Below are 112,712 nucleotides of genomic sequence, written 5' to 3'. Positions count from 1 at the left end.
GGGCGGGACGGACGAGAACAGCGAGCCGGGGACGGTCGGGAACCGGATCGGCATCGGAACGAGGCAGGACGGGGATCAGCTCATGGCCACACCCACTGACCACCGCATCGGACGACGGGCTCAAGCCTTCCTGCGGCGCACGGGCCGCGACTACGCGGGCACGGAGGACCGGCCCCTGCGCGGCTACCTCGCGGCCATGGCGGCGTTCGGCGCGTACACGGCGGGCTGGGCCACCGCGGTACGGCTGCGTGGGCGCCCGCTGCCGGACCGGCCGGAACCCTGGGACGTGCTCCTGACCTCGGTGGCCACGTTCCGGCTCAGCCGGCTGATCAGCAAGGCGTCGGTGACCAGCCCGCTGCGCGCCCCCTTCACGACGTACGTCGGTCCGCAGGGCCCCGCCGAACTGCACGAGGAGGCGCAGCCCGAGAGCGGCAAGGAGACCGTGGGCGAGCTGATGACCTGCCCGTTCTGCATGAGCGTCTGGGTCGCGTCGACCCTCACCGCCGGTCAGCTGCTGTGGCCCCGCGCGACGCGCGCGGCGATGGGCGCGCTGGCGGCGCTGGCCGGGGCGGACGCGCTGCAGCTGGCGTACGGCGCGCTGGTCGGCAGGACCACCGACGGCTGACCCGGAACCCGCTCATCTGTGGTGTAACCGCTTCAAACGTGCGCAAGTCACGCTTATGAGTCGTGCTCCTGGGCACTTGGGGGTCACCCTGGAGACAGGGAGAACGTCAGCACGACCCCAAGGAGCGACTGTGGCCATGCGCGTGGGAGTCGAGGAGGAGTTCCACATCCTGGAAGTGGAAAGCGGCCTGCTCGTGCCGCGTGCCGGCGCGGTCCTGCGTCGGCTTCCCCGGCGCACCTTCACGACGGAACTGCACCAGTCCACCGTGGAGTCGAACAGCGGGGTGCACGCCACCCTGGCCGGCCTGTACGCCGACCTCGCCAGAACCAGACGGCGGCTCGACGCGGCCGCGTCCTCGCTGGGACTCGCGGTCGCGGCCGCTGGCACGGCGCCCCTCGCCCCCGGTGTCTCCGGACACCCCACCGCCGACGCGCGCTATCGCCACATGGTCGAGGAGTACCGCCAGGTGGCCGACGAGCAGCTCATCTGCGGCGCCCAGGTCCACGTGGACATACCCGACCGCGACACGGCCGTGGGGGTGATGTGCACGGTCTCGCCCTGGCTGCCGGTGTTGCTGGCGCTGTCCGCCAGCTCACCGTTCTGGCAGGGCACCGACACCGGCTACGCCAGCTGGCGCACACTGCTCTGGCAGCGCTGGCCCACCGCGGGCCCGGTCGGCTGCTTCGCCGACGCGGCCCAGTACGACGCCGCGGTGGACGACATGGTCCGGACCGGGGTCATCAGCGACCCGGGGATGATCTACTACGACCTTCGCCCCTCCGCGCACCTGCCCACGCTGGAACTCCGTATCTGCGACGCCTGCCCGCGGGCGGAGACCGTCGTGCTCGTCGCGGGCCTGTTCCGTGCCCTGGTGACCGAGGCCCTCGAACTGCGCGCGGCCGGTGCGGCGGTGTGCGACGGCCGCCACGAATGGCTGCGCGGCGCCTCCTGGCGAGCTGCCAGGTCCGGCCTGGAGGGCGCGCTGGTCGATCCCGTGACGCACCGGGAGGCGCCCGCCGCCGACGTCGTACGCGGGCTGCTCGCCCGGCTGCGTCCCGCGCTGGAGGCCCACGGCGACCGGGAGACGGTCGGCGATCTGGCCGAGGCGGCCCTGGCGGAGGGCAGCGCCGCCGAGCGCATGCGGCGCAAGGCGCGCGAAGAGGACCTGCTGGCCTGCGCCGATCTGCTGATCGCGGAAACCCGAGGCGAGCGGCGGCCCCGCGGGCAGGCTCCCGTCGCCCGCAGGCAAGTCCCGCGCTTCGTCGCGGGCACGGCGGGCTCCGGTGCCCCGGAGGTCCTGGGCAGCTGACCCGGCTCCGCGCGGCGGGCGTCCGGCCGCCCCACCCGTCCGTCCTTCACTCGACAACAATCCCCGAGGAGAGGTTTCGTCCATGTCCAGCAATTCCGCCCGGGGTGCGACCGGCAGGCGTGACCCGGGGTCCCCGTCCCGGCTCGTGGCCGACGGCTCCTGGGAAGGGGGCGGCGCCTCATGTGCGGTCTGAGTGGTGAGATCCGCTTCGACGGCAGCCGACCCGACCTCGCGGCCGTCGAGCGCATGAGCGACCGGCTCGCCGCCCGCGGACCCGACGGCCAGGGCATCTGGACACAGGGCGCGGTGGCGCTGGGACACCGGAGGCTGAAGATCATCGACCTGTCCGACCTCGGCGCCCAGCCGATGACCGACGCCGACGGCGAGATCACCGGCGTCTTCAACGGCTGCGTCTACAACTACCGGGAGCTGCGCGAGGAGCTCGGCCGCCTCGGGCACCGCTTCAGGTCGACGTCCGACACGGAGGTCGTGCTCCACGCCCACCGGCAGTGGGGAACCGCCTGCGTGGAGCGCTTCCACGGCATGTTCGCCTTCGCGCTCGTCGAGCACCGCACCGGCCGTCTCGTGCTGGGCCGCGACCGGCTGGGGATCAAGCCGCTGTATCTGGCGCCGACCGCGGACCGGCTGCGGTTCGCCTCCTCCCTGCCCGCCCTCCTGGCCGCCGGAGACGTGGACACCTCCGTCGATCCGGTGGCCGTCCACCAGTACCTGAGCTGGCACGCCACGGTCGCCCCGCCGCGCACCGTCCTCAACGGCGTGCGCAAACTGCCGCCGGCCACCGTACGGGTCGTCGAACCGGACGGCAGCCACCGCGACCACCGCTACTGGCAGCCGTCCTACACGCGGCGGCCCGAGTACGCGGACATGGGGCCCGACGAGTGGCGGGACGCGGTGCTGGAGGCGCTGCGCACGGCCGTACGCCGCCGGATGGTCTCCGACGTGCCGGTCGGCGTCCTGCTCTCCGGCGGCCTGGACTCCAGCCTGATCGTCGCGCTGCTCGCCGAGGAGGGCCAGCGCGGCCTGAAGACGTTCAGCGTGGGGTTCGAGGCCGAGGGCGGCGAGCAGGGCGACGAGTTCCGCTACTCGGACCTGGTCGCCCGGGAGTTCGGCACCGACCACCGCCGGATGATGGTGCCCTCGGACCGGGTGTCGACCGCCCTGGACGACGCGGTCGCCGCGATGAGCGAGCCGATGACCAGCCACGACGTGGTCGCCTTCCACCTGCTGTCCCAGCAGGTGTCCAAAGAGGTGAAGGTCGTGCAGAGCGGGCAGGGCGCCGACGAGGTGTTCGCCGGCTACCACTGGTACCCGGAGCTGGCCGCGGTCGCGCGCGAGGAGGAGCCGCAGAGGTACGCCGAGACGTACTTCGACCGCCCCCACGCCGACCTCGCGGGGATCCTCCAGCCGCACATGCTGCCCGAGGACGACGTGTCGGGCCGCTTCGTCAGGGACCACATGGCACGTCCCGGCGCGCAGACCGCCCTGGACGCGGCGCTGCGACTGGACACCCACGTCATGCTCGTCGACGACCCGGTGAAGCGGGTCGACAACATGACCATGGCCTGGGGGCTGGAGGCCCGCGTGCCGTTCCTCGACCATGAACTGGTGGAGCTGGCCGCGGCCTGCCCGCCGGAACTCAAACTCGCCGACGACGGCAAGGGCGTACTGAAGGAAGTCGGCCGCAAGCTCCTGCCGCGGGAGATCGTCGACCGGCCCAAGGGCTACTTCCCGGTCCCCGCCATCCGGCACATGGCCGGCCCCGTCCTGGACCGGGTGCGCGAGGCGCTCGCGGCACCCGAGGCGAAGAAGCGGGGGATCTTCCAGGAGCCGTACGTGGCCGAACTCCTGGCGGCGCCCGACGAGCACCGGACCAAACGCGGCGCCAACGCCCTGTGGCAGGTGGCACTCCTGGAGATATGGCTGCAGACGCACGGAATCACGTGACCGGCGAGCACTCCGCCCGGCCTCCGCACGCGGCGGCGCCCGTCCCGGCGCAAGCCCTCGCCCAGGCCGCGGCCCCCGCCCCGATGGCGTTGCCCGAGGCAGAAGGCCCCCGGGACGCCGTGACCCGGCTGCGCGCGCACGGCTGCTGGTATCCGTCCGCCGATCCCGACGGCAGCCGGGTGGCCTTCATCTGCGACCGGGGCGGCGTCCCCCAGTTGTGGGCCGGACCCGTGGACGGGGAGGGGATCCGGCTGCTGGACGCCTCCCCGGATCCCGTGAAGGAGGTGTCCTGGTCACCCGACGGCCGCTGGATCGCGTACACCACGGCACCGGGCGGCGGCGAGCACTCACGGGTGCTGTGCGTGCGCCCCGACGGCACCGGTCGCCGCCTGCTGGCCGGTGCCGACCCGGACAGCTCCGCCTACCTCGGCTGCTGGGCCCACGACGGCTCGGCCGTCGCCGTCACGCTCGCCGCACCGGCCACCGCCCGAAGCGACGGTCTGTGGCAGTCGGCGGACGCGGCCCCGGCCCACTGGACGGCCCGGGACGGCCCGGCGACCCTCCTCGGCCCCACCGCGTACGCCGTGGGGCCGGGCGGGACACCGGCCACCCGGCCGGGCGGCGGCCTGTCCGCCTACCTGCTCGACCCCGACGGTCTGGCCTCTCCCGTGCTGCTCGCGACCGAACCGGACGCCCCCACGCTGCGGGTGTGCGACCTCAGCCGCGACGGCCGGCTCGCGCTGCTGCGCCGGGGGCCGCGCGGACGGCGGGAGGCGGTCGTCCGGCGCCTCTCCGGCGCGGCGACGACCTTCACCCTGCGGGTCGCCGACGGGGACCCGTGGATCGGCCGTTTCTCCCCCGACGGGCGGACGCTGTGGCTGCGCAGCGACGCCGACCGGGAGTACGCGGCACTGTTCGCCGTCGCTCTCGACGCCGAGGGCGCGCCGTGCGCGAGGACCGTCGTGGCGGAACGCGAGGACAGCGACCTCGAACTGCTGGCGATGGCACACGACGGCCGGACGGCCGTGCTCGCCTGGAACATGCGGGGCGCCGGCGAACTCGAGATCGTGGAGACCTCCCCGTGGCACGGAGCATCGGACACCGCCGGACCCGCGCGGCCGGTACCGCTGCCCCACGAGGTCGTCACGCGGATCACGGCGGCCGGTACGGGCCGGCTGCTGCTGGCGCTGTCCGGTTCCCAACGCCGCCCCGGCGTGTGGTGGGCCCACGAAGGCGTGTCCCTGCTGCGCACCCCGTGGTCCTCCCGGGACGAGGACGCCGTCCCACCGGGCCGCCCGCCCGTACGCCCCGTCCTCACGCGCCTCACCGCCCGGGACGGCCTGCCCCTCAGCGGCTGGTACTACCGCGCCCCGGGACGGGCCCCGAACGAGCCGGCGCCCTGTGTGATCCACCTGCACGGCGGCCCCGAGGACCAGGAACGCCCGGTGTTCGACCCGCTGTACCACGAGCTGCTCGGGCGTGGGCTGGACGTCTTCGCCCCGGACGTCCGCGGCTCCGGCGGACACGGCCGGTCCTTCGTCGACGCCGACCTGGGCACCGGCCGCTTCGCCGCCCTCGACGACGTCGCGGACTGCGCGGCGCACGCGGTCGAGGAGGGCCCGGCGGACCCGACCCGGCTGGCGGTGATGGGGCGCTCGTACGGCGGCTACCTGACCTTCGCCTCCCTCGTGCGGCACCCGGACCTCTTCCGCACCGGCGTCGCCGTCTGCGGCATGTCCGACCTGCTGACCTTCTTCGCCGGCACCGAGCCCTGGATCGCGGAGTCGGCGGCGCACAAGTACGGCCACCCGGAGCGCGACCGCGAGCTGCTGCACGCCCTGTCGCCGATGAGCCGGATCGACGCGCTGCGGGTCCCGGTGCTCGCCGTGCACGGCGAGCACGACACCAACGTGCCGCCGGGGGAGTCGGAACAGTTCGTACGGGCAGCGCGGGAGCGCGGTGTCCCCGCCGAACTCCTCGTCCTGCGTGACGAGGGGCACGACTTCCTGCGCGCGGACAACCGGCGTCTGTTCCGCCGGACCGCCGCGGACTGGATGGAACGGCACCTGCACCCCTCCTGAGCCCCCCTGTCGGCCGCACCGGGCGTTTCAGGAAGGCGTCCGCGGTCAACTCGGTGTCCGGACCGAGCGGACCGTTCGGCTCCGACAGCTGTACGGGGCGGCACGGACTTGGGAGGAACCATGGATCACTCGCGGGTGCCCGTGCTGGAGGCGCTGGAGGAGTTCCGGCGCCGCGGAGACGTGGTCTTCGGTCCGCCCGGCCACAAGCAGGGCCGCGGCGTGGACCCGCGGGTGGCGGAGATCGTCGGGCTCGACGTGTTCCGCTCGGACGTCCTGTCCCTCAACGGGCTGGACGACCGCCGTCAGTCCCAGGGCGTGCTCAGCCAGGCACAGGAGCTGATGGCGGACGCGGTCGGCGCCGAGCACGCGTTCTTCTCCACGTGCGGCAGCTCCCTGTCGATCAAGACGGCGATGCTGGCCGTGGCCGGTCCCGGGGAGAAGCTGCTGCTCTCGCGCAACGCGCACAAGTCCGTGATCTCGGGCGTCGTCGTCAACGGCGTCGAACCGGTCTGGGTGCATCCCGAGTTCGACCGGGACCGGCACCTCGCCCACCCGCCGGAGCCCGACGACGTACGCCGCAGCCTCCAGGAGCACCCGGACGCCAAGGGCATGCTGCTGATCACCCCCACCGACTGGGGGACCTGCGGCGACATCCAGGGCGTGGCGCGGGTGTGCCACGAGTTCGACGTCCCCCTCATCGTCGACGAGGCGTGGGGCGCCCACCTGCCCTTCCACCCCGACCTGCCGCCCTGGGGCATGGACGCCGAGGCGGATCTGGTGGTCACCAGCGTCCACAAGATGGGCGGCGCGATCGAGCAGAGTTCCGTCTTCCACCTCCAGTACGACCGGGTCTCGCCGGAGGCGCTCAAACAGCGGGAGGACCTGCTCGGCACCACCAGTGCCTCGTCCCTGGTGTACATGACCCTGGACGGCTGGCGCCGCCAGATGGTCGAGCAGGGCCACGACCTCCTGGACGCCGCGCTGCGCCGCGCGGAACGGCTCCGGCTGGCGGCCGGGGATCTGCCGGGGCTGCGGCCGATGGGCCAGGAGGTCGTCGAGGAAGGGCTCGCCGCGTCCTTCGACCCCCTGAAGATCGTGATCGACGTACGCGAGCTCGGGATCAGCGGCATGCAGGCCGCCGAGTGGCTGCGGGCCGAGCGGCACGTGGACCTCGGCGGTTCCGACACCTGCCGGATCAGCGCGTCGATCACACACGCCGACGACGACGAGACGGAGAAGACGCTGCTGGACGCCCTGGTCGCCCTCACGGAAGGCGCCGAGTCCATCGAGCGCAGGCCGCCGGTACGCCTGCCCGAGCCCTCGGCCCTGGAACTGGAGCAGGCCATGCTGCCGCGCGAGGCCTTCTTCGCCGAGGTCGAGCACGTCCCCGCCGAACGTGCCGCGGGCCGCGTCGCCGCGGAGATGATCAGCCCCTACCCTCCGGGCGTTCCGGCGATCGCTCCCGGTGAGGTCATCACCGACGCGGTCCTCGACTACCTGCGCAGCGGCGTCGAGCACGGCGTCCTGATCCCGGACGCCGCCGACCCCTCGGTCAAGACTCTGCGGGTGGTGGTGCGGCGCTGAGCAGACCCTTGCCGGTGATCGCGGCCAGGGACAGCGTCCGGTATCCCATGGACTCGAACAGCACGGTGACGCGGTCACCCTCCTCGCTCATCACCGTGCCCTCTCCCCACTCCGTGTGCCTCACGCGCGTGCCCGCCGCATAGGAGGCAGGCGCAGGCGAAGGGGGCTCCTCATCCGTGACCCCCACGCCGTCGACGACGCTGCCCCCGGGCTCGGGGGCAGCGCACAGGTCGCAGGCCCCGCACGGGGCGTCGTACGGCTCCCCGAAGTAGCCGAGCAGAAAGTGGCGTCGGCAGCCCGTGGTCTCGGCGTACCCCAGCATCATGGCCAGCCTCGACTGCTCCAGCCGTCTGCGCGAGTGGGCCTGTTCCGCCGCACGTGCGGCCGCGTCCTCGGCCGTCGTCCCGGCGGCGACGGCGCCCACCCGCCCGTCGTCCTCGGTACGCACGGTCCCCGCCTCCTCCAGGAGGTTGACAGCCGCCGTCACGCGTCTGCGCGAGAGCCCCGTCTCCTTCGCGATGTCCTCCGGCACGACGGGGGCGTCGTGCTCGTGGATGCGCTCCGCGACCGCGCGGAGGGTGTTCCTCGTCCGGCGCGCGCGTGGCGAACATGCGCTGCAGCCCGCTGTCCTGCGACCGGTAGTGCAGGACGGCGACCGCGGGCCCGCCGTCGCGGCCCGCCCGGCCGATCTCCTGGTAGTAGGCGTCCAGCGAGCCGGGTACGGACGCGTGCAGCACGAACCGTACGTCCTCCTTGTCGATGCCCATGCCGAAGGCCGAGGTGGCGACCACGACGTCGATCTCCGGGACGCCGGTACTGCTCTGGTCGGGCATGCCTGCTCCCTTCACGGAGCAACCGCGTTCCCCGTGTGCGGGGACACAAGCCCAGGGACCGACGGTGCCTCAGGCCACGCGGATGCCCACGATGCAGGTGTCGTCGTCCGTGTCGGACCTGCTGTGCGTGAGCAGACGGTCCAACTGCTGGTCCAGCGTGGGCGGGACCGCCCGGGCCACCGTCAGGAACTGCGCCAGGGACTCCTCCACGGACCGGTCCCGGCGTTCGATCAGACCGTCCGTGTACATCAGCAGCGTGTCGTCGACGGCGAGCTGGACCTCGTGCTCCTCGTACCTCGCCTCCGGTACGGCGCCCAGCAGCAGCCCCGTGACCAGCGGCAGCGGTGCCGCCTCCGAGCCGCGCACCAGGACCGGCGGCAGATGTCCGGCCCGCGCCCAGCGCAGGGTGTGGTTCTCGGGGTCGTAGAGGCCGCAGACCGCCGTGGCGGTGACGGCGCCGGTCAGGTGGTGGGCCACCATGTTGAGCCAGGACAGCAGCTGGGCCGGGCCGGCACCGGTCACGGCGAGGCCGCGCAGCGCGTTGCGCAGCACGACCATGCTGGTGGCCGCCTCTATTCCGTGGCCCGCCACGTCGCCCACGCACAGCAGCACCAGCCGGGACGGCAGCACAACGGCGTCGTACCAGTCGCCACCGACCAGATGCTGGGTCTCGGCGGGCCGGTAGCGCACCGCCACGTCGAGTCCCGGAACCTCCAGCGGCGCCTGCGTCGGGGGCATGATGGCGTGCTGCAGCTGGAGGGTCAGCCGGTTGCGTTCGCTGGCCTGCTGCTCGGTGTGGGCGAGCTGGTCGCGGGTGGCGGCGAGGGCGACCTCGGTCCAGTGGTGCGCGGAGATGTCCTGGTAGGCGCCGCGCACCACGTACAGCTGACCGGCGGAGTCCAGGACCGGCTCCGCCACGACGCGGATGTGGCGGGTGACCCCGTCGGGGCGTTGCAGACGGAACGCGGTGGACGCGGGACGGCGCTGGTGCAGCAGGGTGCGCAGGAACCTGCCGAGGGCGACGGCGTCGTCGGGGTGGGCATGGGCGGGCAGCTCCTCCAGCGGCACCGGCATCTCGGTGGCGGGCCTGCCGTAGAGGTGGTAGAGCTGGCCGTTCCAGGTGATCTCGCCCGTCAGCAGGTTCTCCTCGAAACCGCCGATGCGGCCCAGGCGCTGGGCGTGCTGGAGCAGGCTCGCGAGGCGTGCCGTCTCGTCCTCGATGCGCCAGATCAGCAGGACGCTGCCGCCGTGCCGGCTGACGTTGATGTCGGCGACCGCCGCGAGCTGCACGTCGTCGACCAGGGCGGTGAGCCGCATGCGGTGGGCGCGGAAGGGCTCGCCGGTGGCGTAGACGCGCTCGATCCGGTCGAACAGCTCGCTGTGGCCCGCGGCCATCGGGTACGCCTCCAGCAGCAGCGCGCCGTTCACGGCGCCCCGCGGCCGCCCGGCCGGGTCGAGGAAGCGGCTGTTGACGTGGTGGATGCGGAAGTCGACCAGGTGCCCTGCGGAGTCCAGGTGCGGCACGAGTACCAGAGCGGGGTCGTGGAGCCCGTCGGCCAGGTCCATCAGCTCGGAGACGTCCGGCAGGACGGGCGGATCGAGGGCGCCGTCGGGGTGCGGGAGCGCGTACGTCTCCAGGGTGTGCGCGCACAGCTCGCCCAGGGCCTCGATCTGGCGGACGATCGCCGGGGGAGGCGGTTCCAGCGGTGTGGGCCAGGCGATCTCCAATACGCCGTGGATGCGCCCGCCGGTCGCGGCCGGTACGGCGACCCGGCCCCCGTCGGGGTGGTGGTGCTGGCCGATGGACGGCAGGCCGGTCTCGGACAGGCTGCGGATCCATTCCCCCGAGCGCTCGGTGAGCCCGCGGCGGGCCACGGTCGTCACGCCCGGCGGCACATGGCGCCAGCGTCCGGCCTCGGCCGAGGAGAACCCGGCGCTGCCCGCCAGCGTGAGGGACCCGTCGGTCCCCAGGGCCCAGATGGCCACCGCCTCCGCGCCCAGCGGGGTGAGCGCGTGCTCCAGCAGGGAGTCGGCGACGGCCTGGGTGTCGTCGGCGGCCAGCGCACCGCTCTCGGCGGTCCGCAGCCGTACGGCGGAGGAGTCCTGGTCGGGCGGATCGGCGGCGGCGGTCGCGGCGAGGAAGGCGCTGGTCACCTCCGAGAGCCGGTCGCGCGAGGCCTGGTTGATCACGTCGACGGCGAACTCCAGCGGGGTCACCCCCGCCTGCGCGGTGAGCTCCGCGAGCTGCCGCGAGGCCTGCGCCGGACCGCAGCCCAGCCGCTCGACCAGGATGCCCTTGGCCAGTTCGATCAGGGCCCGCCCGTCCGCCTCGGCCTGCGCCGCCCGCACCTCCCGGCGCAGCCGCTCGACGGTCGCCGCCAGCCGGCCGACGGGAGACGATCCCCCGTCACGGTCGTCGCCGTCGAGGACGGACCGGTTGTCGTCGGGGGCACTCTGGGGCTCGGACGGCTGACGGAGATCACTCACGGGGGGCCTGTTCCTCGGCTGGGACGTCACGCGGTCGGCTGGGAGGCGCTGCGTGCGCTCACCCCGGCAGCCACCGTCGGACGCGGGCGATGAGGTCGCCGGTGTCGACGGGCTTGGTGACGTAGTCGTTGGCACCGGACGCCAGGCTCTTCTCCTGGTCGCCCGGCATGGCCTTCGCGGTGACCGCGATGATGGGCAGCTCCGCGTACTGCGGCATCGAACGGATCTCCGCGGTGGCGGCGTAACCGTCCATCTCCGGCATCATCACGTCCATCAGGACCAGGGAGATGTCGGGGTGGGCGAGCAGCATCTCGATGCCCTTGCGGCCGTTGTCCGCGTGCAGGACCTGGAAGCCGTGCAGCTCCAGCACCCCGCTGAGCGCGAACAGGTTGCGCGCGTCGTCGTCGACCACGAGGACCGTCCGGCCCAGGAAGGAGTCGCCCACCACCTGTGCCACCGGACGCTGCGGCTCCTCGGGGCGCACCAGCGACAGCACGTCGCCCGGCTGCTCGGCGGACAGGTGCAGGGTGATGCGCTCGCGCAGGTCGTCCAGGCTGGACAGGAAGTCCAGCGGCCGGTCGCCCGCCAGGGCCCGCAGGCCCTGCTCCTGGCCCAGGTTCACGTGGTGCCCGGTGTGGATCAGGACCGGCACGCTGGCCAGCCCCGCGTCGCCGCCCATGGCTTCCAGGAAGGCTGTGGCCTCGCCGTGCGCCATGCCGAGTTCGAGCACGACACAGTGGCAGGGGTCGGCGGCCAGCGTGCTCGCGGCCTCCTGCGCACCCACCGCCGTGATGATGTCGATCGCTCCGTGCGGATCGTCGGAGTCGTACGCGAGGTCCGCGACGGCCCGCTCGGCGACCAGCGTGAGCAGACCGCGCGGTCGCTCCTCGATGACCAGCAGCCGGCGCCTGCGCTGCTCGGGGGAGGACGGGGGAGCGGCGAGCCGCCGGGGCCCGGCCGCCTCCTCGGCGGCGGAGATCTCGTACGGCTGGTCCGCCGGACGTCCGCCGCCCTCCATCAGTTCCTCGAAGTCGGCCCGCGCGACGGGCAGGTACAGCGTGAACGTGCTGCCCTGGCCGGGAGTGCTGTCGACGGTGACCGCGCCGCCCAGCAGATGGGCGATCTCCCGGGTGATGGACAGGCCGAGCCCGGTGCCGCCGTACTTGCGGCTGGTCGTCCCGTCGGCCTGCTGGAACGCCCCGAAGATCGTCTCCAGCTGCTGCTGCGGAATCCCGATACCGGTGTCCTTGACCCGGAACGCCACGATCGGACCGCCGCGGTGCACACCGGACGGTACCTCCCGGTCGGCGGCGGGTTCGATCCGCAGCTCCACACCGCCCCGCTCGGTGAACTTCACCGCGTTCGACAGCAGGTTGCGCAGGATCTGCCGCAGCCGGGAGTCGTCGGTGAGCAGGTCGGCCGGGGTGCCGGGCGCGGTGGCGACGGTGAACTCCAGGCTCTTCTGCGTCGTCATCGGCCGGAAGGTCGCCTCGACGTACTCCAGGAGCTGACGCAGCGGGACCCGCTCGGGCGCGACGTCCATCTTGCCCGCCTCGACCTTGGACAGGTCGAGGATGTCGTTGATCAGCTGGAGCAGGTCCGAGCCCGCCGAGTGGATGATGCCCGCGTACTCGACCTGCTTCGGGGTGAGGTTGCGGGAGGGGTTCTGGGCCAGCAACTGGGCCAGGATCAGCAGGCTGTTGAGCGGGGTGCGCAGCTCATGGCTCATGTTGGCCAGGAACTCCGACTTGTACTTGGAGGCCAGCGACAACTGCTGCGCGCGGGTCTCCAGCTCCTGCCGGGCCTGCTCGATCTGGAGGTTCTTGGCCTCGATGTCGCGGTTCTGCGAGGCCAGCAGGGACGCCTTCTCCTCCAGCTCCGCGTTGGAGCGCTGGAGTTCGTCCTGCTGGACCTGCAACTCCTCGGAACGGGCCTGGAGTTCGGCGGTCAGCCGCTGGGACTCGTCCAGCAGCTCGTCGGTGCGGACGTTGGCGACGATGGTGTTGAGATTGACGCCGATGGTCGGCATCAGCTGGGCCAGGAAGTCCTGGTGGATCTGGGTGAAGCGGCTGACGGACGCCAGCTCGATCACTCCCAGGACCTGCTCCTCGACCACGATCGGCAGCACCACCAGAGCCGTGGGCACGGCGTGTCCGAGGCCGGAGGAGATGGTGACGTACCCCGCGGGCAGCTCTTCCACGGTGACGCTGCGGCGGTTGCGCGCGGCCTGTCCGACCAGCGAGCGCCCGACCGGGATGCGGGTGGGCCGCTCGTCGTCGTCGGGATAGCCGTACGAGCCCACCAGCCGCAGTTCGTGCCCGCGCTGGGTGTCCTCCGCCAGGTAGAAGGCGCCGTACTGGGCGGCGACCAGCGGCGTGAGCTCGTCCATGATGAGCTCGGCGACCACGGGCAGGTCCCGGTGGCCCTGCATCAGGCTGGAGATCCGGGCCAGGTTGGTCTTGAGCCAGTCCTGCTCCTGGTTGGCCCGGGTGGTCTCGCGCAGGGACTCCACCATGGAGTTGATGTTGTCCTTGAGCTCGGCGACCTCGCCGGAGGCCTCCACGTTGATCGACCGGGTCAGGTCGCCCTCGGCGACGGCGCTGGCCACCTCGGCGATCGCGCGGACCTGCCGGGTGAGGTTCCCGGCCAGCTCGTTGACGTTCTCGGTGAGCCGCTTCCAGGTGCCCTCGACGCCCTCCACCTCGGCCTGTCCGCCGAGGCGTCCCTCGCTGCCGACCTCGCGGGCCACGCGGGTGACCTCGGCGGCGAAGGAGGACAGCTGGTCGACCATCGTGTTGATGGTCGTCTTCAGCTCCAGGATTTCGCCCCGGGCATCGACGTCGATCTTCTTGGACAGGTCGCCGTTGGCCACCGCGGTCGTCACCAGGGCGATGTTGCGCACCTGCCCGGTGAGGTTGTTGGCCATCGAGTTGACGTTGTCCGTCAGGTCCTTCCAGGTGCCGGCCACGTTGGGCACCTGCGCCTGTCCGCCGAGGCGTCCCTCGGTGCCGACCTCGCGGGCCACGCGGGTGACCTCGTTGGCGAAGGCGGACAGCGTGTCGACCATGGTGTTGATGACGTCCGCCAGGGCGGCCACCTCGCCCTTGGCCTCGACGGTGATCTTCTGCGAGAGGTCACCGCGGGCCACGGCGGTCGCCACCTGGGCGATCGAACGGACCTGCCCGGTCAGGTTCGACGCCATCACGTTGACGTTGTCGGTCAGGTCCTTCCAGGTGCCCGACACACCCCGGACGATCGCCTGTCCGCCGAGGTTGCCCTCGGTGCCGACTTCCCGGGCGACGCGGGTGACCTCGTCGGCGAAGGCGGAGAGCTGGTCGACCATCGTGTTGATGGTGTTCTTGAGTTCGAGGATCTCGCCGCGGGCGTCGACGGTGATCTTCTGGGAGAGGTCGCCCTGCGCGACCGCCGTCGCCACCTGGGCGATGTTGCGGACCTGCGCGGTGAGGTTGCCGCCCATGAAGTTCACGGAGTCGGTGAGGTCGCGCCAGGTGCCCTTGACGCCCTTGACGTCGGCCTGTCCGCCGAGGCGTCCCTCGGTGCCGACTTCCCGGGCGACGCGGGTGACCTCGTCGGCGAAGGCGGAGAGCTGGTCGACCATCGTGTTGATGGTGTTCTTGAGTTCGAGGATCTCGCCGCGGGCGTCGACGGTGATCTTCTGGGAGAGGTCGCCCTGGGCCACCGCCGTCGTCACCTGGGCGATGTTGCGGACCTGGGACGTGAGGTTTCCGGCCATGAAGTTGACCGAATCGGTGAGGTCGCGCCAGACGCCGCCCACCCCGGGCACCTGCGCCTGTCCGCCGAGGCGTCCCTCGCTGCCGACTTCCCGGGCGACGCGGGTGACCTCGTCGGCGAAGGCGGACAGCTGGTCGACCATCGTGTTGACGGTCTCCTTGAGCTGAAGGATCTCCCCGCGCGCCGGCACGTCGATCTTCTGGGACAGGTCGCCCTTGGCCACCGCCGTCGCCACCTGGGCGATGTCACGCACCTGGGTGGTCAGATTGCCCGCCATCGCGTTGACCGAGTCGGTCAGGTCCGCCCAGGTGCCGGAGACCCCCGGCACCTCCGCCTGGCCGCCCAGCGTGCCCTCGGTGCCCACCTCGCGGGCCACCCGGGTGACCTCCGACGTGAACACGGACAGCTGGTCGACCATGCCGTTGAAGACCGTGGCGATGTCGCCCAGCAGGCCCTCTCCGTCGGACGGCAGCCGGGTGCCGAAGTCGCCGTCGCGTACAGCGGTCAGCCCGGCCAGCAACTGCCGTAGCTCCTGCTCGCCCGGGGCCTCTTCCCGGGCCTCCGTCGACGTGCTGGTCATGCGCACCCTCGTTCCGCTCCCCAAGAGCCCCCGCACCGGGGACTCGGAACCGTGCCGGGCTCTTGAAGGGCCCGCTCACCAGCGACAATTCCGCACCCCACGGAGCTGCCCGATGAGAAATCCGTCGAAGATTAACCCAGGTCCGGAGCAGCGACAAAAGGTTGGCGGGAGGGTTGTGACATGGCGAAAAAAGACCTCATGAAGGTGGCATGAGGGGCTTGACCCTGGGTACCCGGCTTCATTTTCACGAGTCCGGCCGAGGTGACGCGAGGGCGTCCTCCAGGGTCTCGTGAAAGGGGATGACGGTGTCCAGTCCCACGAGCTGCAGGGTGCGCAGGACAGCGCCCCGCACCACCACGAGCCGCAGCGATCCCCCCGCGGCCCCGGCGGCCTGGAAAGCGGCGATCAGGGCATTGACACCGCTGGAGTCCATGAACGTGACCCGGCTCAGATCGATGACGACCCGCTGACCCACGGCGGCGTCCGCCCGAGCCAGGGCATGCGTCAGGCCGCCCACGCTCTGGTGGTCGATCTCGCCGTCGAGGCCGAGCACGGTGATGCCGTCGGCGTCGGTCCGGACCACGGACAATGTGCCGTGACCCGCTGCTTCCCGGTTCTCTGCCACTTGCGTCCTCTGCGCACTCGATGGGGGCTGTCACGTCCTTGGTGCCACCGCTGCCCCGGAAGTCCTCGGACGATGCATGAGACGGCCCTTCAGTTCGTCGGCAGCACAGGAAAAGCACGGCACAGGCGTAAGGCGCGCATCACGGGGTAGCCGCGCGCTCATGAACGGGGTACTGGAGATGGTCGGCAGGGTGCGGGTCCTGCCTGAGGAGTGTTCGCGGATGCCGGAAGCCGCACCTGCCGAGGTGACCGTGGCCCTGGACGGAGCGGACGGCTGTATCGCCGACGCCCGGGCCCAGACGTCGAAGTTCCTGACGCGGGTGCAGGGGGAGTACGGGTTGCCGGTGTCGGCCCGCACCATGGACCTGGGGCAGCTGGTGGTCAGCGAACTGGTCACCAATGCGCTGAAATACGCGCCCGGGCCGGTGTTGCTGCATCTGCGCATCGCCGACGGCATGCTGGAGATCGAGGTCTGGGACACCGACCCGACCCTTCCGCTGGCTCGCGCCGCCGACGCGGGGCGGGTGGGTCAGCACGGTCTGGAGATCGTGATGGCGGTGGTCCAGGGAATCGAGGTGCGCCGGGAGCCGGTCGGCAAGTGCGTCACGGTCCGGCTCACGTTGTTCGACGAGCAGTAGGACGTCCCGGGCCGGCTCGGCCCGGCCTCGCGTCCCTCTTCTCGGGGTCCTGCCGTCCGCTGTTCCGTGCGCGGACGGCTTGGACAGCGGGACGATCTCTGGTGTCCGCTGCACGTGACGCCCACTTGCTAATATCGGCAATTCATAAGGTCGTCACGGCCGGATACGGTGCCCGGTCCCCGGCGCGGGTTCGGTCGGGCCGCGACCGCACGCGAGGATGGGCCGCATGTTCGTGACGAATGGGTCGATGCGATGCGTCGAGGTACGGGCGGAGCGGCTGTGCGCCCGCGCCGGGGAGGGGACGGCAGCATGAGCACGCCGCTGTACCAACTGAAGGCCGAGTTCTTCAAGACCCTCGGTCACCCCGCCCGGATCCGCGTCCTTGAACTGCTGAGCGAGCGCGAGCACGCGGTCGCCGAGATGCTGCCCGAGGTGGGTATCGAGCCCGCCCACCTCTCCCAGCAGCTCGCCGTCCTGCGCCGCGCGAACCTCGTGGTCGCGCGCAAGGAGGGCTCCGCCGTGTACTACTCGCTGACCAGCCCGCACCTCGCCGAGCTCCTCCGGGTCGCCCGCACCATTCTCTCCGGTGTGCTGGCCGGCCAGGCCGAACTCCTCGCCGACCTGCAGGCGGCGCAGGGTGAGGCGAAGCCGCCGTCGTAGGCGCGCCGCGATCTGTACATCGCCTCCACGGCCCGGACGGGCCCATGTCCGCACCCGGACCCTCGGCGGCTGATTGCCGACCTGTGCGCTGCTGGCCGAGCACATCGTCGCCTACCGCCTCGACGGGCCGCTCTTCTTCGCCGCCGCGCACCGCTTCCTGCTGGAGCTGAGCGAGGTCGCCGACGTCCGGGTGGTCGTTCTTCGCATGTCCCGGGTCACGACCATGGACGCCACCGGCGCCCTGGTCCTCAAGGACGCCGTGGAGAAGCTCAACCGCCGCGACATCGTGGTCATGGCCTCCGGCATTCGGCCCGGTCAGCGACAGGTCCTGGACTCGGTGGGCGCACTCGACCTGCTCCGCCCCGGAGGCAGGGAGTACGCCACCACACCGGAGGCGATCAAGGCCGCGCGCGCCCATCTGGAGACGGCCGGCTTCCTGACCGTCGTCCCGGCGCAGCAGGGCCACGTCACCGTCACCGACGAGGAAACGCTCCGCTGAGTCGTCGCGGGCCGCCCCGCGAACGTCAGCCGGGAGCGAGCGCCTTCTCGGCGGCCGTCCTGATCCGGGTGCCGAAGGCGGGGGCGTCCTTGCGGGCCGCGGCCAGCGCCAGGCCGACCAGCAGTCTGCCCAGACCGTGACCTTCCAGGACGTTGAAGATACGGACGCGAGTCCTGCCGTCGGCCAGGGGCTCCAGGTCGTAGCCACCCTCGCGCACCGTCACGCTGTTCTTGGACACCTCGGCCCACCGGAGCCTCACCGGCGCTTCGAGTTCGGTGATGCGGAACTCCCGGGCGGTCTTCATGCCGGCGTCCTTGACGGTGCTCCGGAAGACCGTGCCCACGGCGGTCGGGGTGTCCGGGACCCTCTCGATCCGGAGGACCCGGGGACTGAACTGAGGATCGTTGCGCCCGTCGGCGAGGTAGGCGAAAACCTCCTGCACCGGCCGGTCGATCTCCACCACCGCTTTGAACTCTCCGGACATGGGCACTCCTCATCGGTCGACCGGCGACCCGGCCGTAAGGCCCTTCTGCCTGGCGGCACCGTGACCCTACGGGAGGACCGGACATGACGCGAGACCAACGGTGACCGCGCGGCAGCGTGGACCGGGAAGGCCGGGCCGGAACCGGTGCATCCGGCCGGGGGATCACGACCGAAGTTCTCTGTACGCAAGTCCTGGAGGTGTCCATGGCCCGTCGCCATCGTCTGATCCGAGTCAGTCCCAGTGCCGTGTGGGACGTCCTCGCCGACGGTCACCGCTACGCCGAGTGGGTGGTGGGGACCGCGCGGTCCGAGCCGGTCCGGGGGCAGTGGCCGCACAAGGACGCCGCGATCCGTTTCCAGGTCCGGCTCGGTCCGCTGCGACTGGAGAACGAGACGGTCGTACGCCTATGCGAGGAAGGCGTCGCTCTGGAGCTGGAAGCCCACGCCGGCGTGCTGGGCACGGCCCGCATCGCCGTCGAACTGCGGCCGTGGGGCGAACACTGCCTGGTCATCGTCGACGAGCACCCCTTGCAGGGAGCCGGCGGCCGGCTGCACAACGTCGGCTTCGACGCGCTGATCCAGCTGCGCCACCGCACCATGCTCGCCCGACTGGCCAGGCTGTGCGAGAGCACGGCCCCCGACGCCCCGCACCTGGCACCCGTCCCTTCGGCGGTACCGGGCGTGGAGGGAGCAGGCCATGCCTGACGCAGTGGTGATCGGCGCGGGACCCAACGGTCTGGTCGCCGCCAACGTGCTGGCGGACGCCGGCTGGAGCGTCGACGTCCTGGAGGAACAGCCGGAGCCGGGCGGCGCGGTGCGCCACGACCACGGGGTCGACCCCGCCTTCGTCAACGATCTCTTCAGCTCCTTCTACCCGCTCGCGGCCGCCTCCCCGGTCCTGGACGCACTGCGCCTGGAGGACCACGGACTGCGGTGGAGCAACGCGCCGAGCGTGCTCGCGCACCCCCTCACCGACGGCAGCTGCGCCCTGCTGGACCGCGATCTCGACACCACCGCCCAGTCCCTCGACGCCTTCGCGCCGGGCGACGGGGACGCTTGGCGGCGGCTGCACGACGTGTGGCTGAGCCTGGGCCCCGACCTCCTGGACGCCCTGTTCACCCCCTTCCCGCCGGTCCGCGCCTCGGCCCGCCTGGCGTGGCGGCTGCGGGCCGCGGGCGGGCTGCGGATGGCCCGGACCCTGGTCCTTCCGGTACGGCGGCTGGGGGAGGAGGAGTTCCGCGGGCAGGGCGGCCGGCTGCTGCTTGCGGGAAACGCCCTGCACGCCGACCTCGCCCCCGAATCGGCCGGCAGCGGCGGCTTCGGCTGGCTGATGGCCATGCTGGGGCAGACGTACGGCTTCCCCGTCCCCGTCGGCGGCTCCGGCGCCCTGACGCAGGCCCTGGCCCGCCGTCTGCGGGCCCGGGGCGGCCAGGTGCGCTGCGGACAGCGCGTCGAGGAGGTAGTCGTCCGCGGCGGCCGGGCCGTCGGCGTCCGTACGGCGGCCGGCGACGCGGTTCCGGCCCGCCGGGCGGTGCTGGCGGACGTGTCGGTACCCGCGCTGTACGGGAGCCTCGTCGCCCCCGAGCACCTGCCCTCGCAGCTTCTTGAGGACCTGCGCCGGTTCCAGTGGGACTTCGCCACGTTCAAGGTCGACTGGGCGCTCGACGGCCCGGTGCCCTGGCAGGCCGAGCAGGCGTCCCGGGCCGGTACGGTCCACCTCGCCGACGGCGTCGACGAGCTCACGCGGTTCGCCGCGCAGCTGGCCATGCGGCAGGTCCCGGACCGCCCCTTCCTGCTGTTCGGGCAGATGACCACCGCCGACGCCACCCGCTCCCCGCAGGGCACGGAATCAGCCTGGGCCTACACCCACGTCCCCCACGAGATCGGGGCCGACGCCGCGGACGAGGGCATCACCGGCGACTGGGACACCAAGGACCAGGAGCTCATGGCCGACCGGGTCGAACAGCAGGTGGAACGGTTCGCGCCCGGATTCCGCGGCCTGATCCGCGGCCGCCGCATCCTGGCGCCCCCGACCCTCCAGGCCCTGGACGCCAACCTGAGCGGCGGCGCCATCAACGGCGGCACCACCGCCCTCCACCAGCAGCTCGTCTTCCGCCCCGTGCCCGGCACCGGCCGCCCGGAGACTCCCGTCCCCGGGCTCTTCCTGGCCTCCTCCGGCGCCCACCCGGGCGGCGGCGTGCACGGAGCGCCGGGCGCCAACGCCGCGCGGGCAGCCCTGCACCGACACCGGCCCCCCGGGCTGGCCCGCGCCCAACGGCTCCTGACCCGCCGCGACCGCACCGGAAGCAGACGCTGACCCACGGCGCCGCCCGCCGGGGCGGCCGTATCTGTCGAGGAGGACCAGTGAACCCACACGAGGAGGCCCTCGGCGGCCCAGACCGCGACCATCGGCGCCCCGCAGGGGTCGACGACAGGACCGTCGAAGCTCTCGGGGCACTCTCCAAGGCACTGGAGACGACCGAGCGGGCCCGGGGCCGGCTGTACGACTTCCACCAGCTGACCGGCACCGCCGACCTGCAACTCGACCGTGCCGTACGGCTGTTGGAGGAGGCGGGTCACCCCGAATGGGCCGCGAAGGTCCGTTCGGAGATCCTCGGGCGCAATGTCATCCCCGGGCACTGGACGTTCCAGATCGTCGAGGCCTACAACGCCACCTACTACCGGCCCTTCCAGCGGCTGGAGACGAGCGCGGTGCAGGAACTCGCGCGTGGCCGTGACCACTTGTACGAGGCGGAGATGAAGGAGGAGCGCCGCACTCCCGGTCACCCCGACCACGCCGCGCGCCCGCCGGTCCGCGAGAGCTGAGCCCGGGCGTTCCCGGAGCGGGGACGCGGCTGACGAAGTGCCCGCTCCACGAAAGGAGGGCCGGTCCGTGCGCAGTAGTCCGCTCGACGGTCGGACGGTGGTCGTCACCGGAGCCGCCCGCGGCCTGGGCGCGGCCATGGCCCGCGAGATCGCCCGGCGCGGGGCCCGGGTGGCGCTGCTGGGCCACGAGAAGGCCCTCCTGGAAGCGGTGGCCGCGTCCCTGCCGGGACGAGCCCTGGCCGTCGAGGTCGACGTCACCGACCCGGACGCGCTGGCCGCCGCGGCCGGTACCGTGCGGGGCCGCCTCGGACCCCCCTCGGCCGTGGTGGCCAACGCGGGCGTGGCCGAAGGCGGCCCGTTCCTCACCTCGTCGCCGGGCGCCTGGAGCCGCGTCGTCGACGTCAATCTCACCGGCAGCGCCCACACGGCCCGGGCGTTCCTGCCGGACCTTCTCGACACGGCGGGGTACTTCCTCCAGATCGCCTCGCTCGCGTCGATCGGCGCGGCCCCGCTGATGAGCGCGTACTGCGCCTCCAAGGCGGGGGCTGAGGCCTTCGCGCACTCCCTGCGGGCAGAGGTGGCGCACCGGGGCGTCGGCGTGGGCATCGGCTACCTGAACTGGACGGACACCGACATGATCCGCGACGCCGACCGGCACGCCGTCCTGCGGGAACTGCGCGTCCGCATGCCCGCGCCCGCCCGCCGCGTGTATCCCGTCGAAACGGTCGCCGCCCGCCTGGTCCGGGGCCTGGAGCGGCGCCGTACGGCCGTGTACGCGCCGGCCTGGCTGCGCCTGACCCAACCGGTGCGCGCGGCCCTGCCGCCCCTGGTGCTGCGCGTGTCGCGTCGGGCGCTGTCCCGCCTGGAGGCCGAACAGTCCCTCGAGTACACGGGACCACTCGGCGCCGGCGGCCTGGCAGACCGCGGCTCACGTCGCGAGCACTGAACCGGCACGAGGCCGCGGCGAGGGCCTGGCTCCCCGTGACCGTTCGCCCGCCCGTTGCGCCGCAACGACGGTCCCGCCCCGGGCCCTTGGCCGACCGGGTGGCCGGTATCCGGTGTCCGGGGCGAAACCGCCGGGTGCCTCACCGCGTGGCGGTGTCAGCGGCGGTCCTGGTCACGAACGCCGTGCGCGGCGGGTGCCGTAGAGAGCGGCGGCACCGAGGGCGATCACCGCGGCCGCGCCGCCGGCTATCAGGCCGACCGGCGCGCTGGAGCCGGTCTCGGCCAGCGGCGGGGTGCTCTCGCTGGGCGAGGGCGCCGGGCCGGTGGGGGGCGTCGACTCCATCGGAGGGACGTCCGGCGTGGTGGGCGGAGTGCTGGAGGTGGGGGGCGGGGTCGTGGACGTGGCCGGGGGAGTGGTCTCGTCCGCAGGCGGCTGGCTGGCGGGCGGGCTGCTCGGGCTGTCCGGCGTGGACGGGGAGGGCGGAGGCGTGGGGGAGTTGGGCTGGTCGGGGGTGCACGACTTGTCGCCGCCGTTCCACGCGGCGATCAGGTGGTACGGCGTGACGACGTTGTCAGGCTGGTACGGCGCGGGTCCGTGACCCTCTCCCGACCCGCCGTCGTAGATGACGTCGTCGCCGTACAGGTCGATCTGCCCGTAGCAGTCCGGGGTCTTGACCGTGAGCTTCTGCCAGGTCTGCTTGGCCTCGTCGGCGCCGGGAAGGTCCTTGGCGCTGAGGTGGACCGTGGCATGGTCGACGAGTGTCTGGAGACCGGAGGTGTACCAGTTGGGGCCCTCGGTGGTGTATTCGGCCAGCGAGACCGGGTACTTGCAGCCCTCGCCGACGGTCTGCCCCGGCGCCAGCCGGACCTCGACGGTGCCGGGGGCGGCGGACCACTGGTGGAAGCCGCCCTGAGAGGTCCAGTCGGCATCGACCGGCTTTCCGGCGGAGTCGACGAGACGGTACTGGACCGTGGCCGTCTGGCAGCCGCCCGCGGGGGTGGCGCTGGCGGTGGCGGCCCCGAACAGGGGAGTGGCCGTGGCGATGAAGGCGGTTGCGGCAATGGCGGCCGACGTTCTGGAGCGTGAGAGGCGCGTCAAGATATGCCCTAGTGGTTCGAGAATGTGGGAGGTGGCGGACGCGAGCAGGCGCGGCAGGCGGAGAGTGGGAAATGCAAGCCGTGGCGGAGCCACTCGTGTCACCTTGCTCACTTCAGTCACAGCGAGCGAGCGCATTCTTGTCCCTCTTCACAACCGCCGTCAATCTTTCACGAGTTCGGCACGCAAAGGCGCCCTGGCTTGCGTGTTCTGCCCTGATATCACGTGAAGGATCGGCCGGGGTCGCCCTCGGTCACGCCGTACGACCGATGGGGCAAAGCCGCCTCCGGAGGAGACGAACAGATGAGAATCGTCGTGACGGGTGCGTCCGGGTTCCTCGGGCGACTGCTGGCCGACGCCTTGCTGCGGGCGGGGGCCTTCGGCGGTGCGCCGATCGGCCGTCTGGTGCTGGTCGACCGCGTGGCGCCGCCCGACGAGCCGCACGGTGCGGGGACGCCGGTCCAGGTGGTGCACGGGGAACTGCTCGAGCACCTGGACGTGGTCTTCGCCGAGCCGGTGGACGTGCTCTTCCATCTCGCCGCCGCGGTGTCGGCCGAGTGCGAGGCCGACTTCGACCTCGGGATGCGCGCCAACGTGGACGTCACGCGCGCAGTGCTGGAGGCGGCTCGGGCACAGTCCGGGGCGGGCGGGCCGGTGCTCCGGATGCTGTTCGCCGGCAGTGTCGCCGTCTACGGCTCCGACCCGGCCGTGCCTCTGCCGGCGGCGGTCAGCGAGACGACGCCGGCGGTCCCGCGGTCGAGTTACGGCACCCAGAAGCTGATGTGCGAGCAGCTGATCGCGGACTGCACCCGACGTGGCTTCGTCGACGGGCGGGTCGCCCGGCTGATGACGGTGGCGGTACGTCCGGGAAAGCCCAACGCGGCCGCCTCCGGCTTCCTGTCCGGCATCGTCCGCGAACCGCTCGCGGGCCTGCCCGCCGTCTGCCCGGTCGATCCCGCTCTGGAAGTGGCCCTCTCCTCACCCCGGCGCACCCTGGCGGGAATCCTCCGTGTCGCCGAGGCCGAACGAGGCACCGGACCGGGCCGTCTGGAGGGCCCGCTGCCGGTCAATCTGCCCGGCCTGACCGTCTCGGTCGCCGACATGCTCGCGACCCTGCGAGAGGTGGCCGGTGACACGGTCGCCGACCGGGTCACCGTCGCTCCCGACCCGGCTGTCGAGGCGATCGTCGGCTCATGGCCGGCCGTCTTCGACCACCGTCGCGCCGCCGCACTGGGACTCGTCCCCGACCCGAGCTTCCGGTCGGTGCTCATGGACTACCTCACCGAGCACCCCGACGCCGTCGCCGCCCCGATCCACTGAACCGCGCCACCCGGTCCTGAGAGTCCCGGGGGTTCGGTCAGCCGGGGAAGCGTCCCGTGGACCGCAGCAGCCAGCGACGTTCGGCGTAGGCGAGGTCGTCGCGCCACAGCCGAGCCGCTCCCGCCGCCATCAGGCGGCGCACCACGGGGGCCGCGGCGCGGGCCGCGGCGAAGCCGGGACGCGCGGAGGAGGCCACGACCGCCTCGACGACGGCGGTGCGCGGCCGGCCCAGCTCGTCCGGACCGAGCGGGGTCGCGTGCGTCTCGACCACGGAGCCCCGGCCCTCGCCCTCGGTGATGCGCATGAGCACCGTCCGCGGTCCGGGCGTGGTGAAGACGGCGCGCACCGGCACGACGAACCGCCCGGCGACCTTGAAGGAGACGTCCACGGTGAACCCGTCCTCGCCCGCCCCCTCCGCGTCGGGCTCCGCGTCGGGAGTGTCGACCACGGTCAGGTCGACGAACGAGTACGGGTGGAACCAGGCCCCGTGCCAGGGGTCCAGCCGGTTCGCCATCACGTCCTCCGGCTCGCAGATCCCCACCCCGGTGCACACGGCGGCGACGGAGCGCGACAACTGTGGCCGGGGCGGGACGACCGGCGCCCGGGTCGGCGGTTCACCGCCCACCTGGTCCAGGCGGAGCCACATCAGCACGCCGTCGTCGTGCACGGGCAGCGGCTCCCAGCCGGCGAACGGCCCGCCGTCCAGGGCCAGTCCGTGCCAGTGGCAGACCAGGATCCCGCAGCGCACCGGACTGTCGGCGAGCGGTGCTCCCAGGTGCGGGCAGCTGCCGGGGCCCGCCACCGGCCGCCCGTCGGCGGTGCGCCACACCACCAGTTCCTGACCGGCCACCGTGGCGGACAGCGGTCGGTCGGCGCGAACGTCCCGGCTCGCACCGACGACGTACCAGTTGCCGGACGGTCGGGCCTGGGCCCGTTTCAGCGCCTCGGCGATCAGAGCGGGCCGGGCCTGCCGCCAGGTCGGTTGCTGCTTGTCCCACCGCACCGGGCGGCGCCGCAGGGACAGCGGGTAGCGGGCACGGCCCGCAGGTCGCCGTGGCTTCATGCGATCCTCCGCAAGGGTGATGACGTGTCAGTGACCGGGCCCGGCGAGGGGGCTGCCCGGTCGTCGGCCGTCCCGTGCCGCAACCGCGCCGCGGCCACCCGGACCAGGCCGTCGAGGGCCACGACGGCACGGCGGTGTCCCGGCACCACGGCTCGGCGCTGCACCGAGCGGTACCCGTCGGCGGCGACCGCGTCCAGGATGGCGCCGTACAGGACGAACGCGGCGCGGATGCACGGGCGCGAGACCGGGTCGAGCATGGCCACCCCCGGGGCGGCCGCACGGTAGAGCGCGCGCGTCAGCCGCTCGAACTCCCGCAGGGCCGCGGTGATCCGGCGGTCGGGGCGTCCGGTGTCCCGGCTCCAGCGCAGCAACCGCCGGTCGACGCCGTGTGCGGCCAGCAGGTCGGCGGGCAGATAGACACGGCCGCGGTCGAGGTCCTCGCCCACGTCCCGCAGGAAGTTGGTCAGCTGGAACGCCACACCCAGGGCCGCCGCGTGCGGAGCGGCCTCCTCGCGCGGGACGACCGTGCCGAGCACCGGCAGCATCTGCAGGCCGATCACCTCCGCCGAACCGTAGGTGTACGTGCGCAGGTCTGCGTAGGTGGCATAGCCCGTGACGTCCAGGTCGGCGCGCATCGCGGTCATGAAGTCGATGAAGTGGCGGTGGTCGATGGCGTAGCGCAGCGCGGTGTCGGCCAGGGCGCGGACGACCGGTACGGCGCTGTCGCCGGTGCGCAGTCCCGCCTCCAACTGGTGCTGGAGCAGGGTCAGTTGTTCGGCCCGCTCGGCGGTGGTGGTCGTACCGTCGAGCGTGTCGACGATGTCGTCGGCCCAGCGGGCGAACCCGTACAGGGCGTGCACGGCCGGGCGGCGGGCCACCGGGAGGAGTCGGGTGGCGAGGAAGTACGTCTTGCCGTGCCGGGCGTTCAGCCGCCTACAGCGGGTGTACGCCTGCCGCAGCGCCGGGTCGGTGACGCCGGCCGCGTCGAGTTCACGGTCGGTCATACCGGCCTCCGTTCCCGGGATGCATGTACAGCTGGGCGGGGCCGGGCACCGCCGGTGATGCGGGCCGCGGCGAGCTTGCCCGACAGCAGGACGGTCGGCACGCCGACGCCAGGGGTGGTGCCGCACCCGGCGAGCACGGCGTTGACCGTGCCGCGCACGAGGTTGCGCGGCCGGAACGGTCCGGTCTGCGCGAAGGTGTGGGCGGCGGAGAAGGGCGAGCCGGCCGCATGTCCCTGGGCCTGCCAGTCGGCCGGAGTGACCAGGCACTCCTCCTCGACGGCGGCGGCGAGGCCGTCCAGGCCGCGCCGCTCCAGTTCCGTGAGCAGGCTGTCGCGGTAGCGCGGGCCCAGTTCGCCCCAGTCGGCCGCGTCGGGGCCGAGGGAGGTGTTCGGGCAGGGGGCGAGGATGTAGTGCAGGTGGCGTCCGGGCGGGGCGAGGCCCGGATCGGTGGCGGTGGGGCGGGTGACGAGGAGGGACGGGTCGCTCATCAGGCTGCCGCTCTCGGTGAGTTCGCGGAACGTCCGCCGCCATGCCGCGCCGAACGAGAGGGTGTGGTGGGCCAGCCCGGGCCAGGTGCGGTCGGTGCCGACGTGCAGGATCACGGCGGACGGCGAGAACCGCAGTCCCAGCGGCCGCCTCGGGGCGCGGCCCAGCAGCCGGTAGGTGACGGGCAGGTCGGGGGTGAGGACGACGGCGTCGCAGGCGATCCGGCCGGTGCCGGTGACCACGGCCGTGATCCGTTCCCCGGAGCGTTCCAGGCGCGTGACCGGCTGCCCGAAGCGCAGGTCGGCCCCCGCGTCCGCGGCGGCGTCGGCCATCGCCCGGGGCAGGGCGTGCATGCCGCCGCGCGGGAACCAGACGCCCGCCACCGTGTCCATGTACGCGATGACGGCGTACGCGGCCAGGGCGCGTTCCGGTGCCACACCCGCGTACAGGGACTGGAAGGAGAAGACGCGCCGCAGCCGCTCGTCGTGCAGGAACCGTCCGATGCGCGCGTCCAGACGCCCGAACCCGCCGAGGGCGGCCAGGCGTGCGAGGTCGGGATGGAGCAGCTGCAGGGGCGAGTCGAAGTCGGCGTCGATGAAGCGCCGCATCTGCACCCGGTAGAGCCGCTCCAGCCAGGCGCGCAGCCGACGGTATCCGGCCGCTTCGCGGGCCCCGGCGAAGCGCTCGATCTCCGCCTCCATCGCCTCGGCGCCGGTGTGGACGTCCAAGGTGCTGCCGTCGGCGAACCGGGCCCGGTAGGCCGGGTGCAGCGGCACCAGCTCGACGCGGGCGTCCAGGCTGTCGCCCACGGCGGCGAACGCCTCGTCCGCCAGGTGGGGCATGGTCAGGACCGTGGGCCCGGTGTCGAGGTGGTAGCCGCCGCGGACCGTCCGCCCGGCACGCCCACCGGGTGACGCCTCGCGTTCCACCACGGTCACCCGGCGTCCGGCGCCCAGCAGATGCAGGGCGGCCGCCAGTCCGGACAGGCCTGCGCCGACGACCACCACATGATCGGTGCGCCCGGGAACGGTACGGCTCATCGGCCGGCCCCCTTGTCGGCGGTCGCTACGGCCCGGGAGACGGGAGCGGCGTCGGAGGCCACGCCGCTCGCGGAGCGCAGCAGTATGCGCAACTGCCTCGTGGGCTCGGGTTCGAGGGCCGCCGTGTCCAGGTGGCGCAGTCCCTGGACCACCAGCCGGTGGATCTTCTCCTCCACGGTGTCGCGCGCGCCGGTGGACACGAACACCTCGCGCACCGCTGCGACTTCGGCGTCGGAGGCGTCCGTACGGCCGAGTGTGTCGCGCAGCAGGTCCTGGGCGCGCCGGTCGCCCGAGGCGTCCGTCCGCGCCTGTGCGACGGCGGCGAGGTACGTGGGTTTGCCGCCGCGGATGTCACCGCCCGCGGGCTTGCCGGTGTCGCGCGGGTCCCCGAAGGCGTCGAGGAGGTCGTCGCGCAGCTGGAAGGCCAGCCCGACGCAGCCGCCCGCCGAGCACAGGGCCCGGGTGGCCGCCGGCCCGGCGTCGGCCAGCGCCGCCCCCAGCGCGAGCGGGCGTTCCACGGAGTACCGGGCGCTCTTGAGGCGGGCGGCGCGGATCGCCCGGGCCGGAGAACGCGCCGAGGTGGCCGCACCCTGCACGTCCAGGTACTGCCCGGCCACCATCTCCGTGCGCAGGGCACTCCACAGGTCCCGGACCCGCCGCGCGGTGGGACGCGGCATCTCGGTGTCCGCCACCACGTCGTCCGCCCAGGCCAGGGCCAGGTCACCGGCGAGGATCGCGGCGGCCTCCCCGAGGTGCCCGGCGCGCCGCGCGTCGCACGCACCCGCGTACTGGGCCGCCACGTCGACGTGCAACGACGGCCGTCCGCGGCGCAGTCGCGCGTCGTCCATCACGTCGTCATGGACCAGGGCACAGGTCTGGATGAGCTCCAGGGCGGCTCCGATCCGCAGCGCGGCGTGTGTCCGCCAGGGCTCGGCGCCGCCGCAGGCCCGCAGCGCCCACCACACGAAGCGGGCGCGGCCGAGGCGGCCGCCGCTCCGCGTGAAGCCGGCGACCCGTGCGGCCAGGTCCTCGGCGAAGAGCGGGTCGACGGTCTCGGCCGCGGCCAGGTGCTGGTCGAGCAGGTCGCCGAGCACGGTGCGCACGGCGTGGGTCACGTCCGCGTCCACGGCGCGCGGATCGTCGCCGTACGCCGAACGGGTGCCCGGCGGGGAGGCGCGTTGATGATCGCCCCGGCCGCGGTCGGTCCCCTCGGCCGTCCGGCGGGCGGGAGCGGGGGAGACCTGCTCGGCGGTCGGGTGCGCGCACGGACTCCGGTCCGCGCGGTGGTCCTTTGCCACGGTGGAGCTCATGCCGGTTCCCCTCGTCGAGGTCCTCGTGATCAGAACTGGTGTCGTCATGACCGGTTCGCCTCGGGTGGCGGAGACGGATGCGGGGCGGCACGGTGAGGAATGGATCCCGCGGGTGCGTGTCCCACCCCTCCTGGGTCAATTCGATGCGAAGTCGATGCAAGTTGCCACCCCTGCGTGGAATCCGCACGGTGGAAGGGCTGCGGTCGCTCTCGGCGACCACCAGGCTCAGCGGAGGAGTGACGATGACGACCGCACCGCGAACCGGCGGAGACATCGACGACAGCGATCTCGTGGCCGGGTTCCTCAAGGGGGACGAGGCCTGCCTCACGGCCGTTCACCATCGGTGGGGTCCGCTCGTGCACGCCCTCGCCAGGCGCTCCCTCGGGGACGCGAGGGAAGCGGAGGACATCACCCAGCTGGTGTTCCTCGCCGCGTGGCGGGGCCGCGCCGGATTCGCCCCGGACCGCGGCACCCTGCCCGGCTGGCTCACGGGCATCGCCCGCCGGAAGATCGCCGACGCGCTCGCCGCCCGCACCCGGCGCAACGAACTCGTCGCCGCCGCGGGCGCCCAGCTGCTCCTGCGGGCCGAGGACGAGACCGTGCTCCCGGAGGCCGCCCTCGACCGTGTCCTGCTCGCCGACGAGATGTCACAGCTTCCGGCACCGCAGCGCCGCGTGCTCAACCTCGCCTTCTACGACGACCTCACCCAGACCCAGATCGCCGAACTCACCGGCTGGCCGCTGGGCACGGTCAAGAGCCACGCGCGCCGGGGCCTGCGCCGCCTCGCCGGCCGCCTCCGCCGGGACGATCTGGTCGAGTGCGCCGCGTGACAACGACGCGGAACCGATGCACATCGTCCTCACGACCGGCGCCACCCGCGGCACCGAGCAGGTGACATCCGCATCCGGACGGGTACTGCGACCGGAATGTCGCCGCAGGGCACGGCGAAGGCGCGGAGGGAGTGACCCGGACATGCACGAGGCGGACGTCGCCATCATCGGAGCGGGGGCCGCGGGGCTGTCCCTGGCCCATCGCCTCTCCCGCCCCGCCCCCGGCGCGCGGCGCCCGTCCGTCGTCCTCGTGGACGCCCCGCCCGGACCGTTGCGTCCGCCCCGGCGCACCTGGTGCTTCTGGGAGAGCGGTTGCGGACCCTACGACGCCGCGGTCACCCGGTCGTGGCAGCGCCTGCGCGTCCACCGGCCCACGGGGGAGCCGATCGAGCACGACATCTCGCCCTTGCGCTACAAGATGATCCATTCGGACCACTTCGAGTCCCTGATCGAGCACGACCTCGACCGGAGCGGTCAGGTCCGGCGCATCGAGGCGACCGTCGAGAGCGTCGAAGGACTCCCGCGGGGGGCGCGGATCGACGCCCGCGCGGCGGACGGGCACCGCGAGTCGGTGCGGGCCCGCTGGGTGTTCGACTCCCGGCCGCTGGGCAGCCTGCCCGCGGCCCGTACGACGCTGCTCCAACACTTCCACGGCTGGTTCGTCCGCACCGGCAGTCCGGTCTTCGACCCGGCCCGCGTGGAGTTCATGGACCTGCGTACCCCCCAGCCCACCAAGGGCCTCTCCTTCGGCTACGTCCTGCCCACCCGCCCGGACCAGGCCCTGGTGGAGTACACGGAGTTCTCGCCGACCGTCCTCTCCCCGGACGCGTACGACAAGGCGCTCCACCACTACACCGCCACCGTGCTCGGCCTGGACGACTTCGAGGTGACCGCCACCGAGACCGGGGTCATCCCGATGACCGACGCAAGGTTCGCCCGGCAGACGGGCGCGTCGGTCTTCCGTATCGGGGCGGCCGGCGGAGCCACTCGGCCCGCCACCGGCTACACCTTCGCCGGCGTGCAGCGCCAGACCGCGGCCGTCGCGGCGGCCCTGCGCCAAGGCCGGCGGCCCGTGCCCCCCTCGCCCCACCCGCCCCGCGCCCGCGCCATGGACGCGGTCCTGCTGCACGCCCTGGACAGTGGCCTGGTGGACGGCGCGGACTTCTTCGCGCGGCTGTTCACGAGGATCCCCATGACCCGGCTCCTGCGCTTCCTGGACGGCGGAACCCGCCCCCACGAAGAACTCGCCATCGGTCTGCGCACCCCCGTCCTGCCCATGCTGCGCGCCGCCGCGGAAGTGCCCCGGCTTCCCCGGCGCCCCTTCCCCGGACCCTGACCCACGGTGCGGCCCGCGATCCCCGACTTCCCTACGACCCGTACCAGGAGGCAGCGTGACCGTGCTGCGTGACACGGACCTGGCCGCCGCATTCGACCATGCGGCGCACAGTTACGACACACTCGTGGCCGCCAACCCCGGCTACCACGCCCATCTGCGCCGCTCGGCGCGCCGGCTCGGCCTGCCCCACCCGGGCACCGGGCTGCGCGTCCTGGACCTCGGCTGCGGGACCGGCGCCTCCACCGCCGCGCTCGCCCGCGTGCTCCCCGGCGCCGAGATCACGGCCGTGGACGCGTCCGCCGGGATGCTGGACCGTGCCATGGCCAAGTCGTGGCAGGGCAGGGTCAGGTTCGTGTGCGCCCCCGCGGAGGCGCTCGCGGAGGCGGGCGTGGACGGGCCCTTCGACGCGGTGTTCGCCGCCTACCTCTTTCGCAACGTCGCCGACCCCGACGCCGTGCTGGACGCCGTCCACGACCTGCTGCCCCCGCACGGCCGGCTCGCCGTGCACGAGTACACCCTCAGCGGGCGCCCGCTCGAACGTGCCGTCTGGAGCGCCGTGTGCCGCGGCCTGGTACTGCCCGTCGCCACGGCCCTCGGCGACGGCGATCTGTACCGCCATCTCTGGCGCAGCGTCGTCGACTTCGACACCGTCGACCGCTTCACGGACCGCGTCCGGACCCGCGGATTCGACCACGTACGCGCCCTGCCCCTGCCCGGCTGGCAGACCGGCATCACCCACACGATCGTGGCGCGCCGCGGCGCCCGGCCCGGCGGGGTTGGACGATGACGGCGACGACGGGGGGTCCCGGCCGCGGTCGGCATGCCGTTCTCCTGCCTGGTCCGTCCGGGGAGAGCTGGGTGGGTGGGCTGGTCGGTATGTCCTGCACGGCCGCGGCTCGCCGGGAGCGGCCGGTGACCGCGAGGACTGGAGGTCCCGGCCGGGGTCGGCATGCCGTTCTCCTGCCCGGGCCGCCAGGGGAGAGCGGCGTCAATGGGCGGACCGGCGTGAGGTGCACGGCTGTGGCTGGCGGGGAGCAGACGGTGACGGCGACGACGGCGGGCCCCGGTGAGGACCGGCACGTCGTCCTACTGCCTGGGCCGGCCGGGGGGAGCGCTGTCTGTTGGCGGGCCGGCATGAGGTGCACGGCTGTGGCTGGCGGGGAGCAGACGGTGACGGCGACGACGGCGGGCCCCGGCGAGGACCGGCACGTCGTCCTACTGCCTGGGCCGCCAGGGGAGAGCGGCGTCAATGGGCGGACCGGCGTGAGGTGCACGGCTGTGGCTGGCGGGGAGCAGACGGTGACGGCGACGACGGCGGGCCCCGGCGAGGACCGGCACGTCGTCCTACTGCCTGGGCCGGCCGGGGGGAGCGCTGTCTGTTGGCGGGCCCGCCTGACGTGCACGGCCGTGGCCCGCCGGGAGCGGACAGTGACGGCGACGGCTGCGGGGCCCGGCCGGGACCGGCACACGGCCGTCCTGCCCGCGCCGCCCAGGGCGAGCGGTGGGCAGGCCGGCATGGCCTGCACGGCCGTGGCCCGCCGGAAGCAGGCAGTGACTGCTGTCATGGTGAGCTCCGGCCAGGACCGGCATGCCGGGCTCCTGCCCACGCCGTCCGGACCGACCTTCGTGGGCCGGCAGACCGGCATCACCCACACGGCCGTGGCCCACCGCGCCACCCGACCCGTCGGGAGCGGACAGTGACTGCGACGACGGCGGCGCCTGCCGGGACCACCGCGCCGTCCTCCTGCCCGCGTCGGCCGTGGCCCGCCGGGAGCGGACAGTGACCGCCGCGGCGGCGGCCCCCGGCCGGGACCGCCACGCCGTGTTCGTGCCTCCGCCGCCCGGAGCGACCCGGGTCGGCGGGCGGGCGCGCAGCACCGCCGTCGTCGGTGGTGGCATCGCCGGGCTCGCCGCCGCCACGGCGCTCGCCGAGCGCGGCGTCGACGTGACGCTCTACGAACGCGAGGCCTACCTCGGCGGCCGCGTGGGCGGCTGGGCCACCGCCCTGTCGGACGGCACCACCGCGACCATGAGCCGCGGATTCCACGCCTTCTTCCGCCAGTACTACAACCTGCGCAGCCTGCTGAGCCGTACCGATTCCCCTCAGGGGCGCCTCACCGGCCTCCCCGACTACCCGCTGCGGCACCGCGACGGACTGCACGACAGTTTCCGCAGAGTGCCGCGCACGCCGCCACTGAGCGCCCTCGGCTTCGTCGCGCTGAGCCCCTCCTTCCGCTGGCGGGACCTGGTGCGCATGCGCCCCGCCGCCGCCCTTCCCCTGCTGGACGTCCGCGTCCCGGACGTCTACGACCGACTGGACGATGTCAGCGCGCACGACTTCCTCGAGTCCCTGCGCTTCCCTCCGGCCGCACGTCACCTGGCCTTCGAGGTCTTCTCCCGCAGCTTCTTCGCCGACCCCCGCGACCTCTCGGCCGCCGAGATGGTCCTGATGTTCCACATCTACTTCCTCGGCAGCTCCGAGGGGCTTCTCTTCGACGTGCCCGACGACCCCTTCCCGACAGCGCTGTGGGACCCCCTCGCGAAACACCTGACCCGCCACGGCGTCGACCTGCGCCTGTCCACCTCCGTCGAGAACGTCTCGCCCACCACGGACGGCGCCTTCACCGTCGCCACGGACCGCGAGGAGAGGCGGTACGACACCGTCGTCCTCGCCCTCGACACCGGCGGCCTGCGCTCCCTGGTCGGCCGCTCGCCCCGGCTCGCCGACGCGGCCTGGCGTGACCGGATCGGCCGGCTGCGCACCGCCCCGCCCTTCCTCGTCTCCAGGCTCTGGCTGGACCGCCCCGTAGACGCCGGCCGGCCCGGGTTCCTGGGTACGGCCGGATACGGCTCGCTGGACAACGTCAGCGTCCTGGAACGCTGGGAGCAGGAGGCCGCACGACGGTCCGCCCGCACCGGCGGTTCCGTGGTCGAACTCCACGGCTACGCGCTGCCGGAGAACGCCGACCCCGACGCGGAGGCCCGGCACCTGATCGCACAGCTGCGGACCGTCTACCCCGAGACCCGCGACGCGCGCGTCCTCGACGCCCGGCACGAATGGCGCCGGGACTGCCCCCTGTTCCCCGTCGGCGGATACCGGGACCGTCCCGGCGTACGCACCCCCCAGCCCGGTCTGGTGCTGGCAGGCGACCTGGTGCGCACGGACCTCCCGGTCGCCCTGATGGAACGCGCCGCAACCAGCGGCTTCCTCGCCGCCAACGCCCTCCTGCAGTCCTGGGCGGTGCGGGGACACCCGCTGTGGACCGTGCCCAACGGAGGCCGCAACCGCCTGCTCCGGGCCCTGGCGGGCGGTCGCGCTCGAGCACGCGCGAGGTCCTGAGACGACCGGCGGAGGGGGTGTCAGGACGGGCGGATGCGACTTGAGAGACTGGCGGGTATGGACATCGCTAGCAGAAACCACGTGACCGTCACCGGCAACCCGCAGGGACCGACGGTGGTGCTCGCGCACGGCTTCGGCTGCGACCAGAACATGTGGCGCCTGACGGTGCCCGCCCTGGTCGACGACTACCGCGTCGTGCTGTTCGACTACGTGGGTTCGGGCCGCTCGGACGCGTCCGCGTTCTCGGAGGAGCGGTACGCCTCTCTGGACGGGTACGCCCGTGACGTGGCCGAGGTGTGCGAGGCGCTCGGACTGCGCGACGCGGTGTTCGTGGGGCACTCGGTCAGCGCGATGATCGGCGTACTGGCGGCCGGGCTGGCTCCGGAGCGGATCGGCGCGCTGGTGATGGTCGCTCCGTCCCCGCGGTACATCGACGACGAGGGGTACCGAGGCGGGTTCAGCGCCGAGGACATCGACGAACTGCTGGCGTCGCTGGAGGCGAACTACCTCGGCTGGTCTGCGGCCATGGCCCCGGTGATCATGGGCAACGCCGATCGGCCCGAGCTGGGCGACGAGCTCAGGAACAGCTTCTGCGCCACCGACCCGGACATGGCGCGTGTCTTCGCCCGGACCACGTTCCTGTCGGATTCCAGGGACGACCTCAAGGGCGTGAGCGTGCCGACGCTGGTGCTGGAATGCACCCAGGACGTGATCGCCCCCCGTGAGGTCGGAGCCTTCGTGCACCAGGCGATTCCCGGCTCGACCCTGGTCACGCTCGACGCCACCGGGCACTGCCCGCACCTGTCCGCGCCCGAGGCCACCAACCAGGCGATCGTCGACTTCCTCGCGGGCCTGTGATGATGTGCCGCGCCGACCAGCAGCCCGACCCGCAGGACGCCGACGCCGATGCCGACCGGACCGCGGACGCGGCGTTCGCCGCACTGCTGGAGGACAGTGCCGAGGACCTCTACGAGAACGCCCCCTGCGGTTATCTCTCCACGCTGATGGACGGCACCATCGCGAAGATCAACGGCACCCTGCTGGACTGGCTCGGTCTGGAGCGGGAGGCGGTGGTCGGCCGGAAGCGGTTCACCGACCTGCTGACCGTCGGCGGGAAGCTGTACCACGAGACCCATTTCGCCCCGCTGCTGCGCATGCAGAGCGAGATCAGCGGCATAGCGCTGGAGATGAAGCAGTCCGGCGGCGGCCGGATACCCGTGCTGGTCTCGTCGGCCGTCAAACACGGCACCACCGGGCAGCCCCTGCTGATCCGCACCACGGTCTTCGACGCCCGGGACCGCCGCGCCTACGAAGAGGAACTCCTGCGCCGCCGTGAAGCGGCCGAGGAAGCACGCAGGCAGGCGGAGGCCGACCGCGCCCGGTTGCAGGAGGCGCTCGCCGTGCTCCAGCAGTCGCTGCTCCCGGACACCCTCCCGCCGGTACCCGGCGTGCAGACGGCCACCCACTACCACACGGCCTCACCCGACCGGCTGGGCGGCGACTTCTACGACGTCTTCGCGCTCGACGGCAGACGCTTCGGCTTCTTCCTCGGCGACGTGTGCGGGAAGGGGCCCCAGGCCGCCGCACTCACCTCGCTGACCCGCTACACCCTGCGCGCCGCCGCCCTGCACGACCCCGACCCCGTCTCCGCCCTGACCACCCTCAACACGGTGCTCCACGAGCGCTACGCCGGCAGCGGCGACCCCCGTTACTGCACCGCGGTCTACGGCACCCTCGAACCCGACCCCGCGACCGGGCGGCTGGCCGTCCACCTCGCCGCGGGCGGCCACCCGCCGGCCATCGTGCTGCGCGCGGACGGCGCCGCCGACTTCCTGCCCACTCCCGGCGGCCTTCTCGTCGGCATCCTGCCCTCAGCGCCCTTCACCGACGCCACAACCGTGCTCGGCCCCGGCGACACGCTTCTTCTCTACACGGACGGCCTCACCGAAGCCCGCACCGGCCAGGACCGCGCGGGTCTCTACGGCGACGAGGCGTTGCTCGCCTTCGTCACCGCTCACGCCGGCAAGCCACCGCATGCCGTCGTCCAGGCCCTCACCGGGCTCCTGGACAGCTTCGGTGACGGTCTCGACGACGACACCGCCCTGCTCGCCATCGGTGTCCCCGCCTCCGACCCACGGACGAGAGACGAACGATGAGCCCGCTGAAGATCACTGCCCGAGATGCCGCGACCGGTCCCGTTCTGGAGCTCTCCGGCGAACTCGACTACGCCAACGTCGCCGAACTGCACAAAGTGCTCGACGGCCTGGCCCTCCGGCCGGGCCGGTGCCTGGTCCTGGACATGAGCGGGCTGGAATTCTGCGACTCCAGCGGCATCACGGCTCTGATCGCCGCGCGCAGCAACGCGCAGGCCGTCCCGGCGGACGTCGCCCTGGCGGCCGTACCGCCGAACATACTGAGAGTCCTGCGCATCGTCGGCCTGGACCAGATCTTCACCGTGCATCCGGACATCGAGAGCGCGACAAGTCCCTGAGCCGGGCTCCGGGTGCCCGGGAGGGAGCCGGGATTCGGCTCCCTCCCGGACGGTCAGGACAGGATCTCGATGTACCCGTCGGTGCCGTGCACGCGGATCCGCTGTCCGTCCCGGATCCGCCGGGTGGCCTGCTCCACGCCCACCACGGCCGGCAGACCGTACTCCCGGGCGATCACCGCACCGTGGGTCATCAGGCCGCCCACCTCCGTCACCAGACCCGCGACGGCGACGAACAGCGGCGACCAGCTGGGGTCCGTGAAGGTCGTGACCAGGATGTCGCCCGCTTCGAGATCGGCGTCCGCCATGTCGAGGATGACGCGGGCCCGTCCCTCGACGGTCCCGGTGGAGACCGGCAGGCCGACCAGGGCGCCGTCCGGTACGTCGTCGCGCCGGTACGCCCCCGTCAGAGCCTCGCCGTCCGAGGTGAGGACCCGGGGCGGGGTGAGCGCCTGGTACGAGCGGAACGCGCCCTTGCGCTGCCGGACGAGCCGGTCGTCGACTTGTTGCGAGCGCACGACGTCCTGGAACTCCTCGAGGGTGAGGTAGAAGACGTCCTCCTTGTCGGCGAGCACGCCCGCCTGCGCGAGGCGCTCGGCCTCCGCCATCAGGGCCTGCTTGTAGACGAAGTAGCGGCTGACGATGTCGTACTTCGGGTACTCCCGGTATCCGATGAAGGTGCGGACCCGGTCGATCATGCCCTTGGCCTCGTCGGCCTTGCGCTCTCCGTCCGGCAGGGCCCGCAGGCGGGACAGCACGTCCTGTTCCTTCTTCCGCGCCTGCTCGAGCCCCTGCTCGAAGCGCCGCCGGGCCGCGCCCGGTTCGAAGTTCCGGACGTTGTCGAGGATCACGGGAACGAGCGTGCCGGGGCGCTCGCTCCACCGCGGCCTGGTGATGTCGATCTCGCCGACGCAGCGCATGCCGTACCGGTCGAGGTAGGCCTCGATGGCGTCGCGTGCCTCGGTGCCGCCCGGGAGCTTCGCCAGCTCGTCGAGGAAGCCGTCGTCCTCGACGCCCTCCAGGAGCCCGATCACCTCCGGATGCGGGCGGATCACGTCGGCTACGTCGAGCAGCGCGAGTCCCATCTCCGAGGTGATGTTGCCGGGGGCGGACAGCGTGAGCGTGTCAGCCGCGTTCTTCTCGCCGAGCCACTCCCCCAGCTTGTCGTTGAGCCACCACGTGGCCTCCATGCCCGCCATGATGGCCTTGAAGTTCAGCGGATCGGTGAGGACTCGTTTGTGCTCCTCGAAGGCCGTCGGCAGGAAGTCGAACAACTCCGGCCCGGTCTTCGTCCGGACGTCGCGCCGCAGGGCGGCGAGGGAAGCCTGGCTGCGCTCGATCAGCCCGGTGACGACCGCCGGGTCGGTCTCGACCGGTTCGGAGGCCGCGCCCGCGCGCGGCCCGGCGGGAGGAGCGTCCGGGAGCGACGGGACGAAGTCCTCGCGGTCGAGGACGGTCTCCAGCGCGTCCCTGACCAACGGATCGCCCCTGCCCATGAGGTCCAGCAGGGCGGCCCGGCTCGCGGGCGAGGCCAGCCGCTGGGTGACGTCGACGAACAGCCTTCCGCCGGCCTCCTGCATCCGCGCCATGGCCGTGTGCTGCCACATGGACAGGCCCAGGGGCCTCATGGGGTCGGTCATCATCTGCTGATGTCCGACGGAGACGTAGACGTGGTTCTCCTGGTCGGCGCTCTCGGGGACGGGGAACAGCGTCGTGATCGGCCGGCTCTGCACGATGTGGAAGCCGTCGTCGACCAGGCACCATTCGATGTCCTGCGGGCGGCCGAAGTGCGCCTCGATCCGTCGCCCGAGCTCCACGAGCCGGACCGCCTGCGCATCCGTCAGCGCCGGCTGCTCCTGCCGCTGAGAGTCGATCGACACCTCCCGCGTGCCGCCGGCCGGCAGTGCGTGAATCTCACGCTGCTTGGCGGAGATCGTCCTGGCGACGACCTCACCGCGGCGCACCTTGAAGACGTCCGGGTTCACCAGCCCTGAGACCAGGGCCTCGCCGAGGCCGAAGCCGGCGTCCACGGTGGCGACCGTCCGGTCGCCAGAGACGGGGTCGGCCGTGAACAGGATGCCGGACGCGTGCGGGAAGACCATCTGCTGCACCACGACGGCCATACGGACCGTACGGTCGTCGATGCCGTGGCGCCGGCGGTAGGTCACGGCTCGTTCCGTGAACAGTGACGCCCAGCACCGGCTGACGTGCTGCAGGATCGCCTCCGTACCGACGACGTTCAGGTAGGTGTCCTGCTGGCCGGCGAACGAGGCCGTCGGCAGGTCCTCGGCCGTCGCGCTGGACCGGACGGCGTAAGCGGTCCGCTCGCCGGACCGGGCGAGCGCACGGGTGATCGCGCCCGCCAGATCGTCCGGGACGGCGATGCCCTCGACGGTCCGGCGGATCTCCGCGCTCAGCGTGCGGATCGCCTCCTGGTCGTCCGGGCTCACGCGCGACAGCCGGTCCAGCTGTGCGTCGAGCGACGGTGACTGCTCCACGACCCGCCGGTAGGCGTCCGTCGTCACGCAGAAGCCCGCCGGTACGCGGATGCCCCCGATCCGGGCCAGGCTCCCCAGGTGCGCCCCCTTGCCGCCGACGACGGCGATCTGACTCTCGTCGATCTCCCGCAGGTCCAGCACGTACTGCTCGGTCACGTTGTTCAACGACAACGTCGTTCCCCCATTTCCGCAGGTTGTGGCCTCGGCCGACGATTCTGCGCCCTGACCGGGGGCTTGCCGCAAGCCCCCCTCCGCGCTATAACTTGAAGAGAGGCAAGGAGAGTTCTCTCCTTGCCTTTTGCTTTTGCCGTCCTCCGGAGCCGCCGGGTGCTTGGTCGCCGCCTCATCGGGTACCGCGTTTGAATGAGGGTGGTATCTGTATGGCGAAGCGATTACTGAAAGCGATGGGTGTGTGACTCGTCTCAGTGGCTCGGGGGACGACCAGTCGAGCGGACCGGGTGACGACCCACTCTCCGTCGCGCTGGAGGTCGCCGACGCCGTGGACGGTCTCGCGAACCTGTGGTCGGTGGCCGCCCAGGGAGCGAGCCTGAGGCTGTCGCCGCACCAACTGAGAGCCCTGCGGATCCTGGAGTCGGAGCCGGGGCTCAACCTCACCACCCTGGCGGAGAACATGGAGATCGGGCCGCCGACCGCCAGCAGGCTGTGCGACCGGCTGGAAGCGGCCGGCCTGCTGGAGCGTCTGCTGCACCCGCACCGGCGGCGTGAGGTGCAGCTCGTTCTCACCGGGCGCGGCCGGCATGTGCTGGACGAGGTGGACGCGCGCAGGTCGCAGGCGCTCGCCGCGGTCCTCGCGGGCATGGCACCCGGCGAGCGGGCGGCGCTGAGCGGGGGGCTCCGGGCCTTTCTGACCGCTCTGAGCGACACCGGCAAGGAGACCGACGACCACGGTCGATGAGCGGACGGTCAGCCCTGGCGGCCGTTCCAGTCGAGGCAGACCACGGCGGCGTCGGACAGCAGTTCCTTGCTGCCGAAGTGCTCGATCAGCCCGGCGACGACCGCGCGTGCCGTCTCGTGCGGCGCCGTCGAACGAGTGGCGCCGAGGACCTGGCGCAGGACCCGCTCGCCGAAGAGATCGCCCGTCGCGGAGCGGGTGCCGTGGACACCGCTGCTGACCGCGATGAGCCGGTCGCCGGGTTCGACCTGGAAGGTCTGCTCCGTGTAGAGGGTCTCCTCGAACATGCCGAGCGGCAGCTGCGCCTCCAGCTCGATCCGCTCGGTACGGCCGCCGCGCTGCCGGAACAGTTGGGGGGAACCCGCGTCGACGGCCTGCACGAGGCCCGTGGCCAGCTCGAAGCGCAGCAGGAGGGTGGAGGCGTACGCCTTGCCCCCGTACTGGGCGTAGACGGCCTGGTCGGCGAGGCACGCCTGGTCGGCGAGGCCTATGTCGGCGCGGCGGGCGTTGCGCAGGGCGCCGGTCGTGAGGCCGGCGAGCAGGGAGGCGTCGATGCCCTGTCCCATTCCGTCGGTGATGGTGAGGAACAGGTGGTCGGCGCCGGTGGACCAGTCGAAGGTGTCGCCGCCGATGGAGTAGGCGGGTTCGAGGTGGGCGCCGATGACGTACTCCTCGCGGGCGCAGCCCCGGCCGGGCAGGAGCTGCCACTGCATCTCGGCGGCGAGGGTCAGCCGACGGGTGCGGCGGGCCTGGAGGTAGAGGTCGGTGTCGCGGCCGGCGGTGGTGACCTCGTGGCCGAGTGTCGTGGCGAAGTCGCCGAGCTGGAGCACGGTGTGCGGGTCGACGGCCCCTGCGGGCAGCTGGACGGACAGGACGCCGAGACGGTCGCCGCGCACGGTGATGGGCAGATGGGCCAGGTTGCCGGCCGGGTCGTGAAGGACCTCGAGCACCGGCTTCTGGGTGAGGAAGGCGCTGCCCGCGGGCCCTTCCTTGGCGGAGACCGGGGGGCCGGTGTGCGGCAGGTGCGTCACCGGCTGCAGGACGTCCAGGCCGTAGTCGGCGAGGAGGAGTGTCACCTCCTGGGCACCCACCCGGTCGGCGAGCAGACGGCGGGCGGTGGCGACCAGCGCGTGCGGCGCGGCCGCGCGGAGTTGGGTCTCCGCGGACGGCTGCGGTTCAGAGGCTTTCACGAAATCCACCCTCTCGCCTTGAGCTCTTCACGCTACCGCGAGCTGGCGAACTGTCAGGCGATTCGGTCATGGTGTGGCACAGCAGCAGGCAGACGTCGTCGTCCCGTTCGGAGTCGTACAGGAGGGGCTTGAGCAGGGCGTCGGCGGCCGCGTCCAGGTTCTGTTCCAGTTCCAGGGTGTTCAACGCCTCCAGGGCGCGGGCCAGACGCCCGATGCCGGGGTCGATGCCCTGCCCCCGGCGTTCGACGAGGCCGTCGGTGTAGAGCACCAGCGATGAGCCGGGGGACAGGTCGGCCCGGTGATCCTTGTACACGTAGGGCAGCGGGATGCCCAGCATCACGCCGGGCTTGGCGCCCAGGACCCGTACGGTGCCGTCGACGCCGCGCACGACGGCGGGCGGGTGGCCGGCCGAGGCCCACAGCACCTCCGGCTCGCCCGGCCGGAAGCGGGCGATCAGCGCGGTGGCGTACAGGTCCGGCTGGAGGTGGCCGAGCATGCGGTGCAGCCGCGTGAGGATCTCGCCGGGCGTGGCGTTCTCGACCGCGTAGGCGCGCAGGGCCGTGCGCAACTGGCCCATCACGACGGCGGCGTGCAGCCCGTGGCCGGTGACATCCCCTATGACGGCCAGCACGCTGCCGTCGGGCTGGAGGAAGGCGTCGTACCAGTCGCCGCCGATGTTCATGCCCCAGGTGGCGGGAAGGTAGCGCGCGGCCAGCAGCAGGCCCGGCGGAGTGGGCAGGTCGGTGAGCTGGGCGCGCTGCAGGGCTTCGGCGGTGTTGCGGGACTGCTGGTAGCGGTGGGCGTGGTCCAGGGCGACGCCGACGCGGCGGGCCAGCTCGACCAGCATCACGGAGGTGTCCTTGTCGAAGCGGGGGCCCGGCGCGGTGAGGGTGAGGACGCCCAGCAGGCGCTGTGCGACGAGGGGGATGGCCAGCAGCGGCCGCTCGGGGGACAGGGCGGAGGGCGGGAGGTCGTCGACGCCGGGAAGGGCGCCGGGGTGGGCGGCGGCGTGCTGGGGGCGGCCCGTGCGGGCGGCGGCCACGGCGGCCGCCGAGTGCTCGCGGACGCGGTGCGCGGGCTCGTCGTCGTGGTCCTCGTACTCCTCCTCGTCGAAGAGCCAGACGTCGAGGCGCTCCGCGTACTCCGGCACCAGCATGTCGGAGAGGCGGCGCAGGATGGCCGTATGGCTGAGGGAGGACGTGATGGCGGCGCTGGCGTCACCGAGAAAGGTCAGCAGGCGCCGGGCCCGTTCCGTCGCGGCGCGTGCGGTCCGCTCGGCTTCGAGGAGCTCGCGCTGGGCGCGGGCCGCGGTCTCCAGGTCGGCGTGCAGTGCCAGAACGCCCTGGTTGGTGTGGTGCAGTTCCTCCCGGTGCAGCCGGACCAGGTCTTCCTGCTCGTCGAGGAGGCTCAGCACCGCCGCGGTGTTCTCGTCCGCGGCCAGCAGGGCCTGCGACAGCGAGGTGGCGGCCCGGCCACTCTTCCGGGCGGGCCGGTGCGGCAGGGGGCAGGTGAGTGAGGACGTTTCGTCCCGCGGGTCCGGCTCGCGATCGCCGGCCGGGCTCAACGACGCCTCGAGACAGGCGGACTGCCCGATGGCGAACCGCCGGACGTGGAGCCGGAGTTCCCAGTCACCGCCGCGGCTGAGGCAGTGGCGCAGTCGTGCCGTCAGCGCCGTCAGGAAGCGGACCCGTTCCAGCGTCGGCGCCTCGCCGTCCGTGGCGATGCGGTCGACGGCGGCACGGGCCCGGGCGGCGTCGGCGACCGACGCGATCTTCCAGACGTCAGGGGGTGCGGTCATGCGGGTCCGTCCGAGGTTCAGGGGCCAGTACGGCCACACTGGCGTCGTCGCGCGGGGGCCGGGCGGCGCTGCCGGCGTCCCTGAGGACGACCGCGGCCACCACGGCGGGGTCGTGGGCGCCGAGCAGGGGGTCCACGGGGGGCACCCAGCGGCTCGGTAGTCCGTCGCTGTGCAGGACGAGGAGACTGTCTGTCGTCCACGTATTCTCGCGCAGGGGCACGGTGGCGGGGAAGTGGGCGCCGACGATGCCCGGATGGGAGATCAGGGGCTGCCACACGCCGCCGATGCGCAGCCTGGCGCCGATGTTGCCTACGCCGGCGAACGACAGCTGTTCGGTGTCCTCGTCGAGCTGGGCGACGCCGACGGCCGCGCCGCGCGTGGCCCGCAGTGCGGTGTGCAGCCGCCGCAGGATCTCGGCCGGCGGCAGCTCGGCGCACCGGCGCAGTTCTCCGACGGCGGCCGTGGACGCGTCGGCTGCCTTGTCCCCGTGGCCGAGCCCGTCCACCAGCATCAGCGTGACGCGTGGACCGGAGCGCACCCAGGTGAAGGCGTCTCCCGAGTGCTCGGCATGGGCGAGGGAGGTGGTGATGCCCCCGGCCCGGGTGCCGGTACCCGGACGCCCCTCCCGTGGGTGCGGTCCGGCCGGCGCTCTCGCCGGGGTGATGCGTGCCACCGCGACGGTGCCCTGACCCGGTCTGCTGTGCAGGTCGAACTCGCCGGCGATGCGCCGGCAGGTGCCCAGGCCCGCACCGAGGGAGGAGGAGGCGGTCGTGTGACCGTCCCGCATCGCCGCGGGGACGTTGTCGATTCCCGGTCCGTGGTCGATCGAGGTGATCTGCACACAGGGCACGTCCTCGGCGAACGTGTCGGAGCGGGCGGCCAGGTTGACGAGGACACGGCCGCCCCCGGCGTGCTTGACGAGGTTGGTGCCCAACTCCGTGGCCACCAGCGCCGCGACGGCTGTGGCATGTGCGTCCAGCCCCGCCCGGGCGCAGGCGGCCTCGGCGGCGACCCGTACGTCCCGTACGCGGGTGCTGTCCTGGACCGGGATGTCCCACACCCTGCTCAAGGCGCACCTGTGCGGGGCGCGGGCAGTCCGGAGACCCAGTCGGTGACGGTGACGGTGGTGCCCTGGCCGGGGCGGGTGTCGAGAGCGAACTCCCTGACGAGCCGCTTGGCTCCGCTCAGCCCCATGCCCAGGCCGTTTCCGGTGGTGTAACCGTCGGTCATGGCGAGTTCGACGTCCCGGATGCCGGGGCCCGCGTCGACGAAGGACAGCCGCAGTCCGTGGTGGGCGCCTTCCGTCAGCACCGTCATCTCCATGTGTCCGCCGCCGCCGTGGACCAGGGCGTTGCGCGCCAGTTCGCTGGCCGCGGTCACCAACTTCGTCTGCTGGACCAGGTTGAAGCCGAGTTCGGCAGCGACCTGGCGCACCTGTTGGCGCACCCAGGCCAGGTCGGCGTCCGAGCCGATGGGCAGGCGCGTGGTCGAGGCGCTGGGGGCATGCATCACGCACCCTCTTCCAGGTGTGCGGTCGGAGCAGCCGAGGGTGCGCGGCCCAGCAAGGACAGGGCCCTCTCGACGTTCAGTGCCGTCCCCAGGCCGGGCAGGGTGAGCCCCATCTCGACGAGGGTGATGGCCACGGCCGGACGCATGCCGGCCAGGACGGTCCGCGCGGCCAGCAGGCGCGAGCTCGCGGCGATCTCGGCCAGGACGCGGCCGAGGAAGGAGTCGACGATCTCCACGCCGGAGATGTCGATCACGACACCGTTCACCAGCGTGGCGCTGGAGGCGATCCGCTGGGAGATGTCCTGCTGGAGCTGTTCGGCCGCGGCGTCGTGCAGCTCGCCCTGCAGGGTGACCAGCAGGACGTCTCCCAGCGCCAGTACCGGCACCGGACCCGGGCCGGAGTGCGTGGCGACGAAGCCGGTCACCGCGGGCTCGCTCCCGCCGCCGGGCGCGGGGAGACGACGATGCCCTGCTGGGTGAGCGCGTACGCCAACGCGTCGGCGAGACCGGCCCGCGTGATGATCGATCCGAGATCGATGCCGAGGTGGACGATGGTCTGCGCGATGGCGGGACGGATGCCGGAGACGATGCACTCCGCGCCCATCAGCCGGGCCGCGGCGACCGTCTTCATCAGATGCTGGGCCACGAGCGAGTCCACCGTCGGCACACCGGTGATGTCGAGGATCGCGTACGCGGCCCGCTGGTCCACGATGGCCTCCAGCAGGCTCTCCATCACGACCTGGCTGCGGGCGCTGTCCAGCGTCCCTATCAGAGGTACGGCGACCACGCCGTCCCACAGCTTGATGACCGGCGTGGCCACCTCCAGCAGCTGTTGACGCTGGCGGGCGATGAGTTCCTCGCCCGCGCTCACCGTCGTCTCCATGATCACCAGGCGGAGCGTGGCCGTCAGGACCGCCAGCGCCTGCGCGTACGCGTTCGCCCGAACGGCGTCGGCGTCCTGGAACTCGGTCCGCAGCAGCGCGGTCACCGGCTCGCGCAGATCCGCGACCTCGCCGGCGATCTGCACGGGCGTGTACCCGGCCCGGGCCCGGGCCGCGGCCATCCGGCCGAGCTGGTCCCGCACGGTGCCGAAGCCCGGGGCGTCGACATCCTCCAGCCGTCCGGAGCGGGCCACGTCGGCGAGGGCGTCCACGACGGACTTGCCCGCCTCGACCGCCTCGTCCCGGGAGACGGTGAAGACGGTGCGGAACAGGGCGGCGTCCGCCCAGCGCTGGGCGATCTGCTCACGGCGCCGCTCCAGGAAGGCGCCCAGCTCCTTCGCTGTGTCGGGGGCCGTGTCGTGCTCCGCCACCTGCATCGTCTCCCTGTCTGTGAGGCCTTCGGCTCGCCGAGCGGTCAGGCCATGTGGCAATTATTGCCGCATGGCAAACGTTAACGTGTGCGGGTACGGCGGACAACATGCCCTCCCCGCCGCCGGGCAGGCGCGCGATCAGGCCGACGGTGTCCTGCCGTGCCAGTCCAGACATACGATCAGTGCGTCGTCGTCCGGCATCGCCTCCCCGCGGTGCCCGGTCAGCTCCCGCAGGATGGCGCGCGGCACCTCCGCGGCGGGCAGCAGGCGCGTGGAGTGGATGGCCCGGGCGAGATCCGCCTCCCCGTACGCTTCGCCCCTGGGCGAGGCCACGGCATGGACTCCGTCACTGACGAAGATGAGCCGGTCGCCGGGCTCGGCCTGGAAGTCCTGCGCGATGTAGTCGGTCTCCTCGAACATCCCCAGCGGAAGCTGGGCGTCGAAGTCGACACGTTCCACGGTGCCGCCGCGCAGCCGCAGCAGCTGGGGAGAGCCGGCGTCCACGACGCTCGCCCGGCCGGTGGCCAGATCGAAGTCGAACATCAGGACGGACAAGTAGCGGTGCCCACGGTAGTGGGCGTAGACGGCCTGGTCGGCCAGGGCCGCCTGGTCGGCGAGGGACAGCCCGGCGCGCCGTGCGTTGCGCAGCGCGTTGATGGCCAGGTTCGTCAGCAGCGACGCCTCTATGCCCTCGCCCATGCCGTTGGTGACGTACAGCATCAGGTGGTCGGCGGTCGCGGACCAGTCGAAGTTGTCGCCGAAGATCGCGTAGGCCGGCTCCAGCTGGGCCCCCAGCTCGTACTCCGGGCGGGAGCAGGCGCGGCCGGGCAGCAGTTGCCACTGCATCTCGGCGGCCAGGGTCAGCCGGTCCTTGCGCCGTGCCTGGAGGTACAGGTCGGTGTCGCGTTCCGCCACGATCAGCTCGTGCCCCAGTACGCCGGCGACGTCGGCCAGTTCGGCCTCCCACCGTCGCGTGGTGTCGCCGTCGGGCAGGGTCACGGTCAGCACGCCGAGCCGGTCGCCGCGCACGCTGACCGGCAGGTGCAGACGGGGTCGCCCGTCGGGCCCCTCCTCCTGGTACGGCTTCTGCGAACCGAAGGCCCGGCCGGCCGGGCTGCTGTGCACCGGCACCGGCTCCAGCGTGTGCGGCAGCACCGACACCGGCTGGAGCACGCGCAGGCTGTAGTCGGCCATGAACAGCTCGACGTCCTCCGCGCCGTACTGCTCGATCAGTACGGCGCGGATGGCGTCGAGCAACTCGTGGGGGGCCGCTGTGCGCAGGGCGCGTTCAGCGGCCAGAAATCTCTTCATGAGGGAAAAACACCTGTCCTTCGCCGGACGACGTACGGGTCTCACTCACTGGGCCGCTCGGTGCGACCGTTCCGGTTCTGTGTGGTCAGCGGGCGCCTAGTACGCTGACAGGCATCCCAGTGCCTGCGAGAGTGTGATCGTGACTGCCTTCCGCCGCCGCTCAGAGCCTGATGAGGTCGCCCGCGTGACCACCACGGCCGTCGAGCTGCTGGAGGTCGTGTGGGGCCGGGCCTCGACCACGCCCACCTCCGCGTCGCAGCTTCGGGTGCTGCACGTCCTTGAGCACCACGACGGCATCAACCTGCGCACCCTCGCCGAGTCCCTGGCCTCGACTCCGCCGTCCACCAGTCGGCTGTGCGACCGGCTGGTGGCGGCCGGGTTCGTCGAGCGGGTCGTGTGCGAGGAGAACAGACGTGAGGTGCGGCTGCACCTCAGTGGCCGGGGCCGCGCGTTCCTCGTCGACCTGCGCGCCCGCAGGGAGAGGGAGCTGCGGACCGTGCTGGCGGACATGCCTGCCGCCAAGCGGGTCGCGCTGCTGGAAGGGCTGGAGGCCTTCTGTGCCACCGCGGCGGCGCAGACGCACGGCGACGCGGCGGGCTCCGGCAGTCGGACGGCCTGACGCGCCGATCGGATTGTCGGCGTCTTCGTCACCTCTCGACACGCGTGACCAGCACACGGAGTGGTCTCCGCCCACCGGAACATTCCAGATCCTTCCCCATACGTCCGACACGGTTACTGTGTTGCTTGCCGGCTTTTGTTGTCAAACGGCAACAGTGCGTCTGACGCCCTTACCTGAACTCGGTTACCCCGTCGCGCCGAGTTGTTCGGGGGGTGTGCCGTATGTCTCTCGATCGGGGGACGCTGCGCATGCGCGGAGTCATCCGGGGAAGAGGGAATGGATTTCCGCCTTGATTCCCGCTGTGATTTTTCCGCTGCTCAACCGAAGCGCAGGATGTCCTGGAGTCTCCCTCTCCGGCCACCGCCGGTTCGCTGTACTCGGTGAACGACTGCCCGTTCCAGGCGAGGAAGTCCGGCCCGGGGACGAGGGGCGGGGTGCTGCCCGGCGGGCCCCACTTCTGCGACCGGGCCACCGAGACCCAGGCCAGCCCGCCCGACGGGGAGGCGGCGAGCGAGCTGACCGAGCCGAAGTCGGCGGGCACGGTCACCCGGCTCCATGTCTGTCCGTCGAAGCGGACCAGCAGCGGGGGGATCGGCCTCCCCGGGGGACCGCCGCCGACGAACCCGGCCGTGCCGCCCGCCCACACCTCGGTCGGGGAGACCGCCAGCACACTGCCCACGGCGGACCGCGGGGAGCCGTCCACGATCGTCTGCTGCCACGCCTGCCCGTTCCAGTGGGAGACGGCCGCACCCGAGTCGGTGGCGCCCGCGGCCCAGACGCCGTCGGCGGCCCTGATGTGCAGGCCGTACACCGATCCGGGCGGCACGGGCACGTTCTGCCAGCGGTTCCCGTCCCGGCGCAGCAGTACCTGGGCGCCGTCCCGCGACCCGATCAGCCAGGTCTCACCGCCTCCGGCGACGACCTGGGTCAGCGCCGCACCGGACGGCGGCCGGCTCTCGGACCACGCGGTGCCGTCGAAGCGGAGCAGCCGGGTGCCGCCCGCCGCGTCGCGGCCCACCGCCCAGACCGCGGTGGGTGAGGTCGCGGCGACGGACAGCAGTTCACCCTGCCAGCCGACCCCGGGCAGGCTCTGGTCGTGCCACTCGGTTCCGTCCCAGCGCAGCACCAGTGGGAAGCCCGGCGCCTCGCGACCGACGGCGTCGGCGCCCACCGCCCACGCCCGGTCCGGGCCGAACGCCACGGCCTCGTTGAGCGCGGCCTGGGGGCGTACCCGGTCCGGACGGCATCCGGCCGATCGTGGCACTTGGGAACAGGGTGCGTCGGGCGGGCCGGCGGGTTGTGAGGTGAGCCGGCGGCACGAGATCGTTTGCCGCGTTGCTGCCGGTGCCGTCCCTGGAGGGCCTCCGTGACCGATCCTGCGCCCGCCCCGCCCCACTACGTCGTGGTGTTCACCGCCGTGCGGACACCCGGGTGACAACGGCTACGGCGAGACGGACGAGCGGTTGTACCGACTCGCCGCCGACCAGCCCGGATTCCTCGGTGTCGATGCCGCTCGTGGCGCGAACGGCCTGAGGGTCACGGTGTCGTACTGGAGGGACGAGGACTCGATCGCCGCCCGGCGGGATCACGCGGAGCACACCCTGGCCCGTGAGCGGGGACGCGAGCACTGGCACGCGTCCTTCTTGCCGCACGTGGCCAAGGTCGAGCGCGCCTACGGGTTCACCCGCCCGGCGGACGTGCAGACCCGACGCCGTCCGTCCTTCACCGCGACCTTCTCACGCGGAGGTGCGGGTCGCCCGGTCCGAAGTCGGCTCCAGGCGGACGACGATGCCCTTCGACGTGGGCTGATTGCTGATGTCGGCGACGCTGTCCAGCGGCACCAGGACGTTGGTCTCGGGATAATAGGCGGCGGCGGAGCCCTGCGCGGCGGGATAGGGGACGACCTCGAAGTTCCGGGCGCGGCGCTCGGTGCCGTCCGCCCAGACGCTCACGAGGTCGACCTGGTCGCCCTGGGCGAGGCCGAGCCCGGGGAGGTCGGCCGGGTTGACGAGCACGACGTGGCGGCTGCCGTGGATGCCGCGGTAGCGGTCGTCGAGCGAGTAGGGGATGGTGTTCCACTGGTCGTGCGAACGCAGGGTCTGCAACAGCAGATGACCCTCGGGCGCCTTCGGGACCACCCGCTCGTTGCGGGTGAACAGCGCCTTGCCGACCGACGTGTTGAAGACGCCCTCGTTGACCGGGTTGGGCAGCTGGAAACCACCGGGTCGCGTCACCCGCGCGTTGAAGTCGTGGAATCCCGGCACGATACGGGAGATGCGGTCACGGATCGTGCCGTAGTCCCCCTCGAACCGGTCCCAGGGGATGTCCGGCTTGCCGCCCAGGGTGCGGCGGGCGAGCCGGCACAGGATCGCGACTTCGCTGAGCAGCAGGTGCGAAGCCGGTTCGAGGCGCCCCTGGGACGTGTGCACCTCGCTCATCGAGTTCTCCACCGTGACGAACTGCTCGCCGTCGGCCTGGACGTCCCGTTCGGTGCGGCCGAGCGTCGGCAGGATCAGCGCCGTGTCACCGCACACGGTGTGCGACCGGTTCAGCTTGGTGGAGATGTGGGCGGTCAGCCGGCAGGAACGCATCGCCTCCTCGGTGACCTCGCTGTCGGGAGCGGCACGCACGAAGTTGCCGGCCAGGGCGAGGAACACCTTGACGCGGCCCTCGCGCATCGCCTTGATCGCGTTCACCGAGTCGAGCCCGTGCGGGCGCGGCGGGTCGAAGCCGAACTCCTCCTGCAGCGCGTCGAGGAACGAGTCCGGCATCTGCTCCCAGATGCCCATGGTGCGGTCGCCCTGGACGTTGCTGTGCCCGCGCACCGGGCAGACGCCGGTGCCGGCCCGCCCCAGGTTGCCGCGCAGCATCATGAAGTTGACGATCTCCCGGATGGTGGGCACACCGTGCTTGTGCTGGGTGATGCCCATCGCCCAGCAGACGACGACGCGTTCACTGCGCAGGACCTCGTCGCGGACCTTCTCGATCTCCTCGCGGGTCAGTCCGGTCGCCGCCCGCACGTCGTCCCAGTCGACGGTGCGCGCGTGCTGGGCGAACTCCTCGAAGCCGGCGGTGTGAGCGTCGATGAAGTCGTGGTCCAGAACGGTGCCGGGCCGGGCGTCCTCGGCTTCCAGCAGCAGACGGTTGAGGGCCTGGAAGAGGGCGAGGTCACCCCCGGGCTTGATGTGCAGGAAGCGGTCGGCGATCTGGGTGCCGCGGCCCACGACCCCGCGTGCTTTCTGCGGGTTCTTGAAGCGCCGCAGCCCCGCCTCGGGCAGCGGGTTGACCGCCACGATGCGGGCGCCGTTGCGCTTGGCCTCCTCCAGGGCGGAGAGCTGGCGCGGATGGTTGGTGCCGGGGTTCTGTCCGACCAGGAAGATCAGTTCGGCATGGTGGAGGTCGTCGAGGGTGACGGTGCCCTTGCCGGTGCCGAGTGTCTCGCTCAGGGCGAAGCCGCTGGACTCGTGGCACATGTTGCTGCAGTCGGGCAGGTTGTTGGTGCCGTAGGCGCGGGCGAAGAGCTGGAGGAGGAAGGCGGCCTCGTTGCTGGCCCGCCCCGAGGTGTAGAAGACGGCCTCGTCGGGGGAGGAGAGCGAGGTCAGTTCCCCGGCGAGCACGTCCAGGGCGTCGTTCCAGCCGATGGGCTCGTAGTGGTCGGAGCCCTGCCGCTTGATCATCGGCTCGGTGAGCCGGCCCTGCTGGTTGAGCCACATGTCGGAGCGCCCGGCGAGGTCGGAGACGCTGTGCCGGCGGAAGAAGTCGGCGGTGATCCGGCGCTTGGTGGCCTCGTCGTTGATGTGCTTGGCGCCGTTCTCGCAGTACTCGTTGCGGTGGCGCTGCCCCGGGGCCGGATCCGCCCAGGCGCAGCCCGGACAGTCGATCCCGCCCACCTGGTTCATGGCCAGCAGGTCCACGCCGGTCCTGCGCGGGGACGTCTGCTCCAGGGAGTACTCCAGCGCGTGCACGACCGCGGGGACTCCGGCCGCCCACTTCTTCGGCGGTGTCACGGAGAGGGTGGTCTCCGGCTCCTCACGGGGCGGGTTCTGCATCGCATCGCCTTTCTCTTGCCGCGGCTCGCTCGCCGCGGTGTCCTGCCGCGTCCGGTACGCGGGTCAGCCGACGGGCCACTGGGCCACCCGGCTCCTCGGCGGTTCCGGGTGGTCGTGCTGTACCCGGCCGTTGCGGATGGTGCCGCGCCAGGCCCCGCCCTCCTGGCCCAACCCCTCGATGAACTGCTTGAAGTTCTGGAGTTCGCGGCGCACCAGCCGGGTGGTCACCTGCGTGACCTTGGACGACCCGGTGAGCCGTTTCGCGACTCCGCGTGGCTCCAGGAGCATCCGGACGGTGATGGCGGTGCCGCCCGAGTCCGTCGGCCTGAACTCCACCTCGCCCTGGTGGGAGGGGCGCTGCTCCAGGGCGCGCCAGGCCAGGTAGGCGTCCGGGTCCTGCTCCACGATCTCCACGGCGAAGCGACGCCGGAGCGGCCCGTAGCCGATGGTCCAGGCGGTCACGGTGGGCCTGACCTGCTCCACGCCGTGCACCACGCCGGAGAACCGGGGGAAGGTCTTGAACTGCGTCCACTGGTTGTACGCCGTCCGCACCGGCACCGCGACCTCGACCGTCTCCTCGACGTGCCACCGCCGCAGCGGCCGACGGCGCGTGACGCCGTCACTGTCGGGCCGCATCCCCGGAGTGTTCGGGACGGCCTGCCGGGAGTCGTGTTCACGCGCCATCGTGGCCTCTCCTCCGGTGCGGGTGCCGGGGCGTCGCGCCCCACGGCCCCCTTCGTGCGTCGGGCTTCTCTCCCGGTTCCCCCATCGCGGTTTTCGACGCGTCCCCGCTCGATCGGCTTCCCGCGCGGTCCCGGCCGCGGGATCCCCGAGTACCCGCACGGGTCGCAGAGCCGTCCTGCGACGGGTCGGCCTTGGTGTCCGGCCTGGCACGGCTGTGCCGCTGGACCGTCCGGGCGTCCCCGGTGGTGTGAGGTTGCAGGGGCCCCGCTGGTGCCGTAAGGGGCGAGGCGCAGGGTCTCGCCGTCGACGCGGAGCGCTGCGCGGGGCGGCCGCTCTCGCCGTGGGCGGTCTCCCGTGTCACCTCGGTCACCAGGCACTCAACGCCGCGGGCGTAAGAGACCCGTCAAAGCGGATGCTGGTCATGGCGATCATCGCGGTGTTCATCGCCGGTCTCATGGTCGGACGTACACCCGAGTACCTGGGCAGGAAGGTCGGCACCCGCGAGATCAAGCTCGCCGCCTGCCACATCCTCGTCACCCCGGCGCTGGCGCTCGTCTTCACCGCTGCGGCGATGGCGCTGCCCACCCCCGCCCACTCGATGGCCAACAGCGGGGCGCACGGGTTCTCCGAGATCCTCTACGCCTACCCTTCGGCCGCCAACAACAACGGCTCGGCCTTCGCCGGACTGAACGCGGACACCCACTGGTTCAACACCACCCTGGGCCTGGCCATGGTCCTCGGCCGCTTCCTGCCCATGGTGTTCGTGCCGGCGCTGGCCGGCCCGCTCGCGGAGCAGCAGCCGGTGCCGGTGACAGCGGGCACCCTGCGCACCGAAAAGCCGATGTTCACCGGGCTGTTGGCGGGCGCGATCCTCATCATCACCGGTCTCACGTACTTCCCGGCCCTCGCGTTGGGCCCGCTGGCCGAGGGGCTGGCGTCATGACCACACGCACAAAGGTCCCGCGTGACGAAAGCGAAGAGATGTCCCCCACCACTGCGACCCGGGCGCCGCACAGCGACGCACCCACCCGGCACCCGTCCCCCGAGAAGCGAGTCGGCGGCGGCCTCCTCGACCCCGGGCAGCTGCTGAAGTCGCTGCCGGACGCCCTCCGCAAGCTCGATCCGCGGGTGCTGGTCAAGTCGCCCGTGATGTTCGTGGTGTGGATCGGTTCCGTCCTGACCACCGTCTTCTCCTTCAAGGACCCCGGCGACCGGTTCGGCTGGACCATCAGCGCCTGGCTGTGGCTGACGGTCGTCTTCGCCAACCTCGCGGAGGCGGTCGCCGAGGGGCGCGGGAAGGCGCAGGCCGACACCCTGCGCAAGGCCAAGAGCGACACGATCGCCCGACGACTCGACGGGTCCGTCGAAGAGCAGGTCCCCGGCACCGAGTTGAGGATCGGGGACCTGGTGGTCTGCGAGGCCGGCGACGTCGTTCCCGGCGACGGTGACGTCGTCGAGGGCGTCGCGTCGGTCGACGAGTCGGCGATCACCGGTGAGGCGGCACCCGTCATCCGCGAGTCGGGCGGCGACCGAAGTGCCGTGACCGGCGGGACGAAGGTCCTCTCCGACCGGATCGTCGTCGCGTCAGGGCCGCACCTGGAGTCGGGTCACACCTGAGCGATGCTCAGCGCGTCGCGCCGTGTCCTGCGGCGGCGCAGGACGAACACCGTGGTCGTGGCAACAGCGGTGGCCAGGCCGGCGGCGAGGGTGATCGGCAGGGCCGGTGAGGTGCTGCCGGTGTCGGCGGCGTTCTGCGCCTTGAGGTCCGCGACGCAGGGCGCGTACGGGACCTTGACTCGGCAGTTCATCAGCGGTGCCCTGGCCCCCGTTCGTCGGCTCATGGCCGTTTCGCGTGGTCCTCCGACCGTCGGACGGAGGCGGGGGTGCCGTCGGTGCGGGCTTCCAGCGCGTGCAGGACGGCCACCATGTCCTCGGCGCCGTGGCCCTGTTCGACGGCCTCGCCGTACAGGGCGTGGCAGGCGTCGAGGAGCGGGGAGGCCAGGCCGGCCTTGCGGGCGGCCTCGGCGATCAGACGGTTGTTCTCCAGGACGTTGGTGGCGGCGGCCTGCACGGTGAAGTCGCGGGCCAGCAGCTTGGGGCCCTTCACCCGCGAGACGGCACTGGCCATCGGGCCCGCGTCCAGGACGTCCCGCAGCAGGCGCTGGTCGAGTCCGTGCCGGTCGGCGAAGTGGAACGCCTCGGCCAGCCCGGTGACGAGGGTGATCAGGAACAGGTTCACCGAGAACTTCATCAGCAGCGCTCCGGGGACCGCACCGCAGTCGAACGTCTCCCGGCACATGGCGGCCAGCAGAGGGCGCACGGCGGCGACGGCGTCGTCGTCACCCGCCGTCATGCCCACCAGTTCGGCCCGCTCGGCCGGGATGCGGGAGCCGGAGACGGGAGCCTCGACATACCGTCCGCCCGCCGCCCGGACGGCATCCTGCAGACCGGCCGAGTACTCGGCCGAGGTCGTGCCCATGTGGACGACGGTCCGTCCGGCCACGAGATCGGCGAAGTCCGGGGTGCCGCGCCCCAGGACGGCGTCCACGGCAGCCTCGTCGGCCAGCATGAGGATCACGGTTCCGGCCCGGTCGAAGACCTCGGCAGGGCGCGCGGTGACCTCGGCTCCGGCGGCGCGCAGGGCCTCGCACCGGCCGGGAGTGCGGTTCCACACGACGAGCGGGGTCCCGGACCGGGCGAGGTTGAGGGCCATGGGCCGGCCCATGGTTCCGAGGCCGATGAATCCCACGTACACGAGGCACCGCCTTCTCCGGCTCACGCCGAAGCCGAGCCGCTGCCGCACACTATGACAGCGGTCATAGTAGGCGTGTCTATGACGACGGTCATAGAGTGAACCCGTACGAACCCGGACGCGGAGGTCGGCGATGGCGGTGTCCGAGAGGGGAGCCCGGGAGCGGATGGTCTTCAGCGCTGCCCAGCTCATCCGGCGCGAGGGCGTCGCAGCTACCGGCATGCGCGAGGTGGCCGCCCACGCCGGCGCGCCGCGCGGTTCACTCCAGCACTACTTCCCCGACGGCAAGGAGCAACTGGTCAACGAGGCGGTGGAGTGGGCGGGCCGGTACGCGGGCAAGCGCGTGGCGCGTTTCCTCGCGGCCCTGCCCGAGCCGACACCGAGCGGGCTGTTCGCCGAGATGGTGCGCCAGTGGACCGACGAGTACGAGAGCTCCGGCTTCGCCGGTGGCTGCCCGGTGGCCGCCGCCACGGTGGACTGGGCGGAGTCGACCGCGTCCACGCGGGCGGCCGCGGCGGAGGCCTTCGCGACCTGGACCGGTCCGGTGGCCCGCGCGCTGACCGGCATGGGCGTGCCCGGGGAACGCGCGAGCGCGCTGGCCACCCTCATGGTGAGCGCCCTGGAAGGGGCGATCCTCATGGCCCGGGCGGAGCGGGACGTACGACCGCTGACGACCGTGGCAGGTGAACTCGGCCCCTTCCTCGACGCGGCGGTGTGTCGGGAGGGCTGACCGGTTCTGCCGCGGCGGACCGCGAGCGGCCTCACGGTGCCGGAGCCGGTGGCGCCGAGGGCCTCAGCCGGCGGCGGCGCGCCCGGGCCCGTACGCCCAGGTTCTGATCGGGTCGACTGGCCAGGCCGCGGAGCCCAGTTCAGTCATGACGGGCACCGTATCGTGCGGCCTCGAAGAGCCTCGGTCTCGGCCGGGGCCGGAGGGCCGGGGACGCCGTTGCCTGTCGTCCTTACTCGCCGGGTCTCAGGATGGCGCTCACGACCACGTCGAAGAGGTGATCGGTGCGTGCGGCGAGGGAGGGCTGATCGCTGAGCCATGCCAGCGAACCGGCCAGCGCGAACAGGTCGGTGCCGTCGATGTCGGTGCGTGCCAGGCCGTGCGCCTGGGCGCGGGTGAGGAGTTGGGTGCCGGCGGCGCGCATCGCGACGCACGAGGCGTGCAGCGCGGACCGCGGGTCCTCGATGGCCGTGACCATCAGGTCCACGACACCGCGGTAGTTGTGCGCGCAGGCGACGAAATCGCGCAGCCACGACGCCAGCGCGTCGTCGGGCGCCCTCGACGTTTCGAGGGCTGCCGCCTTCACCGCCAGTTCGTCGAAGCTCGTGCGGAGCAGGGCTTCGAGCAGTGCCTCGCGGGTGGGGAAGTGGCGGATCAGCGTGGCGAGTCCCACCCCGGCCCTGCGTGCGATGTCGCGCAGCGATGCGTCGACGCCCTGCTCGGTGATGACGGCGCCCGCGACGGCGAGGAGGTGGTCGTGGTTCTTCCTGGCGTCGGCCCGCATCTGCTCCCCTTGACTATCCGGATCAGTGATCCATATATTCGGATCAGTGGTCCGGATACCCGGATCGCTGATCCGGATAAGCGTATCCCGCAGCGCGGGCAGGAGAAAATGATGTCGACAGACACGATGAGGGCCGTCCGGCTGCACGAGTTCGGCGGCCCCGAGGTGCTGCGTTACGAAGAGGTGCCGGTTCCCGTGCCGGGCCCCGGTGAGGTGCTGCTGCGCGTGCACGCGGTGGGCCTCAATCCTCCCGACTGGTACGCCCGCGAGGGGATGCCCGACGTACCTCCCGAGCTCAAGCCCCCGTTCGACCTCCCCCTGATTCCGGGGACCGACGTCTCGGGCGTCGTGGAGGCCGTCGCCGCCGACGTCGACGCCTTCACCGTGGGGGAGGAGGTGTTCGGTCTTGTGCGCTTCCCCACCGCTCTCCAGGGCGGCGCGTACGCCGAGTACGTCACCGCGCCGGCCTCCGACCTCGCGCGCAAGCCGGCTTCCGTCGACCATGTCCACGCCGCCGGCGTGCCCATGTCGGGACTGACGGCGTGGCAGTTCCTGATCGACCTCGGGCACGACCATCCCTCGCCGTTCCAGGCGGCTCGGCATCGCCCGATGGCGCTCGGAGCCGGGACCACCGTGCTCGTCAACGGCGCTGCCGGTGGCGTGGGGCATCTCGCGCTCCAGCTGGCCAAGTGGAAGGGGGCCCGCGTCATCGCCGTGGCCTCGGGCACCCACGAGACGTTTCTGCGCGAACTCGGCGCCGACGAGTTCATCGACTACACCAAGGACCGCCCGGAAGAGGTCGCCCGGGGCGTCGATCTCGTCCTGGACTCCGTCGGGGGCCCCGGCAGCAGGCGTTTCCTGCAGACCGTCAAGCGCGGCGGGGCCCTCTACCCGGTGTACTTCGGAGAGTTCGACGACGAGGAGAACGAGAAGCTGGGTGTCACCGTCACGGCCACCCAGGTCCGTTCGAACGGCGCGCAGCTCGCCGAAATGGGCCAACTGCTCGAAGCGGGCAACGTCCGTGTCGCGATCGACAGCACCTTTGCGCTCGCGGACGCCCGGGCGGCGCACGAACGGGCCGCCCGGGGGCACATCCGGGGCAAGATCGTGCTCACGGTCGCCCAGGACTCCTGAGGAACGAGCCCTGGCCCGTCACCTGGGCGGAATAGCGGCGCCCGTACCGCGTCCGGCATGACAAGCTGTGCTTCCCACTGCCCGAACCCAGGAGGTCACGATGACCGCAGAAGCTGCGTCCCCAGAAGGTTCGGAGCCGGCTGAGCCCGAGACGTCCGCGCTCGCGCCCGACAGCGACGGCAACTACGACCTCAAACGAAAGTTCCGAGAGGCATTGGCCCGCAAGCGCGGTGCGGAGGCGGACGCCGCCGACCTCGCTTCCAACCCCCACGCGTCAAAGATCCGTGGAGCGCACGGCCCGGCGTCGAGCCAGCGGTCGTTCCGGCGCAAGAGCGGGGGCTGAGCGGGAGCGGTTCCGGGCTCCGGCCGTTCAGCTCCAAGCGGAGTTGTCCCGCCGGACCGCCGGACCGCCGGACCGCCGGACCGCCGGACCTCCGGCGCCCGGCGAGGTAGGGTGCCGCGCTAACCCTGGTCGGCCGCCATGGCGCGCCGGACGCTCTCGCGGAGCAGGGCCCGACGCTGCTCATGCAGTTCGGGGGGTTCCTGTGCGGTCGCCGCATAGACATTGCTGACCGGTGACCAGGCCATGGACATGGCGATCACCATGGCCATGAGGTCGAACGGATCTCCCTGGCATACCGAACCGGCGGCCTGGGCCTGGGCAATGGCCCGCAGCTTGCCGTCGTCGAGGCGGTCGGGGTCGGCGACCAGGTGGCCCACCGGCCGTCGCTCCAGACGTGCCCAGGTGGCCAGCCGGATGAGGTCGGGGCGCCGGAGATACTCGTCGTAGAGGCGCACGGCCCAGTCCACGAGGTCGGTGGCGTCGATCGGGACGACATTGACGATCTGCTCGAGCGACCCGAAGAAGATGGCGTCGAAGAGCCCTTCCTTGTTGCCGAAGTGGGCGTAGAGCTGCGCCTTGTTCGTGTGTGCCGCGGCCACGATCCGTTCGATGCGCACCGGCGATCCCGGGCTCGGCGAACTCCTGCGTGGCCACGTCGAGGATCCGCTGGTACGTCGCGGCTCCGCGCGGGGTCAGGGGCTGGCAAGTGAGCGGCTCGTCGTCGGTACTTCGGCGGACGCCACTGGAGCGGCGCGATCTGCGGCCCGACGACCTCGCGGTCCGGGTCGACTACTGCGGTGTCTGCCACACCGATCTGCACGCCGTCAGCGCCTGGTCCGGCGAAGGGGACCAACCTCTGGTGCCGGGGCACGAGTTCACGGGCGTGTGACCGAGACCGGACCCGCGGTCACCCGCTTCACCGTCGGCGACCCGGTCGCGGTGGGCAACATCGTCGAGTCGTGCGGCGATTGCGCGATGTGCCGGGCCGGGCCGGCCATGAGAACTTCTGCCACGCCTTTCCGGCCCTGACCTACGACGGCCTCGACCGGCACGACGGATCGACCACCCTGGGTGGCTACTCCCGCGAGTACGTCGTCCGCGACCGCTTCGCCCACCCCCTGCCCGCGGGCCTTGATCCGGCCGCCGCCGCTCCTCTGCTGTGCGCCGGCATCACCGTCTGGGAACCCATGCGGGCCCTCGGGGTGGGGCCCGCGACCCGCCTCGCCGTGGTGGGGCTGGGCGGCCTGGGGCATCTCGCGGTCAAGATGGCCGTGGCGCTCGGCGCCCACACCTCGGTTGTCAGCCGCTCACCGGACAAGGCCGACGACGCCCGCCGTCTGGGTGCCCACGACCTCATCGTCTCCACGGACGCTGAACGGATGGCCGCTGCCCGCGACCGGTTCGACGTCGTCATCGACACCGTCTCCGCCCCGCACTACCTCGGCCCCTACCTGCGCCTGGTCGCCATGGACGGGACACTCAGCCACCTCGGGCATCTCGGACCCGTCACCGTGGAGACCACCGACCTGCTCGTGGGCCGAAAGAAGCTCAGTTCCGCCGGCAGCGGCGGCCTACGCGCGACGGCCGACGTGCTCGACTTCTGCGCCCGACACGGCATCACCGCCGACGTCGAGATACTCCCCTCGGCGCGTGTGAACGAGGCCCTCGACCGCCTCCGGGCGCAACGACGTCCGCTACCGCTTCGTACTCGACATGTCCGATCTGGGCTGAACGGGCCTACAGCCGACGGCACTTGTGTGCGGCGGCCTCGCCGCGCCCAACTCCCGGGTCGCGGATACGCCGTTGAACGATTGGTCACCGCCGCATAGGTTCCGGCGTATGACGAACGTACGGATCGGTGTGATGTACGACCGCGACTGGGCCCCGGAAGGGCTGCCCGAGTTCGCGCGGCAGGCCGAGGCGCTCGGCCTGGACGACCTGTGGGTGGTCGAGGACCTCGGGTGGAACGGCGGGGTGTCGGCGGCGGCCGTGGCACTGGGAGCCACGCAACACATCAGGGTCGGCATCGGCATCGCCCCCGCCCCGCTGCGCAGCCCGGCGCTCCTGGCGATGGAACTGGCCACGCTGGCACGGGTGTTCCCCGGGCGGCTGGTGGCCGGGATCGGGCACGGGGTGCAGGAGTGGATGGCCCAGGTGGGCGCCGCGGCCCGCTCCCCGCTGGCCCTGCTGGCCCTGCTGGAGGAGACCATCACCTCGGTGCGCGCGCTGCTGCGCGGAGAGCGGGTGGAGGTGGCGGGCCGCGAAGTCCGCCTGGACGGCGTTCAGTTGACACACCCTCCGGCCGAGCCACCGCCGGTGGTCGCGGGTGTGGTGCGTCCGCGCTCCCTGGAGCTGTCCGGGCGGGTCGCGGACGGTACGGTGATCACGGAGGGCCACGGCCCGCACGACCTGGAGAACGCCCGCGCACTGATCGCCAAGGGCGGCGCCGCCTCCGACCACACCCTCACGGTCTTCGCCTTCGCCTGCGTCGGTGACGACGCCGACGAGGTGACCCGCGCCCTGCACGCGCACATCGAGGGCCACGCCGCCTGGCTCGGCCGTCCGCCGCACGAGGTGTTCACCGTCTCGGGTCCCGCGGCCAGGGCCGCCGGGCACATCCGCGAGCTGGCGACGGCCGGCGCGGACACGGTCGTCCTGCGGATCGCCGGTCCGGATCCGCTGCGGCAGCTGAAGGCCGTATTGGAGGCGGTCGGGCAGCGGGACTGAAGTCCCGGGTTCGCGGTCGCCGTACGTCCTCGGTCAGCTTCGGCTGAGGACGGGAGTCCGACGTCCGGAGCGACCAGGACCGTTACTTGGCCGGCAGGCTCGCTGCGAACGCGCGTCCCCCGTCGATCCACGCGACCAGGGCCTCGTCCTCCGTCACGGCGGCCCCGGCGACCACGAGCCAGCCGCGCGTCGGGCGGCCGGGCAAGTCGAAGGGCCGTGTCCCGGGCCGGGCCCTTCGTCGTACGCCATCAGTCGTCTCCTTGCCGCTCGGAGAGCCTGCGTTCGAGGTCGCGCAGGTCCTTGGTGAGGGAGGAACGGACCTGACGGGCGAACAGGGGTGCTGCGAGGCGGAGTAGACCGCCGGGGCCTCCCCGGACCCGGATGGCCGCGAGCGTGCCGCGCGGGTGCGGCTCGAAGGAGTAGGTCACGTGCATCGGCATGGGAGCGGCCACCGAGACCATGTCCAGCAGCTTCGGAGGTTCGTACACGGCCACCCGCAGGACGTAGTCGATGCGCCTGCCCAGGAAGTGCGCCCTGCGGGTGACCTCGGCGCCCGTCCCGAAGCCGCCGCCGTCCGCCTGCCGGGTCAGGTCCGCCGTACGGATGCCCTGTGTCCATTCGGCGTCGTGGCGCCAGTCCATGGCGTACGCGGCCACGCGCTCGGGAGGCAGCGGGATCTCGCGCCGCACTGTCACGTCGATGCTCATCGTGTCACCGCCTCGCACCCCTGACTCCGGCGGTCGCCGCCGCTCGGTCCCCTCCAGCATGGCCGTGATCGGGGGCGGATGCGCGCCGCAGGGGTGCGTCGGGCAGGGCGCCGACGTCACCGGTCCGTTCGGGGGCCCATTTGCTCTCCGGCCCCCGGTTGCGCGGTGGGGCATGCTGGTATCCATGGGTGCCGGGCCGGGAGGTGCACGGATGCGAGGGTGGGCCGGGGGGTGGGTGATCGTGGGGGTGGTCGTCCTGGTGGCGTGCGGCGGCTCCTCAGGAGGAACGTCCGGGGGTGGCTCCCCGACGCCGTCGGCCGGTGCGTCGACGTCCGCGCCCGGGGCGCCCTCCACGAGCTCGTCCGCGGCACCGACCGCGAGCCCGACCGTACGAAGCCCGTCCGCTTCAGCTTCCGTACCCTCCTCGCCGAAGAGCTGTGCCGGCGGGCATGTGGAGGTCACCGTGGCCCCCGGTGATCCGGTCCGGCAGCAGGTGTGTGTGCGGCCCGGGACCGTGGTGTCGCTCGTCCTGCGCCCTCGTACGGACGGCAAGCGGTGGACCGCCCTACGCAGCTCCGCGCCGGTCTTCGTCCTCCCGTCCGGCTGGCGGCTGGGCGCGGACGGCACCGCGCGGGCCTCGCTGCGCTGCGCTGGGACGCGCGGCGGTGTTGCCGACGTCACCGCCCTGGCGAAGGAACCCGACCTGGTGGGCGCGGGCGGTGTGGCCTTCACCTTGCAGGTGAACGTGGTGCCGCACACGACGGCGGGGTGACCCCGGAAACCGGGATCACCCCTTCACCGCGACCCGCGACCCGCGACCCGCGACCCGCGACCCGCGACCCGCGACCCGCGACCCGCGACCCGCGACCCGCGACCCGCGACCCGCGACCCGCGACCCGCGACCCGCGACCCGCGACCCGCGAGCAGAGACCCGTCGCGACGCCGATGGCGCCTCAGTCGCAGTCGCGCACCTTGATCGTGTAGATGCCGCGGCCGTGGGTGGCCGCGTACAGCGTGCGCCCATCGGGGCTCAGCTTCACCTGGAGCACGGCGACGGCCGGGAGCGAGCCGACGCGCTGCCAACTCGTACGGCCGGGCGCGCGGTACACGACGCCGAGGTCGGTGCCGACGGCGAGGCCGCCGTTCGGTGTGAGGACCGCGGAGTCGGCCGGCACGTCGGGGAAGTTCTTCGAGATGTCCTTCCAGGTCGTGCCGCCGTCCCTGGACTCGAAGACGTGGCCGACGCCGGCACCGGGGCCCTCGGTCCACTGCCGGGAGAACCCGTTGACCGTGAGGTAGACGTGGTCGGCGTTCTTCGGGTCGACGGCGAAGCCGCTGAGGTAGCGGTTGGGCACGGTGCCGTCCGCGCCGGTGGCCGGCAGGGCGATGTCGTGCCAGCCGGTGCCGTCGGCGTTCCCGACGGAGATGCCGCGGGTGAAGCCCTGGTTGTTGCAGGGGCCGCACCAGGCCGCGTACACCTTGCCGCCCGAGGCGGCGACGGCGGTCGCGGTGTGGCCGACGCCGAGGTCGTACACGCTCTTCCACTCCGAACCGCTGCGGATGGCGTAGCCGTGGGTCTGCACCCAGACGTGGCGGCCGCCGGCGATCCAGGTGGCGCTGTTCTTCGCGTCGGCCGCGAGCGGCGCGATGAAGCGTGCCTCGCCGGTGGCGTTGTCGGCCGGGGCGACGCCGTACGACGTGGCCTTGCTCGGGTCCTCGACCCAACTACCGTCGTTGACGGCGCAGTTCTGCGTCACCTGGATGGCGAGGTAGACGTACTCCTCCGCGATGTCGCAGCCGTTGGCGGGGTCGGTGAGGGTGTCGCCGCCGTCGCCGCCGAAGTTGGAGCCCATCACCGTGTCGTTGCTGCGCAGGACGGACTGGCCGTTGTCCTGGAGACCACCGGTGACGGAGACGCCGCCGTGGTCCAGGTCCCTGCCGACACCGACCGAGTAGTACTGGAGGGTGTCGATGGTGCCGTCGTTGAGCGAGGTCCAGTCGGTGGCGTGCCCGGAGGAGTCCTGGGAGCCGTTGACGGGGCGCTTGTAGACACCACCGTCGTTGCCCGCGTACACGAAGCTCTTGCCGTGGTAGCGGCCGATCGCGACGCCGTGCTGGTCGGAGTGGGTGGTCGGGTTGCAGTCACCGGTCTGCTTGGCCGGGTCGATGCTCCAGCAGGGGAAGCCGAAGTTCCAGTACGGGCCTACGGTCGACCAGCTGGTCCCGCCGTTCTTGGTCTCGTAGACCTCCTCCAGGCCCGCGTACACGTGCTCGGGGTCGGCGGGGTCGACGGTGAGGAACTGGTTGTACCAGGCCTGCACGCCGGGCATGTAGCCCGGGGAGGTCAGCGCCGAGCCGGAGGCGGCCAGGCCCTGGTAGTCCGCGATCTTCGTCCAGGGGCCGCCGGGAGAGCCGGACTTGGAGACGTAGATGCCCTCCAGACCGCTGTCCGGGTTGGTGTTCAGCTGCTCCGGCGACTGGTCGATGGCGTAGTAGCGCGAGCCGTCGGCGGAGCGGGCGAAGGTGACGCTGCCGACGTTGTCCGCATCGGTCGGCAGGTCACCGAAGCCGCTGGTGATCCTGGTCCAGGTGCCGTTCACCTTGGTGTAGAAGCCGTTGTAGTCGTCACCGCTGCGCCAGCCGACCGCGAGCACCACCTTGGCGGGGTTCTTCGGGTCGATCGCGATGTCGTTGGTGATGTTCTTGTACGCCGCACTGGGGTCGTCGGCCTTCGAACCGCCGGGCAGGTAGTCGGGATTGGGCGCGTACTCCAGCTTCCAGGCGCCGCTGAGCTTCTTCGTGGAGTGGCTCCACACTCCCTCGCTGGTCGCCGCCCACACCTTGCCGCCGCCGAAGCGCAGCTCGTGGATGGTGGTGGACTCCAGTTCGTGGCCGCCGACCCGGCTGCGCGTGGAGAACGTGCCGTGGTGCGGGTCGGACAGGACGTAGACGCCGCTGCCGAGGTAGGCGTCCGCGTTGGTGGTCGCCTCGCCGGTGCCGAGCCACAGCCGTCCGCCGCCGTCGAGTGAGAGCGCGCCGGTCGACTGTGCGGGGAGCCGGTCGCTGATGGGCTGCCAGTGGCCGCCGCCGCTGCGGGACCGCCACACCCCGCCGCCGGCGCTGCCCGCGTACACGTACCCGTCGTCATCGGCGGCCACCGCGGCCATCCGGCCGGTGACATTGCCCGAGCCACCGCTGGAGTTGGAGTCGATGTCGCGGTAGCGCGGGTCGTCGGAGTTGTACGGCAGGTCGGTGACATTGCGCCAACTCCCGCCGGTGCCGGGAAGTTTGGTGAGGCTGCTCCATGCGGCCCCGTACGCGCCAGGGGCGACGATGCCGGGCGAGGTGCGGGCCTCGGCGTACTGGTCCGCGCCCTCGGCGATCTCGTCGGCCTCGTTGCCGTCGTCGCCGTCGTCCTCCTTTGCCTTCGGGCTCATGGCGCCCACCGACTGCTGTCGCTCAGCGGCGAGTTGGGCGAGTGCGCGGGCCCCGAAGGGGCTGCTGCCGTGTCGGCCGGGCGCGGCACTCGCGGGTATCGCGATGAGTCCGGCGGTTGCGGTGATGGCGCAGGTCGTGAGCCATCGTCTGCTACGAGTTGGTGCTGACACCAGGTCCTCCCGAGCGGGTGGTGATACAGCCGTCGGTGCAGACCCGACCACGCGCGGGACGGAGCGTCCCGGGGTTTGACAAGCCTTTGACCAGAACCTGCCACTTGCGCACGGGGCTGGAGCGCCGGGGGGCTTCTCGGTACCCGACTCCGGGATCGCTCAGCAGCAGTGAGAGCCAGGTCGGCAGGTTGGTCGTGGGCCTCGGCCTGGGCTGGATGCCCGACGAGTACACAGGGGTATCCGTGCCCTGGAAGGGCCGCGGCGCCCGCCTCGACGAGACGCTGGACATCCTCCAGGAGTACTGGGCCGACGACGTCCTCGCGCACCAGGGGCCGCTGTCCGCTGTTCACCATCCCGGAGACCGTGCTGGGCCTCAGGCCATGGCAGCGACCCGGACCGCCCGTGCTGCTCGCGGCGCTCACCCCCGCCGGACTGCGCCGCATCGGCCGGCGGCTCGACGGCCGGCTGCCCGTCGCGATGCCGGTCCGGCGTCTGATGGGGACGTGGCGCGTCATCCAGAAGAGGGCGGAGGAAGCGGGCCGCGCCCCCTCCACCCCGCGCATGGATCTCCGGGTCAACCCCCTGCTGACCGATACGAGGACCGACCCGGGCGGCCAGATGCCCGCAGCGGGCACCCTCGCCCAGTACGTCGACTACGCGCGGTCCGCCGCCGATGCGAGCGTGCACGAGCTGTTCGTGGACTTCGGGCAGACAGTCGCGTCCCTCGCCGAACGCGTCGACCTCGTCGGCCGCTTCATCGAGGGAGTCCGCCGCGGCTGACTCGGTTCGCGGCAGGGGAACCGTCGCTGATGGGAGAAGCCGCGTACCCGAACCGAGACCGCCGGTGTGTCAGGACGTCCCGAGGCCGTTGAGGAGGGTGTCGACGACGACGTCCGCCGCCTGTCCCGCGCTCAGTTCCGGCAGCTGCCGGGAGACCAGGTGCATGAGCTGGGGCAGCAGCGCGCTCGGCCAGCCCTGCGGGAGACCGGAGCGCAGCAGGCCTTCGTCGGTGGCGCGTCGCAGGAAGGTGTCGACCTCCTCGACGGCCGCGTCGCGCCGGGCATGGACGCTGCTGTCGGTGAGCATGCGGGCGAGGTCGACGGGCCAGGTGCGGTTGACGGTGATGATGTTCTCGACGTAGCGGTGCAGGGCGACGGCGACGGGTGCCTCGCGGAGCCGCGCGTCCTCGATGGCGTGCTCGATGGCGGTGAGGCGGGCTTCGTAGATGGCCGCGAGGAGGTCTTCGCGGGAGGCGAAGCGGCGGTAGACGGTGCGCCGGTCGACTCCCGCTTCTGCGGCGATGCTCGCGATGCTCGCGCCGGGGTCGGCGGCGAGCATGCGGGCGCCGGTGGTCAGGACGGCTTCGAGATTGCGCGCTGCATCGGCTCTCACCGCACTGATTCTAGTGGCGGAATGTGATGCCTGAGACATCTAGCGCCTCTCAGGAGTAGAAGGCCGTTCTGGAAGTGCTACATTCTAGTGACAGAAAAATTCGGTAATGCCAGATCCATGAGTCTTCTAGAAGGGCAGTTTCGGATGCCGAAGGCAGACAACTCTTCGACTCCGCTCGTCCCGACACCATCGGTCGGCTGCCCGGCGCCCTGCGCGACTCCGCACTGGACGCCTTCGCCCACGCCACGGCCGGCGCCTATCTCCGGATCGCGCCCGTCCTCGCCGTCGGGGTTCTCCTCGCCCTGTTCCTGAAGCCGGCACTCATGACCGGCGGGACCGCCACCCTTGACCACTCCGATCCCGCCCCCGCCAAGGATTCCGTCCGGGCCGCCTGAGCCACCGACTCCCACGCCCTCGACCGGCCGCCACCCCACCGGTGCCGGTCGGCGGCATGCTCCGGGCGCCCATCGCGCCGGGCCAGGCGTCGCCGTCCTGCGGACGCCGTGGAACCACACCGCGAAGCTTCGGGCGAGCGGCCCGGCTCGGACCTCGGTGAGGCCCGGCACCCACTCCGGCCACCGCCCGAAGCACCGGACATGCCAGGCCCCGTCATTCATCGAACTGTCCAACAGCTGACGTCCAGAGACCTGGTGGGGTCCGCCGCCCTGGCTGCGCCCGCACCTGGCTCCGTGCGGCCCATGCGCGCACCGGAGTCCATGGGACGTCCGCGTTGCGCCCAGGTCGGAGCGGTCGGGGCGCGGAGGACAGGGTGCGGTGGGCTTCACACACGTGTGACGTCGGCCGAGCGGTGGTTCGGAGCTGTCCAGAACTGGACTCTCTATGACGTGAACAGCGGTGTCGCCACACCCCGGACGGCAAAGATCGTCGTACCCGGCGCAGAACACTCCGCAGCACACGACGAAATGAGGGACTGCCGTGACCAACCTGACCGCCGCGATCGAATTCGTGGCACAGCTGACCACCGGCTGGCGTGCCCTGGTGCTCGACCGGGACGAGCAGGCGGACGTACGGGACCTGGCGGGGCTCGCCGTCCGCTGTGCCAGGCGGCGGACATCATGAGGTCCAAACGGACGCACGCGCGTCCCTGGAAGCGGCCGCGGAACGCACGGGCCTGGCCTACGCCTTCCCCGGCAGTGGTATGGCCGGCGACCTGCTGCCCATCCCCGAGCCCCACCACCCGGACCTGACGTTCCAGCGGGTCACCACCGACGAACACCTGCTGGCCTACGCGGACCTCAATTCACGCGCCTACGGCTTCCCCCCTGCAGGACGGCCGCGACGGACCGGCCGGCTCCGCCCTGTGGAAGCAGGAGGTCTACGCGTACCTGGCGTTGCGGGACGGCACACCGGTCGCCTGTGCCGCCACCGTCGGGACCCAGGGCAGGCTCTTCGTCGTGCTCGTCGCCACCGACCCCGGGCAGCAGCGCCGCGACTACGGCGAGGCGGTGACCCGCAAGGCGCTGTACGAGGGTGCCCACGCCACCGGCCTCACCCGGGCCACCCTGCATGCGACCGCCGCCGGGGCACCGGTGTATCCGCGCATCGGTTTCGAGCCGAACTCCCCGATGCGCTTCTACGCGCTCAAGGGCCGAGGCAGGCCGCCATGAGGGCGCCTCCCGTTCCCGGGCGTGAGTGTCGGACAGAGCGTCAAGGGACCGATGCGCATGGGTTTCCGTACACGTGGGCCTGCGGGTTCCGCCGGCCGGACCGCTAGCGGGTCGTGTCCTTCGCCGGGGCCGGTTCCGTCTGCTCCGCGGTCCAGGAGGTGAGGAGGCGCAGGGCGTCGTGGGTGGGGCTGTCGGGTTCGGCGGGATCATGAGGCGTTGTCCGGAGTGGTCGGGGCTTGCCCAGGTGTCGCAGTCGAGGGTGAGGTCGCCGACCAAGGGGTGGTGGTAGTGCTTGGTGCCGTACGTCGCGCTGGTGACGCGGTGTTCGGCCCACCAGGTGCGGAAGTCGGTGTCCCGGACGGAGAGTTCGCCGACGAAGCGGGCGAGGTCCGGGTCGTCGGGGTCGGCGCCCGCCTCCATGTGCAGGGCGGCCACCGCGTCCCGGGCGTCGTGCGCCCAGTTCTTGTGCAGCCCCCGGATCGCGGGGTGGGTGAACATGAGGCACAGGTAGTTGCGGTGGTGGGCCGGTAGGGCGGCGAAGTCGGTGTAGAGGGCGGTGGCGGTGGGGTTCCAGGCGAGGATGTCGAGGTGTTTGCCGAGGACGAGGGCCGGGGTGTGGGTGAGTTGGTCGAGGAGGCGGCGCATGGCGGGACGTATGCGCTGGGTCTGTCGGCGGTGGTGGTGGGGTTGGTCGTCGGTGCGGCCAGCGAGCTGATAGAGGTGTTGTTGCTGGTCTTCGTCGAGGCGGAGGGCGCGGGTGAGGGTGGCGAGGACAGGGGTGGAGGCGCGGACGCGGCCCTGTTCGAGGCGGGTGTGGTGGTCCACGCTGATGGCGGCGAGGGTGGCGACCTCTTCGCGGCGCAGGCCGGTGACGCGGCGTGCGGTGTCCGTGGTGGGCAGGCCGCAGTCCTGGGGGGTCAGCTGGCCCGACGGGCCCGTAGGAAGGCACCGAGGGCACGGGGTCGGGATGTGAGCTCATGTCGTCGATTCTCCTGCGGATCACACACACGTGCGGTGTGTCGATGGGGTCCGGGATGCCGCCCGAGGGCGGCGGGACCCTTGAACGGTCCCGCCGCCTTCCGAGGGGTGTCAGCGGACAGTTGCGCGGGCCGCGCGCTCGATCACGCCGGCCACCAGATGCGGGTGTGAGACGGCGACGGAGTGGGACGCGGCGACCTCGGTGGTGTGTGCGTGGGCGCGCCTGGCCATGAAGCGTTGCACGGCCGGGGGGATGTTGAGGTCTTCGGTGGTGATGATGTCCCAGCTGGGCTTGGTCTTCCAGGCCGCGGTGGTGGCCTTCTCCTCCAGGGCGCCCTGGGCGATGGGACGTTGTTCGGCGGCCATGAGGGCGGCCTGCCCCACCGGCACGTCGGCGGCGAACTGGTGGTGGAACTTGTCCTGCTGGATGTACAGGTCGGTGGCGGTGGAGCCGTCGGCCTGCTGGTAGGTGACCGGTTCGAGGGTGCCGGGGAGCGTGGAGCCCGGGTGTTTCGGTCTCGCTGGTCCTCGTCACCGGACTGATTGGTGACGAGTCTGGCGCGGACGGCATGACGGCCACTCCGGTGTGCGCGGAGTCCGGCGCCGCTGCCCGGCGACGGCCGACGCTCAGAGGTGGTCGGCGTCGACCACGGCCTGGGCGAAGGCGGTGGGCGCTTCCTGCGGCAGGTTGTGACCGATGTCCGCGATCGTCCGGTGCAGGTAGGGCCCGGTGAAGTGGCTGCGGTAACCGGACCCGTCGCCCGGTGCGGTGAACGGGTCGAGGGCGGCGTCGAGGGTGACGGTGGGGACCCCGATGGAGGGCTGGGCGGCCAGCTTCTTCTCGTAGCGGTCGTAGCGTCGGTCGCCCTCGATCAGGCTGATGCGCCAGCGGTAGTTGTAGAGGACGATCGCGGCGTAGTCGGGGTTCTTGAAGGCCTCGGCCGTGCGCCCGAAGGTGGCGTCGGAGAAGTTCCAGTCGGGGGAGACGAGGGTCCACACGTAGCGGCACAGCGCGATGCGCTCGTCGAGGTTCTCCATGGCCTTCACGCCGCGGTCGGTGGCGAAGTACCACTGGTACCACCAGTTGTGCTCCACGCCCGGAACGGCGGGCTCCAGCTGCATCTTGCGGTCGGTGATGAGGTAACCGCTGGTCGACACGAGGGACTTGACGCGCTCGGGCCACAGGGCGGCGATGATGTCGGCGGTACGTGAGCCCCAGTCGAAGCCGGCGAGGACGGCCTTCTCGATCTTCAGGGCGTCCATGAAGGCGATGACGTCCAACGCGATCGCGGACTGCTCGGCGGTACGGGGCGTGTGGCGGGACAGGAATCGGGTGCTGCCGTGGCCGCGCAGATACGGGACGAGCACGCGGTAGCCCAGGTCGGCCAGGAGCGGGGCGACGTCGACGAAGCTGTGGATGTCGTACGGCCAGCCGTGCAGGAGAACGACGACCGGGCCGTGCTGGGGGCCGGCCTCGGCGTAACCGATGTCCAGGACACCCGCCTTGACGTGCCTGAGGGTGCTGAACTCGGTGCGGGTGCCGGGGGTGATGGTCGGCACCGTGGGCGTGGCGGCGCCGCCCGGCTCGTCCGAGGCGGTCGCGGCGGATGCGTTGGTCTTCGGGCCGGTGAGTGAGACCGCTGCCGCGCCGGTGCCCAGGCCGACGGCCTTGCTGAAGGTGCGCCTGTTGATCATGTCCAGTCCTCCGTCGTGCGATTGCGATGACCGGCCCGTGCTTGGTGAGCCCGGGGCGAGGTGACCTTCGCACAGCGCTCGTCACCTGTCAAATAGGTGACGAACGCTGTCGGTGCCCCACGCTCTCGCCCATGGCGAAACCCCACACATCAGTCATGTGGCGGTCGGATGCGGCCTGTCGTAGCGGCTCTCGCGTTCAAGGGGGCACAAGATGTGGAAGATGTATCAGCTTAAGTCAATGACATGAGAACGTAGACTACGTAAGTGCTACATTGAAGAGGCAATTAGTAATTTTGGTCAATGACCTGGGTCTGAAGCACCGGAAGAGAGACGCGCATGATCACCTACGACCGGCTTTTCGTCGGAGGCACCTGGGTCGAGCCGAGCGACCTGGAACCGCTCGGCATCCCCTCGCCGCACGATCGGTCGATGATCGGCCGTGCGGTACAGGCGCGACCGGCGGACGTGGACCGGGCTGTGGCCACCGCGCGCACCTCGTTCGAGCAGGGTGTGTGGCGCCGGACTCCGCCCGCGGAGCGCATCGCCGCCCTGCGGCGGTTCAACGCTCTGCGTGAGGAGAACGCGGAGCATGTCGCGCGGCTGATCTCGCTGGAGAACGGCTCGGCGGGCTGGTTCACCCGGGCCGGCCAGCCGGGCCTGACCCGGCAGGCGAACGCCTACCTGAGGGCGGCGGAGGAGTTCGCCTGGGAGGAGACGCTCGTGCCCTCGGGCCCTCAGTCTCCGGTGCGCAGCGTGGTGCGCCGGGAGGCGGTCGGCGTGGTGGCCGCGGTGATCCCGTGGAACTCGCCGTTCTCCTCGGCCACTTCGAAGATCATCCCTGCTCTGCTCGCCGGCAACTCCGTGGTCCTCAAGGTGTCTCCGGAGAACTCGCTCAGCATGGGTTTCCTGGCTGAGCTGCTGGAGCGGGTCGGCCTGCCCGAGGGGGTGATCAGCGTGCTGTCCGCGGACCGTGAGACCAGCGAGTACCTGGTCTCCCACCGGGACGTCGACAAGATCGCCTTCACCGGCTCGACGGGGGCCGGCCGCCGTATCGCCGCGATAGCGGGCGAGCAGCTCAAGCGGGTCAGTCTGGAACTGGGCGGCAAGTCCGCCGCCGTCATCCTGCCGGACGCCGACATCGACAGGGCTGTGGCGGGCCTGAAGTTCGGCTCCCTGCTCAACAACGGCGAGTCCTGCATCGCCCAGACCCGCGTCCTGGCCCCGCGCGGCCGGTACGAAGAGGTGGTGGCCGCGCTGAAGGAACTGGTCGAGTCGTTGAAGGTCGGCGACCCGAACGAGCCCGATACCTTCATCGGCCCGATGATCCGCCCCGACCAGCAGGAACGGGTGCGCGGCTACATCCGACTCGGCATCGAGGAGGGCGCACGCCTCGTCACCGGCGGCCCGCAGATCCCCGAGGGCCTGGAGAAGGGCAACTACGTCACCCCGACCGTCTTCGCCGACGTCGACAACTCCATGCGGATCGCGCAGGAGGAGATCTTCGGCCCGGTCCTGGTGGTCATCGCCTACGGCGGCGAGGACGACGCCGTCCGGATCGCCAACGACTCGGAGTACGGCCTGTCGGGCGGCGTCTGGTCCGCCGACGAGGAGCACGCCCTGGCGGTGGCCCGTCGCATCCGTACCGGCACCGTCACGGTCAACGGTGCCTCGGTCGCCTTCGACGGCCCGTTCGGCGGCTTCAAGGCGAGCGGGATCGGCCGGGAGTACGGAGCGGTCGGCCTCGGCACCTACACCGAGTACAAGACCATCACGGTCTGACACGGAAGGCTTGGCGCCTGTTCTCGGTGCATGGGGGAGACGTCTACGGCGACGCCGCTGAGCCCGCACACGTATACCGGGCACCGCACGGGTGACGGCGACCGCCCCGAAGAAGTTGCACGAGGCCGACGCCATGGGGTGGCTGCTCAGGCCCGACATGCGTCACCGGCTTGAATGGTGACGAAAGGAGGGGCATGCTGAGGTCCGTCCGGGCGACAAGCGGGACGCCGTCCACGATCGACGAAGTGGAGCACGGTCATGAACAAGGGACTCACCACGGAAGCCGCCGAGGCGGCGGTACGACGCGCGCGCTTCGGCAAGCTTCCCGAGCGCGTGCGTTTCGACGACATGACCGAAGCGGTCGAAGCCGCTCCGGCCGGCGGGGCGAACGGATCGTACGACCCCGAAGGCTCATGGAAGTTCTACTCGTGCCTCGCCCTCGACCTGGGGCTGTAGGCGCACAAGCCGGGTCCCTTTCCGCGACGAGACCGGCGCCTTCCACCACGCCGGCACACCCACCGGGTGCCCGGCGTGCACCCCGAGCGAGCCAGCTACGGCACCTTCGCCGCCTTCAAGGACCTCGACGGCAACGAGTGGTTCCTTCAGGAGATCACTGAGCGTGCCCCCGGCCGCTGAGCCCGTCCGACGTCGACCTCGCGCGAACCGGTCTCGTCGCCCACCCACGCGGCCGGTTCGGACTACGGTCCACCCACAGCGGCCCGTCCCGGCCCGTCCCGGCCCGGCGCGAAGCGGAGGAACGCGGGGCGACCGGTGAGCCGGTCCTCGCAGCGCTGCTGGCGTCCGCGGGCATGGAAGAAGGACCGCTTGGCCGCGGTCGATGACGCGGTGACGGAGCTGGAGGCCGTACGGCTGCGGCGAGACGTGGAAAACGTGGCGTTGGACGACATATGGCGGGCGGAGGCACGCCTGAAGGAGCAAGGTTTCACACGTTGCCGGTGTCAGTCGGTGTCCGTCCCGCCCCGCTCGACCAGGGTGTACATGACGGAGTGCTGCTGCTTGTGGCGCCGGATACGGCCCTTGGCGACCAGGGACTCAAGGGTGTTGCGCACCACCTGCGGGGTGGGATTGCGGTCCGGGTGCTTGGCCAGGAGTTCGTCCCGCAGCTCCTTCGCCGGACGTGGCTCCTCGTACTGGCCCAGCAGCTCCGCCAACAGGTCACCGAGCAGAGGCTGCTGCGGCTTCCCTTTCGCACCGTCCTTCGCCGCCTTCGCCGCCTTGGCGGCCGGGGCGGACTTGGCCGACGCGGAGCGCCGTGCGGTGGTACCGGCGGGAGCCTTCTTCGCCTTTGCGGCGGCCGGCTCGTCCACCGACTGCTCGGGCAGACGGGACGCGTCCGCGAAACTCTCGTACCGCTCGGCGAGGTTGAGGATGTCCGAGAGGAGGGCCTCCTCCTGCTTCAAGACGCTGATCCTCTCCGCCAGCTCCTGCTGTCGGCGGCGGTTCTCCTCCAGGTCCGATGCGGCTTGCGCTACGTACCGCGACCGGAGCGTGGCGGCTGATTGGCTGGTCACAACCGTTCACTCCCTCGATATGACTGACGTTTGCGCATGGTACCCAGGCCCGAGGGCCGCGTGCGGACAGGTGTCAGCGCCAGATGGTTCGTGCCCTTCGCAGGTACTGCCTGGTATGTGTGTCGTAGAACCGCTGTCGCGGCGATACGAGCAGACAAACATGTGCGTATCCGCGACAGTGAAGTGGGCTGACCACGTTCCAAGCCGGGCGGACGGCAGCTCACGCCAAGGTGACGTGCATGCCGCCCTTGGCCAGGACATCGAGGACCACGCCGAACAGGTCGTAGGCCTGGCCCTCCGGTGTCAGGGCCTGGGACAGATGCTCGCGTGCTGTCGCGGCTTCGCGCCAGAGCAGGGTCGAGGGGGAGGTGTAGCCGAAGGTGCCGCGCAGGCAGTCGTCGAGGGCGGCCAGACAGCCGCCGAAGTAGCCGCCCGGACCGTTCACCGCCTCGCCGAGCGCCAGGTAGAGGCCCGGTTCGTCGGTGACGTGCCGGCCGTCGAGTTCGTAGGCGTGACCGGCCGGCCGGTCACGGTGGGTGCGTCGGCAGGCCCGCTCTCTGACGAGGTCGAGCCAGGCTCCGCGACGCCGGGTGTCGAGGCCGGCCCAGGCACCCCGAGTGTCCGGCGGCCCGGCGAACCACCGCTCCCAGATCGGCCGGGCGTACGGGGGAACGGGCGTGAAGAGTGCTCCGTCGAGCTCCAGGTCGATCCGATCGTTCCCGTCGGGGGATGGGCGCCAGGCGCTGACTCTGGCCCGGAGCAGGCGTTCGGTGAGCGGCTCGCCCTGGTCGTCCTGTATCTCCAGGGCGGCCTGCTCCAGGTCCAGCGCCCGCCGGGTGCCCTTCATCAGGGCCGCCCGCAGCTGATCACCCTGGGCGAGCCCCCGCAGGACGAGCGGGGGTGCCGACCGTTTGGGCGGCAGGACACGGGCGAATTCTCGGCACGAGCCCAGCCAGCGGTGCCCGTCGTGCACGCGAACTCGGCCCCTGTGCCCTTCGGGTGGGCCTTCGTAGTCGTCCAGGCCGGTGAGTACGAGCCTGTCTGTCCCCAGGGACCGGCCTACGCTCTCCGCGTCCTCCAGCAGCCAGGCGTCGAGCGTCTCATCGTCCGGCACCAGCCACACTCGGTCGCCGAGCCAACCGCGCACTTCTGCCTGTGGAACCCAGCCGAACAGCTCGTAGGTCCCTCGCTGAGGCTCCCCGAACAGCCCTTCCACCTCGGCGCAGACGCCCCAGGCATGCCCGTGCTCCTCCTCGGTCAGCGTGTACCGCGCGCGCCCGCGATGGCCCTCGTCCTGATGCACGGTGGGAATCATGCCGGGACCGAGTGTCCACGGCGAGGGCTTTTCTCGCGTAGTCGGTCGTGACGCCTCAAGGCAGTCGGTCATCGCGGCTTGAGGCGTGTCGCCGCGTCGGGGCCGGTGCCCACCGGGGCGGCCCGCACCTGGCCCGCGCTCCCCGATGCACTTCGGGCCCGTCACCGGCGGGAGCAGGCTGTGCCGGTGACGGGCTCGAGGGATGCTTCTGAACACGCGCACGGAGCCCCGCGTCAGTCAGGGCCGTGCGCCGCCCGGATGAGGTCAGCGGGCGGCGACCGCGGGTGCAGACTTCTTCCGGGCGCGGTACGCGGCGGCCTTGATCTTGTTGCCGCAGGACTCCATGCCGCACCACTGGCGCCGCATGCCCCGGGAACGGTCGATGTAGACCCGGGTGCACTCGGGGTTGCCACACTCCTTCATCAGCGGCACGTCGGGGCCGCTGAGCAGCTCGACGGCCTGCCGGGCGACGGTGGCCAGGGCCTGCTCCGGCGATGCGTCGGTGTGCCGGCCCGACAGGGTGAGCTGGGGTGTCGCAGGCGTCTTGCGCGCGGCGGCGTTGAGGATGCCGAGCGCCTCCCGGTCGAACTCCTCGCCGAGCCTGCGGCCGGTGACGAGCCGGTAGACGGCCTCGCGTACGGTCGTGGCCTCGCGGACGTCGTCCTCCCTGCCGGGAGTGATCGTGTCCACCAGCCCGGACTCCAGGTACCAGGCGTTCAGCCGCTCCGGCGTCACGAACATCTCGAACCGGGTCGAGCGGCGGGCCCGGAGCGTGGCCGCGAAGTCGAGAGCCGGGTGCCCGCATACGAAGACATGGTCAAGATTCACATCACCATCTTGACAGGTGACTAATGCTGAACGCAAGAACCGTCACCACTTCAGGCGGTTGCCTATCGGCGGCAGCGCCTTCGCGACCGTACGGCAGGGGAGCGGACGTGCGGGTCAGGACCGTTGACCGGGGTGGCCGACGAGAGACGGACCCGCCTCCTCCCGGGACCCGGCTCCGCACTCCAGGCGCACGGCGCGGCCCTGCCGGCGGCGGCGCAGCCAGCGGTCGTGGCTGGCGACGACGATCGCGCCGGGTCCCGGTCCCAGGGCGGCTTCCAGTTCGTCGCACAGTCGTGGGGACGCGGGCTGGAGGACCCCGCCCAGCGCATCGAGGACTTCAAGGCCGCCGTCTCGTACCCCACCACCCGCGAGGAGGTCGCCTCCGACCGCGTCGGTCTGCTCGGCATCTGCGCCTCCGGTGGCTACTCGCCGGCCGCCACCGGCGGCGACCACCCGTCAGGGCCGTCGCGACCGTCTCCACCGCCGAACCCGCCCGCCAGTTCCGCTTCGGCGCCGACGGTTCCCAGGACCCGGCGGTCTTCCAGGCCCTCCTGGACGCCGCCGCCCGGGCTCGCACCCGTGCCGCCCGCGGCGAGGATCCAGGCGTGCTGACGATGTTCCCGGACACCGCCGAGGAGGCGGGCGCCCTGGGCGGCGAACACGGCATCGAGGGCTGGGAGTACTGCTGCGGCGCCCGAGGCCACCACGAGCGCTCCGCCAAGTACCTCACCTGGGACAGCGTCGACAAGCTGGCCTCCAGCGACGTCTTCCGCGTCGCTCCCCTCATCGGCCCCCCCCGCCCCGTCCTGCAGATCATCGGGGAGCGCGCGGTGACCGCCTGGATGGCGATCGAGGCCCACCAGGCCGCCACCGGCCCCAAGGAGTTCCATCGCATTCCCGGCGCCAGCCACGTCGACCTCTACGACAAGCGCGAGTATGTCGACCAGGCCGTCGACAAGCTCGCCGACTACTTCACCGCCCACCTCGACAAGTGACCTGCTGAGCCCACGTACGGGGACACATGCGGGAGGGCGCGTCACTTCGCCCGCAACGGCCCCGCGAAGGACTTGCGCAGCGACCCGGGAGCGGCCAGGGGCAGGAGCACGGCGAGCATCTTGCCCCTGACCGTGCTCGGTTCCCGCGTCAGCTCGACGTCGACACGGGTGCCGCCGCCCTCGGCGGTCAGCCGGAAGACCCAGCCGCCGCCGGCCCCGAAGAGCTTGGAGTCCAGCGTGGTGACGGTGACCGTGTCACCGGCGGGCTCCCACTCGTAGCGCGCCCGCTCCCAGGCAGCCGCGGTCCCCTCGGTGACCTCGGCCCAGGTGTCGCCGAGGCCGTGGACCTCGAAGTGGTCGGCGTCGATCGTGGGCCAGGCCTGGGGGCGGGAGGGACCGAAGTCGGTCAGTACTCCCAGCACGTCCTTGGGGCTGAGCTGGGAGACGAGGTGGACGCGTACGACTGCCATGGGATGTCCTCACCGAGAAGTAACCGTTCTGAGCGGTGACGAGAGATTCCCACACGGTTGCGTCACCAGTCAAGATGGTTACTTTGGTGTCATCGGCGTCGCGCACCCGGAGCCGTTCCGCCACGGAGGCGGGCATGTTGATCGTGAGGCGCAGGGCGTTCGCCCGGCCGCACCGCTCCCTCGCCACCTTCGCCAACGGCTGTCCGGCAGTGGCGACCTACAGCCTGGCGCCGGACGGCTCGTTCGTCCCGCACGGCATTCATGTGCTGGAGATCCGAGGGGGCCTGATCGCACGGATCGTGGTCTTCCTCGACGGCGGGCTGTTCCCGCGGTTCGGCCTTCCCACCTCACTCCCCGGTTCCGGCTCAGGAGCCCAGCGATGACGCCTTCTGGAGACAATCGTTTGATTGCTTCGGGTTAGACAACCTTTGCCAGAGTCTGAACGTCCAAAGAACAACAGGAGACGCGCCGTCTCCGTTTAGGGGGAGCGTTCATGCTCAAGGTGAGCATCGTGGTGCCCGTGTACAACGCGGGGCGCTACATCGACATGTGTGCACCGTCGCTCTTACGCCAGACCTTGGGGGAAGATGCGTACGAGATCATCTACGTCGACGACGGCTCGACCGACGACTCCGCGCAGCGGCTCGACGAGCTGGCCGACGAGTACGCGCATGTGCGGGTGATCCACCAGGAGAACTCCGGCTGGCCCGGCAAACCGCGCAACGTCGGCATCCGGGAAGCTCGCGGCGAGTACATCCAATTCGTCGACCAGGACGACGAGTTGACCCCGGAGGCCCTGGAACACCTGCACCGGATGGCGACCCGCAACGGGTCCGACATCGTCATGGGAAAGGTCATCGGCACCATGCAGGGCCCCAGCAACGTCTTCAAACGCACCGTGGAGCGCTGCACGGTCGAGGACGCGCCCCTCATGGAGAGCCTCACCCCGCACAAGATGTTCCGCCGCGACTTCCTGCTCACCCACGACATCCGCTTCCCCGAGGGCCCGGTGCGCCTGGAGGACCAACTCTTCATGGTCCGCGCCTACGTGCGCGCCAAGACGGTCTCGATCCTGGCCGACCACCCCTGCTACGTATGGAAGCGCCGCGACGACGGCGGCAACACCAGCAGCCGCGGCACCACCCCGGAGGACTACTACGGTCATCTCCGCACGGTCGTCGAGGCCATCAAGCAGGACACCCAACCCGGCCCGCTGCAGAACCACTTGCTCCGCCGCTCCTACCGCGTCGAACTGCTCCGTCCGGTGAACGAACCCCGCGTCCTCCAGCGCACCGGCAAGAACCTCGAGCGCCACTTCGACGTCGTACGCCGTGTGGCCCTGGATGCCTACCCGCCCGGTGTCCGCGACGGCCTACCCGCACTCACCCGACTCCGGGCGCACCTGTTGGAGGAGGGTCATCTGGACTCCCTCGTCGAACTCGGCCGCCGCACCCGGCGCATCAGGCCCGAGGTCACCGTCGACGACATCCGCTGGCGGGACGGAAGGCTCCACGTCACCACCACGATCGGCATGCGCCGCGCCGACGGTGAGCCCCTCGCCCTCGTCGAGCGCTACGGCCGTATGCTCCTCGACCCCGAGCTGCTGGACGGCATCGAGGGCGCCGAGGGCTGGGAGGCCCCGCACCCCCTCGGCCACGCCCACGGCGAACTCCTGGTCCACGACACAGCCAGGGACCTGTGGTGGTTCCCCGACGCCGACCTGACCCCGCGCACCCAGCCGCTCGGCGGGCGCCGTCACCGCGTCGTGCTCACCGGTGAAACGGTCATCGACCCCCTCACTCTGGCCGGAGGCCAGGAGATGGAACCCGGTACGCACGTGGTGTGGGCGAGCGCCCAACTCCTCGGTGTGGGCCGCAGGGCGAGGGTGGCCCGCAGCGACGCCGAGACGCGCGGTGGCGCTCCGGACCTCGGTCTCGGCGCGGGCCTCGGTCTCGGCTTCGGCTCGGTCAGGGTGGGAAACCCACCCCACCTGGTGATCCCGGCCTGGGGCGGCCCGACCGGCCAACTCCGCCTGTCCGTACGCCCACCGGGCCAGGCCACGCTCCCTCACCGCCTCTACCTGCGCACCACATCGGTCCCGCCCATCCGCCGCGCAGCCCGTACGGTCCTCCACCGCCTCCCCCCGGACGTCCGGCGCCGAGCGAAGAAGCTGGCGCGCAGGGCGGACCCCTGGAGCGGCAACTGAGAAGCGCGGTGGCCAGGGCGCTGCGGGACACTGATTCGCCGAGGCGCGGAAGCATCACCGCTGCGGGCCGGTGGGCCGGCTGGTGCGGGAGGGTCGGCCGCACCAGCCGGCGAGGGCAGCGGGTAGGAGACCTCCTCCCGCACGAGCCCCAGCAAGCGGCATCAGCGCAGCGTGACCTCCTGGCCGATCGACCGCTCGCGGGCTGCGGCAATGACCAGCGCCGTGGCCGCGGCGTCCTGCGCGGCGACGCCGACCGACTTGTAGAGGGTGATCTGGTCCGATGTGGTGCGCCCCGGTCTGCTGCCGGCGATGAGTTCGCCCAGTTCGGCGTGCACGTGATCGGCGGTGATGAGGCCGTCGCGGATCGGCATGAGCAGGTCGTTGCTGCCGGCGGGAAGCGGGGCGAGCACGGCCTGCCGCGACTCGACGCAGACCAGAGCCTCAGCCACAGTGGCGTCGTCGATCTCGCGGCCGGCCGGGTTGTAGCCCACGGACGCGATGTGCACCCCCGGTGTCAGCCAGGAACGGCGGATCACGGGTTCGGCGGCGTGCGTCGTCGCGGCGGCGATGTCCGCGCCGTCCAGTGCCTCGGCGTAGCTGGACACGGCCTGGACCTCTCCCTCCAGCACGGCGGAGAGTTCGGCGGCCAGGGCAGCGGCTTTCGCGGGATCCCGGCCCGCGACGCGAATCCGCCGGATCGGGCGGACCCGACAGATCGCGCGGGCGTGGGACCGGGCCTGCACGCCGGTGCCCAGCACTGCCAGCACCGTCGCGTCCTCGCGGGCCAGCAGCCGCGCCGACAACGCGGAGCAGGCGCCGGTCCGCGCCGCGGTGATGGCCGTACCGTCCAGCAGGGCGGTGGGCTCACCGGTGTCCGGATCGAACGCCACGATCAGCGCCTGATGTGTGGGCAACCGTGCCCCGTCGTTGTGCGGGAAGAGCGACACCAGCTTGGTCATGAGCACCCCGGCCGACGGCAGGAAGCCCGGCATGGCCGCCAGGAATCCATCGCGCTCGGGCACCAGGGCGGCGACGCGGTCGGGCACCGAGGCGCGGCCCGCACTGAGGTCTGCCATCGCAACGGCCAGGGCATCGATCAGGGCGTCCACGTCGAGCAGGGCTTCGACCTGCGAGCGGCCCAGAACAAGCATGCGTCTCAACCTCCTGATACCGGTCATACGGCCGACGACCGCACAGCCGAAGCGTCGGCCCCGCCCCCCGACGCCCCGGCTACGACACGCCGTTGCCCGGGAGGAGGATCATCCGTACGCGACTGAGTCCGTACAGCCGGCCATTCGAAAAGGAGGATCGTTTGTTTGGCCGTCAGGCCCGCGGTCAGCAGCGCGCATGTCTCTCCCCCCGCGGTGAACTACCTCGGCCTGAACACCGCACGGGCCAAGAACACACCATCACGGCGCCGCAGAAATTCCTGAACGCGGTCGGCGAAAAGGCCGGAACTCCCGACAGGATCGCCGGGCCGCAGACCCGCGCTCACCGCGTGCCCCGGACGCGACCGATGACGTAGACGACGAGGAGGAGTAGGACCGGCACGGAAGCACCGTTCCGTGGCCGCCGCCTCAGGCGAAGTCGGCCTCGGTGATGCCGTCCGGATGTCCGGACGGCCACCGTCAGGGTCCGTGAGCCACGACGTCTTCGGGCCGTCAGGGCCACCCGGGTACCGGAGGGGCTCGGGCCTCAGGCCGGCTTCGGTCAGCGTCTCCAGGGTGGTGGCGAGCCTCTCCACCTGGATCGCGAGGTGATCGAAACCGCTGCCCACCTCGACCGCTGCGTCACCGGGGCGGTGGACCAGTTCGAGCGAGGCCGCCGGTTCGTCGGGGAACTTGAGGATCACGAGGCGAGCCCCGTCGCCGACCTCGACCCTGCCCAGTTCGGCGTAGCCCAGGGCGGTGTAGAAACCGAGCGAGCGGGCCAGATCGGTGACGCGGTAAGAGACGAAGAGCGTCTTCACGCGGCCTCCCCGGCGCGACGCACCCGGTAACGGAGATGCGTGACGTCTCGGTCCTCGAGCCGTCGGACGAGGTCGAGTTCGATGTGATCGCCGCCCAGGTGGTCGAACAGCCGGCGCCCCTCCCCGAGGAGGACCGGGACCAGGTGGATCTCCATCTCGTCCAGCTGCCCGGCCCGGAGAAGTGCTTGAGCCGCTCCCGCCCCGTGGACCATGACCGGCCGGTCGCCGGCGACTGCACGAGCCTGGCGGGCGCAGTCCTCGACATCGGTGACGAAACGCGCGTGGCCGGGTGGCACGTCCCCGTCGTCCACCTGGTGTGTGAGTACGAAGATGGGCACGCCGTCGTGGTGATCGCCTTGCCAGCGCCCAGCGAGTTCAAAGGTCCGACGGCCGGAGATCAGCGCGCCGGTCGCCAGCGCTTCGCGGTAGACCTGGCCGCTCGGACCGTCGGATTCTCGGTCGTCGAGCCAGTTGAAGAGGCGTCCACCGTCGCGCCCGAGCTCCTGCCCCGGCCGATCGTCCGGGCCGGCGATATAGCCGTCGAGCGACATCGACATGTACAGCCGAATCGGATTGTTCATCCTGGCCTCTCCGTCTTTTCTCCACGACACCCGGGTCCGGCGCTTCTGAGCCGCCGGCTGGGTTGGATGGTCACAAGGGAGACTTCAGGCAACCGGCAAACTCATCGGCCCGACGCGCCGGTCTACGGCGTTCGATGAGATGAACGCGCTCGAAGCGGAGTCCGGCACGGGTCAGGGCGACGAGGGGAGGCCGACTCGATCGGGTTCGCAGCCGCTCGACTCATGGGCGCGCTCGGGGCGGAAACCCACCCCTGCGTCCGTGACACCTTCCTGCTCCACCGCCGGATGCGTCTACGGCGCCCGCCAGGCGGCCTGCACTGGCCCGATGACGGCCAGGCAGTAACGAGCGTGGAGCCGAGTCAATGACCACAAGTCCGCCCCCGGGCAGCCTCCGTTTCGGGCGGGCCGCCCTCAACCGGGCGGAGAGGACAGGGGCCGAGGCGGTGGTCAGGGCTTGCGGGCGAGGCCGGCCGCGATGAGGTGTTCCCAGACCGTGAGTTGCCGTTCCCCGCTGTTGTTCCACGGATTCTCGGCCTGGTCCGGGCGCCACAGGGGTGCCGGGACGATACCGGGGTCGAGGATCTCCAGGCCGTCGAGGAGAGAGGCGATCTCGGCGTCGGTGCGCCACCGGCCGCGGCCGAAGGTCTGCTGGAGGACCCTCTCGGCCTCCTGCGTCTCCGGGTTGTCGCCGGAGCGGAAGTGGCTGACGAAGAAGTAGCTTCCGGAGGGGACGTTCTCGCGCCAGTAGCGGACGACGCCGGCCGGGTCCTCGTCATCGTTGACGTGGTGGAGGATGGCGCTGAACATGACGGCGACGGGCCGGGTGAAGTCGATCAAGCGCATGGTCTCGGGGTGGTTCCGGATGCCTTCGGGGTTGCGGACATCGACCGGCACGACCCGGGTCCGGTCGTCCTTCTCCAGCAGCGCACGTCCGTGGACCAGGACTTGGGGGTCGATGTCGACGTAGACGACCCGGGCCTCGGGCGCGTGCCGTTGTGCGACCTGGTGGACGTTGTCCGCGGTCGGCAGGCCGCTGCCCAGGTCGATGAACTGCTGAATGCCCGTGGTCCGCACGATCTCCCCGACCGCGCGGGTCAGTGCCGCACGGTTGGCGAAGGCGATGGCCACCGAGCCGGGCAGGTCGCGCTTGAACACGTCGCCGATCTCTCGATCCACGGCGTAGTTGTCCTTGCCGCCCAGCAGGTAGTCGTAGACGCGGGCGATGCTGGGCTTGGACGGGTCGATGGAAGAGCCTTCGTACGTCATGGCGATCATTTTCCCCGTAACGTCCCCTGCTGGCCACGGTTTTGGAATGTCCGGACGTACTGATCGGGTCGTGGAGGTCCAGGGCGACATGCCGGCGCGGCAGGTCGTGGAGGCCAGGGGTGCTGATCACGGTGCCGGTGGGGTCGCGGCCGCCAAGGGGGAGGAGCAGCGGGGAGAGGGCAGGGACCTCGTTGCCCTTGCCGACGATCTACCGCGTGCGCGAGCCGCGCACACCTTGTCGTCTCGTCCGCAGGCACGGACTCCCTCGGTGATCAACGGATTCTACGAGCAATGGTTTCCTGATTGCCGGTGGGGTGATGTTGCCGCTTCGGGGCATCCGGGAGGTAACACGTCAGCTCGCACCAGGAGGTACGTCATGATCGCGCTCGGCATCATCCTGCTTGTCATCGGTTTCCTCACCGGCATATCGATCCTGTGGACCCTCGGGATCATCCTGGCCGTGGTGGGCGCCGTTTTCTGGGTCATGGGATCCATGGGGCACGCGGTCGCCGGCCGACGTCACTATTGGTGACCGGGCTGTCCTCGCACCACGTCCGGCGAAATGCCTGCCTTCAGGAGGAGGGCCTGCTCACTGAGCGGGCCCTCCTCCCATGGGAGGCTCGGGGCACCAGCCGGTGAGATGCGTGCGCGGTGCGCGTAGCGCCTACTGATAGCAGGGAGGCGCACACTGGACGGTGAAGATGTTGTTGTGCCCGTCTGCGACGGATGGGGCGACAGGGGTTACTGGGGCAGCCGGGACCCTGCTGGTTTCCCACGGCAACGGAGCCGCCATGGCAGGTGCGCCGAGGGCGCCCAGAGCGGTCGCTACCAGGAACGCCACGGCGATCGCCCGCTAGCCGCCCGTCAGACGGCGTTCCCGCTAGGGCCTGTGTGAGGTCGTGATCATTCTCGGGTTCTGGTCCCGTGCGGGGGTGGGGCCTGGTAGGACGCTGGGTGTGACACGTACGCAACTCACCAACGAGCAGTGGGAGTTCATCGAGCCGTACCTGCCGATAGGCGAGTACGGCCCGTACCCCGAGCGGCTGCGGGAGCAGTTCGAGGGGGTGATCTGGCGGTTCCGCTCCAGCGCCCAGTGGCGCGAGATGCCCTCCGAGTTCGGACCGTGGCCGACGGTCTACGGGCGCTTTCGCGTCTGGCGGGACGCCGGGGTCTTCTCCGCTCTTCTGGAGGGCATGATCGCCGAGGCCGCTCGCCGGGGACAGACGGACTTATCCCTGGTCAGCGTGGACTCCACTACGGCCCGCGCCCACCAGGACGCCGCCGGGATGCACCTCGGCAAGGACGTCATGGACGCCCTTGAGGAAGCCGCCGCCGAACAGGAGCGGGCCCGGCAAAAAGGGGCGGCCCGCCGGGACAGAACGGGCAGGACGGCGGGGACGACCCCGAGCAGGAAGAGCGACGGCGTATCCGGCGGCGGCGCAAGTTCCGGCTGAACCAGGCCCTGCTCGGCAGATCCCGTGGCGGACTGACGAGCAAGATTCATCTCGCCGCGGACCGCAGGTGCCGTCCGCTGTCCCTCGTGCTGACCGCAGGACAGGCCGGCGACAGCCCGCAGTTCGTCCCCGTGTTGCAGAAGATTCGGGTCCGTCTGCCTGTGGGCCGGCCTCGAACCCGGCCCGGCGCTGTCGCCGCGGACAAGGCCTACTCGTCCCGCACCAACCGCTCTTACCTGCGCAAACGCGGCATCAAAGCAGTCATTCCGGAGAAGAAGCACCAGGCCGCCAACCGGAAGAAGAAGGGCCACCGGGGCGGCCGCCCCACGTGCCACGACAGTGATCTTTACAAGGAGCGGAACACGGTCGAGCGGCTCATCAACAAGCTGAAGGCCTGGCGGGGCATCGCCACTCGATACGACAAGTCGCCCGAGAGTTACCTCGCCGGCCTCCACCTCCGTGCCTCAATGATCTGGATCAACGACCTGCTGAAGGCAACTGGCTGATCACAACGTCACACAGGCCCTAGTGCACCCTGATCGTCACGTGCTGCACCGGTGCCGGTCCGGCAGCCAGGACGGAGCAGGAGCCGAGCACCAACAGTGCGATCAGCGCGGCCTTGACGGCACGCCCCAAGTGGTTCCCCCCGGTCGTTCAACGATGGCGATGACAGTGCCACGCACCCGCACGGGCCGCTATGTTTTCGACCCTCTTCGAAACGTCGTCCCCGTGCCGGCCGGCAGGTTGAGAGCGAGTGACGTCGCCGTGTGCTCGACGTGCTTCCCGTCTCTCCTGCTGACGACGAGTCCTGCCCCGCGCAGCACGCCTTTCTGTGGTGCGGGTGGAATGGCCTGCCACGTCGACGAGCACCGCACTCCTGGTCCGGCCGAGCAGTCGGTCCAGCCGTTTCTCGCCCGCTCGGGCGATCTCGAGCGGCTGCTTCATGACGGGGTAGACGAGGACCGGGTCGAGTTCGGGATCAGCAAGTGCCGTGGGTCTGCGCCAGCAGAAATACGACGGTACGAGCATCAGCCCCCGCCCTTCCAGCCGCAGTTCCCGGTCGACGGGATAGTCGACGTCCAGATACGGCGGGTTCCAGCGAGCGAAGGGGTGCAGGCCCTCCAGGAGGGCGGCGGTGCCTCCGTCGAGGACGACGCGCGTGCGAACCGAGACGTCGTCGCCCACGGCCGAACGTACATGCCGCCAGCAGGGGTCCAGGAGCGCCCGGAACGAGGCCCGCAGCGCGTCGGAGACCGGCCGCCTGTACCCGCGCGAGGGAGCCCGTCGGACGGTCCGGCAGTCCGGCAGTTCCGACGACGGCGACCTCTGAACTCTCGTCGCAGCCACAGTGGTTGCCGCACCGGAGGGGCCTTGGCGCCGCTTCATGAAAGGGCAGGGCGCAGAGCGGGAGCACGCGGCTACGCTCACCGCGTGACGCACCGGTGGAAAGGCCACGTAAGCCGTCACCCTCTGTGCGGCGCCGTCGAGTTCACGGTCTCCTGGCATGTGGTGTTGGTGCTGTTCGCCAAGGTGATCCTGCCGCCCCTGGCTCCGTCCTGGTTTCCCGACCTGGGCGCCACCGTGGTCAACGCGGTCTGCTTCGCGGGCGTCTGGGTCGTCCTGTGGCGGTGGGGATGGCTCCGCGTGAGTGGCGCCGCCGCGCTGGGCGGACTGCGGCGCTGGTGGCCGGCTCTGCCGATGCTCCTCGTGGCCTGCTCGTACGCGGTCGCAGGCCTGGAGGGACGTACGACCCTGCTGGTCAGCAGTCTGATCTCGCTGCTGTGGGTCAGCGTCAACGAGGAGATCTACAGTCGCGGCCTCGTACAACAGGTCCTCACCCCGCTCGGTGCGACGCGGGCGGCGATCGGCGTCGGTTTCCTGTTCGGCGTCGGCCACTTGCAGAACTACCTGTTTTTCGGCGCCCCGTTGGACGACACGCTGTGGCAGGTGCTGTCGGCCGGCCTGTTCGGCTTCACCTGCGCGGCGCTGCGGTACGCGATCGGCTCGGTCTGGCCGATGGTCGCCGTCCACGGACTGGATGACTTCTTCCAGATCCGTTCACCGGGAGCGGCACCGGACTGGTGGCAGGTGTGCGTGTACGTCTTCCACGCCGGGTACGGGGTGTGGCTGCTGCGCCACTACGGCACCGGAGATGCCCTTCTGACGCGGGGCGGTGTTCCTGCGGACTCTGGCGAGCGTCCCGAGCAGGCGGGTGCGCTGGACTGACGAGCGGTTGCTCGATGGCGTGGCTGGTCTCGTGTCCTGTTCGGCGCAGGGCACGAACGGGACACGAGACCAGGAGCGGCGTCCCGGCTTTCGCCGGGGAGTGCGGAGGTGGGTGGGGAGCCGGAACAACCCTCGGGTCAGACCGAATCCGTACGCCACGTCCTCAACGCCACTCCGTGCCCGGCCGGTTCATCGGCTCATCGTGCGTGCAGGCATGCCGATGTGCCTCCGGCCTGACGATTGCCGCGGCAGCGGAATCAGACGGGGCGGATGTTCTCCGCCTGCGGGCCCTTCTGGCCCTGCGTGACGTCGAACTCGACCTTCTGGCCTTCCTGCAGCTCGCGGAAACCCTGGGCGGCGATGTTGGAGTAGTGGGCGAAGACGTCGGGGCCGCCACCCTCCTGCTCGATGAAACCGAAGCCCTTTTCGCTGTTGAACCACTTGACAGTGCCCTTGGCCATAACCGTCTCCTTCGAGGGAAACCGGGCCCGCACTCTGCGCGCCCGGAGGTGATCGCCCTGGTCCGGAGAGGCGCTGACACGCAAGAACGCCCGTGACGGCGATCACGGGCGAACAGGACTTCGGAACCACGACTGCTGGATCACGACGCTACACCCGGGGAGTGGCCGCCGCTACCGAGAACGCGGTCGAGTCGGTACCCGGCGTGTCGCCGAACTCCCCCACGTGGGCCTGCTGCTGCTCCTCGGCGATCCGAGTTTGCCCCCTGGTTTCGGGGCCGAACCGGGTCCTGCCGGTCGCGTTCCTGGTGCCGGCCGCGTCGCTGACGCACGCGTTCCGGAAAAAGAAGATTCGACCGGAAGGGCGATCGTCCGGTCCCGGCCGAGGAACATCAGGCCGCCGGGGACCCCGTTGCGTACGCGCCGAAGGTTCTGGCAGGTCAGCCGTCAGATGGATCCGGATTCCAGGAGCAGACCTTCGTCATAGTCGTGCCGTTCGCCGGTGAAGAGGCCGCCGAGGGCGATCACCCGGGCGATGGCCCGGTCGATGTCGTCGACTACGACATCGAGGTGCAGGCGCACCTTTCCACCCTTCAGCTCGGTCACAGGCTGGAAGTTGAGGCGGGGTTGTGGGTCGCCGGGATGGCTGAGACAGACCCGGCCGGGGCGGGACGGCATGCATGGTCGGGCGCTCCAGCAGCGCGCTCCAGAAACCGGCGGTCCTTTCCACGTCCAGGCAGTCGATGGTCACTCCGACCCAGCGGTTCGTCATGTCGTCAGCTCTCCTGTGTCGTCGGGCGGGATGCGGGTGGCCCAGGCTTCCTCGGCCCGGCAGCCGACGGGGCCGCGGGCAGCACAGCAGCGTGAGCCGGGTGCGCGGCTCCCTGGCGTACGCGTTGCCGGGCGAGGTCCGTGGCCGCGTCGGCGGGGGTGGTCTCCCGGGCGCGGGCCCTGTGGAAGACCTGTCGGAGCGTCGCGGCGATGCCGGAGAGCCGCTGGGTCAGCTGTTCCTCGGATTCCCCGCGCAGTTCGACACCGGTGGCGTGGATGACTCCTCCGGCACTGACGACCACGTCGGGTGCCCAGAGGATGCCGCGTGCGGCGAGGAGGCGGGCGGTGGCGGGTTCGTCGAGCTGGTTGTTGGCCGGGCCGGCGACAGCGGCGCAGCGTAGCAGCGGCACCGTGCGCGCGGTCAGCAAGCCGCCGAGTGCCGCGGGCACGAGGACGTCGACCTCCGTCGCGAGGGCGTTGTCCGGACCCACCCAGGTCGCGTCCACCTCCTCGGCCAGGCTGCGGGTGGCGGGGTTGATGTCCGTCACTACGAGCCGCGCGCCGGCACGGGCCAGGAGTCGGGCGACGTGGGCCCCGACCGCACCGAGCCCGATGACCCCGAAGGTCCGGCCGGCGAGCTCCGGTGAGCCGAAGACCTCGTCTGCCACCGCGCCCAGCGCAGCCAGGGCCCCGCGCGCGGTGTGGAAGGAGGAATCGCCGCTGCCGCCGTCGGCCACGGGCCGGCAGCAGACATACGGGGTGCGTTCGCCGATCACGGACATGTCCACCGGGCTGCTTCCCACGTCCGGACCCGCGAGGTAGCGGCCCCCGAGCGATTCGATCGCGTCGCCCAGGTCGTGGAGCAACGCCGTCCGCTCCGCGCCGGTGGGCCGAGTCGTGGTGGGGAGCGCGACGACCGCCTTTGCGCCGCCGTGGTCCAGACCGGCCAACGCGTTCTTCTCGGTCATCGCCGCCGCCAGCCGCAGCGCGTCCGTGATCGCGGCGGCGGGATCCGGGTAGTGAGCGATCCGGCAGCCGCCGGCGGCCGGGCCGAGCGCGGTCGAGTGGATCGCGATGGTGATCGCGAGGCCGCTGCGGCGACCGCGCACGACCTGCACCAGCTCGTGCGAAGGTTTCGGGACGAGGGGGGCCAGAGCGTCCATAAGTACGGCTGTCATGGCGCGAAGCTAGCCGTTCGGACAAAGGCCACGGCCATCAACCGAACGGTATTCGGTACGGGCGCCATAATCGCGGCATGGACGAACTTGATTCGGCGATCGTCCGGCATCTGCAGCGCGATGCGCGGCAGACCAACCGTGACCTCGCCCGCACGCTCGGCATCGCCCCGTCGACCTGCCTGGAACGCATTCGCGCCCTGCGCGCCCGCGGAGTCATCACCGGCTACCACGCCGCCGTCGATCCGGCCGCCCTCAACCGCCACGTCCAGGCGCTCATCCACTTCCAGATCCGCCCCCTCAGCCGAGCGGTCATCGAGGCGTTCAAGACCTATGCGGCCGGTCTGCCCGAGGTCAGCACCGTCTATGTCGTCACCGGCGGGGACGACATGATCGTGCACGTCTCCGCGCCCAGCGTCGACCACCTCCACGGCTTCCTCATGGACAAGTTCACCGCACGCCGCGAAGTCGTCGGATTCCGGACCTCTGTGATCTACCAGCACACCGACAAACAGGTGCTTGAACCCCTCACACCGTGAACCGCCGGCGGTGAAGCCCAAGGCGATCGCGAAGTGCTCGGCGGCCGGCCGGCCGGCTCGGCGGAACGGGGTGGGGCGGGGCCACACCTCATCGCCCCGCACGCCGCCGCCCCGCACGGCGCCTCCTCCACGCTGCCGCCACCTGCACGCCACCGATAGGAGATACTGGGAAGCAGGACGTGGGCGACCAGGGGTGAGGCGTGGGCAGTTCAGGGGAGGCGGGGGCGCTGTCGGCATGGCCGGGTCCGCCCACCAGCGCGCTGCGCGTGCTCCCGCTGACGGACCGGCCGGGCTGGCAAGCGGCCGGAGAGGTCAGCCTGATCACCCGCTCGGCCTGGGAACAGGCCCTGTGCCGCCTTGCCCGGAGCGACGAAGAGACGTGCCACTTGGAACTTTCAGCCGTCACGTTCGTCGACGTCGCCGGCGTCTCCGCTCTGGCCATGACCGCCCAGGGCCTTCCGCAGGGGCGACGCATCGTGATCGAGGAGCCGCCCGCCACCCTGCGGCGCGTTCTGGACTTGTTCTGGCCGGACCTGCTGACTGTCGAGGTGATCGGGCGATGACGGAGCTCAGCACCGAACCGTTCGTTCATCCCGCCTTGTTCTACCAGGGCGAGGAGGAGTACCTGCAGGGCACCGTGCCCTTCATCCGCGACGGCGTGAAGGCCGGGGAGCCGGTGGCGGTGGCCGTGCCCGGGCCGAACCTCGCCCTCCTCAAGGCGGCGCTGGGCGAGGATGTCGCCAAGGTGAAGTTCCTCGACATGACCGAGGCGGGGCGCAACCCCGGACGGATCATCCCGCGGGTGCTGCGCGCCTTCGCGGACACCCACCGCCAGACCCGGGTGCGGATCATCGGTGAGCCGATCTGGGCCGGTCGCAGCACGGTGGAGTACCCGGCATGTGTCCAGCACGAGGCACTGATCAACCCGGCGTTCCAGGGCCGGGACGTCACCATCCTGTGCCCCTACGACGCCGACCGCCTCGATGAGCAGGCACTCACCGACGCGCACGCGACCCATCCGGTGATCATCTCCGGCGGCAGGGAACGGCCCAGCACCGCCTACGCCCCGGAGCACGTGGTCGACCGCTACAACCAGCCCCTGGAGCAGCCGGCCGCGGCCGAGGAACTCGTCTTCCAGGGCGGCCAACTGTCAGGAGCCCGGCAATTCGCGGTCGAGCAGGCCGCGCGGTTCGGTCTATCCGGTGTCCGTCTGGAGGACGTGGCCCTCATCGTGGCCGAGCTGACCACCAACAGCGTGGTGCATGGCGGGGGTTCCGGCACCCTGCGCGTGTGGGCCGACGACAGTCAAGTGGTGTGCGAGGTACGCGACCACGGGCACCTGGGCGATCCGCTCGCCGGCCGTCGCCCACCCGCACGCGACAAGCTCGGCGGCCGGGGCCTGCTGCTCGTGCACACTCTGGCCGACCTCGTACGTATCCACACCGGTACCGAGGGAACGACGGTTCGCTGCTACATCGGTCATCACTGATTGTCGGTGTGATTGTCGGTGTCCTGCGAGGGGCGGAGCGGCGGGGTCACTCACCGCGACCCCGCCGCCACCAGCGTCGCGGTGATGGGTTCGAGCTCGGTGACCAGTTCGTCGAGTTCGCCGGGGGAGAGTGCGTCGTACGGCGGGGCGGCGAGTTCGTCGGTGAGGGCTTCGACGCGTTGCTTGGTCTCGCGGCCGGCGTCGGTGAAGTGGCCTTCGGTGTCGACGAGCCCGCGCTCGCGCAGGCCGTCCATGACCGCGGCGAGCCGATTCTTCGGCAGGTGATGGATGCGCCCGAACGACTCCGGTGGGTAAATGCCCTGCTCCAGCGCGGAGAGCACGTGAGCCTCGGTGCCACCGATGCGCGCGCCGACGAGAGCGGCGACGTGCCCGTCCCCGCGGTGCTCGCGCAGCATGGTCGCGGAATGCCACAGCCGGGCGACCGGATCGTTCGGCACCGGAAGAGCGCGCATACCGGCGTACATCACGCGGCCTTCCGTGGGCGCGTTCGTCGCGGCCTTGGTGGTCAGGTCGGCGGCACGCACCAGGCCAGGGGAGTCGGCCAGCTCCTCGCCGAGAATCCGCCGCAACGAGGCGGCGCTGCCTCGCTCCCGAGCGGCTACGGACGCCTCGGGCGGGATCGTCTGCCACGCGCTCGGGATGTGCCGCGCGGCCTCCCCGTCGGCGAAGCTGTAGAACGCCGCGTGCACGACCTGCGCCGGCACCCGCCCGAGCGGCGCGGCACGGCTGGCGAAGTAGCCGTCCCAGTAGGTGCGGTGGCCGAGCGCGGCCAGCTCCTCGTTGCACTCATCGGCGACGTACGTGACCAGGCAGATCGGTTCCAGTAGCTCGTACAAGCGGCGGGCGCTGTGAGTCATGGCCTACATCATGCCTCGACCCCCTCCCAGGCTACGAACTGCCGCCTATCGTCGGCGTATCGAAAACCGCATACGGGCGGGCAACACCGCGCTGCCTTGTATGGCGGCATGTCCTACAGCGAATCAGCGCGACCAGCCGTGACCGGGGCCGCGGGCGGGGGCCTGACCGTCGAACCGATCAGCGCCGCGGAGCACTTGGCGTTCGTGCGGACACAACGGTCGGTCAGCTTCCTGCAGACCCCGGCATGGGCCCGGGTCAAGACCGAATGGCGCGCCGAGTCCCTCGGCTGGTACGACGGCCGGCAACTGGTCGGCGCCGGGCTCGTCCTGCACCGCCCGGTGCCGCGACTCGAGCGCTTCACGCTGGCCTATCTGCCCGAGGGCCCGGTCATCGACTGGACCGGCGAGATCGACGTATGGCTCGACCCGTTGGCGGCCCATCTCAAGGCACACGGCGCGTTCGCGATCAGGCTCGGGCCGCCGGTGCGCACGGACACCTGGAGCGCGGCACAGGTGAAGGAGGGCATCGCCGACCCGGGCACCCGGCGGCTCACCGACATGGCCGGGCAGTGGACCGACCCGGTCGGCGCCCGGGTGACCGGGCGGCTCAGGGACGCCGGCTGGCTGCCGCAGAGTCCGGAGAACGGCTTCGGGGTCGGGCATCCGCAGTTCAAGTACGAGATTCCGCTGGCCGGCAGGACCGAGGAGGAGTTGCTCGGGGGCATGAACCAGCTCTGGCGCCGCAACATCAAGAAGGCGGCCAAGGAGGGGGTCGAGGTCACGGTCGGCGGGGACCTGAAGGTGTTCCACGACCTCTACGTCCAGACCGCCGAGCGCGATCACTTCACACCCCGACCGCTGCGCTACTTCGAGACCATGTTCGCGGCGCTGAACGCGGAGGACCCCGAGCGGATCAGGCTCTACCTGGCCCGTCACCAGGGCGACGTGGTCGCTGCCACCATCCTGGTCCGAGTCGGTGCCCACGCGTGGTACTCCTACGGCGCCTCATCGACCCACAAGCGCGAGGTGCGCGGCTCCAACGCCTGCCAGTGGGCGATGATCCGCAACTCGCTGTCGGCCGGATGCGACGTCTATGACCTGCGCGGCATCACGCCCACCCTCGATGCCGACGATCCGCACGTGGGACTGATCCAGTTCAAGGTCGGCACCGGAGGCCAGGCGGTGCGATACGTCGGCGAATGGGACCTGCCACTGCGGCCGTTGGTCTACCGGGCCTTCGACCTCTACATCAAGCGGCGCGGGCGATGAGCCTGGGCCCGGCACCCTCGTGGCCCGCACCCGAGGCGAGCGTCCACCGTGTCACCAGCGTCACCAGCGCCTTCGGCGCCCTGCGGTTCCCGGTCGATCGACCCACAAACCGCACGGCGACGCGGTTCCTCCGGCTCACTTTGCCCAACTACGGGAGCGCGGCGGCCACTTCGTCGAGGCGCGCACCGCGGGACGCCTTGACGAGCACGACATCGTGGGCGGACAGGTGGTTGCGCAGCCATTGGACGGCGGCGCCGTTGTCGGCCAGTGCCACCGCCCGGTCGCCCGCGCCATCGGCGATCCGGAGGGCGGTCTTGCCGACCGTGACCACCACGTCGGCCCGGGCGGCGGCGTACTCCCCGACAGCTCGGTGCTCGGCCTCGCTGTCGTCGCCGAGTTCGAGCATCTCGCCGAGTACGGCGATGCGGCGCCCGCCCTCGATCGCGGCCAGGGCGTCCAGGGCCGCGCGGGTCGAGTCGGGGTTGGCGTTGTAGGAGTCGTTGAGCAAAGTCGCGCCGCCGACGAGGTCGCGCAGCTCCATGCGCCATCTCGACAGTGAGGCGGTGGCGAGCGTCGCCGCGGCCACGTCGAGGGACATGCCTGTCACCAGCCCCGCTGCCACGGCAGCCGACGCGTTCAGCGCCTGGTGGGCGCCGACGTGCGGCAGCGCGACGGGGGCCGAAGCATCGGCGGTCCGCAGGGTGAAGGACGGCCGGCCGAGCCGGTCCAGAGCCAGGCCGAGCGCCCGTACATCGGCGTGCTCCGCCCTGCCGAAGGTCAGCACCGGACGGTCGGTGAGTGAGCGCATGGCGACCACCCGGGGATCGTCGGCGTTGAGGACGGCGGTGCCGCCGGGTGCCAGCCCCTGTACGAGTTCACCCTTGGCCTTGGCGATGGCCGCGCGCGACCCGAACTCGCCGAGATGTGCCTGGCCGACGTTGAGGACGACGGCGATGTCGGGCGCCACCAGGCCGGTGAGTTCGGCGATGTCGCCGACGTGGCGGGCTCCCATCTCCAGGACGAGGAACCGGGTGGTCACCTCGGTGCGAAGCATGGTCAGCGGCACACCGAGCTCGTTGTTGAACGAGCCGAACGTGGCGATCGTCGGCCCCACGCTCGACAGGACGGCCGCCAGCAGGTCCTTGGTACTGGTCTTGCCCTGCGAGCCGGTCACCCCGAAAACGGTCAGCCGGTCGAGCAGCCTGCCCACGACGTGGGCGGCGAGTGCCTGCAGCGCGGCCTGGGTGTCCTCGACGACGACGGTGGGCAACGACGTGGGCCGGGACCCGAGGACGGCCACGGCACCGGTCCGGCCGGCTTGTTCGGTGTATGTGTGGCCGTCGACGTGCTCGCCTGCGAAGGCGACGAAGAGGCTGCCCTGTTGGGCCTGCCGGCTGTCGAGCACGGCGGGCGCGGTCACCGCCACCGAACCGTCGCCCGAGACCGTCCCGCCGACGACCGCGGCGATCTCACCAACGCTGAGCGGAATCATGCCGAGGTCTCGCGGGCCCGGAAGAACGGATGCGGGAAAAGCGGAATTTGATGAACGGTCAACGTAGCCATGTGGTCGACGCTACCGTCCTGTTGCATATCGCCGGCGTATCGAAAACCGCATACGTTCCGGCAACACCCCGTCATCTTGACTGTTGGCATGACCCACAGCGAATCAGCCCGAAAGGCGGTCGGCCGCCCCCGATCTCCGGCGACTTCGTCCTCGTCGTCGGGACCGGCAACGGGTATCACCGTCTACGGATGCGGGCCGGACGAGGCCGCCGTGTTCCGGGAGAAGGCATTCCGCTTCGGTGTCGCCATGACCATCACGGAGGCGGCGGTGTCCGAGGACAATGCAGACCTGGCCTCGGGGAATCGGTGCGTCAGCGTGGGTCATAAGACCCGGATCGCCAATTCCGCACTTCTGACCCTCAGCCGAGTCGGCGTAACCTACGTTTCCACGCGGAGCATCGGCTGCAATCACATCGATGTGGAATACGCGGCAAGCCTCGGCATCGCGGTCGAAAATGTCACCTACTCGCCCGACGGCGTGGCCGACTACACGTTGATGTTGATGCTGATGGCGGTACGGAACGCGAAGACGACCGTCCGCCGCTCCGATCGCCACGACTACCGGCTGAGCGAGGTGCGCGGTAGAGAACTGCGCGATCTGACCATCGGGGTCGTGGGAACAGGACGCATCGGCACGGCGGTGGTGGAAAGGCTGCGGGGGTTCGGCGGTCGAATACTGGCCCATGACCGTAGCCCCAAGACGTCTTCCGACCAGGTCTCGCTCGATGACTTGCTGCATCTGAGCGACATCGTGACGCTCCACGCGCCACTCACCACGGAAACGCATCATCTCCTCGACCGTCAACGGATCGAGCGGATGAAGCGTGGCGCCTTCATCGTCAATACCGGACGCGGCTCCCTGATCGACACCGAAGCCCTCGTTACGGCGTTGGAAGGCGGGCGGATCGGCGGTGCGGCACTGGATGTCATCGAAGGAGAAGAAGGAGTCTTCTACGCCGACTGCCGCAACAAGCACATCAAAAGCAAGGCGTTGTTGCGGCTGCAAGAGATGCCGAACGTGCTCATCACGCCGCACACCGCGTATTACACCGATCATGCCCTGATCGACACGGTCGAGAACTCGATCACCAACTGCCTGACATTCGAAAGAAGGAATCAGCATGGCTAGGCTGAAAGTTGGCGTCATATTCGGTGGCTGCTCCGAGGAGCACCCCGTCTCCGTCAAGTCCGCGCGGGAGGTCGCGCGGAATCTGGACGTCGAGAAGTACGAGCCGTTCTACGTCGGGATCACGCAGGGCGGTGACTGGAGGCTCTGCGACGGGCCCGACACGGACTGGGAGAAGGGCGACCACCGCCCGGCCGTGCTGTCACCCGACCGCGGCGTCCGCGGACTGCTCGTCCTGGACCAGGGGCGATACGAGACGATCACGCTGGACGTCGTGCTGCCGGTGCTGCACGGCAAGCTCGGCGAGGACGGTGCGATACAGGGTCTCCTCGAACTCTCCGGCATTCCGTACATCGGCTGTGACATCCAGAGTTCCACGCTGTGCATGGACAAGTCGCTCGCCTACCTCGTCGCCTCCAGCGCGGGAATCCGCACGCCGAACCATTGGACCGTCACGGCGGGCGAGCACATCGATCCCGACCGGATCACTTATCCCGTCTTCGTGAAGCCGGCCCGGTCGGGGTCCTCCTTCGGCGTCACCAAAGTGTCGCGGAGGGAGGAACTCCTGAGTGCGGTGGAATCCGCCCGGCAGTACGACTCGAAGGTGCTGATCGAAGAGGGCGTCGTCGGCAGCGAGATCGGGTGCGCCGTCCTCGGGAACGAGAAGGACCTGATCACCGGTCAGGTGGACCACATCGCACTCTCCCACGGCTTCTTCAGGATCCATCAGGAGGACCAGTCCGAGACCGGATCCGACAACTCCGTAGCGATCGTTCCCGCCGACATCCCGGAAGAGTCGCGATCACTCGTCGCGGAACAGGCGAAGGCCGTCTACCGTGCCCTGGGATGCCGGGGACTGGCGCGGGTGGACATGTTCCTCAAGCAGGACGGCGAAGTAGTCCTCAACGAGGTCAACACGTTCCCCGGCATGACGTCGTACAGCCGCTATCCGAGGATGATGGCCGCTGCGGATCTTCCGCTCACCGAAGTGATCGACCGGCTGGTGTCACTGGCACTGCCGGGGGAGCCGCGATGAACGAGGAATTCGCCTTCGTGGACGAACTCGTACCCGGAATACGCTGGGACGCCAAGTATGCCACCTGGGACAATTTCACCGGAAAACCGGTCGACGGCTACCTGGCGAATCGCATCGTCGGCACGAAGGTCCTGTGCGCGGCACTGGAGAAGGCGCGGGACAAGGCCGCGTCCCTCGGTTTCGGCCTGCTGCTCTGGGACGGCTACCGTCCCCAACGCGCCGTGGACTGCTTCGTGCGCTGGTCGCAACAGCCGGAGGACGGCCGGACCAGGTCACGGCACTATCCGAACATCAACAGGCCCGACATGTTCGAGAGGGGATACGTGGCCACCAGGTCGGGCCACAGTCGGGGCAGCACCGTCGACATGACCCTGTATCACCTGGAGTCCGGCGAACTCGTCCCCATGGGTGGTGGACACGACCTGATGGATTCCCGCTCCCGCCATGGAGCAACGGAAATCAAGCCAACCGAAGGGCGAAACCGTGAACACCTGCGTTCCATCATGGAGGACTGCGGGTTCAGCTCGTACGCATGCGAATGGTGGCATTACACACTGAAAGACGAACCCTACCCGGACACCTTCTTTGATTTTCCCATCACTCAGTACTCCAGCTGAAGAGTGTCGCGGTCCTTCCGAGCCATGGCCGCAGGCCTCGCTGCGCGAGCTGCAGTACCTCGTCCGGGCGCCGCTCGTCAGCTCGTTCGGTCACCACGAGACCCCAGCCCTTCCGGCGGACCGCGCCAAGGGTCACCGCACGCTCGCGCTGCAGGTACGTCACGGCCGAGGCGACGTCAGCCACTGGCGGACGTACCTCGTAGCCGGCGAGTTTCCCGACTAGCCCAGCTCCGTTGACGGCTGGGACTGTCACGTCCTGCCCGCAGCCGAGCCCCGTCTGAGCTCTCGGCGTCGCGTGACTGGTCGTAGGATCTCCCGTCGGGGATTGGCGCTGTCTCGGGGGGCGTACACATGGAAAGACCGGACGACCGCATCGCATCTGTCCTGCGCTTCGCCGCGGAACTCGTCGCGTGGGTGGCCACCCCGTGGGCCTTGTCCACGTACTCGTGGCCGCTCGCCGTCCTGGCCGTGGTGGTACTGATCGGTTTGCCGACCGTCTTCTCGACTCCGGGGGACAAGAAGCAGGTGATCATCCCGGTCTCAGGTACGGTCACGATTCTGCTCGTACTGCTCCAACTCGCCGCAGCCGCAATCGCCGCATGGTGGGTATGGCCCGTCTACGCGTCGGTGCTCGTGTCTCTCCTGGTCGCCGCCACCCTCGTCACAGAACGCCGTCGATGGCGGTGGCTGCTCGCCACAGACCGGCACACCGGCTGACAGTAGTTCCGCGGGTTGTACGGCATGACGCAGGCCAGGCCGTCCTTGGTGCGCACCGCCTTGTGGCCCTTGAGCATCGACAGGGCGAAGCCGGTGGGTCCGGTCTCGAGGCGGGGATGGAAATCGGAGAACGGCAGAACGGTGACATTGTCCAGATGGTAATTCTGGACGGGGCTTCTGGGATCCAGCATGGAAATGGAGAAAGCCAGCCCGCTGGACACTATCTCGGAAATTCCTTCGAAAGCGGCACTGTTGATTTTGATGCGTTTCTTGATGCCCAGTTCGGAGAGCTGCTGGTCGAGTCCGCGGAAGAACGCGTTGGTCACGGCGGTCGGGGAAATGACGTAGGCGAGTTCGGTAAGTTCCGTCAGGGCGACGGACTCGCGCCCGGCGAACCGGTCCCTGGGGACGACCGCGGTGAGCCGTTCCGACATCACCGGCAGCAGTTCCAGCGCGGGGTCGCCACCTGCCGGGAGGCGGGCCAGGGTCAGCGCGAGTCTGCCGTCGCTGACGGCGTCGACGAGGCGGTCGGTGCCGCCCGGCCAGCGCTTGATCTCGAACCGGTCGCGGACCCGCTCGGCCAGGGCGTCCATCCGCTCCCGCAGATCCGGATGGACGCCGCTGGGCACACCCAGCAGCAGGGTGACCCGCCGCGGCCGGGCCGCCTCGTCAAGGCGCCACTTGATGGAGTCGACCTGCTCCAGCACGCCCCGCGCGACGGGCAGCAGGGCGTTGCCGGCCTGAGTGAGCGTCACGCGGTGGGTGTCGCGGTCGAACAGACGGTGTCCGAGTTCGTTTTCCAGATCCTTGATCCGTCTGCTCAGTGGAGAGGCCGCCATGTGCAGCTTGCGGGCAGCCATGGAGAAGTTCAGTTCCTGGGCGACGGCGACGAAGTAACGCAGATGCAGGAGTTCCACGCTGCCCACCGTAGGGGGCTGACCGGCGGGCTTGATGGGCGGACGTGATCAAGGCCTTGGCCGCCCCGGCGGGTGGCTGTGGGCGTACGGGGCCTGTGCGGGGACGGCGAGGGCGCGGTCAGAACCAGTGCAGGCAGTGCGGGGCGCGGTCGGTGCGGAAGAGGGCGTCGGCGAGGGTGGCCGCGTCCGGGCGGTGAGCCCGGATGTGTCCGGCACGCACGAGCGTGCTGGGTGCGGTGCCGCCGAGGTAGACCGAGCCCAGGTCTCCCACGTCCAGGGACAGGTCGGGCTCCCGGTCCGTCAGGACGCAGTCGGCCTTGCCGTCCTGGACGGTCAGCAGGTAGCGGCCGTGCTCGCCGAGGAAGGGGTCCTCGACGTCCAGGACGAGCTCACCGTCCGTGAACCAGCCGCGCGCGGTCAGCGCACGCGGGACGTCCAGCAGCCGCACCCAGAGCCAGTCCGTGTCGCCGCTCACCTCACCGGCGCGGAAGTCCGCGAGCTGCCAGCGCAACGGGTGCTGGGACGGGACGTGCTGGAACACCACCCGAGAGGCCAGGTCGTGGCCGAGCATGAACCGGGCCAGGGCCGTGAAGACGGCGTCGTCGCCGGTGATGGTCTCGTCGACCGTCAAGGTGTTGTCGGGCTCGCCGATCGAGTAACTGGCGTACCCGTCCGGGACGCCGGCGGCGTCGCGGTGGACGGCGACGTAGCGCGGCGCCGGCGAGATCGGGGGCTGCCCCGCGCGCAGGGCCCACCAGCGGTGCGGCCGGGACAGAGCACCCGGCTGGGCGCGGCGGTACCGGTCGTACACGTCTTCCAGGATCTCGCCGCACTCGGAACGACGCAGCACCTCGACCGAGCCGTTGTCCGGGCCGTGCTCGGAGACGTTGTCCGGGCCGTTGTCCGGGCCGGTCGCCGGCACGTCGGCCGTTGCGCCTGCCCGGGGCAGAGCGAGGGCGGCCCGGTGGCGCTGCACCGTCAGCCGCTGCGTGTAGGTCGCCGGCCCGTAACCGAACCTGCCGTAGATCATGGCCTCCGAGGCCAGCAGCACGGAGAGGAATTCCCCGCGGGCCCGCAGGTCGGCGAGCTGATGCCGCATCATCGCGGTGAGCACGCCCTGGCGGCGGTGCGAGGGTAGGACGCCGACAGCGGTCACCCCGGGGGCCGGGACGAGGGTTTCGCCGGGCAGGGTGAGCTCGAAGGAGTGCGTGGCGGCGGTGCCGACGGGCCGCCCGTCCGCCGTCAGGGCGAGCAGGCAGCGGTCCATTTCGAGTGCCGACCACCACAGCCCGCCGCCCTCGACCGGGGTTTCCGGGAAGCGTCCGAACGCGGCATGGACGGTGTCGACGAAGACGTCGAGATCCTCGTCGGTCGTGGGGCGTATCTCCATCGGTGCCGCTGCCTCCTCGAAAGACCGGCACCACGACGGGTGGCGCCTGGCCACAGTGCAGCGTCGTGCGGTGGCCCGGTCAAACGAATTACGCCGGGAGTGGCGAGAGTTGGCCAGGATGAACGGCCGCAGCGGCCCTACTGGCCCCGTGCCTGCTCCTGGTTCGACCGGTGGGGGCCCTGGAGCCAGTCCGCATGCGGCCCCAGACGCGCGTCGACCGGTTCCTCCCCTCGCCGGAGTGCGTCGATGTAGGCACGATCGGCGGCGAGCCGAGCCGCCACCTGGGGACCCTCGGCGACGGCGCCATGCCCGGGAATCACGACGTCGGCACGCCTGGCGGCCTCGTCCAGCCGGTCCAGTGACTTCTCGTAGGCAGTCACCTGGTCGTCCTGGCGAATGTCGAGGAGCGGGATCAGTACGTCCGAGAGCATGTCGCCGACGACCAGGACACCACGGTCCGCGAGGAGGATCGCGGCGTGGCCGACGGCGTGCGCCTGATGCTCGATGATCTCGCCCGGAACGGGTCCGCCGTTCGCGGGCAGCGGGGTGAGGAGCGCGATCAGCTCGAGAGGGATGCCGGACGCGCTCTGCGCCGCCATGGCCTGCGCCCGCTCCCGGGCTTCAGTGGCGACCCGGGTGGCAGCCGAGGTGGCGTAGCGCGGCACGTCGCCGAACCGGCTGTGCCAGAGCAGGTGGTCCCAGTGGGGGTGGGTGCAGAAACCTGCGACCACCGGGACGCCCAACTGGTCTACGTCATCGGCGAGTTGGTCCAGTTCGGAGCCGTTGATGCCGGGATCGATCACGATCAACCCCTCGTCCCCGCGCACCACGACGGAATTGCTCCAGACCCACTCGCTCTGCCGGACCCAGACGCCGTCTGCCACCTGACGCAGCTTGCCCATCTCTACTCCTATCGGTCGGTCACAGTACTGAGACTGCGATCCGTGGCTGAACTCATCGGCGAAGGTCCTGGAGATCGAGAGCGAGCAGCTTGGGGAGCCGTTCGCGGCCGGGGCGGACGTTCAGGTGTCCGGTGTCGGTGTCGTTTGCTGACCATCATGTGTCCGCAGCCCACCATCCGAATTGTCGATCTCAAGGAAAGGATGAAGGACACCCCCGCGAAGGAAGGGCCTCATCCCCCCATGAACGGAACAACGTTGCAGAAGACCGCGGCCGACCGCGCCGAGGCGCTGCCCGGAAGCGACCTGGAGCATCCCTTCGGTCCGGACTGGGAGGTCTACAAGGTGCGCGGCAAGGTCTTCATGCTGATGACCGAGGTGCCCGGCCGCCCCGTCATGATCCTCAAGTCGGACCCGGGCGAGGCACAGGCCCTGCGCGAGGAGAACGCGGACATCACCCCCGGCTACCACATGAACAAGAAGCACTGGATCACGCTGGAGGGCGGGGAGGCGATCGACGAGGAGTTGGTCCAGGAGCTCGTGACCGAGTCGTACCGTCTCGTGGTCGGTCAACTCCCCAAGTCCCAGCAGCCGGTCGACCCGCACACCTACGGCCGCCCCGCCTGACGTCAGCGGCACAGGGCGTGTCGAGACGTCACGTCGACCGAGCGCGTCGACTCCGAGGACGCCCTTGCCGAAGAGCTTGTACGCGGTCAGTCGTCGCCGTGCTCGTGGAGATCACAGGGATGCGCAGTGGGAGCGGCTCGAGCGGCTTCGGTCGGTTCGGCGAGTGCGGCTGCGGCCACCTCCGTACAGTCGCCGCAGCCGCACTCGTCACCTGGTTTCGCCCGTGACCTACCAGCGCACCGTCTAGTCGGCGAAGAGCGCGCCGAACTGTGCGGTGCCCGAGGTGGAGACGCCCACCGAGGTCACGGAGAGGGCGCGGGAGCCGGTCGTGCCGATCTTCGTGCCGGTGGAGGGCAGGTAGGTCACCGCTCCGTCGCCGCCGTCCTCGTACGACCCGATGACCAGGTCGGCCTTGCCGTCGCCGTTGACGTCGTCGAGCTTGACGTCGGCGCCGAAGAGGTCGTTCTTCTCGTCGGTGCCGGGGACGCCCGTCGTGTTCTGCGCGAAGGACTGGAGGCCGGTGGAGGTGTTGATGCCGCTCGCGGAGCCGTACATGACGGTGACCATGCCGGCGTCGGCGACACTGCCGAGGTCCTCCGCCGGGGTGGAGACCACGAGGTCCTGGTAGCCGTCGCCGTTGACGTCGCCCAGGTCCAGGTCCCAGCCGAAGCCGTCACCCTTCTCCGAACTGCCGGGTACGTTCCCGGTGTTCTGGGTGATGCCGGTGGTCGAGGCGGGACCCGACGCCGAGCCGTAGGTGATGCTGACCTTGCCGCCGTTCGCGGCGTCCGGGATGCTCTGGCCCTCGCCGGTGGTGGCGTCCCAGTCGGCGCCGGTGACGATGTCGCCGTACCCGTCGCCGTTGATGTCGCCGATGCCGGTGACGATGCCCGGCTTGAGTGTCTTGACGCCCGCGACGCTCAGCCCGCTCGCGGTGCCCGGCACCCAGTAGTTGGTGTTCCAGCCGTTTTCCGTCTGCGTCTCGAAGCCGTCGACCACCAGGTCGGTGCGGCCGTCGCCGTTCACGTCACCGGCGGTGAGCTGCTCCGGGCCGTACGGGAAGCCTGCCGAGCCGGGCGCGATCGGGGGCTTGACGGTGTAGCGGCCGCCGGGTTGGCCGGTGGAGCTGCTGAAGCCGCCCTTGTAGACGTAGAGCGTGGCGGAGGAGTTGCCGACGGCCAGGTCGGCCTTGCCGTCGCCGTCGAAGTCGCCGGCGGCCAGGGACAGGCCCCAGTTGTCGTGCGAGGAGACGGCCGGGTCGGGTACGTCGCTCGCCTTGCCGGTGAGGCCGCTCGCCGAGCCCCACAGGATCGCGAGGGCGCCGCCGTCGGTGTCGGTGCCGACCTTCTCGTACGGCGAGGCCACGGCGAGGTCGTCGTACCCGTCGCCGTTGAAGTCGGCGTACGCCGTCGCGCCGCCGAACCAGTCGCCGGCCTCGGCGTTACCGGGCACGTTGCCGGAGTTCTGGCTGAGGACCGAGCGCTTGGCCGAGGTCACGCCAGTGGTGGCGCTGCCGTAGAGGGCGACGACCTGGCCGGCGTTGGCGTGGCCGCTGACGGAGGCACCGGCGGCCGCCGCCAGGACGTCGCCGACGCCGTCGCCGTTGAAGTCGGCCTTCGTGACCTTGAACGAGTCGGCGGCGGTGGCCGTTGTCGCCGAGACCGTGAGCAGACCGCCGGTCATCGCGGCAGCGGCGGCCGTCGCGAGGGCGAGTCTCAGGTGCGGGTGGTGCATCTGGTGCATGCGGAATTCTCCTGCGGCATGCGGGGGATGCCTGGAGGGCATCCGCGTCGATGGGGTGCGGACCGTCCGTGTTTGCCTGGTGTTGTCCTCCAGGACACGGACGATTGGCGATCAAGAGACTTCCGGTGGGGCCCAAGGGTTGTACGTCATGTGGCGGGTTCTTCGGCCGCGGCAATCGGGCGTACGGCGACGGTGGCGGCTTCGGCTGAGTGAGCAAAGGGCAGGTCAGTCAGCGGGACGGTCGCCGCGTGTTCGGCGGCGCTTGCGCGGGCAGCCGTCTGGATCTCGCCCCGCCTGGACGACGATGGCGACCCAAGAGGCAAGCAGGCCCACGTGAGCTGTTGCCGCTGCGATGCCCGATGAGTAATGGCGTCATGCCGGGTCTACAGCACAGTTGAACCAGGCTGGATCGAGACCACAGGAGGTCGAAGTGTCCGCATCAGTGCTCGACATGTCGATGTCACTCGACGGATATATCGCCGATCCAAACGATTTTCTGGGCGGCGACGATGGCGAACGACTGCACAAGTGGGCCGGCCCGGAGGACGAATCCGGCTCGCTGTCCGGGCGGGCCGCGCAATTCCAGGACGAATGGAACAGAGCCGGTGCGGTGCTCGCGGGACGACGCACTGCCGAGCTCATGGATCACTGGGGTGGTGATCACGGTGGTCTCCCGATCTTCGTGCCCAGTCACCGCCCGCCCGGCCCCGCCGCCCGTTGGGGCTATCCGTTGGTGACCTACGTGACCGACGGGATCGAGAGCGCGATGGCACAGGCCAAGGCCGCCGCCGGGGACAAGGACGTACAGGTGCGTGGCGCGTACACGGCGCAACGGGCGCTTGAGGCCGGGGTGCTGGATGAGGTGCAGATCCATCAGATCCCGGTGCTGCTCGGTGATGGCCGTCGCCTGTTCGACGTCTTGCCGTCGCAGATCGAGTTGGAGATCATCCGGGTGATCGACACGCCGGAGGCCACTCACATCCGCTACCGCGTCCTTCGCTGAGCCGTCGACCAGCACGTTCTTGGTTGTGGTGGGTCGAGGTGCGGTGTCGCATCGGGGCACGGGCAAGTCGTGATGCCCGAGCAATGCACCCTCATGCCGTGATCCAGTTCCTATGCCTTGCGTCCAACCGTGATGTTTTTCCGCATACGGACGGCGACGAAGAACGGCGTCTGTAGGGTTTTGAGGTAGCGCTCTTCGTCGACGCGGCGGGCGAATTCCGCGGCGCGCGGCTCCACAAGTCGCTCCGGAGCGAACCCGGCATCAAGGAGTTCACCCAGGAAGGTCTGCATCGTCATGCGGCGGTGCGAGTTGATGCAACAGAAGCAGTGTCCCGCCGGGACGCAGCACGCGGTGCAGTTCGGCCAGCAACTGCACGCGTGGTGCAGGGTGACGGCCGTATCGCGGCCGACTAGGTCGCGGGCGTGGCGCAGCAGTTTCGCGCTGCCCTCGACACCGACCACCTCGGCTGCCCCTCGCGCTCGCAGACCGGTGACGTCGCCGGCCAGGGCGAACACGGCGGGCCGGTCGGTGTGAGCGTTGTACGGCGAACACCGCAGCACACGTCACCAAAACGATCGGGCCGCTCGGTCACCGCAACGACGTGGTTGAGGATCAATAACACTCATTGAGGGCGGTCGGGAAGTCTGCTCGATCACAGGCGCGTGGCCAGCCAGAGGGCCACGGCCGCGGTGGTGACGAGCCCGAGGTTGAGTGTGATCCGGCGGTCTTCACCGGTCAGGTGGACGGCGACCGCACCGATCTGCAGGAGCACGAAGCCGATGGCCGCGGCCGACACCGGCGAGGGAGCGATGCCGGTCAGCGGCGGCAGGATCAGTCCGGTCGCGCCGAGTATTTCGACGGTCCCCAGCGCCCTGACGACGGGCAACGGCATGCGGTCGACCCAGGCCATCATCGGACGGAGTTGATCGGGGCTGCGGGTCACCTTCATCGTGCCTGCGTAGAAGTAGAAGAGGGCGAGAAGTCCCGCGACGATCCAATAGGCGATGTTCATCGTCTCCGTCAGGCAGGGTCGGTGGCGGGCTGGGTCGCGTAGCGGCTCATCGCGTCGATGTTGGCCTGGGGTGTCAGCGGCCGGCCGTCGGCGAGCACCTTCTGAAGGTCCCGGAAGTACTGCACGTACGGGTCGGGGGTGAAGGTGCTGAGCATGACGGCGGGTTGGTCGGTCGGGTTGGCGAAGGTGTGCGGGGTACCGGGCGGAACCATCACGAGCGTCCCCGTGGTGGCGTCGTGGTTTTCGTCCCCGACGGTGAACCGTACGGTGCCTGAGAGGATGTAGAACCCCTCGTCGTGTTGGGCGTGCCGGTGCTGGGGCGGTCCCTGGGTGTGCGGGGCGAGGACGGACTCGGTGATCGCGAGGCGGTGTCCCGTGTGGCTGCCGTCCTCCAGCACGCGCATGCGCGTGGTGCCCAGAACGATCGTCTCGCCGTCGCCGGGACCCACCACCGATACGGCGGAGTCGGCCTGTGGCTCGCCGGGCGTTGCTTCTTCGGTCATGCTCACGAGTCCACCGCCGGTGCCCTGCCGGTGTCCAAGACCTGTCCCGCAGGGCCGATACCTGATCGGTATTGTTGCAGCGTGGAGCTACGGACCTTGCGCTACTTCGTGGCGGTCGCCGAGGAACTCCACTTCGGCCGGGCCGCCACCCGACTGCACATGAGTCAGCCGCCGCTGAGCCGGGCGATCAAGCAGTTGGAGGCCGAGGTCGGGGCCCTGCTGTTCGCCCGCTCGCCTGTCGGTGTCACGCTCACGCCGGTGGGCACGGTGCTGCTCGACGAGGCGCGGGCGTTGCTCGACCATGCCGACCGCGTCCAGGTGCGCGTGAGGGCTGCGGCGGGCGTCACGACGCTCACCGTCGGCATCCTGGGGGACGGCACCGACCCGGGAATGGCCAGACTGGCCGCCGCCTACCGTCGGCGCCACCCCGGCATCGGGATCCGCATCCGCGACACCGATCTGACCGACCCGACGTGCGGGCTGCGTGCGGGACTGGTCGACGTCGCCTTGACGCGTGCGCCGTTCGACGAGACCGCTCTGACGGTGCGTGCGCTGCGGACCGATCAGGTCGGTGTGGTCCTGCGCGCCGACGATCCGCTGGCCCGCCACGACCGGCTGCGGCTGGCCGAGTTGGGCGACCGCCCTTGGTTTCGGTTCCCCCGGGGAACCGACCCCCTCTGGCAGTCGTACTGGAACGCCGGCAGGCCACGCGAAGGCCCCGTGGTGCGCGCCGTCCAGGAATGTCTGCAGGCGGTGTTGTGGAACGGCACGGTCGGCCTGGCCCCGCTCGGGCACGACCTTCCCGCGGAGCTGGCCGTCGTACCGCTGATCGACATGGCGCCCAGCCGGGTGGTGGCGGTGTGGAACGAGGGTGACAGCAACCCGTTGATCCGGTCGTTCATCGAGATCGCGACAGCCGCGTACCGCCGCTGAGTACGGGCAACCGGGGCGGAGGTCGCGCATTGGTGCCCCGCCTCCGCACCACCAGCCGGTTCTCAGAGCCTTTCACGCGGACGCCGGCGGCGGACGTCTGCGCGGTGGGAAGCGAGGGGTTGGGCGCAGGCGATGAGCAGGGCGACGTCGTCGTGGTCGTCGGGGTGTCTGAGGTCGGCGAGGAGTCGGTCGCAGGTTTCCTCCAGCGGAGACGCGGGTGTGTCGAGGAGAAGGAGGAGGGTGTCGAGGCGTTCGTCGATGGAGTGCCGGCGGGTTTCGACCAGTCCGTCGGTGTAGAGGACCAGTTGGTCGCCTGGACCGAAGGTGAATGTGGTCGTCTCGAAGGGGACGCCTCCGACGCCGAGGGGCGCGCCGGTGGGCACGTCGAGGAGTTGCGGGTGCCCGCCCCTGCGGACGAGAGCGGGGGGCAGGTGGCCGGCGTTGGCGATGCGGCACTCGCGGCGGTGGGGGTCGTAGACCGCGTAGACGCAGGTGGCGATGTACTGCTCAAGGCCGGAGGTGATCGAGTCGAGTTGCTCGAGGACCTGGGCGGGGTCGAGGCTGAGGCCGGCGAAGGCGGTCGTGGCCGTGCGCAGACGTCCCATGGCGGCGGCGGCCTCGATGCCGCTGCCCATGACGTCCCCTACGGCGAGCGCCGTTCTGTCGTCGCTGAGCGGGAGGACGTCGTACCAGTCGCCGCCGATCTCGTAGGCGGCCTGTGCCGGCAGGTAGCGGGATGCGACTTGGAGGCCGGGCAGGTCGGGAGGGGCGGTCGGAAGCAGGCTGCGCTGGAGGGTCTCGGCCGCGTTGCGCATGTGCTGGTGTGCGCGGGCGTTGTCGATGCACACCGCGGCGCGGGAGGCCAGCTCGGCGGCGATGGCAAGGTCGTCCTCGTCGAAGGGACGTGGGTCCCGGGCGCGGGTCAGCCCCAGGAAGCCGAGGGTGATGCCGCGGGCGATGAGGGGGACGGCCAGGTAGGAGTGCACGCCGGCGCGGGCGAGCAGCACGGCCGCGTGATCGTCGCGAGCGATGTGCGACAGGTCGTTTCCGCCGGTGTGGGGGACCAGGATGGGCCGGCCGGTGCGTACACACCGGGTGGCCAGGCGGTCGGGGTCGTACGCGGTGATCCGGCCGGGCGGGTCCGCCGCCGTCGCGGCGTCGGTGGTGTAGGCGGCCTTGACGGCGAGGGCGCGGAAGAGCGCGGGGCCGTCGCGAGTGGCGGGGCGGTGTTCGTCGAGGACGGAGTCCAGCACGTCCACGGCGGCCACGTCGGCGAACTCGGGGACGACGACATCCGCCAGCTCCCGGGCCGTCTGGTCGGCCTCCAGAGTGGTGCCGATGCGGGCGGCCCCGTCAGCGATCAGCGCCAGACGACGCCGTGTCTCCGTGGCCTCCCGCGCCGAGCGATAGCGGTCGGTGACGTCGACCACCAGCTCGGCCACCCCGAGAACATGCCCCCAGGTGTCCTCCAGCCGGTACACCGAGATCGCCCAGGCGTGCTGTTCCGGATCGGCCAGGGTGCGGCCCACGATGGGCGACCGGTCGAGCAGCGGCACCCCGGTGTGCAGGACCTGCCGCATCGCGGTCTCGGCCTCCTCGAACTCCGGGGCGCTCATGACCGCGCGGTAATAGCGGCCCAGGTGCTCTTCCTCGGGAATGCCGTGGATGCGCTCGAGAGCGGGGTTGACGGCGACGTACGTGAGGTCGGTGTCGAGGATCGCGATGCCGATGGGGGACTGGGAGACCAGCCGGGTGGAGAGCGCGAGGTCCCGCTCCACCTGGCGCAGCCTGGGTGAGTCGGTGCCGAGCCCGAGGGCGTAGAAGTCTCCGTGGTCGTCCATGAGCCGCATGTTGCGCAGTTCCACCAGCCGCGTGCTGCCGTCCTTGCAGCGGATGGGGAACGTGCCGCCCCAGCGCTTTCCGCTCTCCATGACCTCGGCGAACGTCTTGATCACCCAGTCCCACTGCCCGGTGTGGACCAGCAGGTGTGCGGCGTACTGACCGAGCGCCTCCTGGGCGGTGTAGCCGTACAGCTCCTCGGCCTGCGGACTCCAGAGAACGACCCGCCCCTCGGCGTCCAGCAGCACCGCGGCCACCCCGAGGAGGTCCATCAGCCCGCTGGGCTGCGGCGACTCGTCCTCGGGACGGCGGGCCCCCGCCCGGCCCTGGTCCATGGAGGACCGATCGGCTTCGTCCATCGCCGGCTCTCCTTCCGCCGGCCGACGTCACGGGGGAGTCCGTCGGCCTCGGAACGCGCCTGCCGGCGTCTGCAGGCGCTGCGACTTCCATGGTCCCCCCGACCACCCGACACCACACCCCATCCAGGTGAATGGTCTTGTGCGGTCCCCTCTTGCCCACCGGCTCGACGCACTGCACCCGGCCGATGACCTCACCGCACACGGAGTGCTCGCTCCCGAACGGGTCGCCGACTGCTCCGGCCCGTGCGCCACGCACGTCTGGCGGCCCGGTACGACGACCAGGCGTCCGTCAGCCGCTTGTCAGGCGTCGAAGCGACGGCGGGCGGCCTCGATGTGACCGAGGTACTGGTGGGTCCACCCGCACATGCCGTCGACCGTGGCTCGCAGGGCCTGGCCCGGTTCGGTGAGGGTGTATTCGACCCGCGGCGGCACGGTGGGGTGCACCTTGCGCTGGACCAGGCCGTAGCGCTCCAGCATGCGCAGGTTCTGGGTGAGCATCTTGTGGCTGACGCCCTCGACCTCGTTGCGCAACTCGCTGAAGCGCAGGGTGCGTTCGCCGAGAGCCTCGATGATCAGGAACGCCCACTTGTTGGCGACGTCCGAGAAGATCTCGCGCGCCAGGGAGTCGGCGCGCCTCAGGTCCGCGTCTTCGGGCGAGCCTGTGTACTGCTTGGTCACCATCTGGTTCCTCAGTCACTGAAAAGTGCGTTGTTCCAGGTCAACGTTCACTCTCCTACGGTTTGCTAGTAACCACAAGAGAGTGGGAGCGTCTTGGTTGGCGGAAGTGAACTCGCACGGGTTCTCATGCCAGGTGGTCGGCGCCGATGAGTCCGGCCACGGTCCACGGTCATAAGGGGCGTGATTCCTACCTCGCCGGCTGTGTGGGCGTCGTCGAACTGGCCCGCCGCACTTCGGGTTGCATCGACTTCGCCATCACCGCGGACCTCGTGGATGCGGGGGGCATCCACGTCTTCGAGCGGTGGGAGTCGCAGGCTGCAGTCGAGGCGTTCCGGGGCGAGGGTCCCAGCGACGAGCAGGGCGCCGCGATGCTCGCCGCCGCCGTGGCCGAGTACGACGTCGTGGAGGTGCGTTCACTGACCTGAGCGGAGCGCGATTCTCTCGCCGGGACCACCTCGTGCCGATCCTGTCCCGCGCAGCCGTCCTCGGTGAGCGTCGACGGCGCTCTACTGCTCGCGGCACCACCTCCGGTACGCCGCCACCGCCGTCGGCAGCGTGGGAAAGATCCGCTCGCGGCCGACGGTGTCCGTCAGGCCGTACGCCGTCAGCTCGTCCAGCAAGTCCTGCTTGACGCGGGCGAGGGAGAAAACGATGCCGCGGTGGGTGAGTTCGCGGCGGAGTTCGTCGACCGCGTCGAGAGCGGTGATGTCGACTTCCACGTTGGCCTCGGTGTTGAGGACGAACCAGCGCACTGCTTCGGTCTGTTCGTCGACGGCGGCCAGGGCCCGGTGGCGGAAGTTCTCGGCGTTGGCGAAGAACAGCGGGGAGTCGTAGCGGTAGACGAGCAGGCCGGGGATGGTGCGGGCCTGCGGGTAGTCGTCGACGTCGTGCATGCCGGCCACACCGGGCACCAGGCCCTCGACGGCGTCGTGCGGGCGGGCCACCCGGGTGAGCAGTTCGGCCACGGACAGGCCGACGGCGACCAGC

General features: G+C 71.1%; 98 protein-coding genes and 14 pseudogenes (2 of these 112 running past the window's edge). 56 read left to right on the top strand and 56 right to left on the bottom strand.

Features of this window, described 5'->3' with window-relative positions:
* The 6 genes from RKD20_RS02550 to RKD20_RS02525 all read left to right on the top strand — a co-directional run.
* A protein-coding gene (locus RKD20_RS02550; protein ID WP_424876177.1) for a Rieske 2Fe-2S domain-containing protein crosses the window boundary here: on the top strand, positions 1-99 show its final stretch. The gene continues 888 nt to the left of window position 1, outside the view; the window shows 99 of its 987 coding nt (coding positions 889-987); its start codon lies off the left edge, out of view; it ends in the stop codon at positions 97-99.
* Positions 83-625: a DUF1360 domain-containing protein gene (locus tag RKD20_RS02545; RefSeq protein ID WP_424876176.1), complete on the top strand. Its 543-nt coding sequence runs from the start codon at positions 83-85 to the stop codon at positions 623-625. The genes RKD20_RS02550 and RKD20_RS02545 overlap by 17 nt, the downstream gene beginning before the upstream one ends.
* A 136-nt stretch (positions 626-761) precedes the next feature.
* A complete protein-coding gene (locus RKD20_RS02540) occupies positions 762-1,934 on the top strand; it encodes a carboxylate-amine ligase (protein ID WP_424876175.1) in 1,173 nt (390 codons plus the stop codon).
* 180 nt (positions 1,935-2,114) lie between these two features.
* Positions 2,115-3,899, top strand: a complete 1,785-nt coding sequence (locus RKD20_RS02535; protein WP_424876174.1) for an N-acetylglutaminylglutamine amidotransferase — start codon at positions 2,115-2,117, stop codon at positions 3,897-3,899.
* On the top strand, positions 3,872-5,980 hold the full coding sequence (locus tag RKD20_RS02530; protein WP_424876173.1) for a S9 family peptidase: 2,109 nt from the start codon (positions 3,872-3,874) through the stop codon (positions 5,978-5,980). Before RKD20_RS02535 ends, RKD20_RS02530 begins: the two co-directional genes overlap by 28 nt.
* Before the next feature lie 120 nt (positions 5,981-6,100).
* Positions 6,101-7,564 (top strand): aminotransferase class I/II-fold pyridoxal phosphate-dependent enzyme, encoded by a 1,464-nt coding sequence (locus RKD20_RS02525; RefSeq protein WP_424876172.1) that lies wholly within the window; start codon positions 6,101-6,103, stop codon positions 7,562-7,564.
* On the opposite strand, the gene RKD20_RS02520 is transcribed toward RKD20_RS02525, so the two are convergent.
* The 4 genes from RKD20_RS02520 to RKD20_RS02505 all read right to left on the bottom strand — a co-directional run bounded on the left by RKD20_RS02520 (position 7,533) and on the right by RKD20_RS02505 (position 15,800).
* A complete protein-coding gene (locus RKD20_RS02520) occupies positions 7,533-8,096 on the bottom strand; it encodes a DUF3553 domain-containing protein (RefSeq protein WP_424876171.1) in 564 nt (187 codons plus the stop codon). The two genes, RKD20_RS02525 and RKD20_RS02520, sit on opposite strands and share 32 nt — an antisense overlap.
* A 370-nt stretch (positions 8,097-8,466) precedes the next feature.
* A complete protein-coding gene (locus RKD20_RS02515) occupies positions 8,467-10,884 on the bottom strand; it encodes a SpoIIE family protein phosphatase (RefSeq protein ID WP_424876170.1) in 2,418 nt (805 codons plus the stop codon).
* A gap of 58 nt (positions 10,885-10,942) precedes the next feature.
* Complete coding sequence (locus RKD20_RS02510; RefSeq protein WP_424876169.1) at positions 10,943-15,217, bottom strand: HAMP domain-containing protein; 4,275 nt, start codon at positions 15,215-15,217, stop codon at positions 10,943-10,945.
* A 244-nt stretch (positions 15,218-15,461) separates the two neighbouring features.
* Positions 15,462-15,800 carry an STAS domain-containing protein gene (locus RKD20_RS02505; RefSeq protein WP_424876168.1) on the bottom strand — a complete coding sequence of 113 codons (339 nt, stop codon included), beginning with the start codon at positions 15,798-15,800 and terminating at the stop codon, positions 15,462-15,464.
* 202 nt (positions 15,801-16,002) lie between these two features.
* Here RKD20_RS02505 and RKD20_RS02500 point away from each other — a divergent pair, with 202 nt between their 5' ends.
* From RKD20_RS02500 to RKD20_RS02490, 3 genes and pseudogenes are all read left to right on the top strand, one after another.
* Positions 16,003-16,479 (top strand): ATP-binding protein, encoded by a 477-nt coding sequence (locus RKD20_RS02500; RefSeq protein ID WP_424876167.1) that lies wholly within the window; start codon positions 16,003-16,005, stop codon positions 16,477-16,479.
* 309 nt (positions 16,480-16,788) lie between these two features.
* A complete protein-coding gene (locus RKD20_RS02495; protein ID WP_381337527.1) occupies positions 16,789-17,139 on the top strand; it encodes an ArsR/SmtB family transcription factor in 351 nt (116 codons plus the stop codon).
* Between the two features lie 85 nt (positions 17,140-17,224).
* Positions 17,225-17,638 (top strand): annotated as a pseudogene (locus tag RKD20_RS02490) (sodium-independent anion transporter); the annotation flags it as partial.
* A gap of 25 nt (positions 17,639-17,663) precedes the next feature.
* On the opposite strand, the gene RKD20_RS02485 reads toward RKD20_RS02490, so the two are convergent.
* Entirely contained in the window at positions 17,664-18,122 is a 459-nt protein-coding gene (locus tag RKD20_RS02485; RefSeq protein WP_424876166.1) for an SRPBCC family protein, read from the bottom strand.
* A 203-nt stretch (positions 18,123-18,325) separates the two neighbouring features.
* Between RKD20_RS02485 and RKD20_RS02480 the strand changes: the two genes are divergently transcribed.
* From RKD20_RS02480 to RKD20_RS02465, 4 genes are all read left to right on the top strand, one after another.
* Entirely contained in the window at positions 18,326-18,826 is a 501-nt protein-coding gene (locus RKD20_RS02480; RefSeq protein WP_424876165.1) for an SRPBCC family protein, read from the top strand.
* A complete protein-coding gene (locus tag RKD20_RS02475) occupies positions 18,819-20,438 on the top strand; it encodes a phytoene desaturase family protein (RefSeq protein ID WP_424876164.1) in 1,620 nt (539 codons plus the stop codon). Before RKD20_RS02480 ends, RKD20_RS02475 begins: the two co-directional genes overlap by 8 nt.
* Before the next feature lie 47 nt (positions 20,439-20,485).
* A complete protein-coding gene (locus tag RKD20_RS02470) occupies positions 20,486-20,947 on the top strand; it encodes a hypothetical protein (RefSeq protein WP_424876163.1) in 462 nt (153 codons plus the stop codon).
* Between the two features lie 67 nt (positions 20,948-21,014).
* Complete coding sequence (locus tag RKD20_RS02465; protein ID WP_424876162.1) at positions 21,015-21,893, top strand: SDR family oxidoreductase; 879 nt, start codon at positions 21,015-21,017, stop codon at positions 21,891-21,893.
* Positions 21,894-22,064: 171 nt separating this feature from the next.
* Here RKD20_RS02465 and RKD20_RS02460 read toward each other — a convergent pair whose 3' ends face one another.
* Positions 22,065-22,991, bottom strand: coding sequence for a hypothetical protein (locus RKD20_RS02460; protein WP_424876161.1), 927 nt, complete (start codon positions 22,989-22,991; stop codon positions 22,065-22,067).
* 300 nt (positions 22,992-23,291) lie between these two features.
* On the opposite strand from RKD20_RS02460, the gene denD reads away from it, so the two are divergent.
* Positions 23,292-24,308: a D-erythronate dehydrogenase gene (denD, locus tag RKD20_RS02455; RefSeq protein ID WP_424876160.1), complete on the top strand. Its 1,017-nt coding sequence runs from the start codon at positions 23,292-23,294 to the stop codon at positions 24,306-24,308.
* Positions 24,309-24,345: 37 nt separating this feature from the next.
* Here the strand turns inward: denD and RKD20_RS02450 are convergent, their stop codons facing one another.
* The 4 genes from RKD20_RS02450 to RKD20_RS02435 are packed head-to-tail and all read right to left on the bottom strand — an operon-like array spanning position 24,346 to position 29,211.
* Entirely contained in the window at positions 24,346-25,371 is a 1,026-nt protein-coding gene (locus tag RKD20_RS02450) for a DUF5914 domain-containing protein (protein WP_424876159.1), read from the bottom strand.
* Positions 25,368-26,375 (bottom strand): phytoene/squalene synthase family protein, encoded by a 1,008-nt coding sequence (locus tag RKD20_RS02445; protein ID WP_424876158.1) that lies wholly within the window; start codon positions 26,373-26,375, stop codon positions 25,368-25,370. Before RKD20_RS02445 ends, RKD20_RS02450 begins: the two co-directional genes overlap by 4 nt.
* Positions 26,372-27,901, bottom strand: coding sequence for a phytoene desaturase family protein (crtI, locus tag RKD20_RS02440; RefSeq protein ID WP_424876157.1), 1,530 nt, complete (start codon positions 27,899-27,901; stop codon positions 26,372-26,374). The genes RKD20_RS02445 and crtI overlap by 4 nt, the downstream gene beginning before the upstream one ends.
* Positions 27,898-29,211: a polyprenyl synthetase family protein gene (locus tag RKD20_RS02435; protein ID WP_424876156.1), complete on the bottom strand. Its 1,314-nt coding sequence runs from the start codon at positions 29,209-29,211 to the stop codon at positions 27,898-27,900. Before RKD20_RS02435 ends, crtI begins: the two co-directional genes overlap by 4 nt.
* A gap of 242 nt (positions 29,212-29,453) precedes the next feature.
* On the opposite strand from RKD20_RS02435, the gene RKD20_RS02430 reads away from it, so the two are divergent.
* From RKD20_RS02430 to RKD20_RS02395, 8 genes are all read left to right on the top strand, one after another.
* On the top strand, positions 29,454-30,041 hold the full coding sequence (locus RKD20_RS02430) for an RNA polymerase sigma factor (RefSeq protein ID WP_424876155.1): 588 nt from the start codon (positions 29,454-29,456) through the stop codon (positions 30,039-30,041).
* A gap of 142 nt (positions 30,042-30,183) precedes the next feature.
* The gene (locus tag RKD20_RS02425) at positions 30,184-31,377 is read left to right on the top strand and encodes a lycopene cyclase family protein (protein WP_424876154.1); all 1,194 of its coding nucleotides are present in this window, start codon (positions 30,184-30,186) and stop codon (positions 31,375-31,377) included.
* A gap of 55 nt (positions 31,378-31,432) precedes the next feature.
* The gene (locus RKD20_RS02420) at positions 31,433-32,164 is read left to right on the top strand and encodes a methyltransferase domain-containing protein (protein ID WP_424876153.1); all 732 of its coding nucleotides are present in this window, start codon (positions 31,433-31,435) and stop codon (positions 32,162-32,164) included.
* A gap of 641 nt (positions 32,165-32,805) precedes the next feature.
* A complete protein-coding gene (locus RKD20_RS02415) occupies positions 32,806-33,078 on the top strand; it encodes a hypothetical protein (protein WP_424876152.1) in 273 nt (90 codons plus the stop codon).
* 79 nt (positions 33,079-33,157) lie between these two features.
* Positions 33,158-34,717 carry an FAD-dependent oxidoreductase gene (locus RKD20_RS02410; RefSeq protein ID WP_424876151.1) on the top strand — a complete coding sequence of 520 codons (1,560 nt, stop codon included), beginning with the start codon at positions 33,158-33,160 and terminating at the stop codon, positions 34,715-34,717.
* A gap of 57 nt (positions 34,718-34,774) precedes the next feature.
* Complete coding sequence (locus RKD20_RS02405; protein ID WP_424876150.1) at positions 34,775-35,575, top strand: alpha/beta fold hydrolase; 801 nt, start codon at positions 34,775-34,777, stop codon at positions 35,573-35,575.
* Between the two features lie 2 nt (positions 35,576-35,577).
* Entirely contained in the window at positions 35,578-36,873 is a 1,296-nt protein-coding gene (locus RKD20_RS02400) for a PP2C family protein-serine/threonine phosphatase (protein WP_424876149.1), read from the top strand.
* A complete protein-coding gene (locus RKD20_RS02395) occupies positions 36,870-37,208 on the top strand; it encodes an STAS domain-containing protein (protein WP_424876148.1) in 339 nt (112 codons plus the stop codon). Before RKD20_RS02400 ends, RKD20_RS02395 begins: the two co-directional genes overlap by 4 nt.
* A 53-nt stretch (positions 37,209-37,261) precedes the next feature.
* Here RKD20_RS02395 and rph read toward each other — a convergent pair whose 3' ends face one another.
* Positions 37,262-39,859: a rifamycin-inactivating phosphotransferase gene (rph, locus tag RKD20_RS02390; protein WP_424883124.1), complete on the bottom strand. Its 2,598-nt coding sequence runs from the start codon at positions 39,857-39,859 to the stop codon at positions 37,262-37,264.
* Between the two features lie 256 nt (positions 39,860-40,115).
* Here rph and RKD20_RS02385 point away from each other — a divergent pair, with 256 nt between their 5' ends.
* Positions 40,116-40,619, top strand: coding sequence for a MarR family winged helix-turn-helix transcriptional regulator (locus tag RKD20_RS02385; RefSeq protein ID WP_424876147.1), 504 nt, complete (start codon positions 40,116-40,118; stop codon positions 40,617-40,619).
* Between the two features lie 8 nt (positions 40,620-40,627).
* Here the strand turns inward: RKD20_RS02385 and RKD20_RS02380 are convergent, their stop codons facing one another.
* The 7 genes from RKD20_RS02380 to RKD20_RS02350 all read right to left on the bottom strand — a co-directional run bounded on the left by RKD20_RS02380 (position 40,628) and on the right by RKD20_RS02350 (position 47,736).
* Positions 40,628-41,815, bottom strand: coding sequence for a PP2C family protein-serine/threonine phosphatase (locus RKD20_RS02380; protein ID WP_424876146.1), 1,188 nt, complete (start codon positions 41,813-41,815; stop codon positions 40,628-40,630).
* The gene (locus tag RKD20_RS02375; RefSeq protein WP_424876145.1) at positions 41,793-43,604 is read right to left on the bottom strand and encodes a PP2C family protein-serine/threonine phosphatase; all 1,812 of its coding nucleotides are present in this window, start codon (positions 43,602-43,604) and stop codon (positions 41,793-41,795) included. Before RKD20_RS02375 ends, RKD20_RS02380 begins: the two co-directional genes overlap by 23 nt.
* Positions 43,588-44,673, bottom strand: a complete 1,086-nt coding sequence (locus tag RKD20_RS02370) for a SpoIIE family protein phosphatase (RefSeq protein ID WP_424876144.1) — start codon at positions 44,671-44,673, stop codon at positions 43,588-43,590. The genes RKD20_RS02375 and RKD20_RS02370 overlap by 17 nt, the downstream gene beginning before the upstream one ends.
* Positions 44,670-45,113, bottom strand: a complete 444-nt coding sequence (locus RKD20_RS02365) for an anti-sigma regulatory factor (protein ID WP_424876143.1) — start codon at positions 45,111-45,113, stop codon at positions 44,670-44,672. The genes RKD20_RS02370 and RKD20_RS02365 overlap by 4 nt, the downstream gene beginning before the upstream one ends.
* A complete protein-coding gene (locus RKD20_RS02360) occupies positions 45,113-45,538 on the bottom strand; it encodes an STAS domain-containing protein (protein ID WP_424876142.1) in 426 nt (141 codons plus the stop codon). Before RKD20_RS02360 ends, RKD20_RS02365 begins: the two co-directional genes overlap by 1 nt.
* A complete protein-coding gene (locus RKD20_RS02355) occupies positions 45,535-46,431 on the bottom strand; it encodes an STAS domain-containing protein (RefSeq protein ID WP_424876141.1) in 897 nt (298 codons plus the stop codon). Before RKD20_RS02355 ends, RKD20_RS02360 begins: the two co-directional genes overlap by 4 nt.
* A 132-nt stretch (positions 46,432-46,563) precedes the next feature.
* A complete protein-coding gene (locus RKD20_RS02350) occupies positions 46,564-47,736 on the bottom strand; it encodes a PP2C family protein-serine/threonine phosphatase (RefSeq protein ID WP_424876140.1) in 1,173 nt (390 codons plus the stop codon).
* A 184-nt stretch (positions 47,737-47,920) separates the two neighbouring features.
* Between RKD20_RS02350 and RKD20_RS02345 the strand changes: the two genes are divergently transcribed.
* Entirely contained in the window at positions 47,921-48,355 is a 435-nt protein-coding gene (locus RKD20_RS02345; RefSeq protein ID WP_424876139.1) for a MarR family winged helix-turn-helix transcriptional regulator, read from the top strand.
* Positions 48,356-48,524: 169 nt separating this feature from the next.
* Here RKD20_RS02345 and RKD20_RS02340 read toward each other — a convergent pair whose 3' ends face one another.
* The 3 genes from RKD20_RS02340 to RKD20_RS02330 all read right to left on the bottom strand — a co-directional run bounded on the left by RKD20_RS02340 (position 48,525) and on the right by RKD20_RS02330 (position 53,088).
* On the bottom strand, positions 48,525-49,619 hold the full coding sequence (locus tag RKD20_RS02340) for a hypothetical protein (RefSeq protein ID WP_424876138.1): 1,095 nt from the start codon (positions 49,617-49,619) through the stop codon (positions 48,525-48,527).
* 472 nt (positions 49,620-50,091) lie between these two features.
* Positions 50,092-52,404, bottom strand: coding sequence for an FdhF/YdeP family oxidoreductase (locus RKD20_RS02335; protein ID WP_424876137.1), 2,313 nt, complete (start codon positions 52,402-52,404; stop codon positions 50,092-50,094).
* Between the two features lie 63 nt (positions 52,405-52,467).
* Positions 52,468-53,088, bottom strand: coding sequence for an SRPBCC family protein (locus RKD20_RS02330; RefSeq protein ID WP_424876136.1), 621 nt, complete (start codon positions 53,086-53,088; stop codon positions 52,468-52,470).
* 412 nt (positions 53,089-53,500) lie between these two features.
* Between RKD20_RS02330 and RKD20_RS02325 the strand changes: the two are divergent.
* A pseudogene (locus RKD20_RS02325) lies at positions 53,501-54,031 on the top strand (potassium-transporting ATPase subunit KdpA); the annotation flags it as partial.
* Positions 54,028-54,669: pseudogene (locus RKD20_RS02320) on the top strand (potassium-transporting ATPase subunit B); the annotation flags it as partial. The pseudogenes RKD20_RS02325 and RKD20_RS02320, both read left to right, overlap by 4 nt.
* 26 nt (positions 54,670-54,695) lie before the next feature.
* On the opposite strand, the gene RKD20_RS02315 reads toward RKD20_RS02320, so the two are convergent.
* The gene (locus RKD20_RS02315) at positions 54,696-54,929 is read right to left on the bottom strand and encodes a hypothetical protein (protein ID WP_424876135.1); all 234 of its coding nucleotides are present in this window, start codon (positions 54,927-54,929) and stop codon (positions 54,696-54,698) included.
* Positions 54,926-55,843 carry an NAD(P)-dependent oxidoreductase gene (locus tag RKD20_RS02310; protein WP_424876134.1) on the bottom strand — a complete coding sequence of 306 codons (918 nt, stop codon included), beginning with the start codon at positions 55,841-55,843 and terminating at the stop codon, positions 54,926-54,928. The genes RKD20_RS02315 and RKD20_RS02310 overlap by 4 nt, the downstream gene beginning before the upstream one ends.
* Before the next feature lie 130 nt (positions 55,844-55,973).
* Here RKD20_RS02310 and RKD20_RS02305 point away from each other — a divergent pair, with 130 nt between their 5' ends.
* Positions 55,974-56,570 (top strand): TetR/AcrR family transcriptional regulator, encoded by a 597-nt coding sequence (locus tag RKD20_RS02305; protein WP_424876133.1) that lies wholly within the window; start codon positions 55,974-55,976, stop codon positions 56,568-56,570.
* Between the two features lie 229 nt (positions 56,571-56,799).
* On the opposite strand, the gene RKD20_RS02300 is transcribed toward RKD20_RS02305, so the two are convergent.
* Entirely contained in the window at positions 56,800-57,351 is a 552-nt protein-coding gene (locus RKD20_RS02300) for a TetR/AcrR family transcriptional regulator (RefSeq protein ID WP_424876132.1), read from the bottom strand.
* Between the two features lie 111 nt (positions 57,352-57,462).
* Here RKD20_RS02300 and RKD20_RS02295 point away from each other — a divergent pair, with 111 nt between their 5' ends.
* Both RKD20_RS02295 and RKD20_RS02290 read left to right on the top strand, forming a co-directional pair.
* The gene (locus RKD20_RS02295; RefSeq protein ID WP_424876131.1) at positions 57,463-58,485 is read left to right on the top strand and encodes an NADP-dependent oxidoreductase; all 1,023 of its coding nucleotides are present in this window, start codon (positions 57,463-57,465) and stop codon (positions 58,483-58,485) included.
* Positions 58,486-58,585: 100 nt separating this feature from the next.
* Positions 58,586-58,828: a DUF5302 domain-containing protein gene (locus RKD20_RS02290; protein ID WP_020120256.1), complete on the top strand. Its 243-nt coding sequence runs from the start codon at positions 58,586-58,588 to the stop codon at positions 58,826-58,828.
* A gap of 119 nt (positions 58,829-58,947) precedes the next feature.
* Here RKD20_RS02290 and RKD20_RS02285 read toward each other — a convergent pair.
* Positions 58,948-59,524, bottom strand: a pseudogene (locus RKD20_RS02285) (TetR family transcriptional regulator).
* 10 nt (positions 59,525-59,534) lie between these two features.
* Here RKD20_RS02285 and RKD20_RS02280 point away from each other — a divergent pair.
* Positions 59,535-60,559: pseudogene (locus RKD20_RS02280) on the top strand (NAD(P)-dependent alcohol dehydrogenase).
* A 108-nt stretch (positions 60,560-60,667) separates the two neighbouring features.
* Positions 60,668-61,555 (top strand): LLM class flavin-dependent oxidoreductase, encoded by an 888-nt coding sequence (locus tag RKD20_RS02275; protein WP_424876130.1) that lies wholly within the window; start codon positions 60,668-60,670, stop codon positions 61,553-61,555.
* 248 nt (positions 61,556-61,803) lie between these two features.
* Here the strand turns inward: RKD20_RS02275 and RKD20_RS02270 are convergent, their stop codons facing one another.
* Positions 61,804-62,262, bottom strand: a complete 459-nt coding sequence (locus RKD20_RS02270) for an SRPBCC family protein (protein ID WP_424876129.1) — start codon at positions 62,260-62,262, stop codon at positions 61,804-61,806.
* A 463-nt stretch (positions 62,263-62,725) separates the two neighbouring features.
* Between RKD20_RS02270 and RKD20_RS02265 the strand changes: the two genes are divergently transcribed.
* A complete protein-coding gene (locus tag RKD20_RS02265) occupies positions 62,726-63,034 on the top strand; it encodes an acetyl-CoA synthetase (protein ID WP_424876128.1) in 309 nt (102 codons plus the stop codon).
* Between the two features lie 181 nt (positions 63,035-63,215).
* Here RKD20_RS02265 and RKD20_RS02260 read toward each other — a convergent pair whose 3' ends face one another.
* Complete coding sequence (locus tag RKD20_RS02260; protein WP_424876127.1) at positions 63,216-65,870, bottom strand: glycosyl hydrolase; 2,655 nt, start codon at positions 65,868-65,870, stop codon at positions 63,216-63,218.
* Positions 65,871-66,085: 215 nt separating this feature from the next.
* Between RKD20_RS02260 and RKD20_RS02255 the strand changes: the two are divergent.
* Together RKD20_RS02255 and RKD20_RS02250 are read left to right on the top strand one after the other, a co-directional pair.
* Positions 66,086-66,235, top strand: a pseudogene (locus RKD20_RS02255) (hypothetical protein); the annotation flags it as partial.
* A gap of 1 nt (position 66,236) precedes the next feature.
* Positions 66,237-66,650: an LLM class flavin-dependent oxidoreductase gene (locus RKD20_RS02250; protein WP_424883123.1), complete on the top strand. Its 414-nt coding sequence runs from the start codon at positions 66,237-66,239 to the stop codon at positions 66,648-66,650.
* Between the two features lie 69 nt (positions 66,651-66,719).
* Here RKD20_RS02250 and RKD20_RS02245 read toward each other — a convergent pair whose 3' ends face one another.
* Positions 66,720-67,208, bottom strand: a complete 489-nt coding sequence (locus RKD20_RS02245) for a TetR/AcrR family transcriptional regulator (RefSeq protein WP_028808116.1) — start codon at positions 67,206-67,208, stop codon at positions 66,720-66,722.
* Positions 67,209-68,198: 990 nt separating this feature from the next.
* Here RKD20_RS02245 and RKD20_RS02240 point away from each other — a divergent pair.
* Positions 68,199-68,890, top strand: a pseudogene (locus RKD20_RS02240) (GNAT family N-acetyltransferase).
* 264 nt (positions 68,891-69,154) lie between these two features.
* Here the strand turns inward: RKD20_RS02240 and RKD20_RS02235 are convergent.
* The 3 genes and pseudogenes from RKD20_RS02235 to RKD20_RS02225 all read right to left on the bottom strand — a co-directional run.
* A pseudogene (locus RKD20_RS02235) lies at positions 69,155-69,715 on the bottom strand (transcriptional regulator); the annotation flags it as partial.
* A gap of 264 nt (positions 69,716-69,979) precedes the next feature.
* Positions 69,980-70,381 (bottom strand): annotated as a pseudogene (locus RKD20_RS02230) (alpha/beta hydrolase); the annotation flags it as partial.
* Between the two features lie 114 nt (positions 70,382-70,495).
* Complete coding sequence (locus RKD20_RS02225; protein WP_424876126.1) at positions 70,496-71,563, bottom strand: alpha/beta fold hydrolase; 1,068 nt, start codon at positions 71,561-71,563, stop codon at positions 70,496-70,498.
* 336 nt (positions 71,564-71,899) lie between these two features.
* Here RKD20_RS02225 and RKD20_RS02220 point away from each other — a divergent pair, with 336 nt between their 5' ends.
* The 3 genes and pseudogenes from RKD20_RS02220 to RKD20_RS02210 all read left to right on the top strand — a co-directional run.
* Complete coding sequence (locus RKD20_RS02220) at positions 71,900-73,342, top strand: aldehyde dehydrogenase (RefSeq protein WP_424876125.1); 1,443 nt, start codon at positions 71,900-71,902, stop codon at positions 73,340-73,342.
* Between the two features lie 258 nt (positions 73,343-73,600).
* A complete protein-coding gene (locus RKD20_RS02215; RefSeq protein WP_424876124.1) occupies positions 73,601-73,798 on the top strand; it encodes a hypothetical protein in 198 nt (65 codons plus the stop codon).
* 16 nt (positions 73,799-73,814) lie between these two features.
* Positions 73,815-73,978: pseudogene (locus RKD20_RS02210) on the top strand (glyoxalase); the annotation flags it as partial.
* Between the two features lie 323 nt (positions 73,979-74,301).
* On the opposite strand, the gene RKD20_RS02205 reads toward RKD20_RS02210, so the two are convergent.
* The 4 genes and pseudogenes from RKD20_RS02205 to RKD20_RS02190 all read right to left on the bottom strand — a co-directional run.
* On the bottom strand, positions 74,302-74,874 hold the full coding sequence (locus RKD20_RS02205) for a hypothetical protein (RefSeq protein ID WP_424876123.1): 573 nt from the start codon (positions 74,872-74,874) through the stop codon (positions 74,302-74,304).
* A 220-nt stretch (positions 74,875-75,094) separates the two neighbouring features.
* The gene (locus RKD20_RS02200; protein ID WP_424876122.1) at positions 75,095-76,189 is read right to left on the bottom strand and encodes a barstar family protein; all 1,095 of its coding nucleotides are present in this window, start codon (positions 76,187-76,189) and stop codon (positions 75,095-75,097) included.
* Positions 76,190-76,453: 264 nt separating this feature from the next.
* Positions 76,454-77,017: a CGNR zinc finger domain-containing protein gene (locus RKD20_RS02195; protein WP_424876121.1), complete on the bottom strand. Its 564-nt coding sequence runs from the start codon at positions 77,015-77,017 to the stop codon at positions 76,454-76,456.
* Positions 77,018-77,131: 114 nt separating this feature from the next.
* Positions 77,132-77,317, bottom strand: a pseudogene (locus RKD20_RS02190) (ABC transporter ATP-binding protein); the annotation flags it as partial.
* Here RKD20_RS02190 and RKD20_RS02185 point away from each other — a divergent pair.
* Positions 77,318-78,012 (top strand): annotated as a pseudogene (locus tag RKD20_RS02185) (alpha/beta hydrolase); the annotation flags it as partial.
* A gap of 41 nt (positions 78,013-78,053) precedes the next feature.
* Here RKD20_RS02185 and RKD20_RS02180 read toward each other — a convergent pair.
* Positions 78,054-78,482 (bottom strand): hypothetical protein, encoded by a 429-nt coding sequence (locus RKD20_RS02180; RefSeq protein ID WP_424876120.1) that lies wholly within the window; start codon positions 78,480-78,482, stop codon positions 78,054-78,056.
* 134 nt (positions 78,483-78,616) lie between these two features.
* Between RKD20_RS02180 and RKD20_RS02175 the strand changes: the two genes are divergently transcribed.
* Positions 78,617-78,865 carry a hypothetical protein gene (locus tag RKD20_RS02175; RefSeq protein ID WP_424876119.1) on the top strand — a complete coding sequence of 83 codons (249 nt, stop codon included), beginning with the start codon at positions 78,617-78,619 and terminating at the stop codon, positions 78,863-78,865.
* 110 nt (positions 78,866-78,975) lie between these two features.
* On the top strand, positions 78,976-80,688 hold the full coding sequence (locus RKD20_RS02170) for a glycosyltransferase (protein ID WP_424876118.1): 1,713 nt from the start codon (positions 78,976-78,978) through the stop codon (positions 80,686-80,688).
* 161 nt (positions 80,689-80,849) lie between these two features.
* Here the strand turns inward: RKD20_RS02170 and RKD20_RS02165 are convergent, their stop codons facing one another.
* From RKD20_RS02165 to RKD20_RS02150, 4 genes and pseudogenes are all read right to left on the bottom strand, one after another.
* The gene (locus RKD20_RS02165) at positions 80,850-81,839 is read right to left on the bottom strand and encodes an ornithine cyclodeaminase family protein (RefSeq protein ID WP_424876117.1); all 990 of its coding nucleotides are present in this window, start codon (positions 81,837-81,839) and stop codon (positions 80,850-80,852) included.
* 426 nt (positions 81,840-82,265) lie between these two features.
* Positions 82,266-82,657, bottom strand: a pseudogene (locus RKD20_RS02160) (VOC family protein).
* A complete protein-coding gene (locus tag RKD20_RS02155; protein ID WP_424876116.1) occupies positions 82,654-83,238 on the bottom strand; it encodes a dihydrofolate reductase family protein in 585 nt (194 codons plus the stop codon). The pseudogene RKD20_RS02160 and the gene RKD20_RS02155 overlap by 4 nt, the downstream one beginning before the upstream one ends.
* A gap of 447 nt (positions 83,239-83,685) precedes the next feature.
* Positions 83,686-84,504 (bottom strand): SAM-dependent methyltransferase, encoded by an 819-nt coding sequence (locus RKD20_RS02150; protein WP_424876115.1) that lies wholly within the window; start codon positions 84,502-84,504, stop codon positions 83,686-83,688.
* 376 nt (positions 84,505-84,880) lie between these two features.
* Between RKD20_RS02150 and RKD20_RS02145 the strand changes: the two genes are divergently transcribed.
* Both RKD20_RS02145 and RKD20_RS02140 read left to right on the top strand, forming a co-directional pair.
* Positions 84,881-85,036: a DUF6131 family protein gene (locus tag RKD20_RS02145; RefSeq protein ID WP_020120291.1), complete on the top strand. Its 156-nt coding sequence runs from the start codon at positions 84,881-84,883 to the stop codon at positions 85,034-85,036.
* A gap of 424 nt (positions 85,037-85,460) precedes the next feature.
* Positions 85,461-86,464 (top strand): annotated as a pseudogene (locus RKD20_RS02140) (IS5 family transposase).
* A gap of 148 nt (positions 86,465-86,612) precedes the next feature.
* Here the strand turns inward: RKD20_RS02140 and RKD20_RS02135 are convergent.
* Entirely contained in the window at positions 86,613-87,143 is a 531-nt protein-coding gene (locus tag RKD20_RS02135) for a hypothetical protein (protein WP_424876114.1), read from the bottom strand.
* A gap of 246 nt (positions 87,144-87,389) precedes the next feature.
* Here RKD20_RS02135 and RKD20_RS02130 point away from each other — a divergent pair, with 246 nt between their 5' ends.
* Entirely contained in the window at positions 87,390-88,184 is a 795-nt protein-coding gene (locus RKD20_RS02130) for a lysostaphin resistance A-like protein (protein ID WP_424876113.1), read from the top strand.
* A gap of 257 nt (positions 88,185-88,441) precedes the next feature.
* Here RKD20_RS02130 and RKD20_RS02125 read toward each other — a convergent pair whose 3' ends face one another.
* From RKD20_RS02125 to RKD20_RS02115, 3 genes are all read right to left on the bottom strand, one after another.
* Complete coding sequence (locus tag RKD20_RS02125; protein WP_020120296.1) at positions 88,442-88,645, bottom strand: cold-shock protein; 204 nt, start codon at positions 88,643-88,645, stop codon at positions 88,442-88,444.
* A gap of 444 nt (positions 88,646-89,089) precedes the next feature.
* Entirely contained in the window at positions 89,090-89,320 is a 231-nt protein-coding gene (locus RKD20_RS02120) for a VOC family protein (RefSeq protein WP_424876112.1), read from the bottom strand.
* A 98-nt stretch (positions 89,321-89,418) separates the two neighbouring features.
* Positions 89,419-90,591: a Glu/Leu/Phe/Val dehydrogenase dimerization domain-containing protein gene (locus tag RKD20_RS02115; protein ID WP_424876111.1), complete on the bottom strand. Its 1,173-nt coding sequence runs from the start codon at positions 90,589-90,591 to the stop codon at positions 89,419-89,421.
* A 77-nt stretch (positions 90,592-90,668) separates the two neighbouring features.
* Here RKD20_RS02115 and RKD20_RS02110 point away from each other — a divergent pair, with 77 nt between their 5' ends.
* The 3 genes from RKD20_RS02110 (at position 90,669) to RKD20_RS02100 (ending at position 92,616) form a co-directional block, all read left to right on the top strand.
* Complete coding sequence (locus RKD20_RS02110; RefSeq protein ID WP_007379519.1) at positions 90,669-91,127, top strand: Lrp/AsnC family transcriptional regulator; 459 nt, start codon at positions 90,669-90,671, stop codon at positions 91,125-91,127.
* Positions 91,128-91,393: 266 nt separating this feature from the next.
* On the top strand, positions 91,394-91,690 hold the full coding sequence (locus tag RKD20_RS02105) for an STAS domain-containing protein (protein WP_424876110.1): 297 nt from the start codon (positions 91,394-91,396) through the stop codon (positions 91,688-91,690).
* Complete coding sequence (locus RKD20_RS02100) at positions 91,687-92,616, top strand: anti-sigma factor RsbA family regulatory protein (RefSeq protein ID WP_424876109.1); 930 nt, start codon at positions 91,687-91,689, stop codon at positions 92,614-92,616. Before RKD20_RS02105 ends, RKD20_RS02100 begins: the two co-directional genes overlap by 4 nt.
* A 50-nt stretch (positions 92,617-92,666) precedes the next feature.
* Here the strand turns inward: RKD20_RS02100 and RKD20_RS02095 are convergent, their stop codons facing one another.
* A complete protein-coding gene (locus RKD20_RS02095; RefSeq protein ID WP_424876108.1) occupies positions 92,667-93,494 on the bottom strand; it encodes an SCO6745 family protein in 828 nt (275 codons plus the stop codon).
* A 108-nt stretch (positions 93,495-93,602) separates the two neighbouring features.
* On the opposite strand from RKD20_RS02095, the gene RKD20_RS02090 reads away from it, so the two are divergent.
* Positions 93,603-94,763, top strand: a complete 1,161-nt coding sequence (locus RKD20_RS02090) for a lipid II:glycine glycyltransferase FemX (RefSeq protein WP_424876107.1) — start codon at positions 93,603-93,605, stop codon at positions 94,761-94,763.
* 148 nt (positions 94,764-94,911) lie between these two features.
* On the opposite strand, the gene RKD20_RS02085 is transcribed toward RKD20_RS02090, so the two are convergent.
* Positions 94,912-96,255: a UDP-N-acetylmuramoyl-tripeptide--D-alanyl-D-alanine ligase gene (locus RKD20_RS02085; RefSeq protein WP_424876106.1), complete on the bottom strand. Its 1,344-nt coding sequence runs from the start codon at positions 96,253-96,255 to the stop codon at positions 94,912-94,914.
* A gap of 159 nt (positions 96,256-96,414) precedes the next feature.
* Between RKD20_RS02085 and RKD20_RS02080 the strand changes: the two genes are divergently transcribed.
* The 4 genes from RKD20_RS02080 to RKD20_RS02065 all read left to right on the top strand — a co-directional run bounded on the left by RKD20_RS02080 (position 96,415) and on the right by RKD20_RS02065 (position 99,822).
* Positions 96,415-97,455 carry a D-isomer specific 2-hydroxyacid dehydrogenase family protein gene (locus RKD20_RS02080; RefSeq protein ID WP_424876105.1) on the top strand — a complete coding sequence of 347 codons (1,041 nt, stop codon included), beginning with the start codon at positions 96,415-96,417 and terminating at the stop codon, positions 97,453-97,455.
* On the top strand, positions 97,448-98,488 hold the full coding sequence (gene vanA, locus RKD20_RS02075; RefSeq protein ID WP_424876104.1) for a D-alanine--(R)-lactate ligase: 1,041 nt from the start codon (positions 97,448-97,450) through the stop codon (positions 98,486-98,488). The genes RKD20_RS02080 and vanA overlap by 8 nt, the downstream gene beginning before the upstream one ends.
* Positions 98,485-99,105: a D-Ala-D-Ala dipeptidase VanX gene (gene vanX, locus RKD20_RS02070; protein WP_424876103.1), complete on the top strand. Its 621-nt coding sequence runs from the start codon at positions 98,485-98,487 to the stop codon at positions 99,103-99,105. Before vanA ends, vanX begins: the two co-directional genes overlap by 4 nt.
* A gap of 351 nt (positions 99,106-99,456) precedes the next feature.
* Positions 99,457-99,822 (top strand): hypothetical protein, encoded by a 366-nt coding sequence (locus RKD20_RS02065; protein ID WP_424876102.1) that lies wholly within the window; start codon positions 99,457-99,459, stop codon positions 99,820-99,822.
* Here the strand turns inward: RKD20_RS02065 and RKD20_RS02060 are convergent.
* From RKD20_RS02060 to RKD20_RS02050, 3 genes are all read right to left on the bottom strand, one after another.
* Positions 99,723-100,739, bottom strand: coding sequence for a LysR family transcriptional regulator (locus RKD20_RS02060; RefSeq protein ID WP_424876101.1), 1,017 nt, complete (start codon positions 100,737-100,739; stop codon positions 99,723-99,725). The genes RKD20_RS02065 and RKD20_RS02060 overlap by 100 nt on opposite strands.
* A gap of 118 nt (positions 100,740-100,857) precedes the next feature.
* Entirely contained in the window at positions 100,858-102,129 is a 1,272-nt protein-coding gene (locus RKD20_RS02055) for a GNAT family N-acetyltransferase (protein ID WP_424876100.1), read from the bottom strand.
* 137 nt (positions 102,130-102,266) lie between these two features.
* On the bottom strand, positions 102,267-103,031 hold the full coding sequence (locus RKD20_RS02050; RefSeq protein ID WP_424876099.1) for an MBL fold metallo-hydrolase: 765 nt from the start codon (positions 103,029-103,031) through the stop codon (positions 102,267-102,269).
* Between the two features lie 240 nt (positions 103,032-103,271).
* Here RKD20_RS02050 and RKD20_RS02045 point away from each other — a divergent pair, with 240 nt between their 5' ends.
* Positions 103,272-103,655, top strand: a complete 384-nt coding sequence (locus RKD20_RS02045) for an MmcQ/YjbR family DNA-binding protein (RefSeq protein ID WP_424876098.1) — start codon at positions 103,272-103,274, stop codon at positions 103,653-103,655.
* Positions 103,656-103,898: 243 nt separating this feature from the next.
* Here the strand turns inward: RKD20_RS02045 and RKD20_RS02040 are convergent, their stop codons facing one another.
* Positions 103,899-105,398 carry an FG-GAP and VCBS repeat-containing protein gene (locus RKD20_RS02040; RefSeq protein WP_424876097.1) on the bottom strand — a complete coding sequence of 500 codons (1,500 nt, stop codon included), beginning with the start codon at positions 105,396-105,398 and terminating at the stop codon, positions 103,899-103,901.
* 430 nt (positions 105,399-105,828) lie between these two features.
* Between RKD20_RS02040 and RKD20_RS02035 the strand changes: the two genes are divergently transcribed.
* Positions 105,829-106,401, top strand: coding sequence for a dihydrofolate reductase family protein (locus RKD20_RS02035; RefSeq protein WP_424876096.1), 573 nt, complete (start codon positions 105,829-105,831; stop codon positions 106,399-106,401).
* Positions 106,402-106,511: 110 nt separating this feature from the next.
* Here the strand turns inward: RKD20_RS02035 and RKD20_RS02030 are convergent, their stop codons facing one another.
* The 3 genes from RKD20_RS02030 to RKD20_RS02020 form a co-directional block, all read right to left on the bottom strand.
* Positions 106,512-106,916: a hypothetical protein gene (locus RKD20_RS02030; RefSeq protein WP_424876095.1), complete on the bottom strand. Its 405-nt coding sequence runs from the start codon at positions 106,914-106,916 to the stop codon at positions 106,512-106,514.
* 137 nt (positions 106,917-107,053) lie between these two features.
* On the bottom strand, positions 107,054-107,413 hold the full coding sequence (locus RKD20_RS02025) for a DoxX family protein (protein ID WP_424876094.1): 360 nt from the start codon (positions 107,411-107,413) through the stop codon (positions 107,054-107,056).
* 8 nt (positions 107,414-107,421) lie between these two features.
* Positions 107,422-107,916 carry a cupin domain-containing protein gene (locus tag RKD20_RS02020; protein WP_424876093.1) on the bottom strand — a complete coding sequence of 165 codons (495 nt, stop codon included), beginning with the start codon at positions 107,914-107,916 and terminating at the stop codon, positions 107,422-107,424.
* Between the two features lie 81 nt (positions 107,917-107,997).
* Between RKD20_RS02020 and RKD20_RS02015 the strand changes: the two genes are divergently transcribed.
* On the top strand, positions 107,998-108,849 hold the full coding sequence (locus RKD20_RS02015) for a LysR family transcriptional regulator (RefSeq protein ID WP_424876092.1): 852 nt from the start codon (positions 107,998-108,000) through the stop codon (positions 108,847-108,849).
* A 62-nt stretch (positions 108,850-108,911) separates the two neighbouring features.
* Here RKD20_RS02015 and RKD20_RS02010 read toward each other — a convergent pair whose 3' ends face one another.
* Positions 108,912-111,047 (bottom strand): SpoIIE family protein phosphatase, encoded by a 2,136-nt coding sequence (locus tag RKD20_RS02010; protein ID WP_424876091.1) that lies wholly within the window; start codon positions 111,045-111,047, stop codon positions 108,912-108,914.
* Between the two features lie 300 nt (positions 111,048-111,347).
* Entirely contained in the window at positions 111,348-111,728 is a 381-nt protein-coding gene (locus tag RKD20_RS02005) for a winged helix-turn-helix transcriptional regulator (protein WP_424876090.1), read from the bottom strand.
* Between the two features lie 143 nt (positions 111,729-111,871).
* Here RKD20_RS02005 and RKD20_RS02000 point away from each other — a divergent pair, with 143 nt between their 5' ends.
* Entirely contained in the window at positions 111,872-112,150 is a 279-nt protein-coding gene (locus tag RKD20_RS02000) for a putative quinol monooxygenase (protein ID WP_424876089.1), read from the top strand.
* Between the two features lie 81 nt (positions 112,151-112,231).
* On the opposite strand, the gene RKD20_RS01995 is transcribed toward RKD20_RS02000, so the two are convergent.
* Positions 112,232-112,712 carry the final stretch of a SulP family inorganic anion transporter gene (locus RKD20_RS01995; protein WP_424876088.1) on the bottom strand. 1,232 nt of this gene lie beyond the right edge of the window, so the window shows 481 of its 1,713 coding nt (coding positions 1,233-1,713); its start codon lies beyond the right edge, outside the window — the gene reads right to left on this strand; it ends in the stop codon at positions 112,232-112,234.

Origin of the sequence: Streptomyces sp. SLBN-8D4, from assembly GCF_049739545.1 — a bacterium.
Classification (GTDB): Bacteria; Actinomycetota; Actinomycetes; order Streptomycetales; family Streptomycetaceae; genus Streptomyces; species Streptomyces canus_C.
This window is presented reverse-complemented; position numbering and strand designations above follow the sequence as displayed.

Excerpts from the sequence above, each read along its gene's own strand:
- RKD20_RS02545 (WP_424876176.1), top strand. The coding sequence starts at position 83 with ATGGCCACACCCACTGACCACCGCATCGGACGACGGGCTCAAGCCTTC.
- RKD20_RS02540 (WP_424876175.1), top strand. The coding sequence starts at position 762 with ATGCGCGTGGGAGTCGAGGAGGAGTTCCACATCCTGGAAGTGGAAAGC.
- RKD20_RS02535 (WP_424876174.1), top strand. The coding sequence starts at position 2,115 with ATGTGCGGTCTGAGTGGTGAGATCCGCTTCGACGGCAGCCGACCCGAC.
- RKD20_RS02530 (WP_424876173.1), top strand. The coding sequence starts at position 3,872 with ATGGCTGCAGACGCACGGAATCACGTGACCGGCGAGCACTCCGCCCGG.
- RKD20_RS02525 (WP_424876172.1), top strand. The coding sequence starts at position 6,101 with ATGGATCACTCGCGGGTGCCCGTGCTGGAGGCGCTGGAGGAGTTCCGG.
- RKD20_RS02510 (WP_424876169.1), bottom strand. The coding sequence starts at position 15,217 with ATGACCAGCACGTCGACGGAGGCCCGGGAAGAGGCCCCGGGCGAGCAG.
- RKD20_RS02500 (WP_424876167.1), top strand. The coding sequence starts at position 16,003 with ATGAACGGGGTACTGGAGATGGTCGGCAGGGTGCGGGTCCTGCCTGAG.
- RKD20_RS02495 (WP_381337527.1), top strand. The coding sequence starts at position 16,789 with ATGAGCACGCCGCTGTACCAACTGAAGGCCGAGTTCTTCAAGACCCTC.
- RKD20_RS02485 (WP_424876166.1), bottom strand. The coding sequence starts at position 18,122 with ATGTCCGGAGAGTTCAAAGCGGTGGTGGAGATCGACCGGCCGGTGCAG.
- RKD20_RS02480 (WP_424876165.1), top strand. The coding sequence starts at position 18,326 with ATGGCCCGTCGCCATCGTCTGATCCGAGTCAGTCCCAGTGCCGTGTGG.
- RKD20_RS02475 (WP_424876164.1), top strand. The coding sequence starts at position 18,819 with ATGCCTGACGCAGTGGTGATCGGCGCGGGACCCAACGGTCTGGTCGCC.
- denD (WP_424876160.1), top strand. The coding sequence starts at position 23,292 with ATGAGAATCGTCGTGACGGGTGCGTCCGGGTTCCTCGGGCGACTGCTG.
- RKD20_RS02450 (WP_424876159.1), bottom strand. The coding sequence starts at position 25,371 with ATGAAGCCACGGCGACCTGCGGGCCGTGCCCGCTACCCGCTGTCCCTG.
- RKD20_RS02445 (WP_424876158.1), bottom strand. The coding sequence starts at position 26,375 with ATGACCGACCGTGAACTCGACGCGGCCGGCGTCACCGACCCGGCGCTG.
- crtI (WP_424876157.1), bottom strand. The coding sequence starts at position 27,901 with ATGAGCCGTACCGTTCCCGGGCGCACCGATCATGTGGTGGTCGTCGGC.
- RKD20_RS02435 (WP_424876156.1), bottom strand. The coding sequence starts at position 29,211 with ATGAGCTCCACCGTGGCAAAGGACCACCGCGCGGACCGGAGTCCGTGC.
- RKD20_RS02430 (WP_424876155.1), top strand. The coding sequence starts at position 29,454 with ATGACGACCGCACCGCGAACCGGCGGAGACATCGACGACAGCGATCTC.
- RKD20_RS02425 (WP_424876154.1), top strand. The coding sequence starts at position 30,184 with ATGCACGAGGCGGACGTCGCCATCATCGGAGCGGGGGCCGCGGGGCTG.
- RKD20_RS02405 (WP_424876150.1), top strand. The coding sequence starts at position 34,775 with ATGGACATCGCTAGCAGAAACCACGTGACCGTCACCGGCAACCCGCAG.
- RKD20_RS02400 (WP_424876149.1), top strand. The coding sequence starts at position 35,578 with ATGTGCCGCGCCGACCAGCAGCCCGACCCGCAGGACGCCGACGCCGAT.
- RKD20_RS02395 (WP_424876148.1), top strand. The coding sequence starts at position 36,870 with ATGAGCCCGCTGAAGATCACTGCCCGAGATGCCGCGACCGGTCCCGTT.
- RKD20_RS02375 (WP_424876145.1), bottom strand. The coding sequence starts at position 43,604 with ATGACCGCACCCCCTGACGTCTGGAAGATCGCGTCGGTCGCCGACGCC.
- RKD20_RS02365 (WP_424876143.1), bottom strand. The coding sequence starts at position 45,113 with ATGCATGCCCCCAGCGCCTCGACCACGCGCCTGCCCATCGGCTCGGAC.
- RKD20_RS02355 (WP_424876141.1), bottom strand. The coding sequence starts at position 46,431 with ATGCAGGTGGCGGAGCACGACACGGCCCCCGACACAGCGAAGGAGCTG.
- RKD20_RS02350 (WP_424876140.1), bottom strand. The coding sequence starts at position 47,736 with ATGAAGAGATTTCTGGCCGCTGAACGCGCCCTGCGCACAGCGGCCCCC.
- RKD20_RS02335 (WP_424876137.1), bottom strand. The coding sequence starts at position 52,404 with ATGCAGAACCCGCCCCGTGAGGAGCCGGAGACCACCCTCTCCGTGACA.
- RKD20_RS02330 (WP_424876136.1), bottom strand. The coding sequence starts at position 53,088 with ATGGCGCGTGAACACGACTCCCGGCAGGCCGTCCCGAACACTCCGGGG.
- RKD20_RS02315 (WP_424876135.1), bottom strand. The coding sequence starts at position 54,929 with ATGAGCCGACGAACGGGGGCCAGGGCACCGCTGATGAACTGCCGAGTC.
- RKD20_RS02305 (WP_424876133.1), top strand. The coding sequence starts at position 55,974 with ATGGCGGTGTCCGAGAGGGGAGCCCGGGAGCGGATGGTCTTCAGCGCT.
- RKD20_RS02300 (WP_424876132.1), bottom strand. The coding sequence starts at position 57,351 with ATGCGGGCCGACGCCAGGAAGAACCACGACCACCTCCTCGCCGTCGCG.
- RKD20_RS02295 (WP_424876131.1), top strand. The coding sequence starts at position 57,463 with ATGTCGACAGACACGATGAGGGCCGTCCGGCTGCACGAGTTCGGCGGC.
- RKD20_RS02290 (WP_020120256.1), top strand. The coding sequence starts at position 58,586 with ATGACCGCAGAAGCTGCGTCCCCAGAAGGTTCGGAGCCGGCTGAGCCC.
- RKD20_RS02275 (WP_424876130.1), top strand. The coding sequence starts at position 60,668 with ATGACGAACGTACGGATCGGTGTGATGTACGACCGCGACTGGGCCCCG.
- RKD20_RS02270 (WP_424876129.1), bottom strand. The coding sequence starts at position 62,262 with ATGAGCATCGACGTGACAGTGCGGCGCGAGATCCCGCTGCCTCCCGAG.
- RKD20_RS02245 (WP_028808116.1), bottom strand. The coding sequence starts at position 67,208 with ATGCTCGCCGCCGACCCCGGCGCGAGCATCGCGAGCATCGCCGCAGAA.
- RKD20_RS02225 (WP_424876126.1), bottom strand. The coding sequence starts at position 71,563 with ATGATCAACAGGCGCACCTTCAGCAAGGCCGTCGGCCTGGGCACCGGC.
- RKD20_RS02220 (WP_424876125.1), top strand. The coding sequence starts at position 71,900 with ATGATCACCTACGACCGGCTTTTCGTCGGAGGCACCTGGGTCGAGCCG.
- RKD20_RS02215 (WP_424876124.1), top strand. The coding sequence starts at position 73,601 with ATGAACAAGGGACTCACCACGGAAGCCGCCGAGGCGGCGGTACGACGC.
- RKD20_RS02200 (WP_424876122.1), bottom strand. The coding sequence starts at position 76,189 with ATGATTCCCACCGTGCATCAGGACGAGGGCCATCGCGGGCGCGCGCGG.
- RKD20_RS02180 (WP_424876120.1), bottom strand. The coding sequence starts at position 78,482 with ATGGCAGTCGTACGCGTCCACCTCGTCTCCCAGCTCAGCCCCAAGGAC.
- RKD20_RS02175 (WP_424876119.1), top strand. The coding sequence starts at position 78,617 with ATGTTGATCGTGAGGCGCAGGGCGTTCGCCCGGCCGCACCGCTCCCTC.
- RKD20_RS02170 (WP_424876118.1), top strand. The coding sequence starts at position 78,976 with ATGCTCAAGGTGAGCATCGTGGTGCCCGTGTACAACGCGGGGCGCTAC.
- RKD20_RS02165 (WP_424876117.1), bottom strand. The coding sequence starts at position 81,839 with ATGCTTGTTCTGGGCCGCTCGCAGGTCGAAGCCCTGCTCGACGTGGAC.
- RKD20_RS02155 (WP_424876116.1), bottom strand. The coding sequence starts at position 83,238 with ATGAACAATCCGATTCGGCTGTACATGTCGATGTCGCTCGACGGCTAT.
- RKD20_RS02150 (WP_424876115.1), bottom strand. The coding sequence starts at position 84,504 with ATGACGTACGAAGGCTCTTCCATCGACCCGTCCAAGCCCAGCATCGCC.
- RKD20_RS02145 (WP_020120291.1), top strand. The coding sequence starts at position 84,881 with ATGATCGCGCTCGGCATCATCCTGCTTGTCATCGGTTTCCTCACCGGC.
- RKD20_RS02125 (WP_020120296.1), bottom strand. The coding sequence starts at position 88,645 with ATGGCCAAGGGCACTGTCAAGTGGTTCAACAGCGAAAAGGGCTTCGGT.
- RKD20_RS02120 (WP_424876112.1), bottom strand. The coding sequence starts at position 89,320 with ATGCCGTCCCGCCCCGGCCGGGTCTGTCTCAGCCATCCCGGCGACCCA.
- RKD20_RS02115 (WP_424876111.1), bottom strand. The coding sequence starts at position 90,591 with ATGACAGCCGTACTTATGGACGCTCTGGCCCCCCTCGTCCCGAAACCT.
- RKD20_RS02110 (WP_007379519.1), top strand. The coding sequence starts at position 90,669 with ATGGACGAACTTGATTCGGCGATCGTCCGGCATCTGCAGCGCGATGCG.
- RKD20_RS02100 (WP_424876109.1), top strand. The coding sequence starts at position 91,687 with ATGACGGAGCTCAGCACCGAACCGTTCGTTCATCCCGCCTTGTTCTAC.
- RKD20_RS02095 (WP_424876108.1), bottom strand. The coding sequence starts at position 93,494 with ATGACTCACAGCGCCCGCCGCTTGTACGAGCTACTGGAACCGATCTGC.
- RKD20_RS02090 (WP_424876107.1), top strand. The coding sequence starts at position 93,603 with ATGTCCTACAGCGAATCAGCGCGACCAGCCGTGACCGGGGCCGCGGGC.
- RKD20_RS02085 (WP_424876106.1), bottom strand. The coding sequence starts at position 96,255 with ATGATTCCGCTCAGCGTTGGTGAGATCGCCGCGGTCGTCGGCGGGACG.
- RKD20_RS02080 (WP_424876105.1), top strand. The coding sequence starts at position 96,415 with ATGACCCACAGCGAATCAGCCCGAAAGGCGGTCGGCCGCCCCCGATCT.
- vanA (WP_424876104.1), top strand. The coding sequence starts at position 97,448 with ATGGCTAGGCTGAAAGTTGGCGTCATATTCGGTGGCTGCTCCGAGGAG.
- vanX (WP_424876103.1), top strand. The coding sequence starts at position 98,485 with ATGAACGAGGAATTCGCCTTCGTGGACGAACTCGTACCCGGAATACGC.
- RKD20_RS02065 (WP_424876102.1), top strand. The coding sequence starts at position 99,457 with ATGGAAAGACCGGACGACCGCATCGCATCTGTCCTGCGCTTCGCCGCG.
- RKD20_RS02055 (WP_424876100.1), bottom strand. The coding sequence starts at position 102,129 with ATGGAGATACGCCCCACGACCGACGAGGATCTCGACGTCTTCGTCGAC.
- RKD20_RS02050 (WP_424876099.1), bottom strand. The coding sequence starts at position 103,031 with ATGGGCAAGCTGCGTCAGGTGGCAGACGGCGTCTGGGTCCGGCAGAGC.
- RKD20_RS02045 (WP_424876098.1), top strand. The coding sequence starts at position 103,272 with ATGAACGGAACAACGTTGCAGAAGACCGCGGCCGACCGCGCCGAGGCG.
- RKD20_RS02040 (WP_424876097.1), bottom strand. The coding sequence starts at position 105,398 with ATGCACCAGATGCACCACCCGCACCTGAGACTCGCCCTCGCGACGGCC.
- RKD20_RS02025 (WP_424876094.1), bottom strand. The coding sequence starts at position 107,413 with ATGAACATCGCCTATTGGATCGTCGCGGGACTTCTCGCCCTCTTCTAC.
- RKD20_RS02020 (WP_424876093.1), bottom strand. The coding sequence starts at position 107,916 with ATGACCGAAGAAGCAACGCCCGGCGAGCCACAGGCCGACTCCGCCGTA.
- RKD20_RS02010 (WP_424876091.1), bottom strand. The coding sequence starts at position 111,047 with ATGGACGAAGCCGATCGGTCCTCCATGGACCAGGGCCGGGCGGGGGCC.
- RKD20_RS02005 (WP_424876090.1), bottom strand. The coding sequence starts at position 111,728 with ATGGTGACCAAGCAGTACACAGGCTCGCCCGAAGACGCGGACCTGAGG.
- RKD20_RS02000 (WP_424876089.1), top strand. The coding sequence starts at position 111,872 with ATGAGTCCGGCCACGGTCCACGGTCATAAGGGGCGTGATTCCTACCTC.